This window comes from Rahnella sp. CJA17(1/100), from assembly GCF_963881615.1.
In the GTDB taxonomy this organism is placed as follows: domain Bacteria; phylum Pseudomonadota; class Gammaproteobacteria; order Enterobacterales; family Enterobacteriaceae; genus Rahnella; species Rahnella aceris.
In genome coordinates this window covers 288356-403698 of record NZ_CAWOJA010000033.1, presented here as the reverse complement: position 1 = coordinate 403698, position 115343 = coordinate 288356, and the positions used below count along the sequence as shown (strand labels likewise).

At 54.9% G+C, this 115343-nt stretch carries 97 protein-coding genes (2 of these 97 running past the window's edge); 51 read left to right on the top strand and 46 right to left on the bottom strand.

All coding sequences use genetic code 11. The features are described from left to right. Positions 1-220, top strand: the end of a protein-coding gene (gene hrpA, locus AACU55_RS16465) for an ATP-dependent RNA helicase HrpA (protein WP_134705776.1). It extends 3656 nt beyond the left edge of the window; the window shows 220 of its 3876 coding nt (coding positions 3657-3876); the start codon falls outside the window, past its left edge; its stop codon occupies positions 218-220. Positions 221-295: 75 nt separating this feature from the next. Here hrpA and AACU55_RS16460 read toward each other — a convergent pair whose 3' ends face one another. From AACU55_RS16460 to rstA, 5 genes are all read right to left on the bottom strand, one after another. Next, entirely contained in the window at positions 296-1177 is an 882-nt protein-coding gene (locus AACU55_RS16460; RefSeq protein ID WP_013575406.1) for a trypsin-like serine peptidase, read from the bottom strand. 338 nt (positions 1178-1515) lie between these two features. After that, entirely contained in the window at positions 1516-1884 is a 369-nt protein-coding gene (gene asr, locus AACU55_RS16455) for an acid resistance repetitive basic protein Asr (protein ID WP_015697278.1), read from the bottom strand. Between the two features lie 462 nt (positions 1885-2346). Next, positions 2347-3828: a carboxypeptidase M32 gene (locus AACU55_RS16450; protein ID WP_112198572.1), complete on the bottom strand. Its 1482-nt coding sequence runs from the start codon at positions 3826-3828 to the stop codon at positions 2347-2349. Next, entirely contained in the window at positions 3812-5155 is a 1344-nt protein-coding gene (gene rstB / locus AACU55_RS16445) for a two-component system sensor histidine kinase RstB (RefSeq protein ID WP_013575409.1), read from the bottom strand. Before rstB ends, AACU55_RS16450 begins: the two co-directional genes overlap by 17 nt. Then, the gene (gene rstA / locus AACU55_RS16440; RefSeq protein WP_013575410.1) at positions 5152-5883 is read right to left on the bottom strand and encodes a two-component system response regulator RstA; all 732 of its coding nucleotides are present in this window, start codon (positions 5881-5883) and stop codon (positions 5152-5154) included. Before rstA ends, rstB begins: the two co-directional genes overlap by 4 nt. Positions 5884-6100: 217 nt before the next feature. Here rstA and AACU55_RS16435 point away from each other — a divergent pair, with 217 nt between their 5' ends. Further along, positions 6101-6520, top strand: a complete 420-nt coding sequence (locus tag AACU55_RS16435) for a hypothetical protein (RefSeq protein ID WP_013575411.1) — start codon at positions 6101-6103, stop codon at positions 6518-6520. Between the two features lie 66 nt (positions 6521-6586). Here the strand turns inward: AACU55_RS16435 and AACU55_RS16430 are convergent, their stop codons facing one another. From AACU55_RS16430 to AACU55_RS16420, 3 genes are read right to left on the bottom strand one after another with little or no spacing between them, the layout of a single operon-like run. Next, positions 6587-7822 carry a c-type cytochrome gene (locus AACU55_RS16430; protein ID WP_134705775.1) on the bottom strand — a complete coding sequence of 412 codons (1236 nt, stop codon included), beginning with the start codon at positions 7820-7822 and terminating at the stop codon, positions 6587-6589. Continuing rightward, positions 7819-9582, bottom strand: coding sequence for a GMC family oxidoreductase (locus AACU55_RS16425; RefSeq protein ID WP_134705774.1), 1764 nt, complete (start codon positions 9580-9582; stop codon positions 7819-7821). The genes AACU55_RS16430 and AACU55_RS16425 overlap by 4 nt, the downstream gene beginning before the upstream one ends. A gap of 15 nt (positions 9583-9597) precedes the next feature. Further along, positions 9598-10347: a gluconate 2-dehydrogenase subunit 3 family protein gene (locus AACU55_RS16420; RefSeq protein WP_134705773.1), complete on the bottom strand. Its 750-nt coding sequence runs from the start codon at positions 10345-10347 to the stop codon at positions 9598-9600. 347 nt (positions 10348-10694) lie between these two features. Between AACU55_RS16420 and AACU55_RS16415 the strand changes: the two genes are divergently transcribed. Further along, the gene (locus AACU55_RS16415) at positions 10695-12203 is read left to right on the top strand and encodes a YchO/YchP family invasin (protein ID WP_112198570.1); all 1509 of its coding nucleotides are present in this window, start codon (positions 10695-10697) and stop codon (positions 12201-12203) included. Positions 12204-12285: 82 nt separating this feature from the next. Here the strand turns inward: AACU55_RS16415 and narL are convergent, their stop codons facing one another. Next, entirely contained in the window at positions 12286-12936 is a 651-nt protein-coding gene (gene narL, locus AACU55_RS16410; RefSeq protein WP_013575416.1) for a two-component system response regulator NarL, read from the bottom strand. Continuing rightward, positions 12933-14723: a nitrate/nitrite two-component system sensor histidine kinase NarX gene (narX, locus tag AACU55_RS16405; RefSeq protein ID WP_131637636.1), complete on the bottom strand. Its 1791-nt coding sequence runs from the start codon at positions 14721-14723 to the stop codon at positions 12933-12935. Before narX ends, narL begins: the two co-directional genes overlap by 4 nt. Positions 14724-15085: 362 nt before the next feature. Between narX and AACU55_RS16400 the strand changes: the two genes are divergently transcribed. Then, complete coding sequence (locus tag AACU55_RS16400) at positions 15086-16504, top strand: NarK family nitrate/nitrite MFS transporter (protein WP_013575418.1); 1419 nt, start codon at positions 15086-15088, stop codon at positions 16502-16504. A gap of 73 nt (positions 16505-16577) precedes the next feature. On the opposite strand, the gene rcnR is transcribed toward AACU55_RS16400, so the two are convergent. Next, positions 16578-16850: a Ni(II)/Co(II)-binding transcriptional repressor RcnR gene (rcnR, locus tag AACU55_RS16395; protein WP_013575420.1), complete on the bottom strand. Its 273-nt coding sequence runs from the start codon at positions 16848-16850 to the stop codon at positions 16578-16580. 119 nt (positions 16851-16969) lie between these two features. Here rcnR and AACU55_RS16390 point away from each other — a divergent pair, with 119 nt between their 5' ends. The 4 genes from AACU55_RS16390 (at position 16970) to AACU55_RS16375 (ending at position 20496) form a co-directional block, all read left to right on the top strand. Then, the gene (locus AACU55_RS16390) at positions 16970-17845 is read left to right on the top strand and encodes a nickel/cobalt efflux protein RcnA (protein WP_134705772.1); all 876 of its coding nucleotides are present in this window, start codon (positions 16970-16972) and stop codon (positions 17843-17845) included. Between the two features lie 105 nt (positions 17846-17950). After that, on the top strand, positions 17951-18931 hold the full coding sequence (locus tag AACU55_RS16385; RefSeq protein ID WP_134705771.1) for an alpha/beta hydrolase: 981 nt from the start codon (positions 17951-17953) through the stop codon (positions 18929-18931). A 48-nt stretch (positions 18932-18979) separates the two neighbouring features. After that, positions 18980-19909, top strand: a complete 930-nt coding sequence (locus tag AACU55_RS16380) for a LysR family transcriptional regulator (protein WP_013575423.1) — start codon at positions 18980-18982, stop codon at positions 19907-19909. An 89-nt stretch (positions 19910-19998) separates the two neighbouring features. Further along, on the top strand, positions 19999-20496 hold the full coding sequence (locus AACU55_RS16375) for a DUF2501 domain-containing protein (RefSeq protein WP_037033961.1): 498 nt from the start codon (positions 19999-20001) through the stop codon (positions 20494-20496). Between the two features lie 611 nt (positions 20497-21107). Here the strand turns inward: AACU55_RS16375 and nth are convergent. The 10 genes from nth to AACU55_RS16325 form a co-directional block, all read right to left on the bottom strand. Then, positions 21108-21746 (bottom strand): endonuclease III, encoded by a 639-nt coding sequence (gene nth, locus AACU55_RS16370; RefSeq protein ID WP_013575425.1) that lies wholly within the window; start codon positions 21744-21746, stop codon positions 21108-21110. Then, positions 21739-22437 carry an electron transport complex subunit E gene (locus AACU55_RS16365; RefSeq protein WP_013575426.1) on the bottom strand — a complete coding sequence of 233 codons (699 nt, stop codon included), beginning with the start codon at positions 22435-22437 and terminating at the stop codon, positions 21739-21741. The genes nth and AACU55_RS16365 overlap by 8 nt, the downstream gene beginning before the upstream one ends. After that, a complete protein-coding gene (gene rsxG / locus AACU55_RS16360; RefSeq protein WP_013575427.1) occupies positions 22430-23062 on the bottom strand; it encodes an electron transport complex subunit RsxG in 633 nt (210 codons plus the stop codon). Before rsxG ends, AACU55_RS16365 begins: the two co-directional genes overlap by 8 nt. 9 nt (positions 23063-23071) lie before the next feature. Next, positions 23072-24124, bottom strand: coding sequence for an electron transport complex subunit RsxD (rsxD, locus tag AACU55_RS16355; protein ID WP_013575428.1), 1053 nt, complete (start codon positions 24122-24124; stop codon positions 23072-23074). Beyond that, positions 24125-26230 (bottom strand): electron transport complex subunit RsxC, encoded by a 2106-nt coding sequence (gene rsxC, locus AACU55_RS16350; RefSeq protein ID WP_134705770.1) that lies wholly within the window; start codon positions 26228-26230, stop codon positions 24125-24127. A 1-nt stretch (position 26231) separates the two neighbouring features. After that, the gene (gene rsxB / locus AACU55_RS16345) at positions 26232-26798 is read right to left on the bottom strand and encodes an electron transport complex subunit RsxB (RefSeq protein WP_013575430.1); all 567 of its coding nucleotides are present in this window, start codon (positions 26796-26798) and stop codon (positions 26232-26234) included. Beyond that, complete coding sequence (gene rsxA, locus AACU55_RS16340; RefSeq protein ID WP_013575431.1) at positions 26798-27379, bottom strand: electron transport complex subunit RsxA; 582 nt, start codon at positions 27377-27379, stop codon at positions 26798-26800. Before rsxA ends, rsxB begins: the two co-directional genes overlap by 1 nt. 40 nt (positions 27380-27419) lie before the next feature. Further along, positions 27420-27860: a DUF2569 domain-containing protein gene (locus AACU55_RS16335; protein ID WP_134705769.1), complete on the bottom strand. Its 441-nt coding sequence runs from the start codon at positions 27858-27860 to the stop codon at positions 27420-27422. 159 nt (positions 27861-28019) lie between these two features. Next, entirely contained in the window at positions 28020-29387 is a 1368-nt protein-coding gene (gene dcuC, locus AACU55_RS16330; RefSeq protein WP_013575433.1) for an anaerobic C4-dicarboxylate transporter DcuC, read from the bottom strand. A gap of 738 nt (positions 29388-30125) precedes the next feature. Then, entirely contained in the window at positions 30126-31334 is a 1209-nt protein-coding gene (locus AACU55_RS16325) for an FAD-dependent oxidoreductase (RefSeq protein WP_037035772.1), read from the bottom strand. Positions 31335-31641: 307 nt separating this feature from the next. Between AACU55_RS16325 and AACU55_RS16320 the strand changes: the two genes are divergently transcribed. The 6 genes from AACU55_RS16320 to AACU55_RS16295 all read left to right on the top strand — a co-directional run bounded on the left by AACU55_RS16320 (position 31642) and on the right by AACU55_RS16295 (position 37800). Continuing rightward, positions 31642-32355 (top strand): FadR/GntR family transcriptional regulator, encoded by a 714-nt coding sequence (locus AACU55_RS16320; RefSeq protein ID WP_013575435.1) that lies wholly within the window; start codon positions 31642-31644, stop codon positions 32353-32355. After that, the gene (locus AACU55_RS16315; protein WP_013575436.1) at positions 32342-33520 is read left to right on the top strand and encodes an aminotransferase class I/II-fold pyridoxal phosphate-dependent enzyme; all 1179 of its coding nucleotides are present in this window, start codon (positions 32342-32344) and stop codon (positions 33518-33520) included. Before AACU55_RS16320 ends, AACU55_RS16315 begins: the two co-directional genes overlap by 14 nt. Positions 33521-33580: 60 nt before the next feature. Next, entirely contained in the window at positions 33581-34861 is a 1281-nt protein-coding gene (locus AACU55_RS16310; RefSeq protein ID WP_134705768.1) for an ABC transporter substrate-binding protein, read from the top strand. A 63-nt stretch (positions 34862-34924) separates the two neighbouring features. Further along, a complete protein-coding gene (locus tag AACU55_RS16305) occupies positions 34925-35848 on the top strand; it encodes a carbohydrate ABC transporter permease (RefSeq protein WP_013575438.1) in 924 nt (307 codons plus the stop codon). A 10-nt stretch (positions 35849-35858) separates the two neighbouring features. Continuing rightward, a complete protein-coding gene (locus AACU55_RS16300) occupies positions 35859-36701 on the top strand; it encodes a carbohydrate ABC transporter permease (RefSeq protein ID WP_013575439.1) in 843 nt (280 codons plus the stop codon). Between the two features lie 4 nt (positions 36702-36705). Next, a complete protein-coding gene (locus AACU55_RS16295; protein WP_013575440.1) occupies positions 36706-37800 on the top strand; it encodes an ABC transporter ATP-binding protein in 1095 nt (364 codons plus the stop codon). A gap of 46 nt (positions 37801-37846) precedes the next feature. Here the strand turns inward: AACU55_RS16295 and AACU55_RS16290 are convergent, their stop codons facing one another. Next, on the bottom strand, positions 37847-39139 hold the full coding sequence (locus AACU55_RS16290; RefSeq protein ID WP_112152224.1) for an MFS transporter: 1293 nt from the start codon (positions 39137-39139) through the stop codon (positions 37847-37849). Positions 39140-39279: 140 nt separating this feature from the next. On the opposite strand from AACU55_RS16290, the gene AACU55_RS16285 reads away from it, so the two are divergent. The 5 genes from AACU55_RS16285 (at position 39280) to AACU55_RS16265 (ending at position 44786) form a co-directional block, all read left to right on the top strand. Continuing rightward, positions 39280-40179 carry a LysR family transcriptional regulator gene (locus tag AACU55_RS16285; RefSeq protein WP_037035766.1) on the top strand — a complete coding sequence of 300 codons (900 nt, stop codon included), beginning with the start codon at positions 39280-39282 and terminating at the stop codon, positions 40177-40179. Positions 40180-40346: 167 nt separating this feature from the next. Beyond that, positions 40347-41570, top strand: a complete 1224-nt coding sequence (gene mlc / locus AACU55_RS16280) for a sugar metabolism global transcriptional regulator Mlc (protein WP_013575443.1) — start codon at positions 40347-40349, stop codon at positions 41568-41570. Positions 41571-41893: 323 nt separating this feature from the next. Then, positions 41894-42580, top strand: coding sequence for a dethiobiotin synthase (gene bioD, locus AACU55_RS16275; protein ID WP_013575444.1), 687 nt, complete (start codon positions 41894-41896; stop codon positions 42578-42580). 39 nt (positions 42581-42619) lie between these two features. Beyond that, positions 42620-43123, top strand: a complete 504-nt coding sequence (locus AACU55_RS16270; protein WP_041673134.1) for a hypothetical protein — start codon at positions 42620-42622, stop codon at positions 43121-43123. Between the two features lie 169 nt (positions 43124-43292). Further along, a complete protein-coding gene (locus tag AACU55_RS16265) occupies positions 43293-44786 on the top strand; it encodes an MDR family MFS transporter (RefSeq protein WP_134705767.1) in 1494 nt (497 codons plus the stop codon). On the opposite strand, the gene AACU55_RS16260 is transcribed toward AACU55_RS16265, so the two are convergent. From AACU55_RS16260 to AACU55_RS16240, 5 genes are all read right to left on the bottom strand, one after another. Continuing rightward, positions 44783-46441, bottom strand: coding sequence for an ABC transporter permease (locus AACU55_RS16260; RefSeq protein ID WP_134705766.1), 1659 nt, complete (start codon positions 46439-46441; stop codon positions 44783-44785). The two genes, AACU55_RS16265 and AACU55_RS16260, sit on opposite strands and share 4 nt — an antisense overlap. A gap of 49 nt (positions 46442-46490) precedes the next feature. Then, positions 46491-47432 (bottom strand): ABC transporter substrate-binding protein, encoded by a 942-nt coding sequence (locus tag AACU55_RS16255; protein WP_173362096.1) that lies wholly within the window; start codon positions 47430-47432, stop codon positions 46491-46493. Positions 47433-47509: 77 nt separating this feature from the next. Continuing rightward, on the bottom strand, positions 47510-48259 hold the full coding sequence (locus AACU55_RS16250) for an ABC transporter ATP-binding protein (RefSeq protein WP_134705765.1): 750 nt from the start codon (positions 48257-48259) through the stop codon (positions 47510-47512). A 683-nt stretch (positions 48260-48942) separates the two neighbouring features. Then, complete coding sequence (gene araA, locus AACU55_RS16245) at positions 48943-50448, bottom strand: L-arabinose isomerase (RefSeq protein ID WP_013575450.1); 1506 nt, start codon at positions 50446-50448, stop codon at positions 48943-48945. A gap of 36 nt (positions 50449-50484) precedes the next feature. Then, positions 50485-52164 carry a ribulokinase gene (locus AACU55_RS16240; protein WP_013575451.1) on the bottom strand — a complete coding sequence of 560 codons (1680 nt, stop codon included), beginning with the start codon at positions 52162-52164 and terminating at the stop codon, positions 50485-50487. A gap of 416 nt (positions 52165-52580) precedes the next feature. On the opposite strand from AACU55_RS16240, the gene AACU55_RS16235 reads away from it, so the two are divergent. The 4 genes from AACU55_RS16235 (at position 52581) to araC (ending at position 57472) form a co-directional block, all read left to right on the top strand. Beyond that, positions 52581-53567 carry an arabinose ABC transporter substrate-binding protein gene (locus AACU55_RS16235; RefSeq protein ID WP_013575452.1) on the top strand — a complete coding sequence of 329 codons (987 nt, stop codon included), beginning with the start codon at positions 52581-52583 and terminating at the stop codon, positions 53565-53567. A 183-nt stretch (positions 53568-53750) separates the two neighbouring features. Further along, a complete protein-coding gene (gene araG / locus AACU55_RS16230; protein ID WP_037033969.1) occupies positions 53751-55337 on the top strand; it encodes an L-arabinose ABC transporter ATP-binding protein AraG in 1587 nt (528 codons plus the stop codon). A gap of 18 nt (positions 55338-55355) precedes the next feature. Beyond that, positions 55356-56360 (top strand): L-arabinose ABC transporter permease AraH, encoded by a 1005-nt coding sequence (gene araH / locus AACU55_RS16225; RefSeq protein ID WP_013575455.1) that lies wholly within the window; start codon positions 55356-55358, stop codon positions 56358-56360. Positions 56361-56536: 176 nt separating this feature from the next. Beyond that, a complete protein-coding gene (gene araC / locus AACU55_RS16220) occupies positions 56537-57472 on the top strand; it encodes an arabinose operon transcriptional regulator AraC (RefSeq protein ID WP_013575456.1) in 936 nt (311 codons plus the stop codon). 604 nt (positions 57473-58076) lie between these two features. On the opposite strand, the gene uxuA is transcribed toward araC, so the two are convergent. After that, positions 58077-59261 carry a mannonate dehydratase gene (uxuA, locus tag AACU55_RS16215; protein ID WP_134705764.1) on the bottom strand — a complete coding sequence of 395 codons (1185 nt, stop codon included), beginning with the start codon at positions 59259-59261 and terminating at the stop codon, positions 58077-58079. A gap of 197 nt (positions 59262-59458) precedes the next feature. On the opposite strand from uxuA, the gene AACU55_RS16210 reads away from it, so the two are divergent. Further along, positions 59459-60157, top strand: a complete 699-nt coding sequence (locus AACU55_RS16210; RefSeq protein WP_037033972.1) for a FadR/GntR family transcriptional regulator — start codon at positions 59459-59461, stop codon at positions 60155-60157. Positions 60158-60252: 95 nt separating this feature from the next. Here AACU55_RS16210 and bcsG read toward each other — a convergent pair whose 3' ends face one another. The 3 genes from bcsG to bcsE are packed head-to-tail and all read right to left on the bottom strand — an operon-like array spanning position 60253 to position 63733. Then, positions 60253-61899, bottom strand: coding sequence for a cellulose biosynthesis protein BcsG (bcsG, locus tag AACU55_RS16205; RefSeq protein WP_134705763.1), 1647 nt, complete (start codon positions 61897-61899; stop codon positions 60253-60255). Further along, positions 61896-62129 (bottom strand): cellulose biosynthesis protein BcsF, encoded by a 234-nt coding sequence (bcsF, locus tag AACU55_RS16200; RefSeq protein WP_013575460.1) that lies wholly within the window; start codon positions 62127-62129, stop codon positions 61896-61898. The genes bcsG and bcsF overlap by 4 nt, the downstream gene beginning before the upstream one ends. A gap of 5 nt (positions 62130-62134) precedes the next feature. After that, positions 62135-63733 (bottom strand): cellulose biosynthesis protein BcsE, encoded by a 1599-nt coding sequence (bcsE, locus tag AACU55_RS16195; protein ID WP_134705762.1) that lies wholly within the window; start codon positions 63731-63733, stop codon positions 62135-62137. 202 nt (positions 63734-63935) lie between these two features. Between bcsE and bcsR the strand changes: the two genes are divergently transcribed. From bcsR to AACU55_RS16170, 5 genes are read left to right on the top strand one after another with little or no spacing between them, the layout of a single operon-like run. Continuing rightward, entirely contained in the window at positions 63936-64136 is a 201-nt protein-coding gene (bcsR, locus tag AACU55_RS16190; RefSeq protein WP_013575462.1) for a cellulose biosynthesis protein BcsR, read from the top strand. A gap of 1 nt (position 64137) precedes the next feature. Then, the gene (gene bcsQ / locus AACU55_RS16185) at positions 64138-64881 is read left to right on the top strand and encodes a cellulose biosynthesis protein BcsQ (protein ID WP_134705761.1); all 744 of its coding nucleotides are present in this window, start codon (positions 64138-64140) and stop codon (positions 64879-64881) included. After that, complete coding sequence (gene bcsA / locus AACU55_RS16180) at positions 64878-67493, top strand: UDP-forming cellulose synthase catalytic subunit (RefSeq protein WP_134705760.1); 2616 nt, start codon at positions 64878-64880, stop codon at positions 67491-67493. The genes bcsQ and bcsA overlap by 4 nt, the downstream gene beginning before the upstream one ends. After that, positions 67490-69829, top strand: coding sequence for a cellulose biosynthesis cyclic di-GMP-binding regulatory protein BcsB (bcsB, locus tag AACU55_RS16175; RefSeq protein WP_134705759.1), 2340 nt, complete (start codon positions 67490-67492; stop codon positions 69827-69829). Before bcsA ends, bcsB begins: the two co-directional genes overlap by 4 nt. A 4-nt stretch (positions 69830-69833) precedes the next feature. Then, positions 69834-73124, top strand: a complete 3291-nt coding sequence (locus AACU55_RS16170) for a cellulose biosynthesis protein BcsC (RefSeq protein WP_134705758.1) — start codon at positions 69834-69836, stop codon at positions 73122-73124. Positions 73125-73747: 623 nt separating this feature from the next. Here AACU55_RS16170 and hutG read toward each other — a convergent pair. The 3 genes from hutG to hutC all read right to left on the bottom strand — a co-directional run bounded on the left by hutG (position 73748) and on the right by hutC (position 76832). Further along, entirely contained in the window at positions 73748-74584 is an 837-nt protein-coding gene (gene hutG / locus AACU55_RS16165) for an N-formylglutamate deformylase (protein ID WP_134705757.1), read from the bottom strand. Further along, positions 74581-75843: an imidazolonepropionase gene (gene hutI / locus AACU55_RS16160; protein WP_134705756.1), complete on the bottom strand. Its 1263-nt coding sequence runs from the start codon at positions 75841-75843 to the stop codon at positions 74581-74583. The genes hutG and hutI overlap by 4 nt, the downstream gene beginning before the upstream one ends. Positions 75844-76013: 170 nt before the next feature. Beyond that, positions 76014-76832, bottom strand: coding sequence for a histidine utilization repressor (gene hutC, locus AACU55_RS16155; protein ID WP_013575469.1), 819 nt, complete (start codon positions 76830-76832; stop codon positions 76014-76016). A gap of 249 nt (positions 76833-77081) precedes the next feature. Between hutC and AACU55_RS16150 the strand changes: the two genes are divergently transcribed. From AACU55_RS16150 to AACU55_RS16105, 10 genes are all read left to right on the top strand, one after another. Next, a complete protein-coding gene (locus tag AACU55_RS16150) occupies positions 77082-78455 on the top strand; it encodes a formimidoylglutamate deiminase (RefSeq protein WP_134705755.1) in 1374 nt (457 codons plus the stop codon). Further along, positions 78452-79033 carry a HutD/Ves family protein gene (locus tag AACU55_RS16145; RefSeq protein ID WP_134705754.1) on the top strand — a complete coding sequence of 194 codons (582 nt, stop codon included), beginning with the start codon at positions 78452-78454 and terminating at the stop codon, positions 79031-79033. The genes AACU55_RS16150 and AACU55_RS16145 overlap by 4 nt, the downstream gene beginning before the upstream one ends. A 247-nt stretch (positions 79034-79280) precedes the next feature. Then, positions 79281-80261 carry an ABC transporter substrate-binding protein gene (locus tag AACU55_RS16140; protein WP_134705753.1) on the top strand — a complete coding sequence of 327 codons (981 nt, stop codon included), beginning with the start codon at positions 79281-79283 and terminating at the stop codon, positions 80259-80261. Positions 80262-80278: 17 nt separating this feature from the next. Continuing rightward, positions 80279-81160, top strand: coding sequence for an ABC transporter permease (locus AACU55_RS16135; RefSeq protein WP_134705752.1), 882 nt, complete (start codon positions 80279-80281; stop codon positions 81158-81160). After that, positions 81160-81945, top strand: a complete 786-nt coding sequence (locus AACU55_RS16130) for an ABC transporter ATP-binding protein (protein WP_013575474.1) — start codon at positions 81160-81162, stop codon at positions 81943-81945. The genes AACU55_RS16135 and AACU55_RS16130 overlap by 1 nt, the downstream gene beginning before the upstream one ends. 123 nt (positions 81946-82068) lie before the next feature. After that, complete coding sequence (gene hutH, locus AACU55_RS16125; protein WP_134705751.1) at positions 82069-83619, top strand: histidine ammonia-lyase; 1551 nt, start codon at positions 82069-82071, stop codon at positions 83617-83619. A 57-nt stretch (positions 83620-83676) separates the two neighbouring features. Next, entirely contained in the window at positions 83677-85365 is a 1689-nt protein-coding gene (gene hutU / locus AACU55_RS16120) for a urocanate hydratase (RefSeq protein WP_015689922.1), read from the top strand. Positions 85366-85538: 173 nt separating this feature from the next. Then, entirely contained in the window at positions 85539-86705 is a 1167-nt protein-coding gene (gene hisC / locus AACU55_RS16115; RefSeq protein WP_134705750.1) for a histidinol-phosphate transaminase, read from the top strand. Further along, a complete protein-coding gene (locus AACU55_RS16110) occupies positions 86702-87853 on the top strand; it encodes an alpha-hydroxy acid oxidase (RefSeq protein WP_134705749.1) in 1152 nt (383 codons plus the stop codon). The genes hisC and AACU55_RS16110 overlap by 4 nt, the downstream gene beginning before the upstream one ends. Positions 87854-87929: 76 nt before the next feature. Next, positions 87930-89015 (top strand): iron-containing alcohol dehydrogenase family protein, encoded by a 1086-nt coding sequence (locus tag AACU55_RS16105; protein WP_134705748.1) that lies wholly within the window; start codon positions 87930-87932, stop codon positions 89013-89015. A gap of 243 nt (positions 89016-89258) precedes the next feature. Here the strand turns inward: AACU55_RS16105 and AACU55_RS16100 are convergent, their stop codons facing one another. From AACU55_RS16100 to AACU55_RS16070, 7 genes are all read right to left on the bottom strand, one after another. After that, entirely contained in the window at positions 89259-90029 is a 771-nt protein-coding gene (locus AACU55_RS16100) for an SDR family NAD(P)-dependent oxidoreductase (RefSeq protein ID WP_134705747.1), read from the bottom strand. Beyond that, positions 90029-91351: a hypothetical protein gene (locus tag AACU55_RS16095; RefSeq protein ID WP_037033989.1), complete on the bottom strand. Its 1323-nt coding sequence runs from the start codon at positions 91349-91351 to the stop codon at positions 90029-90031. Before AACU55_RS16095 ends, AACU55_RS16100 begins: the two co-directional genes overlap by 1 nt. A gap of 2 nt (positions 91352-91353) precedes the next feature. Next, positions 91354-92694, bottom strand: coding sequence for a histidinol dehydrogenase (gene hisD, locus AACU55_RS16090; protein ID WP_013575482.1), 1341 nt, complete (start codon positions 92692-92694; stop codon positions 91354-91356). 16 nt (positions 92695-92710) lie between these two features. After that, positions 92711-93481, bottom strand: a complete 771-nt coding sequence (locus tag AACU55_RS16085; RefSeq protein WP_013575483.1) for an ABC transporter ATP-binding protein — start codon at positions 93479-93481, stop codon at positions 92711-92713. Beyond that, positions 93481-94290 (bottom strand): ABC transporter permease, encoded by an 810-nt coding sequence (locus AACU55_RS16080; RefSeq protein ID WP_013575484.1) that lies wholly within the window; start codon positions 94288-94290, stop codon positions 93481-93483. Before AACU55_RS16080 ends, AACU55_RS16085 begins: the two co-directional genes overlap by 1 nt. After that, positions 94287-95294 (bottom strand): ABC transporter substrate-binding protein, encoded by a 1008-nt coding sequence (locus AACU55_RS16075; protein ID WP_013575485.1) that lies wholly within the window; start codon positions 95292-95294, stop codon positions 94287-94289. Before AACU55_RS16075 ends, AACU55_RS16080 begins: the two co-directional genes overlap by 4 nt. Before the next feature lie 274 nt (positions 95295-95568). Then, positions 95569-96549, bottom strand: coding sequence for a LysR family transcriptional regulator (locus AACU55_RS16070; RefSeq protein ID WP_134705746.1), 981 nt, complete (start codon positions 96547-96549; stop codon positions 95569-95571). Positions 96550-96738: 189 nt separating this feature from the next. Here AACU55_RS16070 and argH point away from each other — a divergent pair, with 189 nt between their 5' ends. The 9 genes from argH to AACU55_RS16025 all read left to right on the top strand — a co-directional run bounded on the left by argH (position 96739) and on the right by AACU55_RS16025 (position 106089). Further along, positions 96739-98166 (top strand): argininosuccinate lyase, encoded by a 1428-nt coding sequence (gene argH, locus AACU55_RS16065; protein ID WP_134705745.1) that lies wholly within the window; start codon positions 96739-96741, stop codon positions 98164-98166. A gap of 18 nt (positions 98167-98184) precedes the next feature. Beyond that, complete coding sequence (locus AACU55_RS16060; RefSeq protein ID WP_013575488.1) at positions 98185-99057, top strand: amino acid ABC transporter permease; 873 nt, start codon at positions 98185-98187, stop codon at positions 99055-99057. A 13-nt stretch (positions 99058-99070) separates the two neighbouring features. Beyond that, entirely contained in the window at positions 99071-99835 is a 765-nt protein-coding gene (locus AACU55_RS16055; RefSeq protein WP_013575489.1) for an amino acid ABC transporter ATP-binding protein, read from the top strand. A 38-nt stretch (positions 99836-99873) separates the two neighbouring features. Further along, positions 99874-100695 carry an ABC transporter substrate-binding protein gene (locus AACU55_RS16050; RefSeq protein WP_013575490.1) on the top strand — a complete coding sequence of 274 codons (822 nt, stop codon included), beginning with the start codon at positions 99874-99876 and terminating at the stop codon, positions 100693-100695. Positions 100696-100716: 21 nt separating this feature from the next. After that, a complete protein-coding gene (locus AACU55_RS16045) occupies positions 100717-101571 on the top strand; it encodes a polysaccharide deacetylase family protein (protein WP_037033995.1) in 855 nt (284 codons plus the stop codon). Continuing rightward, the gene (locus AACU55_RS16040) at positions 101564-102466 is read left to right on the top strand and encodes a polysaccharide deacetylase family protein (protein WP_134705744.1); all 903 of its coding nucleotides are present in this window, start codon (positions 101564-101566) and stop codon (positions 102464-102466) included. The genes AACU55_RS16045 and AACU55_RS16040 overlap by 8 nt, the downstream gene beginning before the upstream one ends. After that, positions 102459-103814, top strand: a complete 1356-nt coding sequence (locus AACU55_RS16035) for an MmgE/PrpD family protein (RefSeq protein ID WP_134705743.1) — start codon at positions 102459-102461, stop codon at positions 103812-103814. Before AACU55_RS16040 ends, AACU55_RS16035 begins: the two co-directional genes overlap by 8 nt. Before the next feature lie 129 nt (positions 103815-103943). Next, a complete protein-coding gene (locus tag AACU55_RS16030; protein ID WP_134705742.1) occupies positions 103944-104990 on the top strand; it encodes an oxidoreductase in 1047 nt (348 codons plus the stop codon). Between the two features lie 79 nt (positions 104991-105069). Further along, complete coding sequence (locus tag AACU55_RS16025) at positions 105070-106089, top strand: bile acid:sodium symporter family protein (RefSeq protein ID WP_013575495.1); 1020 nt, start codon at positions 105070-105072, stop codon at positions 106087-106089. A gap of 64 nt (positions 106090-106153) precedes the next feature. Here the strand turns inward: AACU55_RS16025 and add are convergent, their stop codons facing one another. The 3 genes from add to malX form a co-directional block, all read right to left on the bottom strand. Then, a complete protein-coding gene (gene add / locus AACU55_RS16020; RefSeq protein ID WP_134705741.1) occupies positions 106154-107152 on the bottom strand; it encodes an adenosine deaminase in 999 nt (332 codons plus the stop codon). 207 nt (positions 107153-107359) lie between these two features. Beyond that, positions 107360-108535 (bottom strand): MalY/PatB family protein, encoded by a 1176-nt coding sequence (locus AACU55_RS16015; protein ID WP_134705740.1) that lies wholly within the window; start codon positions 108533-108535, stop codon positions 107360-107362. 58 nt (positions 108536-108593) lie between these two features. Beyond that, entirely contained in the window at positions 108594-110207 is a 1614-nt protein-coding gene (gene malX, locus AACU55_RS16010) for a maltose/glucose-specific PTS transporter subunit IIBC (protein WP_013575498.1), read from the bottom strand. A 254-nt stretch (positions 110208-110461) separates the two neighbouring features. On the opposite strand from malX, the gene malI reads away from it, so the two are divergent. Further along, the gene (gene malI, locus AACU55_RS16005) at positions 110462-111493 is read left to right on the top strand and encodes a Mal regulon transcriptional regulator MalI (protein ID WP_037034005.1); all 1032 of its coding nucleotides are present in this window, start codon (positions 110462-110464) and stop codon (positions 111491-111493) included. Positions 111494-111698: 205 nt separating this feature from the next. Here malI and AACU55_RS16000 read toward each other — a convergent pair whose 3' ends face one another. Then, positions 111699-112070, bottom strand: coding sequence for a protein YebF (locus AACU55_RS16000; RefSeq protein ID WP_037034006.1), 372 nt, complete (start codon positions 112068-112070; stop codon positions 111699-111701). A gap of 222 nt (positions 112071-112292) precedes the next feature. Here AACU55_RS16000 and AACU55_RS15995 point away from each other — a divergent pair, with 222 nt between their 5' ends. Beyond that, complete coding sequence (locus AACU55_RS15995) at positions 112293-113174, top strand: NAD(P)-dependent oxidoreductase (RefSeq protein WP_134705739.1); 882 nt, start codon at positions 112293-112295, stop codon at positions 113172-113174. Positions 113175-113344: 170 nt separating this feature from the next. Continuing rightward, the gene (locus AACU55_RS15990; protein ID WP_134705738.1) at positions 113345-114373 is read left to right on the top strand and encodes an isopenicillin N synthase family dioxygenase; all 1029 of its coding nucleotides are present in this window, start codon (positions 113345-113347) and stop codon (positions 114371-114373) included. Here AACU55_RS15990 and AACU55_RS15985 read toward each other — a convergent pair. Further along, positions 114357-115343, bottom strand: the 3' portion of a protein-coding gene (locus AACU55_RS15985; RefSeq protein ID WP_134705737.1) for an HlyD family secretion protein. 72 nt of this gene lie beyond the right edge of the window; the window shows 987 of its 1059 coding nt (coding positions 73-1059); its start codon lies off the right edge, out of view; its stop codon occupies positions 114357-114359. The genes AACU55_RS15990 and AACU55_RS15985 overlap by 17 nt on opposite strands.

The following is a 115343-nucleotide window of genomic DNA, read 5'->3' as shown; positions in this document are numbered from 1 at the left end:
GCACCGCGACCGTGCGCAGATGCTGAAAGTGGAAAACATCCGGCAGCAATGGCAGCAGTGGTTCAACAAACTGCCGCCGGTGCGTCAGCAAAGTGATGAGGTGAAAGAAATACGCTGGATGATTGAAGAACTGCGCGTCAGCTATTTCGCTCAGCAACTGGGCACGCCGTATCCGATTTCGGATAAACGGATTTTGCAGACCATGGAGCAACTGGTTTAACCGGTTCTCAAAACTAAAAAACCGCCTGATACACGAAGGCGGTTTTTTTATGCTCTGAAATGCTGATGCTTACGGCTACTGAGCGGGCGTCGTTACCGGCGTGCTCGCACTGATCACGCCGGAAGACAGCGTATTCAGGGCATCGCGGATGGCCGGAACGGCCAGCGCACGGTTATCGGCCAGATAACGGTCTTGTGCCGCTGGCGCGGAACTTTGAATCGCGACCAGCGACCAGCCATCGGCATTTTTCAGCAGTAGCGGTGAGCCGCTGTCGCCCGGCAAAGTATCGCAGCGATGCGATAACACACCCGGTTGCGCCCATCCGGTGATCAGACAATCCTGATGTACATACAAATCATCCAGATGATCTTCCGGGTATCCGGCCTGGGTCACTTTCCTGCCTTCCTGTTTCAGCAGAGCGGTCAGGTTGTCACGGGAGCCTTCCCACAATGGCAGGGGTTTGATCGGCAATGCCAGCTTTTCATCTGTCAGGCGAACCAGTGCGAAATCAAACGGTGCCGCTTTAGGCGGAACAATCCAGCCATCGCCATCCGCTTTCAGTTTCTTGCCCAATTTCGGATCCACCAGCGTTTGTAATGCGGTGATCTGATATCGCCATTTCTGATCATGAGAAATGAATCTCAGCGCCACGACTTTGTCTATTTTGCCCGGAGGCGCCAGCACACAATGGCCCGCCGTGAGGACAAGATGTTTAGAAATGAGCGTCGCGGTGCATAAATTGCCGCTCTCGGTTTCAATCTGCCCGATGGCCTGCCATGGCCAGTGCGCCGCCGCAGCCACAGGTGTGCGCTGATCGTGACCAAAGAAAAGAGCCGTTTTTTCTTTCATGCTGATGGAAGGTGTGTCGGAATCTGCATCATCAGGAGAGTCTGCATGTACAAGGGCACTGGCGGTAAAACAGAAAAAGCACAAAAACAGCGGTAACGCGATGCGCATAACATTCTGACCTTGAAAACAGGGAGAACCCGGGAAGCCGTAATTATGGAACGATTATAGACGGTTATGTTTCGTGGTGGATATATTTGTCTGGTAACTCAGCCTTTTGAGCCGATGACGGGCGTCATCGCGGGGTATCTCAGAAGTAGAAGAACAGGGTGATCAGACCGCAAAGGATCAGGGAACACAGGGTGATTTCGAACAGGTAGCGGCGCAGCATCTTCCATCAGTACCTCAAGATAGAAAACCGGAGAAAAAAACACCCGGCGAACCGGGTGTTAAATCATCAGTCTTGATAATGGTGAGTAGATACGCTCACAAAGACTTTTACTGACTACTTATGCTGCTGGAGTTGCTTTTGCAGCTGGTGCAGCTTTTTTAGCGTGTTTCACGTGTTTTTTAGCAGCCTGGGCTTTCTGAGCTACTGGTGCCGCTTTCTTAGCATGTTTCACGTGTTTTTTAGCAGCCTGCGCTTTCTGAGCTACTGGAGCCGCTTTCTTAGCGTGTTTCACGTGTTTTTTAGCAGCCTGCGCTTTCTGAGCTACTTTCTTGTGAGTTTTGTGCTTAGTCACATGCTTGGCAGCAGGTGCAGGAGCAGCGGTAGTTGCAGCAGCAGCTGGCGCCGGAGTTGCAGTAGTTTCAGCAGCGAAAGCGACAGAAGACAGACCCATTGCAGCGGCTACAACCAGAGCTAATACTTTTTTCATCTTTAATTCCTCAGAATTTTTGTTTAAGTGTCCACCCCACTGCGGGGCCGGTATGAAGAATACTAGGCGTGTTGGATCTGGTTGTCCGTGAGTGATTGGTTTCGGCGTGTAACGGAATGTACAAAGGAGGGGGCGTAATAAAATCAGGGGATTACGGTGAAATTGGAGGGTATAGCGATGGAGTTGCTACGGGGCAGTGGATCGCGTGTTTGCGCTTCCTCTTGCGAACGGCGAGGAGGTATTAATGGTTGCTTCCCTTTTAATGCAAACTTCAACTTATTGATTTTGCTTTAAAACCCCACCCCAGCCCTCCCCTTCGCAGGGGAGGGAGCGGACCGCGTGTTTGCTCCTCCCCCTGCGAAGGGGGAGGCGGGGAGGGGGTATTAATGGCAACTTCCCTTTTAAAGCAAACTTCAACTTATTGATTTATATTTAAAAAAATCGACAACGCACGCCTTCCGCCTACAGGTATCGCCCTTCAAGATGCGCCCGGAAGAACGCCGGATTCAGCGTTTCGCCTGTCGCGTTTTTCATCAGCTGATCTGTCGTGAACCGGCTGCCGTGCTGCCAGATATTCTGTTGCAGCCACTGGAACAGGGCGGTCAGGTCACCGCGGACAATGTCATCCTGCAACGTCGGAATGGCTTTGTTAGCCGTCTGGAACAACTGCGCGGCGTACATCGCGCCGAGGGTATATGTCGGGAAATAACCGAAGCCACCGTCGGTCCAGTGGATATCCTGCATGCAGCCGTCGCGGTAGTTTCCGACCGTGTCGATGCCAAGATATTCCTGCATCTTTCTGTTCCACAGGGCCGGAATATCATCAACTTCTATTTCACCTTCCATCAGCGCTTTTTCGATTTCATAGCGCAGAATGACGTGGGCCGGATAGCTCAGTTCATCGGCGTCGACACGGATAAGGCCCGGCTGGACGTGCTGGTTCAGCTTCATAAAGTTGCTTTCATCCAGCCCTTCACGGTGACCGAATTGCTCGATAACCAGCGGATACACAGATTTCAGGAACGGCTCGCTGCAACCCAGTTGCATTTCAAACAGCAGGCTTTGTGATTCGTGAACACCCATCGAACGGGCGTTGGAAACCGGCTGGCCCAGCCATTCTTTTGGCAGGTTTTGCTCGTAACGTGCATGACCGGTTTCGTGGATAACCCCCATCATGGCGCTGAGGAACTCATTTTCATTGTAACGTGTGGTGATACGTACATCCTGCGGAACCCCGCCACAGAACGGGTGCGCGCTGACATCGAGACGACCGGCATCGAAATTAAAACCCAGTTTACCCATCACTTTCAGACCAAGCTGCCGCTGTTTTTCGATGTCAAACGGCCCCTGTGGCGCAATGCGGGTTTCGGATTTTTGCTTTTCCACCACGGTTTGTAACAGATCCGGCAGCCAGGTTTTCAGATCGCCAAACAGCACATCCAGCTTCTGTGAGGTCATGCCCGGTTCGTATAAATCGAGCAGGGCGTCGTAACGGCTGATGCCCGCAGCCTCGGCGCGCAACTGTGCTTCCTGACGGCTCAGTTTAACCACTTCTTTCAGGTTATCCGAGAAGCCTTCCCAGTCGTTCGATTTACGCTGGATACGCCACGCCTGCTCGCAACGTGCGCCGGCCAGTGATTTTGCCTGTACCAGGCTTTCCGGCAGCAAAGCCGCCTGCTGATAGTGACGGCGCATTTCGCGCAGATTGGCCTGCTCAACGTCATTAAGTTGTTCGCCGCTGGCCTGTTCCAGCCATTCACCGACCTGTTTCGCCGTGAGGATCTGATGCGTCAGCACGCTCAGTTCAGCCAGCGCTTCCGAGCGGGCTTGTCCGCCTTCCGGTGGCATCATGGCCGCGGCATCCCAGCCTGCAATAGCCGATAAATGGCCGAAGCGGGACAAACGGGCGAAGGTGTCGTGTAATTTTTTATAGGCGATGGTCATTGTGGCTCCCTTCCTGATTTTCGTGATTAGGCTGTTCTGCAGCCAGATTGAATGTGGGTTTTACCGGCCAGCTGAAACGCAGACTGGCACCGCCGAGCGGGCTGCCGTCAACGGCGATACGCCCCTGATAAGCGACGGCGATGGAATGGACGATTGCCAGCCCCAGCCCGCAGCCGCCGGTGGCGCGATCACGGCTCGGGTCCAGGCGAACAAAGGGCTCAAAGATGCGGGTACGTTCTTCCGGCGGGATGCCCGGCCCGTCGTCTTCAACCTGCAGGCAGGCGAGTTCACTGTCTAACCACAGGCTGACGCGCAATGTCTGTTGCGAATAGCGCAGACCGTTGTTGACCAGATTGTCCAGTACACGCTCCATCAGACGTAAATCCACGCCGCCGAAATCGGCATTTTGCGGCGCGTCATAGAGAATGGTGCGCTCGGTGATCAGCCGGAAATCATCGACTTTGTCTTCCAGCCATTCGGCCAGATTGACTTTTTCCAGGTTAAGCGCCACCTGCGGACGGTCCAGACGTGCATAAGTCAGCAATTCGTCGATCAGCGCTTCAAGCTGCCCGATATCGCGGTTGATGGCATTTTGTTCCGACTCCGGCAGGTTTTCACTGATCGCCAGCCGGTAACGCAGGCGTACCAGCGGCGTACGCAGCTCATGGGCGATGCCGTCGATCAGGAGTTTTTTACTGGCGACCAGCGTACTGATGTTGTCTGCCATCTGGTTAAAGGCCACGCCCAGCCGGTTAAGGCTGGAGGTGGAATCAAAATCAATACGTTCGTCGAGATGGCCGTTACCGAGGCGCAGCGCGGAGTTTTCCAGCCGCAGCAAATCCTGCCAGTGCGGGCGCATCCACAGGAATACCGGCAGGGCCAGCGATAAACCGATGAAGATCAGCAACCCCAGATCCAGCAGCCGCATTTCATGCATATAAAACAGGTACGGAATAGGGCCGACCACCAGCACGTAATGGCTGCGCGGCACACGCTGAATGAAAGTGTATTCGTCATCAAGCGCAATAATTTCGCCGTCTTTAAGACGTTGATCCAGCACAGGGCTGAGTTTGCGTTTTCCGAGCGGCTCGATATGCAGTTTGAAAGACAGATTCAGATCCAGCGTATTGATGGTTTTGTTCCAGTCTTTAATCGGAATTTCCCGCAGTTCACTGCGCATCAGGTAGAGCGAACTTTTCATCAAATCGTTCATGGACTGACGGCCGGTACGTTCAGCGGTGACTTTGTAAACCAGTCCGACCAGCATCGCCATCACCAGAAAACAGACCAGCAGTAACAGAAAGAACTGGATGAAAAGCTTTTTCATTCCTGTAACGTCTCCCAGGCGTTGGGAGCAAACAGATAGCCTTTATTGCGCACGGTTTTGATGCGAAATGGCTCAAGGGTGTTGTCATACAGTTTGCGACGCAGGCGGGAGATTGCGACATCAATGCTGCGATCCAGCCCGTCATAGCTGACCCCGCGAAGGTTTTTCAGCAGCGCTTCGCGATCCATAATGCGCCCGGCGTGTGTTGCCAGTTCCCACAACAAATCAAAGTCGGAGGTAGAAAGAACGATCGTTTCATCCACCAGTGTCACTTCGCGGTTAACCGGGTCGATGCACAACTGACCGAAATGCAGGGCATTGCCACTTTTGAGCGTCTGAACCGGTTGTTCATTTTGGCTATTCTGCGCCGGACTCTGACGTAAATGCAGCCGCAAACGGGCCAGAAGTACCGCTGGTGGCGTTGTTTTCAAGATGTAATCGCTGGCGCCCATTTCAAGCGATAAAATGTGGTTCATGTCGCTGTCGAGTGATGTGAGCAACACAATCGGGCCGGGGAAGATCGGGCGTAAATCGCGGCATAATGTCATGCCATCTTTGCCCGGCAGCATGATATCGAGCAGAACCAGATCGGGTTTTTCTTTTTCAATACGCGCCTGCGCGGTATCGCCACGCGGTTCAACCAGCACGTCGATATCGTGTTTACCCAGATAGGCGGCAATCAGGTTGCCGACTTCTGCATCATCTTCTACAAAAACGATTTTATTCATTGGCTTGCTGCTTTAAGAAATCCGGTGATTAGCATAGCGTGACCCGCAGGGCGACGCTATCGTGCTAGCGTAATAGAACATGTCAGTTTCCGTTACGGAAAGCACCGGAAGCGACTGGCAAAGTGTTAGTGAATTATGCCATTATATAGCTGAATATCTTCGGCGTTATACATTGATTAAATAATTGATTGACCCTGACCAGGAAGAGGAAGAGGGGATGAATGAAAACCGCCTGGTACCCGATGCGCGCAGTCAACAAGCATCCTTTGACTACATGGAATACTTGTCCGCATCCTGCAAAAAGAAATGGAGTTTTGTCGACGCTATTTATGGCGTGATGCCGTTCTTTGGCATGGTTTTGAAATCCCGTTCGAAAAAAGAAAAATCCAGGCAGGAAGCGTTGCGCGCACTGGCCTTACAGGTAGTTTCCACCCAGGTCAGCGACGAGACCAATATTGTCCGGCTGATTGAACTGGCTGAGCAGCAGAATATGTACAGCATTGATATTAATCTGCCGTACTCGCTGACTGAAGAACAGCTCACTGCAATAAAAGTAGAATGCAAACATCTGGTGCAATTAAACCAGAATAATGATCATCTGTTAGTGCAGATTATGCAGATGCCTCCCCGGCACTGATTTCTCCGTGATGCATTCAAAATAAAGGCCGCTCTCGCGGCCTTTAACATTTCAGCAAATCCCTGCTTATTTCTTCAGTTCTGCGCGTAACTCTTCCACGTCTGAGGCAGAAACCGGCGCGGCGGCATTTCCCCAGCTGTTACGGATATACGTCAGCACGTTAGCGACATCAGCATCGCTCATGTTGGCATCAAACGATGGCATCGACGGCGCGGTCGGTTGGCTGTCGGTAGCCACCGGACGGCTGCCCGTCAGCACCACGCGGATAAGCGATGTGGCGTTGGTCTGGTTGATGAGCGGTGAATCGGCCAGGCGCGGGAACAGACCTTCCTGACCTTTTCCGGCTGGCGTATGGCATGCGGAACACCGGTCAGCATAGATATTTTTCCCGGCCACCATCGCCTTATCATCGGCTTTCACCGGCGCAGGGGCTTTGCTGCCGCTGTCATGACCGCTGTCTTTCAGGTACACCGCCACGGCTTTGAGGTCAGCATCCGTCCAGTGCTGAGACGAATTAGTGACTTCTTCCGCCATCGGACCGGAAGCGATATCGAAACGGTTAGACCCGGTTTTCAGATATTGCATCAGATCTTCCTGCGTCCAGTTGCCGACACCGGTGTGCTTGTTGCTGGTGATGTCCGGCGCGACCCAGCCTTCCACCACCGCGCCTTGCAGGAATTCGCTGTCCTTGTCGCCGCCAATCATATTTTTCGGTGTATGACAGGTGCCGCAGTGCCCCAGACCTTCAACGATATACGCGCCACGGTTCCATTCCGCCGATTTATCCATCTGCGGTTTGAATTCGCCTTGGGTGAAGTTCAGCCAGTTCCAGCCCATCAGGCTGGTACGCACGTTGAACGGGAACGGCAACTGGTTAGTCTCCACTTCGTGATGCACCGGTTGCAGGGTTTGCAGATATGCCCAGATGGCGGCGTTATCTTCGCGGGTCACTTTGGTGTAGGCCGTGAACGGCATCGCACCGTAAAGACGTTTGCCGCCGTGGCCGATGCCTTCGGACATCGCGCGCTGGAAGTCATCGAACGTCCATTTGCCGATACCAGTTTGCACATCTGGCGTAATGTTTGCGCCGACCAGACGGCCAAACGATGTTTCAATCGGTACGCCACCGGCGAAAGGTTTGGCATCCGGCGTGGAGGCGGTATGACAGGCGGCGCAGTCGCCCACCGTTGCCAGATACCGGCCACGTTCCACCTGTTCGAAAGAGCCGTCGCCTGCCGCGTGGGCCAGCCCGCTGATGCTCAAAGCCAGCAAACCGAGTGAGAATGAGGTTAACTTTTTCATGCGATCATCTCTCCCGGTTTTTTCAGATAGTAGTTACGGATTGCATGGGCGGCTTTGAACGCCAGCGCGCCGACGGTGCCGGTCGGGTTATAGCCCGGGTTTTGCGGGAAGGCAGACGCGCCGACCACGAACAGATTAGGCACATCCCAAACTTGCAGATGTTTGTTTACCGAGCTGGTGGTCGGATCCGCGCCCATCACAAATCCGCCGACCACGTGGGAAGACTGATACGGCGTACCGTTCCAGTGGCCTTTCATCGGATTAGCGACCAGCTGACGCGGATTCATCGCCTTGGCGATTTCGGCCACTTTACCGGTGCAATACGCGGCCATTTTCAGATCGTTTTCCGGGAAATCGAAGGTCACGCGCAGCAGCGGGCGACCCAGACGGTCTTTATAGTTCGGATCCAGTGACAGATAGTTGGTTTTGGTGGTGTAGCTGCTGGCCTCACAGCCGATCGACATCGAGCTGAGATAGTTGGCGACCGTGGCTTTTTTCCATTCGCTGCCCCATTTCGGCGTTCCCGGCGGAACAGGGCGGTAGCCGATGGGCGCACCGCCGATGGGTGTGACACGGATACTGCCACCGCCAAAGAAGCCCAGACCGCTGTGATCGAAGTTGTCGTTGTTGAAATCGTCGATGCCCATCCCGACCGCGCCTGCACCGATGAACGGGTTAAAGTTTTTGTCATCGAAGAACAGTTGCACACCGTTGGCGGTCTGATAAGCGTAATTACGGCCGGTGGTGCCGCTTAAGGTGACCGGGTCATAGGGTTTACCGATACCGGAAAGCAGCATCAGACGGACGTTTTCGAAGGTAAAGGCACTGACGATCACCAGATCAGCCGGTTGTTCCCACTCGTCACCGGACGAGTCGATATAGACCACACCGGTGGCGCGTTTACCGGTGGAATCGGTCAACACCTGCATCACTTCACAGTTGGTGCGGGCTTCGAAATTCTCCTTGCGGATCAGCGCCGGTAATACGGTAGTGATGGCGCTGGCCTTGGAATAGTTCGCGCAGCCGTAGTTGGTGCAGAATCCGCAGTAGGTACAGGGCCCCATTTTTACACCGAGCGGGTTGGTGTAAGGCTCGGAAATCAGGGAAGAGGGCACCGGGAAGGCTTTGTAGCCCATATTGCGCGCGGCTTCACCAAACAGTGTCGGGCCGTAAGGCTGATCCATCGGGCGGGTCGGATATTCAATCGAGCGCATCCCTTCATACGGGTTACCGCCTTCATGATGTTCGCCGTTCACGTTACTGGCTTTACCGGACACCCCGGCCAGACGTTCGAAAGAGGCGTAATGCGGTTCCATTTCATCCCAGTCGGTGCCCCAGTCTTGCAGAACTAACTCTTCCGGGATGGCGTTCGCGCCGTAACGTTCAGTCAGATGGCTTTTCAGGCGGAATTCATCTGGCTGGAAACGGAAGGTGATCCCCGCCCAGTGGTTGCCTGCGCCGCCGGTGCCGTTACCCGGATGGAAAGATCCCCATTCGCGCATCGGCAAAGCCGTTTGCGCCGGATTGTTGCGGATGGTGATGGTGTTCTGACGGGTGCGTAACATCAGTTCCTGACGGGTGTTGTAACGCAATTCATCGGTAACGGTGGCTACGTTGAAATCGCGCGCCGTATCACGCCACGGGCCGCGTTCAATTGCCACCACATTCAGACCTTCGTCGCACAATTCATTGGCGATGATCGAGCCGGCCCAGCCGAGTCCGATCACCACCACGTCGGTTTTGGGTAATTTTTTTGCCATAATATTGTTCTGCCCTTAGCTTTTCATTTTCCATGCGTCGCCGCCGGAAATGCTCAGCGGTTCGAGATCGAGTTTCTGGTTATGTTTGCCGACATATTCGCGGTAGTCGTAGCGTGCGCCGGGGAAGCCCAGCATTTTCCACGACACCATATTGCGGTTACCGCCATAAATCGGGTCAGCGAAGAAACCTTCCATCGTGTTCTTAAGTGCAATGGCGAAGAACAATTTGGAATCGATCCCATCAAGGGCAATTTTTCCACTCTCAAGGCCTGCCAGGATTTGATCCTGCTGGTCACCGGGCAGATCTTTGAATAATTTCTGATGCTGTGACCGGGTGTATTTATCCAGTGCGGCCAGACCAAGACGGTAACGCTGTTGCGGAACCAGCGGTGACTGGTCACCTTGTTCCGGTGTACCGTCCTGGAAAGGGCCTTGCATATAGAGGCGGGAATAAGTGCCGTAGAATCCGGCCAACTGACGGTCGATAAACACTGCGCATCCGGCATCTTTACCGCCCACGCTCAGGTCATCGGCGGGCACCAGACGGTCAACAATAGCTTCCATAGCAGCGGCTTCGGCGTCGGTGAAGAACGCCCAGCCATCGGTCTCAATCTGCGGCGGCGGGCTGGCGTCAAAGGGGCTCCACACGGGCGTGCCTTTGAGCGTCACCGCGTTTGCGGCTTTGGCGGCACCCAGTACTGCAGAGGCGGCCGTGAAGGAGAGAATTTGTCTGCGGGTCACGCCGGGCAAGGTTTTTTTGCTCATTTATGTTCCCTGTTTGTATACATCACTTTAAGGTCCGGACGCACTCTGCCAGGGCAGTCGGGTGGCGTCGGGATAATCGTTAACCTGCTAAGGATAAATGAAAACAGACTGTAAAGATAAATGGTTGGTTTGTTAAAAATGTTATCAAATGTGTGCAATGATATCTTTGGTGTTATTTTAGGTGATATTTTTTGTGAGGTGGCGGCAAATCATCCATGTATTCACTATGGAAATTAATTGGCATGATTTCATTTAAGGGAATGATGTATGTGGCCGTTCGTGGCGTGAAGGTTGAATTATGCTGACCGTGCGGTAAGATCAAACCTTACGGGCAAAATGTGTAAGGTATGACTGACGTCACAGATTTTTTTTCTGATTTATTGAAGCGATTTGCAGGCAAGACCTGCGCCTCTTTGCTGATGGCTGGGGGAACCGCCTTCTATGCTGTAAGCGCCAGTGCGCTGACGGCAGAACCCACCGAATACGGCGCACTCAGCTATAACCTCAGCGGTTTTCTGCCTGCCAGCGACGAAAGTTCTGTCTTTAACAATGGCACCCCGACCCAAGCGTCTCAGACGTTACCGAGCCTTGGCAGCCAGTATATCCATAACAATACCGGACCGACGGCCACTGAAAAACAACTTGCTACCACGCTGAAAGAGCTGGGAGCCACCACTACGGACAGCGATGATCCCCTGCGTGTGCAGGCGGAGACGCTGGCGTTGAGTCAGGCCGCGAAACTGGTGCAAAAAGAAACCAGCAGTTTGCTTTCGCCGCTGGGGACAGTGAGCACCTCACTGGATATGACCGGGCGTAATCTTGACGGCAGCTCCGGCCGGCTTTTCAGCCCGCTATATAATTCTCAAACCAATCTGGTTTACAGCCAGATTGGCCTGCAAAGCGAGACGGATGCCACTGTCGGTAATTTCGGCCTGGGCCAGCGCTTCAACACCGGCGCGTGGATGCTGGGATATAACGCTTTTGTGGATAATGATTTCGATCATCAGCTGACGCGCGGCAGTCTGGGCGCGGAAGCCTGGACAGATTACCTGCGTTTCTCCACCAATTATTATCATCCGTTTTCGTCCTATAAAGCCGACAGCAGTACGTCTGCGCAACTGCGCCGTCAGGCGCGTGGCTATGACATCACCACCAAAGGCTATTTACCGTTCTACCGCCAGTTGGGGGCTTCGCTGAGTTATGAGCAGTATTTCGGTCATCAGGTGGATTTGTTCGGTAACGGCACGCGGCAGAGTAATCCCTCGGCGGTGTCGTTTGGCGTGAATTACACACCGGTACCGCTGGTGACGGTGATGGCCGAGCATCAGGCCGGGCAGGATGGCGATAATCAGGATGTGGTGAAACTGACCCTCAATTACCGGCTGGGTGTGCCGCTGGATCAACAATTGTCTTTCCGGAATGTCGCGGCAGCGCGCTCGCTGCGCGGAAGCCGCATGGACATGGTTGATCGCAATAATATGCCGGTGATGGAATTCAAACAGCGTAAAACCTTGTCGGTGTTTTTAGCCACGCCGCCGTGGTCATTGCAGCCGGGCGAAACTGTGCCGCTGAAACTGCAACTGCGCGCGCTGAATTCAGTGGTGGCGCTGAGCTGGCAGGGCGATACGCAGGCGCTGAGCCTGACGCCACCCGCGAATAACCGTAATCCCGATGGCTGGAGTGTGATTGTGCCGCCGTGGGATGATTCCCCGGACGCCACCAACATTTATCGTCTGTCGGTGACCGTGGAAGACAGTAAATCGCAGAAAGTGACGTCAAACTGGATCACCCTCAATGTATCCCCGCCGCTGACTGCGCAACCGCAATACGGCAACGACGCCGGGCTGAATTTTTGATCGAGCCACTGATGGTCTGGCTTTTTGCTCCTCCCCCAGCGAAGGGGGAGGCAGGGAGGGGGTTTTAAAGGCTAACACCTTGTTAAAGCACATTACTCTGCAACACCCATACCGCCGCTTCGACGCGGGATTTGAGTTTCATTTTTTTCAGCAGGTGCTTGACGTGCACTTTCACCGTGCTTTCGGTGATATTCAAACGGCGGGCGATCATTTTGTTCGGTAAACCTTCAGCGATCAGTTTGATGATGTCGCGTTCACGCGGCGTCAGGGACTGAATATCGCGGTCACCGCTCGGGCGACTTTCACGCAGGCTGGCGGCAAGCACCGGCGTCAGCGCTTCGCTCAGCACCATCTTCCCGGCGGCGGCGTTATGCAACGCGGCGAGCAAATCTTCCGGTTCCATATCTTTCAGTAAATAACCATCCGCGCCACGTTTCAGGGCTGTCACCACGTCATCTTCGTGATTCGACACGCTGAATACCACGATACGACCGGAAAGCGAGGTCTGGCGCATGCTGTCGAGGGTATCCAGCCCGTTCATGCCCGGCATATTCAGATCCAGCAGGATCAGATCCGGGTCGAGCTGTTTCGCCAGTTCAACGCCTTGTTCGCCATTGCTGGCTTCGCCAATAACCTTGAGACGCGAGTCCAGCGCGATCAGCTGTTTCACGCCGTTACGCAGCATAGGATGATCGTCAATCAGCAAAATAGTGGAAGGGGTGATGTCGTTCATACTTGCTCCTGGGGATTGACAGGCAGGGCTTCCGGACGGAAACGCACCGTGACTTCTGTGCCGCCATCCGGGCGTCGGGCGACCCGACAACTGCCGTGTAAGGTACTGGCGCGATCCTGCATGATGATCAGGCCATAATGATTTTGTCGCTCGACGTCCTGTGAAATGCCTTCGCCGTTGTCACAAACACGCATGTTGATTTCGCCGTCATGACAGTGCAGTGAAAGCGATACCTGCGTGGCGTTAGCGTGTTTGTAAACATTGTTCAGGGCTTCACGGGCGATGTGCAGCAGGTGAATACCCTGATTAGCCGGCACGGAACGCGGCGGGATCTGGTAATCAAAACCGATGGACAGACCCATGCGGCGCGAGAATTCATCCACGGTATGTTGCAGCGCAGCGCGCAGGCCGGGAGTATTGAGCGTCAGTCGGAACGTGGTCAGCAGTTCCCGCAACTGACGATAAGCGGTACTCAGTTCCTCACGCATCTGCTGCAACAGATTTTTATCTTCTTCAGAAAACGTGTCAGCGTGCATTTGCAGGCAGGCCACCTGAATTTTCAGGCACGACAGCGACTGCGCCAGCGAGTCGTGCAGTTCGCGGGCGATGGCTGAGCGTTCTTCCATCAGCATTAACTGCTGCTGATGTTCTGCCTGACGCGCCAGCATCAGGGTGCTGGTGAGCTGTTCCAGCAGGGTATGTAGCAGTTGCTGCTGATCGTCATCCAGATACTGGCCCGGCGGCAACTGTGCCAGCAACACACCGTAATTTTCACGATCGTCGCGCAGGCTCCAGCTCAGGGATTCGCCGCCGTCATCCGCATGTTCACCGACCTTAGGGCTGTCAGGCTGACGGGGTGAAGCATGGCTGAATTCATTGAACACTTCCACACTGTTATTTTCGTATTGGCGCAACTGAATTCCGCTCAGCGGAGTCAGTGACTGTAACTCTTTCAGCACCGGCTCCATGCGCACCTCAAGCGGGTCGCTGGTGTGAAGCTGACGGCTCACACGGTACAGATAATCCAGCATCTGATTTTTTTGTTGCAGGTCGGCGGTTTTTTCTGCCACGCGCTGCGCCAGATTATCGACCATCTCCGCCAGCGCCAGCGACATGCTGTTAAGCGAATCACCGAGAATATCCATTTCATTATGCGCATCGCCATTCGCCACACGTTTGCGCTGATAGCGGTGGCTGAAATCCCCGGCGGTAATGGCGCTGGCCTGTGCGAGCAGGCTTTTCCAGGGCGTTAACAGATGGCGGCGCAGGAACCAGATGGTCAGCGCCATCAGTAATACAGTGACCGCCACCAGCCCGCGCTGAATCAGCGAAATCTGTTGCAGATGGTATTCGGTTTTGTACTCAAGTGCGGCGACCAGCACATCAAGCTGGCCGACAAATACGGCGATATTGGCTGATACATCTTGTGGATGCTTAGCCGCCAGAAGCTGGTCGCGCAGGGTAGTTTGCCAGTACTGACGTAACGCCAGAAACTGCGGTTGCAGGTTTTCGCGCTCTACCGCCTGTAATAAATCGGCGCTGCTTTCGTCAGCTTCCATCTGGCTGATATAACGGGCACTGGTTTCGCTCAGGGGAACCTGCGACAACAGCCGGTAACTCTGCATACGCAGGGAACCCGCTTTATTAATCGCATGGGCGTTGCCTTCGATACTGCCCGCCATCCACGCCGCCATGCTCATTCCGCCAATGCCCAGAAGGCCGAGCAGCAGCATCAGCAATGTGATCTGGCTGATGAGCGATAAAGAAGGCAGTGCGCGTTTAAACATGAATAGTATTTCCTGAACCTATATCGAAAGCTGCGGATACCGTGCCGGGCTGACACCAGCTGTACAGAGTGGGCATTTTTTATGATCAGAGGGCGTTTCCCTATACCTCTTTATGGTTACTCCTTTATTTCCATCTGATTTATACCTTCATTAGATGAAAGAATATTTCTTCATCAACTTTATGAATACTAGCAGTTTATTCTTTTTTCACCGGATACTCACAAAGGATTCATGGTCATTTTTCCTGCATTATCCACCTGCGTTTGCGTTGATTTGTATCAACATCCTGAAGCGGGGCTCTACCTAGTGTGTGCGACATAACTTAATCATTACAACAACAATGCGTTGCCACCGAGGTACACATGTCACACACATCAGCTTCACCGACGGAAAAACCGTCACGCCTGCTGCAGGACTGGCGTCCGGAAGATCCGGCCTTTTGGGAAAAGACCGGGCATAAAGTGGCCAGCCGTAATTTATGGATTTCCGTGCCGTGTTTGTTGCTGGGATTCTGCGTCTGGATGCTGTTCAGCCTGGTCTCCGTTAACCTCAATAAAGTCGGTTTTAACTTCACCACGGATCAGTTGTTTATGCTGACCGCTATTCCGTCTGTGTCCGGCGCACTGTTGCGCGTGCCTTACTCCTTTATGATCCCACTGTTCGGTGGCCGCCGCTGGACAGCCATCAGTACCGTGTTTCTGGTGCTGCCGTGCCTGTGGCTGGGTTTTGCGGTGCAGGATACCACCACGTCGTATAACGTTTTCCTGATCATTGCGCTGTTGTGCGGTTTCGGTGGAGCAAACTTCGCCTCGAGCATGTCCAATATCAGCTTCTTCTTCCCGAAAGCGAAGCAGGGCGGCGCATTAGGGATCAATGGCGGTCTGGGTAATCTGGGCGTGAGCGTGATGCAACTGGTTGCGCCGCTGGTCATTTCCCTGGGTGTGTTTGCGGCTTTCAGCGATAAACAAACCCTGGCGAACGGTGCGGACATGTGGCTGCAAAATGCGGCGTGGATTTGGGTACCCTTTTTGATCATCGGTACGCTTGCTGCCTGGTTTGGTATGAACGATCTGGCGTCTTCTAAAGCCTCAATCCGCCAGCAGTTGCCGGTGCTGAAACGCGGTCATCTGTGGATCATGAGCATATTGTATCTGGCGACTTTCGGCTCGTTTATCGGTTTCTCCGCCGGTTTTGCGATGTTGACTAAAACCCAGTTCCCCGACGTTAACATCCTGCAATTCGCCTTCTTCGGCCCGTTCTTTGGCGCGCTGGCGCGTTCTGCGGGAGGCATGCTGTCAGACCGCCTTGGCGGTATTCGCGTAACCCTGGTGAATTACATCGTCATGGCGATTTTTGCCGGTTTACTGTTCCTGACCTTGCCGGTCGGCGGCGCGGGCGGCAACTTCCCGGCATTCTTCGCGGTATTTATGGTGCTGTTCCTGACGGCCGGTCTGGGCAGTGGCTCCACCTACCAGATGATTGCGGTGATTTTCCGCAAACTGACTACCGACCAGGCTAAAGCGCGTGGCGCCAGCGATGATGAAGCGCTGCGTGAGGCGGTGACGGATACTGCTGCGGCGCTCGGTTTTATCTCTTCAATCGGCGCGATTGGCGGTTTCTTTATTCCTAAAGCGTTCGGGACTTCACTGGCGCTGACCGGTTCACCGGCTGGCGCGATGAAAGTCTTCCTGGTGTTTTACGTGGTCTGTGCGCTGATCACCTGGCTGGTGTACTGGCGCAAACTAAACAAAGGTTTTGCCACCAAACAAGTCAAAAGCTAATCGCGATACTCCGTGAAGGAAATAAAAGGGGCTTCGGCCCCTTTTGGCGTGATCAGACCTGCGGCACAGGAGGTTATTTCACGTAAGAATTCAGCACGCTCAGTACGACGTCCAGATCGGCCTCACGTTTCACAACATCTTCTTCATGAACAATATGCTCAGTCAGATGGCCTTTAATCACTTCCCGCATCAGGCCATTCACCGCGCCGCGGATCGCGGCAATTTGTTGCAGAACAGCCGCGCATTCATGGGGCTCATCCAGCATTTTATTTAACGCCGCCACCTGACCCTGAATTTTGCTGGTACGGGCTTTCAGCTTCTGTTTATCGCGAATGGTATGGGACATCTCACTTCCTCCGTGACACCAATGACGGCGCGATCATATCATTTGTGGATACTGGGGGGGTGTATTTAATACTGGGGGGGAGTAGAATCCCAGCGCCTACCTTATCGGGAATCATTACCATGAATGACTTTTCTACCCTTTTACAGCAGGGAAATGCGTGGATCTTTATACCCAGCGCCATATTGCTGGGGATTTTACACGGGCTTGAGCCGGGCCATTCGAAAACCATGATGGCTGCCTTTATCATTGCGATTAAAGGCACTGTCCGGCAGGCTATTTTACTGGGGCTGGCGGCCACGGTTTCGCATACTGCGATTGTCTGGATCATCGCGTTTGGCGGCATGTATCTCAGCAACCGGTTCACCGCAGAGGCTGTCGAGCCGTGGTTGCAACTGGTGTCTGCGGTTATCATCCTGGGCACGGCGGCATGGATGTTCTGGCGTACATTTCGCGGCGAACAACTCTGGAAGAAGGAGCACACGCACGGGCATCATGCTGATCATGACCATCATCACGGACATTCCCGCACGCATGCGAATGTTCAGCGTCACGTTCAGCCCCGGGGACTTAATAACCTGCGTGGCATGAAGCGTATCAGCCTGTCGCCGCAGGAATATCAGGACGCCCATGAACTGGCGCACGCCAGCGATATTGAGCGACGTTTTGCCAGTACGGAAGTGACTAACGGGCAGATTTTATTTTTCGGTCTGACCGGTGGGCTGATCCCGTGCCCGGCCGCCATTACCGTGCTGCTGATCTGCATCCAGCTTAAACAACTGGCGCTGGGAGCGACGATGGTAGTGTGTTTCAGCATCGGACTGGCGCTGACGCTGGTAACTGTAGGCGTGGCGGCTGCCGTCAGTGTCCGCCAGGCGGCTAAACGCTGGAGCGGTTTAAACACGCTGGCGCGCCGGGCGCCTTATTTTTCCAGTGTGCTGATCGCGCTGGTGGGGATTTATATGGGCATTCACGGGGTTATGGGCTTAACCTCATGAAAAATCTGAACGTAATCAGTCATAAGCAATAACAATTCAGACTTTTTAAAACCGGCTCAAGGCGTTATAAATGACGGGATGATAAACGGATAAATGGATCCCGCCATGAAAACTGCCCACCTTGTTGACCCCGAACTGCGCCCGTTACTGGATCTGATGCCAGAACGCGTGCTTGCAGCCTCCGTTCTGCCTGCCATGCGCGAGCAACGTCAGACGGCGGCGCTGGAAAGTCTGTTACAGGATGACGGGTTGCCGGTAACGGTTAGTCAGCATCACATTTCAGGTGGTGAAAATGCGCCAGCGGTGCGTGTCGTGGTGATTTCGCCGCAGCATGAACGGAAAGGCCGGATGGGTATTCTGCATATTCACGGTGGCGGTTATGTGCTGGGCAGCCCTGAACAGTCGATGCCGCTGACCCGCCCGACGACGGCACAGCACGACTGCGTCATTGTATCGGTGGATTACCGCCTCGCGCCGGAAACGCCGTTCCCCGGCCCGCTGGAAGATTGTTATGCCGCGCTGATCTGGATGACCGCACAGGCAGAGGTGTTGGGTATTGACCCTGCGCATATCGGTGTGATGGGTGACAGCGCCGGTGCCGGGCTGGCGGCCTCTCTGGCGCTGCTGACCCGCGACCGGGGCGGTCCGACACTGGCGTTTCAAAACCTGATGTATCCGATGCTCGACGACCGCACTGTAACCGATCCCAACCCGAATCCGGTGACCGGCGAATTCTCCTGGACGCGCGAGGACAACCGTTTCGGCTGGCACGCCTACCTCGGTCACGAAGCCGGTTTGCCGGATATTTCCTGCTACGCTGCGGCTGCCCGCGCAGAGGATCTGAGCGGATTACCACCGGCCTGGATTGGCGTCGGCTCAATTGATTTGTTCCTCGATGAAAACATCGACTATGCCCGCCGGTTAATCCGCGCTGGCGTGCCGGTGGAATTCAGCATCTATCCGGGCGGATTCCACGGTTTCAATGGCGATCCGGCCTATGCGCTGGCCCGTCGCGCCCGCAAACAACGTCAGGATGCCTTAGCCGGTTTTAATCCGCTGCGTCATTATCATGACTTTGGCTTATAATCAGCAGCAATCGATAAGGCATAACAACCGGCTGAATTAGAAAATAAATTGGATATCAAACAACTTATCTATCTCTGTAACCTCGAACGCGAACGGCATTTTGGCAGGGCGGCGGAAGCCAGCTTTGTCAGCCAGCCGACACTGTCGATGCGTCTCAAAAACCTCGAAAAAGAGCTCGACCTGAATCTGATCAATCGCGGTAATAACTTCGAAGGTTTTACCGCAGAAGGTCTGCGGGTGCTGAGCTGGGCGCGGGAAATCGTGGCTGTCTATGAAGGCCTGAAACTGGAGGTCGAATCGCTGAAACAGGGCATGAGCGGGACATTGCGTATCGGCGTGATGCCGCAATGCAGCGTGTCGCTGGCACAACTGATTAAGGCGGTAAGCGAAGCGCATCCGGGGCTGGATTACCGCGTGGCAGAAGTCAGTGCTGATCAGTTGATTGAAGCGCTGAGCAGCCATTCGGTGGATGTCGGTATCGGTTTCTTTGAGTTCTCGACGCTCAATGAGCTGCGCTTCCAATTGGTGCCGCTCGATGATGGCGGTGTTGACGTGGTGTATCACCCGGATCATTTCCCGCAGTTACAGGGCATTGAACGGATAACCGCCGAACAGGTTGCCGCGCTGCCGTTGTGTCTGTCTGAACCGAGCCGCTATTTCCGCCGGTATCTGGATAATTTCTTCCGCCAGGCCGGACTTGAGCTGCATCCGCGGCTGGAAAGCACGTCTATTTTCCAGCTGATGCAGGGCGTGTTTGTCGGAATTGGCTGTGCGCTGGTGCCGCGTGGACATCTGATTGATGAAATGCATCCTGCACTGAAACGTTGCCCGCTGGATATCACGCCGATGAGTCGTCACGCCGCGCTGGTCGTCGCCGAAGCGGGAAGGGCAACGCCGCTGGCGCAGCATTTCTTCACCGCCGCCGGGCTTTGGCTGGCGCAGCAGGCGCTTAACAAGTCGTCAAATGTGGCGCAATAAAGACGTTCTGTCCGGTATTCCTATTGATGTAATGAAACTTTCAGCCCAAGCTTTGCCGCAATACTTATGTGAAATGGATGGAGTAAGACATGAAAACATTGAAAGCCGTTGTTCTGGCGATGGCCTCTGCGGGTATTTTGCTTTCAGCAGGTGCACAGGCTTCGAATAATCTTCTGGGACAACTGCAGCAGGCCGCCAACGAAGGACTGAATGGCACCAGCAGCAAAACCGGTTCTGCCGGTACCACATCTTCGCTGACCTCGCTGCTCAGTGGCGGCGACAGTGCCCTGACGTCGACCAGCGCGAACAACGTCGCAGGTGTGTTGCAGTACTGCGTGAAGAACAACGTACTTTCCAAAGCCAGCACTGAGAATGTGAAAGATCAGTTGCTGAGCAAGCTGGGCATCCAGACGGCAGAGGGTGCTGAAAGCCAGGATTATCAGCAGGGTCTGGGTGGTTTGCTGAAAACCGGTAAAGATCAAAGTGTGGATCTGAATAATCTGGGGAGCGGGCTGACGCAGGTGAAAGAGAAAGTGAAAACCAAAGCCTGTGATGTGGTGCTGAAGCAGGCGAAATCGTTTATTTGATTGCAGAGGCCGCTGCAATGGCGGCTTTTAACTTCAAATTCAAATTCAAGGTCAACACCGTGGGCATCGGCCCACACCGACCAGAGACCCGGTAACGCGCGGGCCTCTGGTCTCCGCGCTTTTTCACTGCGCGCTCCGCTGGCGCAAGGGACATGTTCTGCTGTATTGATGAGTGGCGCAAATCCAGGTGCTGCGCACTACCTTCTCTCGGTCTTCGAGCCACAGGTCTCGAAGCCGCTCCGTTCAGCTGGATTTTGAGCACGCCATTGAACTCTCTAAAACAGAGTAATTTTGTTTTTTGAATTTAAGATCCTGCGGGCGATTCAGAAAGCTTGCTGAATGAGAGGTTGCAGACCATAGGCTGCAATCCCGAAACGAAGGAACCGCGCAGCGGCAAGATTTCCAGCCTGTCGCTGCGGTTGCTGAAACATAGCCAGCGCGCGGAACACATGTTTGAAAAAGCGAGGGGAGTTCAGAGGGGAAAAGCCTTTCCCCTCTGGTCGGTTTCGGCACGAAAGGCCGTGTGATAACCGTTATTGAGAAACCGAAATTTACTCAATTCTATTTAAAGCTTTTAAAGCCATTTAAAGGGATCCAAAGGGAACCCCCTTTCACTCCGCATAAACCTTCTCTTTACTCTCGCACAAATCTTCGATCAAACACGACCCGCACCGCGGCTTACGTGCAATGCAGGTATAGCGGCCATGCAGGATCAGCCAGTGGTGGCAGTCGAGCTTGAACTCGGCCGGAACCACTTTCAGCAATTTCTCTTCGACGTCATCCACGGTTTTACCCGGCGCGAACTTCGTGCGGTTACAGACGCGGAAAATATGCGTATCCACGGCAATGGTCGGCCAGCCGAAGGCGGTATTGAGCACTACGTTGGCGGTTTTGCGGCCAACGCCAGGCAGCGCTTCAAGCGCTGCGCGGTCTTCCGGCACTTCACCATGGTGTTTTTCCAGCAAAATACGGCAGGTTTTAATCACGTTCTCCGCTTTGGCATTAAACAGGCCAATGGTTTTGATGTATTCCTTTACGCCGTCCACGCCAAGGGCCAGAACCGATTCAGGCGTGTTGGCGACCGGATACAGCTTTGCCGTCGCCTTGTTCACGCTGACATCGGTAGCCTGCGCAGAAAGTAATACCGAAATCAGCAGTTCGAACGGGGTGGTGTACACCAGTTCGGTAGTGGGATGCGGATTGTTATCGCGCAAACGGCTGAGAATTTCGGTGCGTTTTTCCTTATTCATGAACGCTTCCCTTTGGCAGACTTTCTTCCGCCACAACGTGCTGTGCCGCTTGCCGTGCTTTCATACGCTGATCAATCAGATATTTGCCGGCCAGCAGCAGACCGAGGCCGATAAATGCGCCCGGCGGTAACATCGCCAGCAGGAACGGGTTATCCAGATGCAGCACTTCGACGCGCAGCACTTTCGCCCAACTGCCGAGCAACAAATCAGCGCCATTGAACAGCACGCCGCTGCCGAGAATTTCACGCATTGAACCCAGCACAAACATTGCGCAGGTTGCGCCCAGGCCGGTCATCGCGCCGTCGAGGGCGGCCAGATGGATCGGGCTGCTGGCGGCACAGGCTTCGGCACGGCCGACCACAATGCAGTTGGTCACAATCAGCGGAATAAAAATGCCCAGCGCCTGATACAGACCGAACGCGTAGGCATTGATCAGCATCTGCACGGTACTGACCACCGAGGCGATAATCAGTACGTAAATCGGGATGCGGATTTCATCCGGGATCCACTTACGGAATGCGGAAATCATGGCGTTGGTACAGGTCAGCACCAGCGTAGTCGCCAGCCCTAAACCGAGGGCGTTGGTGGCAGTCGACGTCACGGCCAGCAGCGGACAAAGCCCCAGCAGCTGAACCAGCGAGGAGTTATTGGTCCACAGACCCTGAACGATTATCTTTTTGGCTTCACTCATCACGGGCTCCACAAGGGGTGAGGTGGGAAAGCTGAGACGGTACCGTCCCGATAAACAGCGCCGTACGTTTTACCGAGCGGACGACGGCGCGCGGTGTAATGGTCGCACCGGTAAACTGATCAAACATACCGCCGTCTTTCTTCACCGCCCAGCGCTCATCGCTTGCACCATTGACGGTCTGATTGGCGAAATGTTTGATCCAGTCGGAAATGCGCACTTCAATTTTGTCACCCAGCCCCGGCGTTTCGTGCTGTTCCAGCACGCGGGAACCGTAAACTTTGCCATGAAAATCAGCCGCCACCAGCAACTGAATCGCACCGGAATAGCCATCAGGCGCGGTGGTTTCAACCACGGCAGCCACCGGCTGACCATTTTTGCGCGCCAGATACAGACGGTGCGGTGCCATGCTGCCAAGTGACTCATCAGTGACGTTGTAACATTCGTTTTGCATATCGTTGTCGTACACGCTGGCCGGGATCACCTGATCAAACAGCGTTTTTTGCTGTAACAGCGCCTGATGTTCAATGGTCGGCTTGGTCATCAGGTTGACCAGTGCCGTCATACCGGTCATCAGTGCGCCAAAGAAAGCCAGAATCAGGCCGTGGCGTCGCATTGTAGCTAACATAATTCTTCCTCAGCGATGCCCGTAAACACGTGGTTGTGTGTAGTGATCAATCAGCGGCACGGTGATATTGGCCAGTAAAACGGCAAAAGCGACACCATCCGGATAACCGCCGTAACTGCGGATCAGCCACACCAGTAAACCAATCAGTCCCCCGAAAATCAGGCGGCCTTTCGGGGTGGTGGATGCCGTCACCGGATCCGTGGCAATAAAGAATGCGCCCAGCATCGTCGCGCCGGAGAACAGTCCGATCAGCGGTGAAGGATAGTTTTCCGGTGCCAGACCCCACGCGATACCCGCGCAAATGACCAGCATGCCTAACATGGCGGCCGGAATATGCCAGCTGATGATTTTGCGCCACATCAGGAACAGGCCACCGGCCAGGAATCCGAGGTTAATCCACTGCCAGCCGAGACCGGCCAGCGTGCCGCTGAACAGCGGCGTTCCGAGGATCTGATCGGCGGTATGGCCGGAGCGCAGACCGGTTTTAAACGCATCCAGTGGTGTCGCCTGCGTCACGCCATCCACGTTCATGTTCAACTGATACGCGGTCAGATCCTGACTGTTATGGCCGGTGAAAATGGTCAGTAGCGTGTCGGTGAATCCGACGTGATGATGCTGTAAAACATCCGGCGGCAGCCAGGTTGTCATCTGAACCGGGAAAGAAATCAGCAGCACCACATAACCTACCATGGCCGGGTTAAACGGATTCTGACCAAGACCCCCGTAAAGTTGTTTGGCGATGATGATGGCGAAAATCGTGCCGAGCACCACCATCCACCACGGGCCCAGCGGCGGCAGGCTGATACCCAGCAAAACGGCTGTCAGCAGGGCACTGTTATCGCCCAGGCGTTTTTTCACCGGCAGTTTGCGCAACTGTAACACCGCACCTTCTGCCAGCAGGGCAATGACGATAGCCAGCGTCAGCTGAATCAGCGTGCCGTAACCGAAGAACCAGACCTGAGCGAGCAGGCCGGGAATACACGCCAGAATCACCATCATCATGATGGTACTGGTGTTCTGGCGATTATGCGTAAAAGGTGAACTTGCAATCCTGAAGGCCATCTATTCCTCGTTCGACATTGTCTGAGCGGCTTTACGGGCCTTAACTCGGGCGATCGCAGCCGCTACAGCGGCTTTGCGTGGATCGCTTTCTTGTTGTGATGTTTCTTTTTCTTCCGGTTCAGCGTCCTGCGCTTCACTCAGTGCAGCGGCTTTTTTGGCTTTGGCACGCGCGATGGCAGCCGCCACCGCCGCTTTGCGTTTGTCGTCTGCGGAAGGTTCTGCAGGTGACGTTGTCACGTTTTCTTCAGTGCCCGCAGGTTGCGCAGCAGCGGCCTTTTTGGCTTTCACGCGGGCAATGGCGGCGGCGACAGCAGCTTTGCGATCGTCGTCAGCGGAGGGCTGTGGTGCAACGTTCAGTTCGCTTTCTTTGGCTTCCACGACAACGCCGTTATTGCCGGCTTTCTTCGCTTTCACGCGGGCAATAGCGGCTGCCACGGCGGCCTTACGATCGTCTTCTGCAGATGGCGGCGTTTCAGGCACCGGCTCAGAAGCCACCGGAATGTCCTGTTCAGCGGCGGCTTTTTTGGCTTTTGCACGGGCAATGGCAGCGGCCAGCGCCGCTTTGCGCGGATCGGCTTCGGCCTGTTGTTCCGTGGCCTTTTCAGCGACAGGTGCTTCTTCTGCTGCGACGTCGTCCAGCTTCACTGCCGCTTTCTGATGTTTCTCTTCACGCGCTAATTTCTCACGTTCCATACGCGCCTGTTTGGCTTCGAAACGGGCTTTGGCTTCGGTGGCCCGGGCAGTCTCTGCATCGATGGCGCGGATTTCGGCCTTTTCCTGACGGTAATATTGCACCAGCGGAATATTGCTCGGACAGACATACGCACAGGCGCCGCATTCGATGCAGTCGAACAGATTATGCTTGCGCGCTTTTTCGTGTTCTTCACCTTTACTGAACCAGTAAAGTTGCTGAGGCAGTAAACCGGCCGGACAGGATTCCGCGCACAGGCTGCAACGGATACAGGCTTCTTCCGGCTCCGGCTGACCCAGTTCGGCGTCAGACGGCGCGAGCAGACAGTTGGAAATTTTGACCACAGGCACATTGAGCGATGGCAGGGTGAAGCCCATCAGCGGGCCGCCCATGATCACCATCTTTTTATCGCCCTGCGGTTGTAACTGGCCTTCCTGCATCAGGTGTTCAATCGGCGTGCCCAGACGCGCCCAGACGTTGCCCGGTTTTGCCATCGCTTCACCGGTCAGCGTGACCACGCGTTCGATCAGCGGTTCGCCGTCAATGATTGCGCGTTTAATGGCAAACACGGTGCCGACGTTTTGCATCAGTACGCCGATGGACGACGAGTGATGGCCTTTCGGCACTTCGAGGCCGGTCAGGATTTTGGTCAGCTGTTTGGCACCGCCGGACGGGTATTTGGTCGGAATGACCCGCAGTTCGAAACGCACTCCGTCGGAGATTTCAGCACTGATCGCGGCTTTAAGCGCGGCAATCGCTTCAGGTTTGTTGTCTTCGATGCCGATCAGCACCCGTTCAGGATGCAACATGTGGCAGAGGATGCGCGTACCCTGGAGAATTTCCATGGCATGTTCCTGCATCAGCCGGTCATCGGCAGTGATGTAAGGCTCACATTCGGCCGCGTTGAGGATCAGTGTGCGGGTCGATGTCAGGCCACCGGCTAATTTGCTGGCGGTCGGGAAGCCTGCGCCACCCAGCCCGGCAATACCGGCCTGACTGATGCGCTGATTCAGTTCATCAGCAGAAAGCTGGCGGTAATCGGCAATGAATTCGCGTTCGCACCAGGTATCAAGGCCGTCGGCTTCAATCAGCACACAGAGTTCTTTCAGACCGGAAGGGTGCGCGGTGATGTGCGGTTCGATGGCCGTGATCACGCCCGACGTCGGCGCGTGAACCGGCACGGTACGGCCACGGCCAGTGGTCAGCGGCTGACCTTTTAACACAGGGTCGCCGGCTTTCACACACAGCTCGCCTTCAGGGCCAAGATGTTGCTGAAGGGGGATGATAAAGCGCTCAGGCAGCGGCACGTTGCGCAGCGGAACGTGGCTTGACTGAGTCTTCATTTCCGGCGGATGAATACCGCCGTCGAAGTCCCAGACTTTGTCTTTTTTGAGCGCCGCAAACAGATTAAACATGTTACTCCGCATGGATGACCTGAACCGGAATGGATTTCAAATCCCACTTCCAGTTTGCGGTGGTGGTTTTTACTGGCAGCATTTCGATGCAGTCCGTCGGGCACGGCGCGACGCACAGGTCACAGCCGGTACATAAATCAGTAATCACGGTGTGTACGGCGCGGGTGGCACCCACGATGGCATCCACCGGACAGGCCTGAATACACTTGGTGCAGCCGATGCAGTTGCTCTCGTCAATGTAGGCCACTTTACGCACCGGGACAGCAGCCGCAGCGTCTTCACCCATCGGCTGCGGCTCAACGTTAAGCAAGGTCGCCAGCTTGAGCATGACGGCTTCGCCGCCCGGCACACATTTATTGATGTTGTCGCCATTGGCGACCGCTTCGGCGTAAGGCTTGCAGCCGGGATAGCCGCATTGCGCACACTGGCTTTGCGGCAGGATATCGTCAATCTGATCGACAACCGGGTTGCCTTCCACGGCAAAACGGCGCGAGGCGTAACCCAGCAGCAGGCCAAAAACCAGCGCCAGAGCGGTCAGCGCGCCAATCGCTACCCATAATTCAAACATTAGAATTTCACCAGACCTGTGAAGCCCATAAAGGCTAATGACATCAGGCCAGCCGTGACCAGCGCAATCGAAGAACCTTTGAACGGTGCGGGGACGTCAGCCACCACCAGACGTTCACGGATAGCGGCAAACAGCACCATCACCAGCGAGAAGCCCAGTGACGCGGCGAAACCGTACAGCGCAGATTGCATAAAGTTGAATTGCTGGTTGATGTTCAGCAGCGCCACGCCGAGCACGGCGCAGTTGGTGGTGATAAGTGGCAGGAAGATGCCCAGCAGGCGGTACAGAGACGGGCTGGTTTTGCGCACCACCATTTCGGTGAACTGCACAACAACCGCGATCACCAGAATAAAGGCCATAGTGCGCAGATAGACCAGCCCCAGCGGCATCAGAACGAAAGTGTTGACGATCCACGAGCAGATATTCGACAGGGTGATCACAAATGTGGTGGCGAGACCCATACCGATAGCGGATTCCAGTTTTTTGGAAACGCCCATAAACGGGCACAGGCCAAGAAACTTAACCAGTACGAAGTTATTTACCAGCACAGTGCCGACAAAAAGTAATAAATAAGAGGTCATGACAATTGCCCGGACATAATAAACATTAAAAACCTCAGGGTTATTCCGTGAAGGTTTCTTTTACCCGCAGTGAGCGCTTGAAATAAGGCACAAAGACGGCGGCGGCCAATAAAGGTAACAATAAGTTACGCACGGCCAAATCATCGGTAACCGGTGAGAATGCAAAGGCTTTTACCGCCAGAAGTACTGTGCACAATAACCAGATAATATACATTTTGGGTAACAATCTGGCGCGCTTACAGAATTGCCACAATACCGCGATAGTAAATAACCCCATCGCTAACGTGGTCACCACCGAGAAATACCATTGCAGGGTAAATGCCTGGGAGTTGGTGATGAGATATTCGCGCGATTCCGGCATAAATAACGCCATTGAAAACAGAAACAGCATTAATACCACGCTCAGCAGCGTCACAATCAGATACGCCATCGGGGCCAGTAGCCACCCGCCAATACGTTTATAACCCGGATTATTCAACATAAAAGCTTTTCTCACGCTGGTTTTGCTATCAAATCAGCACAGGGAAACTTCCCCGACCTTCAAGGCGCAGTAGCTTAACCTGTGAGAGGCATTCTCGTTATCGTATTTATGTGATCAATGATCCCCTTCGCTCAGGAAGGGGATTTAAATAGAAAGGCTTTAATGCACCGGCACCAGAATTTCGGTGGCGACAATTACCACAATCAGGCCAACCAGCACGGGAACGGACGTGCGTTTGACGACTTCGAAAGGCGATATTTTTGCCATACCGGCCACGGCCACTATGACGCCCGAAACAGGGGAAATAGTGCGACCCAGGTTGGATGCCTGCAACATCGGGATGACCAGATATTCCGGGTTGATGCCCATTTTCGCGGCCAGTTTCGGGATAAGTTCGACGAAGGCGTAAAACGAAGCATTACCGGAGCCGGTGGTCATGGCGGCGAGCACGGTGATGACTACCAGCACCAGCATCATGACGATGCTGCCGGAGCCAAAGTTTTGCGCCAGTCCTATCAGGCTGCTGATGAACCCGACGGTGCTCAGCCCCTGAGCAAACACACCCGCCGCGACCAGCAGCATCACCACGTTGGCGAATGCATCCGCCATGCCGCGATAAGCCACGTCCAGTCCGGCGAATACCGCTTTGCCGTTACGGTTACGCACGGTTTCAATCAGGGCGGTCAGCAACATACAAATCACCAGAATGGTGATGATATGCAGATTGGGTCCCCATTTACCGTCAAAAATCAGCACACCGATAATCGGCGTGAAAGGCAAAATAGCGTAGAAAGCCGGGGCATTGGTTTCAATGACATCGTCAGCATTGGAATCGACAGCATCTGCCAGCACGGAGGTATCGCGTTTATCCAGATAGCGTTGCCAGAAGAAGTGCGCGACCGCCATCGCCGCGATGGCAGCAATCGAAATCGGCAGGGTGACTTTAAAGGCAAAATCCACCAGCGGCATATTCGCCGCCTGCGCCGCCAGCACCACATCACCTGAGGTAGGGGAAAGAATGATCGCCGCAGGAGACGCACAAATCGCCGCCGCCGCGCCACGGCTGATGCCGACGTTGACCATAATCGGGAACAACGTTGCCATCAGTAACACGCCCAGACCGGTCGCCGAAGACACGGCCAGGGACATCAGACACGCCAGAATATACGCCGCAACCATCAGAATGTACGGTGAATTGATCATCTGTAACGGGCGCGACGCCAGTTTGACGACCACATCGTTGGCACCAATATGGGTCATATAGGCTGCGAAACCGCACAGCATCATGATCATCATCCCCAGATCGCCACCGCGGCTCATCAGCAGAATTTTGACGTACTCAACGATATCTGTCGCATTCCAGCCGGTACTTTTGGTGCCTTCCGGCAGGATGCTGTGACCCATGATGGCGCTGATAATCAGCAATAATAAGCCGCCGACCATCAGAACGCCGGTGGGTGAATAGCCTTTAATGATATAGCGGCCGACAAAGACGGCGACTACCAGCCCGATCAGTAATTCCAGCATTATTGTATTCCCCGAGATTAAATTTGGATCCAAGTGAAAGGCGGGCACTTTGCCGAAATAGTTCACCGGGCGTTATGACGCTTATCAATTATGGGTGATGAAAAAGCGGGGAATATTTAAATTTGTGATGCTTAACGGGCATCAGGAGGGGTGTTTAAAACAAACTTCAAGTTCAAGTTCAAGTTCAAAACCGTGGGCGTCGGCCCACACCGACTTGGGGGGCGGCCTGTCGCCGCCACCCCCCAAGACCCCCCGGGCTCTTTCACTGCGCGCTCCGCTCGCTGGCTATGTTTCATCAGCCGTAGTGATAGCCGCAAAACCCCGCCGCTGCGCGGTTCCCTTCGTTCGGGTTACAACCCGCGCAAAAAGACGCGCGGTTTTCCACCTCTCCTCCGGCGGAATTTTGGAACCGGCCTTAGGCTTATACTTCACAACCTCACACATTGTGATTTTGTCTTTTAAAAAAGTCAGGGGCGATTCAGAAAGCTTGCTGAACGGAGCGGCCTGGAGACCAAAGGCTCCAGGACCGAGTGAAGGCACCGCAAAGCGGCAAGATTTCCAGCCTGTCGCCGTGCTACCTGAAACATAGCCAGCGAGCGGAGCGCGCAGTAAAAGAGCCGGAGATTCTTAAGAGGCGCGGCGATAGGCGCCTCTTAAGGCCAGTTTGGGTGGCAACCCAAGGTGTTGACCTGGACCTAGACCTAGACCTTGAGGCCAGTTCGGATGGCAAACCCAAAATCAAAGCTTCGGGATTTCCCGATAAAACCCGACTCCGATGAGGCGTCCAAACAGGAAAGGTATAAATTTCCGCCCGCGCAGCCACGCTTCCAGCCGTGAAGGGGCACGCTTCCTTTGTTTCTGTCCTGCTTTACTGATCATAATCTGTAATGCCTGCGTCGCCCACGTCGGGAACGCGCGGCGGCGCTGGATACGTTTTAAGTGTCGCAGCGTCAGGCGTCCGGCCTTCAGCGGTTCAGTGATGATATTCGCTGTCGCCACCGCATCCTGAATCGCCAGATTCACGCCGACGCCGCCAATCGGTGACATTGCATGTGCCGCGTCGCCGATGCACAACAGACCCGGTTTAGCCCATTCTTTGAGACGGTCGATGCGGATCACCAGCAAGCGTACGTTTTCCCAGCTGAGAATATCGTCGGCTAAGCGCTGGCGCTCAAACGGCGACACTTCCGCCAGCAGGTCGAGAAAAGGCGCGATGCCCTGTGCTTTGAGCGCATTCAGGCTGTCTTTCGGGATTGAATACCCACACTGCCAGTAATCACCCCGGTCGATCATGATGAAGTTTTTCTTTGGCCCGCGATGCCCCATCGACCACTGAGGATCATCCGGGCGTTTGGGGATTTTCAGCCATAACACGTCACGTGGCGCGCCATAACGGCGGATTTCCATCCCGGCCTGTTCGCGCACGATGGAATTACGCCCGTCGCAGCCGACGACCAGATCCGCATCAAAATGCTGCGTTTCGCCATTCACTTCAGCAAGAACGCCGGATACCTGGCATTTATCCTCCAGCAATGACAGGACCTGCGCGTTATGAATCAGCCGGAAATTGGGCAGTTGCGCAGCCTTGCTGGCGATGAAGTTGAGAAAATCCCACTGCGGCATAAAAGCGATAAATTTGCACTGCGTCGGCAGATGACTGAAATCCGCCAGCGTGGTTTCCTGGCCGTTGATCTCGCCATAAAGCTTTTCAGCGCGCTGATGCGGCAGGGCGAGGAACTCGTCGAGAAAACCCAGTTGCCAGATGATGTCCAGTGTAGACGGATGAATGGTATCGCCGCGAAAATCGCGTAAAAAATCGCTGTGCTTTTCCAGCACAGTGACGTCAATTCCCTTTCGCGCCAGAAGGTATCCCAGCATTAATCCTGCGGGGCCACCGCCGACGATGCAGCAGGACGCTGCTGCGGAGGATTCAGTGTTCGGTGTCATTCCAACCTGCCTGAGGGGATGAATTTACATGATAACAATTATCATTTGCACGGGTGGGCGTCAATTCATCCCGTGCTACATCACAGAACATTTCCTGCACAGCGTCGTAACAAAACTCCATGTTTTTGCACCACCGCGATCGTGTTGCTGCTTTCCCGTTTGGGATGAAATTTACTCATTGTGTCTGTAAATCATTCGCTTAACGGTTGTTTTTAAAACTGGCAGACAAATTGCAAAGTGGTCCACAGGTTGAGTTGTTGGGCCAATTATGGCCAATGTTTGCACAAGCCAAAGTGCGGAGAAGCCAATGAACGGCGACATAAATTTATTGCATCCGATTGCGCCACAACAAAGCGACACGCTGGTGCTCGATGCACTGACCCGCTATGTGGCGCAGTCCGGCACCCGTATCGGCGAGAAATTGCCGCCTGAGCGCGTGCTGGCCGAAGGGCTGGCGGTGAGCCGTAACACCGTACGCGAGGCGCTGAAACGCTGGGAAGCGCTGGGGATTATCGTGCGCAAAAAAGGCAGCGGCACGTTTTTGCAGTCTGAAATTACCGCCAACGACAGCTTTCTGTCCCTGCGCTTTAAGAATGACTCAGCCACCATGCTTCATGCACTGGAAGTGCGCCGGATCATTGAATGCGAGGCTTCCGCGCTGGCGGCGGTACGTGCGACGGAAAGCGATTTGCTGTTTATCGAACAGAAGCTGGATGTGATGGAAAAAGTCCATCTGAGCGTCGGTTCCGCCGGGGCAGAAGACTGGCAGTTTCACGCGGCAATCTACAGCGCGGCGCACAATCCGCTGCTGCTGCAAATGGTCGGCGGCATTTATGACCTGCTGCATGCCTTTTTTGAATCGCCGCCTGAGCAGGCGCTGTTCAGCGACTCTTTTCCGCTGCATCGCATGTTATTTGAAGCCATTGCGCGCCGTGAACCGGAAAACGCGCGCAGGCTAAGCAACGACATTCTGAACATAACTGAACGTGACATGAAGGAAGTGATCAATGCAGCAAGATGATAAGAGCCAGCCTGTTGAATTAGGGGAAAACACCCGTTTAGTGCACGACGCCCGCCACGATCGCGGAGCGATTTCGCCGCCAATATATCAGTCTTCGTTATTCAGTTTCACTGATTATGACAGCATGATTGCCCGTTTTCGCGGCGACAGCGACCATGCTTTGTATTCCCGCGTTGATAACCCGACCGTCGTCGAATTGCAGAAAAAAGTGGCGCAACTCGAAGGCGGCGAAGCCTGTCTGGCGTTCGGCAGCGGCATGGCGGCGATCAGTAACGCCATTCTCAGCGTGGCCGGTCCCGGCGATAAAGTGGTGTGCGTGAATCACGTCTACCCGGACACTTACCGCTTTCTGCGCGGTTTCTGCACCCGTTTTCAGATTGAATCACAGTTTGTCGATGGCGGTTCACTGCCCGCGCTGGAAGAGGCGATGCAGGGCGCGAAACTGCTGTATCTCGAAAGCCCGAACAGTTGGGTGATGGGCGAACAAAATCTGCGGGCCATCGCGGAACTGGCGAAAAAATACGGCGTAATAACGATGATCGACAATAGCTGGGCGTCGCCGATTTTCCAGAAGCCACTGGCTGCGGGCATCGATCTGGTCATTCATTCCGCGTCGAAATACATCAGCGGGCACAGCGACGTGGTCGCCGGGCTGGTGATTTCCAGCCAAGAACGCATCAGCGCCATCAGTCGTTATATCAGCCCGTTTTTAGGAGGCAAACTTTCTGCCAATGAAGCCTGGCTGCTGCTGCGCGGCCTGCGCACGCTGCCGCTGCGTATGCGCCAGCATCACGAAAGTGCGCTGGAACTGGCGCGCCGGTTGCAGGGCTATTCGCGCATCACGCAGGTGAATCATCCGGGACTTGACCCGTTGCCGACTTCCACGCTGACCGGCTACAGCGGTCTGTTCTCCTTTGAGCTGAGCGAAGGCATCGATATTCCGACGTTCTGTAACGCGCTGAACCTGTTCCGTATGGGGGTCAGCTGGGGCGGTTTCGAAAGTCTGGTGATGCCAGCCATTTCTGTGCTGAATCAGGCGGGCGAATTCAACTCGGCAATAGATTTCGGTGTGTCGCCCCGCGTGATCCGCATTTCTATCGGGCTGGAAGAGACCGAAGATTTATGGCGTGACCTGAAAAACGCCATCGAAAGCGCCTGTTCCTGAGGCCTTTGTTGAAAGACCGTTCCTGTGTTCCGACTTTTTTCACCGTGGAGAATCAAGATTATGCGACACCCGAAACGTCATGTGCTCAGCCTGCTGGCGATCAGCGTCAGCCTGTTTTCCTGCGCCACTTTTGCCGCCACCAAACTGACGCTGGTGGAAGTGATCACCAGCCCGGCGCGTACTGAAATGCTGCAAAAAATGTTAACCGCTTACAAAACGCAGCACCCTGATGTCGAGATCGACGTGGTGTCGCTGCCCTGGGGACAGGCGTTTGAAAAGCTTGGCACCATGATCCAGAGCGGACAATACCCGGATGTGGTGGAAATGCCGGACACCTGGCAAGGGCTGTATGCCAGTAACGGCATGCTGGCTGATCTCGAACCGCGGCTGAAAGGCTGGTCGGGCACGCCGGATCTGACTGACAAAACGCTGACCATGGCGCGTTCCTCCGGCGGCACCGCCACCATGATCCCGTACGGTTTTTATCTGCGGGCCATGTTCTGGAACAAAAAACTCTTCCAGCAGGCGGGTCTGACCGACGCGCCGAAAACCATGGATGAGTTTATGGCGGATGCGAAGAAAATCAGCGCGCTGGGTAACGGCATCAGCGGTTATTGCATGCGCGGCGGCGTCGGCGGCACGAATGCCTGGATGATGTTTATGGCGGCGATGAACGGCTCGCCGGACTTCTTCGACAAAGAGGGCAACAGCACGCTGACTAAACCTGGTGCGATTAAAGGTGCGCAATTCCTGGTGGATATGTACCAGAAGGGTTATGCGCCAAAAGACAGCGTCAACTGGGGCTTTAACGAAATCGTCTCCGGATTCTATTCCGGTAAATGCGCAATGCTCGATCAGGATCCGGACGCGCTGATCGCCATCAAAAACAGCATGAATCCTGACGATTTCTCGGTCGCGCCAATGCCGCTCGGGCCGAACGGTAAAGCCTATCCGACCATCGGTTATACCGGCTGGTCGATGTTCAAACAGGGCAAAAATCAGGATCAAAGCTGGGATCTGATTTCCTTCCTCAGTAACAAAGAAAACAACCTCACCTGGTCGAAATTTGTCGGCACCTTACCGATTTATAAGGGCGCAGAGCAGGATGCGTATTACCACGCGCCGCAGTTTGCAGGCTGGTTTGCCGAGCTGAACAGCCCGGATTACATCCCGCTGACTATGCCAACGCACCTCAAAGGCTGGGGCTATTTCAACTCGGTGATTGTGAAAGACAGTTCGCAGGAAACGCTGCTCGGCCAGAACGACACCGAAAGCATGGTGAAAGACTGGGCGAAATACCTGACCAAAGAACAGAAAGCCTGGCTGGCTGCGCAAAAGTAAACCGGATAACTCCGGCGCGAATCTGCTGCCGGAGTTCGATATTCTTCTCAACGGAGACGCGTCATGATGTTGGAAGTTTCACCGCCAGACACCGCTGCCGTGCCGCGCTTCCCGCGTTTGCGGGCGCTGCTGGAACCCTGGGTTTATCTCAGCCCGACGCTGGTGCTGATCGGCCTGTTTATCTTTGTTCCGATGGCCATCGGCATTTCCTATGCTTTTCAGAACATCCAGTTGCTTAACCCTTTCGATACCGGCTGGGTCGGGCTGGATAACTTCCGTACCATGTTTGATGACCGGCATTTCTATGCTGCGCTGCGACATACCTTCAACTGGACACTGACTTCACTGGTGTTGCAGTTCGCGCTGGGGCTGGGGTTAGCCTTATTGCTCAACCGTGAGTTTCCCGGCCGCCGCTGGGTGCAGGCGCTGGTGTTTCTGCCGTGGGCGGTTCCGGCGTTTCTCTCCGGCCTGACCTGGGCGTGGTTGCTCAATCCGGTGATTGGCGTACTGCCTTACTGGCTGGCTGATCTGCATATCATTTCCGAGCCGTACAATATTTTGTCTGATCCGCAACTGGCGCTGTACGGCCCGGTGGTGGCCAACGTCTGGTTCGGCATTCCGTTTTTCGCCATAACGTTGCTGGCGGCGTTGCAGTCGATTCCGAAAGATTTGTACGAAGCGGCGGCCATGGACGGGGCGACCGGCTGGCAGCAGTTTCGCAAAGTGACACTGCCGTTTCTGGCACCGATGATTGCCATCACGGTGATGCTGCGCACCATCTGGATTGCGAATTTCGCCGACCTGATTGTGGTGATGACCGACGGCGGCCCGGCGAATTCCACCTCGATTCTGTCGAGTTTCATCTTCACCACTGCGTACCGCAAACTCGACTTTGGTTATGCGTCGGCGATGGCAGTGTTCCTGCTGGTGCTGATGACGCTTTACGCGCTGGTTTTACTGCGCATCCGCCATCAGTTGCTGAAATAAGGAGGCTCATATGAACGCATTGTCATTCAACGCGTGGCTGCGCAAGGGCGGACACCGGCTGGGGATTTTGTTTTACCTGGTGTTCGCGCTGTTCCCGATTTACTGGCTGATCAAAATCTCAATCACACCGGATAAACTGCTCTACAGCGAAGGCGTGCGGATGTGGCCGGGTGAGATGACGCTGACACATTTTCAGCGGGTGTTTACGGAAAGCCAGTTTCCACTGTATTTCTTCAACAGTCTGATTGTGTCATTCGGCACGGCATTTCTGACCACGATCATTGCTGCCGGTGCCGGCTTTGCGTTTTCCCGTTTCAGTTTTCGCGGCAAAACGGTGATGGCCGCGCTGCTGCTGTTTACGCAGATGTTCCCGCTGGTGATGATCCTCGCGCCAATTTACAAAGTAATGGCACCACTCGGCCTGACCAACAGCCTGCTGGGGCTGGTGCTGATTTACACCGCCTTTAACGTCCCTTTTGCCACGTTCCTGATGCAGTCGTTTTTCGACAGCATTCCGAAGGATCTGGAAGAGTCCGCGATGCTGGAAGGGTGCAGCCGCTTTATGGCGCTGCGCAAAGTCATCATCCCGCTGACGTTACCGGGCATGGCGGCAACGTTAGGTTTCGTGTTTACCGCCGCGTGGAGCGAATTGTTGTTCTCGCTGATGCTCATCAACAAAAACGAGGTGATGACGTTCCCGGTTGGCTTACTCAGTTTTGTGTCGAAATTCGCGGTTTCATGGGGCGACATGATGGCGGCGGCCGTGCTGGCGCTCATTCCTGCCTGTCTGTTCTTTGCGTTCATTCAGCGTTACCTGGTTCAGGGGCTGACTGCGGGTGCGGTTAAAGGATAATTTTATGGCTCAGATTACGATTTCCGATCTTCAAAAACGTTACGAAAATGTCGAAGTGTTGCGACATATCAACCTGACCATTAAAGACGGTGAGTTTGTGGTGCTGGTCGGGCCGTCCGGTTGCGGTAAATCGACCCTGCTGCGCACCATCGCCGGGCTGGAACTGGCGACGGCGGGGGACATTCATATTGGTTCACGTCTGATGAATCAGGTAGCGCCGAAAGACCGTGACATTTCAATGGTATTCCAGAGTTATGCGTTGTATCCGCACATGACCGTGGCGCGCAACATGGGCTTCAGCCTCGAAGTGCAAAAACGCCCGAAAGCGGAGATTGAGGCTGCGGTAAATAAAGCTGCCGATATCCTCGGGCTGACTGCGCTGCTGCATCGCCGCCCGAAAGAGCTTTCCGGCGGGCAGCGTCAGCGGGTGGCAATGGGCAGGGCGATCGTGCGCGAACCGCAGGTGTTTTTGTTCGATGAACCGCTTTCCAACCTGGATGCGCAGTTACGCGGGCAGATGAGGATTGAAATCAAAAGCCTGCATCAGAGAATGAAAAACACCATTGTTTATGTGACGCACGATCAGGTCGAAGCCATGACGCTCGCCGACCGTATCGTGGTGCTTAATCATGGCCTGATCCAGCAGGTCGGCACGCCGCTGGAACTGTACGACACACCGGCCAATAAATTCGTTGCCAGCTTTATCGGGTCGCCTTCAATGAATTTCATCAACGGCACACTGGAACTGGGTGATTCTGCACCGCAGTTACGGATTACGCCGGAATTAACGTTGCCGGTGGATCCTTCAATCATGAATCTGCAAAGTGGTTCAGAGGTGATTTATGGCGTCCGCCCTGAAGCCATTGTGCTGTGCGAAGAGGGTGCGCCGGGCGCCGTGCCGCTTGACATCACGCTGATTGAACCGACCGGTCTGAGCGAACTGATCCACGGTAAATTTGGCCGTGAAAGCCTGAGTGTTTACAGCATGGTGAGATCGGGGGCCGCGCCGGGGGATCGCGTGTGGGTACAGATTGATACTGCACGAATGCAGTTGTTTGAGGGGGACAGCCAGCGGCGGATGGGGAAATTAGGGGAGTAGATTTTGGGTTTGCTCCTCCCCCTGCGAAGGGTGAGGAGCAAACCAGTTAAACCGCTTTCGCCTCAGATAAGCTCATCAGCTTAAAGCCGACACCGACACCGGCAATCAGCATCAAACTGATAAACCCGGTAATCCCGTACCAGCCAAATGAGTGCCAGAAGAATCCGCCTGATGTCCCGGCGACGCTCGACCCTGCGTAATAACTGAAAAGGTATAACGAGGAAGCCTGTCCTTTTGCGCGGCGTGCACGACGCCCGATCCAGCCGCTGGCGACGGAGTGGGCGGCGAAGAACCCGCCGGTAACCAGGATCATACCGATGAAAATCAGCCAGACCGGCGAGAAGGCGGTGATCAAAATCCCCAGCAGCATGAGCGCTGTTGCGCCGATCAGCACCGGACCGCGGCCATAAACACCGGTCAGCGCACCGGCTTTCGGCGAGCTGTAGGTGCCCATCAGATAGACCACAGAGATAATACCGACAATCGCCTGGCTCAGATTGTAGGGCGATGAAAGCAGACGGTAACCGATGTAGTTAAACATGGTCACGAAACTCCCCATCAGCAGGAAACCTTCGGCGAAAAGTAGCGGCAAGCCGCTGTCGCGCCAGTGCAGCTTGAAGTTAATCAGCAGTTTGCGTGGTTTCAGCGAGCTTGCCCGGAAATGTTTTGACGGCGGCAGAATGCGCCAGAACATAATTGCCGCCGCGAGAGCGAAGAAACCAACGACGGCAACGGCGATACGCCAGGAGAAGAAATCCGTCAGCACGCCGCTGACTAAACGTCCGCTCATGCCGCCGATAGAATTTCCGCTGATGTATAGGCCCATCGAGAAAGCGACCACGCTCGGGTGGATTTCCTCACTGAGATAAGTCATGGCGACTGCCGCCACGCCGCTCAGCGACAGGCCGATCAGCGCACGCATGATGAGAATGCCATCCCAGCTTTGCATAAAGGAACAGACCAGCGTGCAGCCCGCAGCGAGAAATAACGCCACCACCATCACTGATTTACGCCCGACGGCATCAGAAACTGGCCCGGTGAACAGCAGGCCTATCGCCATTAAACCGGTGGACAACGACAACGACAGGCTGCTGGTGGCCGGTGAAACGCCGAAATCATGCGACAACACCGGCAGGATTGGCTGAACGCAATACAGCAGGGCAAACGTCGCCAGACCCGCTGAAAACAGCGCAAGGGTGACGCGGATAAATTGCGGCGTACCACGTTTGATAAAAGGGGTTTTAAGTCCGGAGCGGGCGACGGGGGTTTCAGGATTTAACTCGTCGTCGTTAACTGAATCACTGGCTGGTGCAGCGGAAATCCGCCGGGAGGTTTTCACTGGAAGTCCTTAATACGGGGGCTGTAAAACTTAATTTTAAAATGTATAAGAATTTTAACGCTGCGAGGTTTATTGTCTAATATATTAATCAGTCAAAAACGATATGTTTAAAGTATCAATCGGGTGAATTAATCCACATCATGAACCACATCGAACTGCGTCATCTACGTTATTTCATCGCTGTTGCCGAGGAACTGCATTTTGGCCGGGCAGCGGAACGTCTGCACATTTCCCAGCCGCCGCTGAGCCAGCAAATTCAGGCGCTGGAAACCCATCTCGGCGCCGCGCTGTTTTACCGCAACAACCGCAGCGTGCGGCTGACGCAGGCGGGACAGGCGTTTCTGCCGGAAGCCCGGCAGATTTTGCAGCGTGTCGGTGAGGCGTCCGCTCAGGCGGCACGCATTCATCGCGGCGAGTCTGGCAATCTGACCCTCGGGCTGACCTCTTCGGCACCGTTTTTACGTCGTGTTTCCCGCACCTTGCACCGTTTTCGTCTGACCTATCCGGATGTCAATATTCGCATTGAGCAGCTCAACAGCAAACAGCAGATCGAACCGTTACTGGAGGGAAAACTGGATCTGGGCATTATGCGTAATGGCGAGTTACCGGAGGAGCTGGAACACCATCTTGTGCTGTCCGAGCCGCTGATTGCTGTGGTGCACAAAGACCATCCGCTGAATGCGCTTAAAGAGGGTGAACTGACTTTTCAGCACCTTGCCGATCAGCCTTTTGTGTTTTTCTCCAAAGATGTCGGCACGTCGCTTTACGACGATATACTCGGCCAGCTCAAAGTGCAGGGGATCACGCCGTATATCACTCAGGAAGTCGGCGAACCGCTGACCATTATCGGCCTGGTCGCGGCCGGTCTCGGGGTGTCAATTCTGCCCGCTTCTTATCTGCGTATTCAGGTTGAAGGGGTGAGGTATTTGCGATTTGGCACGCTGCAGGGCACGACAGAGCTTTGGCTGGTGAATCACGCACGGCGTCCTGCGACTGCCGCAGCCCGGGCATTTATGGATTTGTTGTTACACGAAGAATAAGGAGGCGAAGTCAGAAGATGCTGTATTTCCAGTCAATTCTGAGCGTGTTTTCGCGCAATTTGTGCACCAAATCACATAACGAATCAAATAGTTGACGACATATAACAAAAACTCCAACATAGCCCTAATCTTTATTTTGAAGCGCGAAAATAACAGGAGTTCCTTGAGTGATCCCCGACGGGCAACCAGGACATATAGATCAGATAAAACAAACCAATGTCGGTGCTGTGTACCGCCTGATAGATCAGTTTGGTCCTATTTCGCGCATTGAATTGTCAAAAAAAGCACAACTGGCTCCTGCCAGTATCACCAAGATAGTTCGTGAGTTAATCCAGGCGCATCTGGTGCTGGAAACTGAATTTCAGGATCCCGGTAGCCGCGGGCGTCCGGCCATTGGTTTAGCGCTCGATACGCAGGCCTGGCATTACCTTTCAGCTCGTATCAGTCTCGGTTCCATTACCCTGGGTCTGCGTGATCTCAGCAGTAAACTGGTGGTAGAAGAAGTCCTCCCGCTGCCGGAACAGGCGTCGCAACCTCTGCTTAAACGTATTATTTCGGAAATCGATCAGTTTTTTATCCGTCATCAGCGCAAACTCGAACGTCTCACCGCCATCGCCATTACCTTACCGGGCATGATCGACGCACGGCGTGGCATTGTGCACCGCATGCCGTTTTATCATGACGTGTTTGATATGCCGCTGGGCGACACGCTGTCTGAGCACACCGGTTTGCCGGTGTATGTGCAGCACGATATCGGTGCCTGGACGCTGGCCGAGTTGCTATACGGTGCCTCCCGGGGTTGTAAAAATGTGGTACAGGTGGTGATTGATCACAACGTCGGAGCAGGGGTGATCACGGGCGGGCGCGTGTTGCACGCGGGCAGCAGCAGTGTGGCGGAAATCGGCCATACGCAGGTCGATCCTTACGGCAAGCGCTGTTATTGCGGCAATCACGGTTGCCTTGAAACTGTCGCCAGCACTGACAGCATTCTTGATCTGGTTCGTCAGCGGTTAACGGTACCGGTTCCGGCCAGCTTACTGCATGGTGTGTCGCTGACTATCGAGGCCGTGTGTGATGCAGCAAACCGTGGCGATCAGCTAGCGCGTGATGTGATCATCAGCGTCGGACAAAGCGTTGGACGCATTCTGGCGATCATGGTCAATCTGTTTAATCCGGAGAAAGTGCTGATCGGCTCACCGCTGAATTTATCTCAGGATATTCTCCATCCCGCGATAATGTCCTGTATTCAGCAGCAATCGCTTCCCGCCTATAGCGAAAATATCAAACTTGAATCGACACAATTCTATAATCAGGGAACGATGCCCGGCGCGGCGTTAGTGAAAGATGCGTTATATAGCGGATCCCTGTTAATTAAATTACTGCAAGGCTAATATCCTGCAAAATTGAAGTTACTTCTGCATTGGCTGCATTTGTTCGCCCGAATCCTTGATCTTCGTCAGCGCATCGGGACTTTCTTCCTTGCCGCCCTGTCGTAATTTCCATTAATTGGGATATATCATTAACCTGTGTTCGTAAATAAAAAAATATAAGCCCTCCGCATTAACTGCATGGACAGTCAACAAAACATTGCGCTAACGCAAACCGCTCTCATCCCGCATCGCCTAGACTTTCTGTCGTGACTTTGTCTCTGGCGGTGTGTTCTTACCGGAGACTATCTTTCAATAAGACGGAGAGATCCCGGAGCCTGAATTCCATGTTAACGCACTTTTTCGTCACGGGTACGGATGCCCGTGTAGGTAAAACCATTGTCACACGTGCCTTGCTTCAGGCTTTAGCCGCGCAGGATCGCTGCGTTTTAGGCTATAAACCTATTGCAACAGGCAGTCAGGAGCTGGCCGACGGGGTTCGAAATAAAGATGCGGTAACGCTCCAGCAGTCATCTTCAATTTCTTATCCTTTTAATAAAATAACTCCGCTTGCATTAGCTGATGAAGATATTTATGCCAGCCAGGTCCCTGAAAATGTTTTTGAAATAATGACTAACGGTCTTAATTTCATGCGTAAGGAGGCTGACTCCGTTGTAGTGGAAGGGTGCGACGGCTGGAGAACATTGATCACACCGCATCTTTTATATTCGGACTGGGTCCGCCAGCAAAATATGCCGGTAGTATTAGTGGTAGGTATTCAGGAAGGTTGTGTCAGCCATGCGTTATTAACCGCGCAGGCGATTATTGCGGATGGTTTACCACTGCTTGGTTGGGTGGCGAACCGCATTAATCCCTGTCTGGCTCACTACCAGGAAACGATTGATGCGCTCAGCGTCAATATTTCCGCACCGCTGCTCGGTGAAATTCCGTATTTACCTCGTGCGGAAAGCCGCGATATGGCGAAGTTTATCGACCTGTCCAGCTTTAACCTGGAAATGGTGATTAAAGTATGAGGCTGACGGTTTTTTAAAATTTATCATGGATGGAATTAAGTGCCTGAAAAACAGCAATATTCAAAATTGAACAGCATGTTGCTTAAACGCAAAATGATGAAAGTGATCGACCCTAAATGTGTCGATCAGGAGCCCGCTAATCCGTTATATGTTTATGAAGTTATCCGTCAGGCGGCGGGAAATTATAAACTTGTTAATATAATGGATCCTCAACGCACCCTTGTACCAAATGGAGGTGGCTGGGTGTTTGCTATCATGGATGATGCTCCGGGGGCTGTTATTTGCGGCAAGGCAGATTATCAAAATGTCCATGGACATACTTCTCTTACGGGTATCTGTGAACATAAAAAAGGGGGAGTGATAATAGAAAGGGAACGCGGAGTTTATTTCGCTGGTGAGCTCGTATTTAGTGCCGGGCGACTGACGCGCTGGACTAATGGTAGTGGACATTTTGCTCCCTCCCGCTCATTGGCTTTTTCCAACTTATTAGCCCCCGTACGCCTCACTTTACCCATCCATTTATTCAGGCCAGAGGACGCATAATCGCTTTCTCAATAAATCATCTTTTTTTAGTCAACACTTATAACTGATGTTGTCATAATTAAACTGTCCTTAACAGGCGCTGTGTGCAAACCCGGCGCCTCTTTTTTGTCTATAATTTGGTATCTGCCTGCGTGCACTCATCAAAACAATGCTAAAGAAAACAAAGAACATGGCCGTCAATCATCCTGAAGTAAAGTCTGCTGTTAAATCTTCTCACCGACCTCTAATCCTTGCCGCCTGCATGTTGTCGATGTTTATGGCCGCCGTAGAAGTGACCATTGTCGCGACGGCGATGCCGACCATTATTGGCGATCTGGGTGGGTTCTCGCTGCTCGGCTGGGTGTTTGCCGTCTATCTGCTGACGCAGGCGATCAGCGTACCCATCTACGGGCGGCTGGCGGATTTGTATGGTTGCCGGAAAATGTTTTTCATCGGCACCACGCTGTTTCTGATCGGCTCTGTCCTGTGCGGATTCGCCCCTTCGCTTGGCTGGATGATCGGCTTTCGTGCCTTACAGGGACTGGGTGCGGGGGCAATCACGCCGATAGCCACCACGCTGATTGCCAATGTGTACGGCCCGCAGGAAAGGGCAAAAGCGCAGGGATATTTGTCCAGCGTATGGGGCGTTTCGGCGATTGTCGGCCCGCTGATGGGAGCGTTTATTGTTTCCCATTTTCCGTGGGCGGTGGTGTTTTGGGTGAACGTGCCTGTCGGCCTGGTGGCGATGGTCATTCTGGTGAAATACCTGCCGCCGGACGGACAGCGTAAACCACATAAGCTGGATCTGGCCGGTACCGGTTTTCTGACCCTTTCTGTCGCGGCCTTACTCCTGGCGCTGTTGCAGGCTGAAGTGCTGGGTTACTGGACGTTGGTACTGATGGCATTAGCCGTTGGCAGCGCATGGCTGCTTATCCGGCAGGAGCGTAAAACGCCGGAGCCTTTGTTCCCGCTGGCGCTGTGGCAAAGCAAAGTGATTATTGCCGGAAATGTTGGCGGGTTGATCATTGGCGCCACCATGATGGGTATCAGCGCATTTTTGCCAACCTATGTGCAGGGCGTACTCGGCGGAACGCCGTTACAGGCGGGCACCACGCTGGCGCTGATGTCGATTGGCTGGCCGCTGGCGAGCATGTTCAGCAGCCGTCTGATGCAAGCGACTTCATACCGTGCAACGGCGGTCATTGGCGGATTATTGCTGGTCGGCGGAAGTCTGGCGCTGTTGCTGCTTTCGCCATCGTCCGGTTTATGGATGGCGCGTCTGGCGGCATTTTCGATTGGCGCGGGCATGGGGTTGTGTAATACCACCTTTATTGTCTCGGTGCAAAACAGCGTTGAACCGGCTATCCGCGGCATCGCGACGGCCTCAACACTCTTTACCCGTATGCTGGGTTCCGCCATTGGCACCGCGGTGCTTGGCGCAACGTTGAATCTGAATCTGCAATATCGTCTGCCGCAGGTAAACGATCCGGTACAGCAACTGATGGAAAAAGCCACCCGCAGCGCAATGGATAGCCAGCAACTGGGTGCTCTGACCGACAGCGTGGCGGCGTCGTTGCACTGGGTATTTGTGGTGTCTGCAGTGATTTCGCTACTGGCAGTCGCCGCCGGTTTGCTGATCCCCTCCGGTGACCGCCCGCACGCTGAACCGCAGCGGGAAAGCTAAGCCGGGGGCCGTTGTTGCAGCCTGACCGCAATCAACATCAGCGTCAGGCTCAGCAGCACTGCAACCGACGCCATCGCCATCCCGTCGCCCACCGAACCCTGTTCAAACTGACGCCAGACATACACCGATACGGTCTGTACGCCCGCCGGTGAAAGCAGCAGGGACGTCACCAGTTCCCGTGACGCCACGGCAAAAACCATCATCATTGATGCCAGCAGGCTCGGAAATACCAGCGGCAGCAGGATCAGACGCAATGTCTGCGCCGCCGTGGCACCGTGCACCCGTGCGGCGGCGTCCAGATTGCCGCCAATCTGCTTCAACGCGGCGCTGACATAACGCACCGGATAAGGCAGCAACAGGCAGCAGTAAGCCAGCAGCAGAATTCCCCAGGTGTTGTAAGGCGTCACCGGCCAGAAACTGCGGTTCCAGGCCAGAATCAGACCGACACCCACCACAATCCCCGGCAATGCCGCCGGTAACAGCGATAAACCGTCGATAACCGCCGCACCGCGAATTTTTCGTACCACTACCAGCCACGAGGCAAGAAAGCCGGTCGCCCCGGCGATCAGCGCGGTACCCAGCGCCAGACTGAGGCTGGTCGACAGCGCACTCAGCGCGTCGCCGTGCGCGGCAAACAGATTACTGAAGTGGCGGAAGGTCAGATTCTGCCACGACAGCCCGCCGGACAACGTGCGGGAAAACGCCGTGGCCAGCGTGGAGACAATCGGCAGTGCGACGGCAATCACTGCCACCGCTGTAAACAACATCAGCACCGGAATTGTCCAGACTCCCGGCGTTTTTTGTGTCACGTCCGCCGGTTTGCCGGTCACGCTTTCCACATTCTTGCCCGCCAGCACTGCACGCTGAACGCTGTACGCACAAAGCGCAATCGCAACCAGCATCAGCGACAGCACTGCCGCGCCGGGCAGGTCGATCGGCCAGTCGGCAAGGCGCTGTTCGATGCCGGTGGTGAGCATCAGAATGCCGCTGCGTGAACCCAGCGCGCCGGGCACGCCGTATTCTTCAATCGACAGCGTAAACGCCAGTAACAAACTGGAGGCCATTGCCGGTAATGCCATGGGTAAAGTGATGCGCAAAAATGCCCGCCACGGACCCGCACCATGAATACGCGCAACATCTGCCAGACGACTGCCGCTGGCGGCCATGCTGCGCGATACCGCGAAATACACGACCGGAAACACATTCAGCGTCATCACCATCACCATGCCCGGCAGCGAAAACAAAAAATCATTCATATGCAGCCACGGCAGCAGTTGCTGGACATAACCGTGGGTCTGTAACGCCAGCATCCACGACAGCGCGGCAATATACGGCGGTAAAAGGAAGGGCACCAGAAACAGGATGTCCCACAGCGCGGCGGCGGGTAGCGCGAACAGGCCGCGCAAGGCACCTAATGGGATGCCAACCAGGCCACTGCATATCGCCACGCCCAGACCGACTTTTAATGTTGTCGCGAACAGTTCACGTAACTGAGGTTCTTCGAAAACACGGGAAAATGCACTGAACGGTGCCGAATAACTGCCGGCATCCAGATGCGGAAAGACCGCCTGTAAAATCACAAAACTGACTGGCACCGCGACCAGCAGTAACAGCGCAATGCCCGTCATGCCCGGCAGGAAAGCATTTCTATTCATTGATTAAATCTCAAAAGCGGGCTGCTTTTTCAAACAGCCCGGGAAGGGATTATTGCTGTCCGAACAGTTTCGCGAAGCGGTCGAGAACGTCTTTACGTGATGCGGAAGCCTGTGACGCTTCCGGTAATAATTTCAGCGATTTAAACAGCGGGCGTTTGGCGTCGATATCCGTACGGGCTGGCATCAGCCAGGCATCGGCGACCAGTTTCTGGCCTTCAGGCGACAGCGCGTAATCGATAAAGGCTTTGGCTTCTTTGGGCTGCTGGCTGGATTTGAGGATCATCATCGGGCGCGGGGCGATAACCGTTCCGCTGCTCGGGAAAATCACTTTGACCGATTCACCGTCCTGCATACTGGCGTAAGACACATAATCGACCGCGCCAAATACCGCAGCTTTCGCGCCCTGTAAGACCGGCGTCAGCGCCTGTGCGTTGGGTCCGGCGATAATCATGCCGTTGGCTTTCAGATCCTCAAACAGTTTCCAGGCCTGTTGCGCGTGGGCATTTTGTAGACCGATCAGCAAATCCAGAGACGCCCCGGAGAGAGACGGATCCGGCGTGGTCACTTTGTCTTTGAATTCCGGTTTGGCTAAATCGCCCCAGTCTTTAGGCTCGGTCGTCCCACTTTTTGTGTTCCAGACGATGCCCAGTGCGGAAATACCCTGAGCGACGTAATACGGGGTTTTAAACTGCGCGGGGACCTGTGCCGCATTTGGGCTTTGGTATTCAAGCAACCAGCCACGTTGTTCGAGATCGGTTGCGGTATCCCAGGATGCTGAGATAAGTATATCGGCCCGCGGGTTGGCCTGTTCGGCTTCCAGGCGAGCCATCACTTTGCCGGTTGTTGCCTGGAACACATCGACTTTTACACCGGTTTGTTTTTCATAGCCTGCCGCCAGTTTTTTTGCCAGCGAGCCCGGCCCGGCGGTATAGAGCGTCAGTGCCTGTGCGTTGCCTGCCGCCATTGCGAGAGAAAGAGTCATTGCTGTCATTACGCCTGTTTTGGTACGGGAAAACGTTTTGGAGGTTTTGTTGTGTGTGCGGGTCATCATTTTCATTCCATCAAAGGTTAAGCAACAAAAGGTGAAACAACGGAAGGGTCAATCTGGTCAATGCTGGCGATCGCGCCTTTGTCCATGCGCGCAATGCGGTGAGCGAGTGCGTGAGCCTCGTGCTGATCGTGGGTGACATACACCGCCGTGGTGCCGAGCTGGCGCAACAATGTTGCCATTTCCTCGCACAGGCTTTCCCGCAGGTCGCGGTCAAGATTCGACAGCGGTTCGTCGAACAGCAAAATGCGTGGCTCAGCCACAATGGCGCGGGCGAGGGCCACACGCTGTTGCTGACCGCCGGAAAGTTCGGCAGGGCGGCGGGAGACAAAATCCGCCAGTCCGACGCGCTCCAGCGCCGCCATCACTTTCTCCTGCTGTATCGCACCGCGGATGCCGCGCATCTGCAACGGAAACGCGACGTTCTGGCGCACGGTCATGTGCGGCCACAGGGCATAATCCTGAAAGGCCATCCCGAGATTACGTTTTTCCGGTGGCAGACTGATTTTCCCGCTGGCGACAGTGACACCATCGAAGCTGATTTGTCCTGACGCAGGATGGAGTAATCCTGCCAGCATTTTCAGCAGCGTACTTTTTCCGCAGCCGGAAGGGCCAAGCAGGGCGAGGATCGTGCCTTCCGGCACGGATAAACTGACGTGATTGAGTACCGGGTTGCTCCCAAAGAAATGGGACACCTGATGGACAGAGATCGCGGGGGGAGAAGACATGCGCGCAGGCGCATTCCCGCTGGCTGTAGCTGGAATGATCATGGTTGGTACTATCCTCTTTGGGACTTATTAGTGCAGGTGAGGGTAAAGGGGGAATGTGACGGACGGATGACAAAACCTTGGGTTGCCACCCAAACTGGCCTTAAGGTTAAGGTCAAGGTCAAGGTCGTGGGCGTCGGCCCACACCGACCAGAGACCCGGTAACGCGCGGGCCTCTGGACTCCGCGCTTTTTTCACTGCGCGCTATCGCAGGTACGACGGACATGTTCCGGTACATTGGAGAGTGGCGCAAAATGTCATCGCTGCGCGATTCCCGAATTTCAGGCTTCGAGCCTAAGGTCTCGAACCATTCATTCGGTGCCATTTTTGATCACGCCAATCCACTTTTCTAAAAGATCACAACATTCTGTCTTTGAATTTAAGATGGTGCGGGCGTTCAGAAAGCTTGCTGAATGAGAGGTTGCAGACCTGAGGCTGCAATCCCGAAATGAAGGTACCGCGTAGCGGCAAGATTTCCAGCCTGTCACCGCGGCAACTGAAACATAGCCAGCGAGCGGAGCGCGTGTTGAAAAAGCGTGGGGAAATCCAAAAGGGGAAAAGCACTTTCCCCTTTTGGGCGGTTTCGGCGCAGCGTGTTATATGATCACCGCACGTAAGAAACCGAAATGTTTTCGATCTGTTTTAGCAGTGTTAGCCGCAATTTGCAGCGGCCTTCTGCAAACAAATCAGCGACTGCAAAGTTTGTAATAAACTTCATTCCACCGGATCTGATTCTTGAAGTCCGGCAACGTCGTGTCGTTATCGATCACCAGCAATTCAATCCCGGAAAATTCCGCATATAACCGCAGCGCGTCAATATCCAGTGCCTGAGAGAACACGGTATGGTGCGCGCCGCCGCCGAGGATCCACGCTTCTGCCGCTGTTGCCAGTGATGGCTGGGCTTTCCAGATAGCGCGCGCAACCGGCAGTTTTGGCAGCGGGTGTGGCTGTTCGATGGTATCCACCAGATTGACCAGCAGACGGAAGCGGTCGCCCATGTCGATGACGCTGGCATTGACCGCCGGACCTGCCGGTGTGGAGAAAATCAGACGCGCCGGATCCGCTTTACCGCCTATGCCGAGATATTGCGCATCGAGCAGCGGCTTCTCTTCTTTGGCAATCGACGGACACACTTCCAGCATGTGCGAGCCCACCACCAGATCACTGCCTGGTTTGAAGTGGTAGGTGTAATCCTCCATGAAAGAAGTGCCGCCTTTCAGACCGCTGGCCATGACTTTCATGATGCGCAGCAGGGCAGACGTTTTCCAGTCACCTTCGCCACCAAAGCCGTAGCCTTTCTGCATCAGACGCTGGACTGCCAGCCCGGGCAGTTGTTTCATGCCGTGCAGATCTTCAAAGTTGGTCGTGAATGCCCCGAATTTACCTTGTTCGAGGAAACGGGTCATACCAAGTTCAATTTTGGCAGCATCCAGCAGGTTTTCACGACGTTCGCCGTTAATTTTTACCGCATCCGTCAGGCGATAGGTGGCTTCATATTCTTCCACCAGCGTATCGATGTCGCCTTTGCTGACTTCGTTGATTACGCTGACCAAATCACCAATTCCGTAGGCACTGATGCTGTAGCCGAACTGGATTTGGGCGGCGACTTTATCGCCTTCGGTGACAGCAACTTCACGCATGTTATCGCCAAAACGTGCCACTTTCAGGTGCTGGCTTTCGTTTTTGGCGGCAGCAACGCGCATCCACTGGGCGATACGGCGGTGAGATTCACCGTCCTGCCAGTGACCGGCTACCACGGTGTGTTGCTGACGCATACGGGCACCGATGAAGCCGAATTCACGGCCACCATGCGCGGTCTGGTTCAGGTTCATGAAGTCCATGTCCATGGTTTCCCATGGAATTTCAGCGTTGAATTGCGTATGGAACTGCATCAGCGGCTTATGCAGGATGCTCAGCCCGGCAATCCACATTTTGGCTGGCGAGAAGGTATGCAGCCAGGTGATGATGCCCACGCAGGCGTTGTCATAGTTGGCTTCACGGCACAATGCGGTGATTTCGTCCGGCGTGGTCACCAGCGGTTTGAGCACCAGTTTTATCGGCAAACCGGCTTCGCTGTTCAGGCTACTGACCACCTTCTCGGCGTTCTCTTTTACCTGACGTAATGCCTGCGGACCGTACAGATGCTGACTGCCAATGGCGAACCACACTTCGAGATGTTTAAACGCGTCCATTTATTACTCCTGAATATCGGATAGATGAAATACGGGTTAATGCGCCGGTTTCGCTGCAAACAGCGGTTCAGTCGTGGCACACCATTGCTGATAACGTTCGTACAGGCGCTGATATTGCGCGACGCGCTGCGGATCCGGCGTCAGCGTACGTTCGATGCTGCAGGCCATTTTTTCCTGTGCGGCAGGAACATCTTTGAACTCCCCGGCAGCGACGGCGGCGAAAATCGCGGCACCCAGGGCGCAGCACTGATCGGAAGCGACAATTTGCAACGGACGGTTCATCACATCGGCGCAAACCTGCATGATGACCGGCGATTTACGCGCGATGCCCCCGAGCGTCAGCACGTTTTCCACCGGGATATCCTGCTGTTCGAAACATTCCATGATGGCGCGCGCGCCAAAAGCGGTCGCTGCGATAAAGCCGCCGAACAGTTCAGGTGCTTCGGTGCCCAGATTGATATCGGTAATGACACCTTTCAGGCGCTGGTTGGCAAACGGTGTACGGCGGCCGTTAAACCAGTCGAGCACCAGCGGCAGATGATCCAGTTTCGGATGAGCGGCCCAGGCCACAGTGAGATCGGTCAGCAGATTTTTTTGCAGGCTGGTCAGTTGCGGTGCCATTTCCGGATGGGCTTTGGCGGCCTGAATCAGCGGCCAGCTCAGCAGACGGCTGAACCAGGCGTACATGTCGCCGAAAGCGGATTGTCCGGCTTCCATCCCGATCATGTCCGGCACGACGCTGCCTTCCACCTGTCCGCAGATCCCGGCGATAGCGCGGTCGTTTACACGTTCTTTATCGGCGATCAGGATGTCGCAGGTGGAGGTGCCGATCACTTTGACCAGCGTATAAGGCTGTGCGCCCGCGCCGACTGCCCCCATATGGCAGTCGAATGCGCCGCCCGAAAGCACCACACTGGCGGGTAAGCCAAGACGTTCTGCCCATTCAGGTGTCAGTGTGCCAACAGCCTGTTCGGCGGTGACGGTGTCGGTAAACAGCGGATAGGGCAGATGTTCAACCAGCAGCGGATCGAGGGCGGCAAAGAACGCTTTTGGTGGCAGGCCGCCCCATGACGGATGCCAGAGCATTTTGTGTCCGGCGCTGCAACGTCCGCGCACCACTTTGTCCGGCGCGGTGGTGCCGGAAAGCAGGGCGGGCACCCAGTCGCACAATTCAACCCATGACGCGGCTGCTTGTTTAACCGCAGCATCAGCACGGGAAACGTGCAGGATTTTCGCCCAGAACCATTCTGAGGAATAAACGCCGCCGATATAGCGGGAATAGTCGGGGAAATCGCCGCTGCGACACAGACGGTTGATCTCTTCCGCTTCTTCTATTGCCGTGTGATCTTTCCAGAGCACAAACATGGCATTCGGGTTTTCGGCAAATTCCGCTTTCAGCGCCAGAATGTTGCCTTCCTCATCGACAGGAGCGGGGGTTGAGCCGGTGGAATCGACGCCGATACCCACCACGCGCGCAGCCCGCTCGCTGCCCAGCCGTTGCACAACGTTTTTAATCGCCTGCTCCATTGCCTCTATATAGTCGAGCGGGTGATGGCGGAACTGATTTATTGCCGCATCACAATAGCGACCTTCATTCCAGCGCGGATAATAAACCACATCGGTTTCCATCTCGGCACCGGTCTGACAATCCACAGCCAGGGCACGGACGGAATCGCTGCCAAAATCAAGACCAAGAGCAATCGCACCTTGCGTCATTCTTTCTCACTCCTTCAGGTTTGCCGTAGTCATTACGGCGGCGAATCGAATTGCTCTAACAGTAGGAGGATGCAAAAAAGTGAGTGAGGAGGCGTTAGCTGGAAGTATGCACAAATCTGCTCCCAATGATGTTTCTGTGAGGTTGGTCAAATGTTAGCGTTTGGCTAAAATCGCTATATCTATGCACAAACCTGCTGTTTTCCCGCCGTGTGATAGCGCTCTACATTCCGCTGCAAAATTACCGCTAAAACTTAACCCGTCTTACAAGAGAGTGTGACGCAAATCCTCTATAAACTGGACTTCGCCGCACTTTCACTTTGTTTCTTTACGCTACTGATAACGTTTTCACGATTGCGGCAAACCACCAGATTTAAGACTGTGATTGTGAAAAACAACAATAAAAGTCGGAGAACATCATGCATAAATTCACTAAGGCATTAGCGGCGGTCGGGTTAGCTGCCCTTATGTCACATTCAGCTATGGCAGCCGAGAATCCGAAGCTGGGCTTCCTGGTTAAACAGCCGGAAGAGCCGTGGTTCCAGACTGAATGGCGGTTCGCAGATAAAGCCGGTAAGGATCTTCACTTCGACGTCATTAAAATCGCCGTGCCGGATGGTGAAAAAACGTTGAATGCAATCGACAGCCTGGCGGCCAACGGCGCGAAAGGCTTTGTCATCTGTACGCCGGATCCGCGTCTCGGCCCTGCCATCATGGCGAAAGCGCGCAGCTATGACATGAAAGTGATCCAGGTGGATGACCAGTTTGTGAATGCCAAAGGCAAGCCAATGGAAGAAGTGCCATTAGTCATGATGGCCGCGACCAAAATCGGCGAACGTCAGGGGCAGGAACTGTACAAAGAAATGCAAAAACGTGGCTGGAAAGTTGCTGATACCGGCGTGATGGCCATTACTGCCGATGAACTCGATACGGCGCGCCGCCGCACCTCCGGTTCAATGGAGGCACTGAAAGCTGCCGGTTTCCCGGAAAAACAAATCTACAAAGTCCCGACTAAATCTAACGACATCCCGGGCGCACTGGATGCCGGTAACTCCCTGCTGGTGCAACATCCTGAAGTGAAAAACTGGCTGATCATCGGCATGAACGACAACACAGTATTGGGTGGCGTGCGTGCAACCGAAGGTCAGGGCTTTAAAGCGGCTAACGTGATCGGCATCGGCATCAACGGTGTGGATGCAGTGAATGAGTTGTCAAAAAGCGCCCAGACTGGCTTCTACGGTTCCCTGTTACCTAGCCCGGATATCCACGGTTACAAAAGTATTCAGATGCTGAATGAATGGGTTACCAAAGGCGTTGAACCACCGAAATTTACCGAAGTGACGGATGTTGTCCTGATTACCCGCGACAACTTCAAAGAAGAGCTGAAGAAGAAAGGCTTAATGTAATTTCCTCGTCATCCTTCGGGCTGCAGATGCGTTGGCTGCAACCCGAATGATTTAGAGGAATGCGATTGAGAACGAGCATTAGAAGACGCTGCTGCAGAACGGACGACAGTTTTAAATAGTTTGAACTGTTTTCTGCTTTGCAGTGGCGTGCATCCATACTTACTCAACTTCCAGGTAGCCACTATGACTCAGCAATCTTTCGATAATAAGACGCCTTTGCTGACACCGTCACTGACGGAGTTTGATGCGGCCAGGCCGTATCTGGAATTCCATGACATTGGCAAAACTTTTCCGGGCGTGAAAGCGCTGGACGGTATTTCATTCAATTGTTACGCCGGACAAATTCATGCGCTGATGGGCGAAAACGGAGCGGGGAAATCCACCCTGCTGAAGATCCTCAGCGGGAACTATCAGCCTTCCCAGGGCAATATTCATATCAAAGGCCAGCCGGTCGCGTTCAGCCATACCACGGATGCGCTCGATGCCGGTGTGGCGATCATTTATCAGGAACTCCATCTGGTGCCGGAAATGACGGTAGCAGAGAACATTTATCTCGGGCAGTTGCCGAGCAAACACGGTTTTGTAAACCGTAAATTGCTGCGTTACGAAGCCAAACTTCAGCTTGAACATCTCGGGCTGGATATCGACCCCGATACACCGCTGAAATATCTCTCCATCGGCCAGTGGCAGATGGTGGAAATTGCCAAGGCGCTGGCGCGCAATGCCAAAATTATTGCATTCGATGAACCTACCAGTTCGCTTTCTGCACGCGAAATTGAACAATTGTTCCGTGTTATCCGTGAGTTACGGGCGGAAGGGCGTGTGATTTTATATGTCTCACACCGTATGGAAGAGATCTTTGCATTAAGTGACGCTGTCACCGTTTTCAAAGACGGACGTTACGTTCGCACCTTTGACGACATGACGCAGGTGGATAACAGCAAGCTGGTGCAGGCGATGGTTGGCCGTAATCTCGATGACATTTACGGTTACGCGCCACGTCCGCACGGCGAAATTCGCCTTGAACTGGATGAGGTGAAAGCACCGGGCGTGAGAACGCCGATCAGCCTGACGGTACGTCAGGGCGAAATCGTCGGCCTGTTCGGGCTGGTGGGTGCAGGGCGCAGTGAGCTGATGAAAGGATTATTTGGTGGTACGCGTATTACCGGCGGTACCGTCCGGCTGGACGGTGTAGCGCTGAATATTCGTAAACCGGCAGATGCGATCCGCCAGGGCATCATGTTGTGCCCGGAAGACCGCAAAGCTGACGGCATTATTCCTGTGCACTCGGTGCGCGACAACATCAACATCAGCGCCCGTCGCAAAACGGTGAAGGCAGGGTGCCTGATCAACAACGCCTGGGAAGCGAAAAATGCGCGTAAACATATCGATGCGCTGAATATCAAAACCCCCAGCGACCAGCAACTGATCATGAACCTTTCAGGGGGTAATCAGCAAAAAGCCATTCTGGGTCGCTGGTTGTCGGAAGAAATGAAAGTCATTTTGCTGGATGAACCAACGCGGGGTATCGACGTTGGCGCCAAGCATGAAATTTATAATGTGATTTATTCACTGGCAAAACAAGGCATTGCGGTGCTGTTTGCGTCCAGTGATTTACCGGAAGTGCTGGGTCTGGCCGACAGGGTGGTGGTGATGCGCGAAGGCGCAATCTCCGGCGAACTGTTGCATGACGACGCCACCGAAGAAAAAGCGCTGGGGCTCGCTATGTTGCGCACGCCAGTTCTTGATTCTGCCCATGACGCTGCCTGACTGAGGAGCAAAAATATTATGTCGAGTATGACAACCAATTCAGCCAAACCGGATCAACCTTCAGCAGCCTCACGCGGCGGCCAGGGTCTGATGCGTATCTGGGACAGTTACGGCATGTTAGTGGTGTTCGCCGTGCTGTTTATCGCCTGTACCATTTTCGTGCCAAACTTCAGTTCTTTCATCAACATGAAAGGGCTGGGGCTGGCGATTTCGATGTCCGGCATGGTGGCCTGCGGGATGCTGTTCTGTCTGGCTTCCGGTGACTTCGATCTGTCAGTTGCATCGGTGATTGCCTGTGCGGGCGTTACCACCGCCGTGGTGATCAACATGACCGAAAGCCTGTGGATCGGCGTTGCTGCCGGTTTACTGCTCGGGATGCTGACCGGTTTGCTCAACGGTTTTGTTATCGCCCGCCTGAAAATCAATGCGCTGATCACCACGCTTGCCACTATGCAGATTGTGCGCGGTCTTGCGTACATCATTTCTGACGGTAAAGCGGTGGGCATCGAAGACGAACGTTTCTTCACCCTCGGTTATGCCAACTGGCTGGGGCTGCCTGCACCTATCTGGCTGACGGTCGGCTGTCTGATCATCTTTGGTCTGTTGCTGAACAAAACCACCTTCGGGCGTAACACGCTGGCGATTGGCGGTAATGAAGATGCGGCACGTCTGGCCGGTGTGCCGGTGGTGCGTACGAAAATCATCATCTTCGTGCTGTCCGGGCTGGTATCAGCGGCGGCGGGGATCATTCTGGCGTCACGTATGACCAGCGGCCAGCCGATGACCTCACTGGGCTTCGAGCTGATCGTTATCTCTGCCTGCGTACTGGGTGGCGTTTCCCTGAAAGGCGGTATCGGTAAAATTTCCTATGTGGTGTCCGGGATCCTCATTCTGGGTACCGTGGAAAATGCCATGAACCTGCTGAACATTTCTCCGTTCTCGCAATATGTGGTACGTGGCTTGATCCTGCTGGCGGCAGTTATCTTCGACCGCTACAAACAGAAAGCGAAAAAGACCGTTTAATCTGGTTTTGTGATAACGCTTTCACGCAATCATCACGCGGCATTTAACGCTATTACGGGTTAAATGCCGAATAAACGCGTGGTTGTTCACAATTTAGCAACCTTTACTGGCAGCGTTTTCACTGCCGATTAGAATAGATGAAAAGTCCATAGTCCAGTGAAGTTTCAGGAGGTTCGATGTATCACCGTATGATTCAGGATCAGCAGCAAAATCCGCTGTTACCGGGTTACAGTTTCAATGCCTATCTGGTCGCCGGTATGACACCTATCCTTGCTGACGGGCCACTGGATTTCGCCATCGACCGTCCGGGTGGAATGAAAGGCTACATTCTTAATTTGACGGTGAAGGGGCAGGGTAAAGTCTTCGACGGCGAAGACACGTTCTACTGCAATCCCGGTGATCTGCTGTTATTCCCACCGAAAGCCCGCCATCTTTACAGTCGTTCTGCCAACGCTGACTCCTGGTATCATCGCTGGGTGTATTTCCGCCCGCGCGCCTACTGGGCAGACTGGCTGGAATGGCACACCAAAACCCGCGATGTCGGGCGTCTTTCTTTACCGAATAATACCTTGTTGCTGGAATTTGACCGTCTGTTTGCCAACATCGAACAAACGCAAAAATCGGGGCGACGTTTTTGCGAAGAGCTGGGGATGAATCTGCTGGAACGTCTGTTGCTGCGTGCCATGGAAGAAGATCCGCAGAGTCCGCAGAAAATCATGGACCCACGTGTCATCGAAGCCTGCCAGTTTATTACCGGCAATCTGGCGGGTGAGCTGCGTATCGATGAAGTCGCGCGCCATGTTTGCCTCTCACCATCGCGGCTGGCGCATTTATTCCGCGAACAGGTCGGGATCAACATCCTGCGCTGGCGCGAAGATCAGCGGGTGATCCGCGCCAAACTCTTATTACAAACTACGCAGGAATCCATCGCGACGATTGGCCGTGTGGTGGGATATGACGATCAGTTGTATTTCTCGCGGGTCTTCCGTAAACGGGTGGGGGTCAGCCCGAGTGATTTCCGCCGCCGGAGTGTGGAGATTAACTATCCGGCCAAGCCGTATAAATCACATCCGTGGCCTGAGCATGAAAATGCCGTGGCGTATCATTTTTGAGTTTTGCAGAGTGGGCCGCTGCAAAAGGGGCGGCCTTGAAACCTTGGGTTGCCACCCAAACCGGCCTTAAGGTCGTGGGCGTCGGCCCACACCGACCAGAGACCCGGTAACGCGCGGGCCTCTGGACTCCGCGCTTTTTTCACTGCGCGCTATCGCGGGTATGACGGACATGTTCTGGTGCATTAGTCAGTGGCGCAAATCCAGGTGCTTCGCACTACCTTCTCTCGGTCTTCGAGCCACAGGTCTCGAAGCCGCTCCGTTCAGCTGAATTTTGATCACGCCAATCAACTTTTCTAAAAGATAAAAGACAATCTGCCGTTGATTTTAAGATCGTGCGGGCGATTCAGAAAGCTTGCTGAATGAGAGGTTGCAGACCTGAGGCTGCAATCCCGAAATGAAGGCACCGCGCAGCGGCAAGCTTTCCAGCCTGTCGCGGTGGTACCTGAAACATAGCCAGCGAGCGTTAGCGCGTGTTGAAAAGCGAAGGGAGATCCAAGAGGGAAAAAGCACTTTTCCCTCTTGGTCGGTTTCGGCGCGAAAGGCCGAGTGATAACCGTTATTGAAAAACCGAAATTTCACAATTCAGTTATTAAGAAGCGCGAATTCATTCGCTAAAGAAGCTTTGTTTCAAAGCCCGCTCCACACCTCGCAGTTCCGCCAGTCCCCGCAGACGTCCAATCGCCGAATACCCCGGATTGGTTTTCTTATGCAAATCATCCAGCATCTGATGGCCGTGATCCGGACGCATCGGGATAGCGCGCAGATTGCCAGCGCGGCGACGTGTTTGTTCTTCCGTCAGAATCGCTTTGATAACCGCCACCATATCCACATCACCATCTAAATGATCGGCTTCATGGAAGCTTTCCGGCACGTCTTCGCGCTGGGTGGCGCGCAGATGGATGAAGTGCACGCGGTCGGCGTAAGTGGTCATCATCTTCACCAGGTCATTATCTTCACGCACGCCGTAAGAACCGGTGCAGAAGCAGAAACCGTTGTGGATACTGTCGACGGTTTCTTTCAACCACTGCATATCTTCAATGGTGGAGATAATACGCGGCAGGCCGAGAATAGGGCGCGGTGGATCGTCCGGGTGAACTGCCAGACTTAAACCGCATTGCTCGGCAACCGGCACAATGCTGCGCAGGAAATGCGCCATGTTTTCGCGCAGTTTGGCTTTGTCGATACCGTCGTAAGTCGCCAGACGCGCACGGAACTGATCCAGCGTGTAGCCTTCTTCCGCACCCGGTAAACCGGCAATGATGTTAGACACCAGCTGATCTTTCTTCGCCTGTGTCATCGCCGCAAAGTATTCGGCTGCCTGTTTTTGCTCATCCGCGCTGTAATAAGACGTCGCGCCTTCGCGTTTCAGCAGATGCAATTCAAAGGCCGCAAATGCGATATGGTCAAAGCGCAGGGCGCGTGAACCGTCCGGCAGCAGATAGCCGAGGTCCGTGCGTGTCCAGTCGAGAACCGGCATGAAGTTATAGCAGACCGTATAGATGCCGCATTCCGCCAGATTACGGATAGATTGCTGATAGTTAGCAATGTGCTTTTCAACATCTCCGCTGCGGGTTTTGATTTCCTCATGCACCGGAATACTTTCCACTACGGACCACACCAGACCTTTGGCTTCAATTATCGCCTTACGTTTCTTTATCTCTTCTACCGGCCAGACTTCACCGTTAGGAATATGGTGCAGGGCGGTAACCACGCCGGTTGCGCCAGCCTGACGCACATCATCAAGTGAAACCGGATCGTTCGGGCCGTACCAACGCCATGTCTGTTCCATGTGTTTTCCTTAAAATTGTTAACTGACTGTCTGAATGTAGTTGACGCAGGGCCGGTGATAAGTTCAATCTTAATGCGCGGTCTGGTCAGGTGGTCTGCTGGTCAGGCCATCAGACCGACATATGATTCAGTATCAAACCGAACATTAATGTGACCGGGATAACAGATCTGGGATTCAGCATGAACACGGAGAAAATAATGGCATTACCCACCCTTAAAGTTGAACGGCTGTATCGCCAGATTTCTAATGTATTGATTAACTGCATTAATACCGGGCAGTTTGCCCCGGGCGCGATGATCCCGTCAGAACGGGATTTGTCTAAACAACTTGGCGTCAGTCGTTCATCTATCCGTGAGGCATTGATTGCGCTGGAGATCACTGGCTGGGTGGAAATCCGTACCGGCAACGGCGTGTACGTCAGCGACCCGTTGCCGCAGGCCACACCTGCGGTGCAAACGGTAAGTACCGAAGAGGAATTCAGCCTGCAATCGCTGGTGAAAGCGCGCCAGGTTTATGAATCGATGACAGCAGAACTGGCGGCGATTAACGGCACCGAAGAGCAGCGTGAAAAACTGAGAGCTATCGCCCGGGAATTAAACGAACTGAATGCCAATAACGACGCTTTTCTCGAAGCTGACCGCCGTTTCCATATGATGATCAGTGAAATGACCGGCAACGAAGTGCTGCACGATATGATGGGATATTTGTGGGATAAACGTCGTTCACGTCGGTTTATGCGTCTGGAGAGTCATTACACCGAAGTGGATTTTGCCCGTGAAATGAATGCCGATCATCAGGGGATTTTAGACGCGATTCTGGCGCAGGATGGCGCAGGGGCGAAGGCAAGAATGAGCCGGCATTTACAGCATGTGTATGACCAGTTATTTGCAGAATGAGAGTGTCAATGCCGGACACAGGCGGCTTTTAAATCAAAACCTTGGGTTGTCACCCAAGGTTTTGCCCGTGTGGGCGGCGAGCCCACAAAATAGCATCAGCTCGGATACGGCACCCATCCCCCGCCATTCAGGCGAATATAGATTTTCCCCTGATATTCCATCACCACTGAGTTCTCATTTTCAGATACCAGCGGCGTTTGTGGCAGGTTCGAACCGAAGGTTTTCCAGTCCATCGTCGGGCTGGTAAACACTTTGCCATCGACTGCGCGGGCGACCATTTCTGAAATCGCCTGATAGCTGCTCTGGCCGTCAATTTTCATTGGTGATGACGCGTGCGGTGCCTGCATCCCAAAGAATTTCACCCCGACAGGAATATGGGTAATGCCCGGACTCGGGATATCACGCAGACCCGAGATTTGCATCTTGTCGCCCACCAGCGCGGCGCCGTGTTCAGGCACCACCACCAGCATCACTTTGCGGCCGGATTTATCCAGCTGATCCATAAAGATATTCAGCTGATTCAACAGAGTTTGCGCACGGTTATGATAATCCGCGCCCTTATTGCTGCCCACGTAACGGTTGCCGTCATGCAGCGGAATCAGGTTAAAGAAGGTTGCGGTGCGTGCGGTACCGGCTTTCTCCTGATTCTCCAGCCAGCGGGAGAACAGTTGTCCGTCGTTGAAAATTGGTGAGCCATCAAAGGACGTCAGCTCATAACCCAGACCGGCCTGGGACATCAGCGGGACTTTCATGTCAGCATCATCACGCAGGTTACCGATGTAATTACCGAACACACCCGTATGGTCCATTGCCAGCTGAGGCGTGAAGCCCAGACGCGCGAGATCGTCAAACAGATAACACTGCTGACCGGCAGGCTGATACAAATCATGATGCGATGTCTGACCGCAACTGGCGCGCAGCAGGCGGATGGATGCCGGGCCGCTGTAGGCTGTGGCTGAATTGAAATTGCTGAACACAAAATCAAAACGCGACCACAGCGGTGAATTCGAAAGATTCACGGCGTCCAGATCTGACCAGGCCAGCGAACAGATGTTGATCACCAGCAGGTCAAACGGCTGTGCATCGGCAGGAAGTGCGTCGGGGAACTTCGTCGCCTTACGCCGTTCGTTTTGGTAGAACTGCTCTAAATAAGCGTTCAGGTTGGCATTGGTTGGCGGGCCGTTCACGGTGTTATCAGTGGCTGATGGCGCAACGGTCACCGGTGTCGTTACGGCATTTTGGGCGATAGCCGGTGGCGGCGAATGCGCGAAAAACGGTGTGATCAGCCCGCTGAGGTTAAGCCACAGCAGCGCAATGATGGTAAACGTGGTCAGCCGGATCCACTGGGATATAAACAGATAACCGACCAGCAAAGCGAAACCGATGGCAATCCACTGCCAGTTGATAAAGCGATCGGCCAGTTCGAGCAGATAACTGAAACTGAAGCCTGCTACGTCCGCCCCCTGATTGACAATTGAACGCCAGCCGGGCAGCCAGGTATCGTGATACAGCAACGCCAGCCCGAAAGGCAGGGCAATCCACTGTCTCCAGCGGTGCAGGCGCAGCGAACGTAACGGGAATAGCAACACGGCGGCAAAGACGACATTGCTCAGGGCATCAAAATTCAGATAACCCTGTGAAAGCAGAACAAACTTGAGTAAAAAATAATAGTTCCAGGCACCGAGGCCGCGCCAGGATTGCCAGATCCGCAAACGCGGCGAAGAAGATTGCGATTCGTTCATAGTGAAGTTTTGGATTTTCCTGTAGCCGCAGAAGTTTCAGGCAAAGTAGCGGAGCGTTTGCGGTTCTTATTGATGCTGCTGATGGTCATGGGGGTTAAATAACGCGGCGACAGAAATCGCGTCGCAAAGCGGTTTTTCCAGCGCGGCAAACGGCTACGCAGGGCATATCCCAGCGGGATAAAAATCACCGCCGCCAGAATAAAGATTTCGATAATATCCTGAATATCCATCTCTTTTACTCCTGCGCCTGAATAACTGGCGTATCGCTCACGGCCAGCGTGATGGGAACGGGCTGATGAACCTGCGCACGTTTTAAAGGTTCGGTTTTATGCACCACAAAAGGCTGCGCTTCAGACACCGGATTTGCCATCGGCGGCCTGGCGGCCAGACGCAAAACTTCCGTGCGGATATCCAGCTCCTGACTCCAGAACGTCTGGCTGGTGAACACTTCTTTGACCGGCAGATTAAACAGAAACGCCAGTACATTTTCGACGTCGCTGACCTGACAGTTCGACAGGAACAGATACAGATGACGCCCGGTAACGGTCAGAATATCGCCGTCGCGGCGCAGCGAACACAAAGACATCGCCTGCTGCGGGCTGATCCCGGCGGCAGGGCGCAGCGAAATTAAAATGCCCCGGGATTCCGTCGCCAGCGCGGCGTGATTCCAGATATCGTGCATGACTTCACAGAAAACCGGCAGTGGCAGATAACCCTTATGATGCGTGGGCAGACGGCTGTCGAGCAGCAGCCCGATATCATCCGGCACATGGCGGGTATAAGTGAGATTTTGCAGGTCATCGAGCAAGGTCAGAAAGTTGGAGAGGCGTGCTGCTTGTGGCACAACCAGATTCGCGCCACAGGCCTGGAGCAGACGCTGATCGACATAGCGCAAAGAAGAATTCATTTCGCGCACGACAATTTTTAAACCATTGCCACGCTGCATGCGTAAACGATGAACCTGACGGGCCAGCACTTCGACTTCGTCATTACCGGTGAGGGCGAAAATGACCGTCGCCGATCGCGCATGTGCCGCTCGCTCGCTCAGCGCTTCATTATCATCGAACAGGAACCAGCGTTCTGAAAGCGCAGGAGCGCCTTCAAGCACTGAGCGTTCGGCCAGCAGCATCCACTGATCATCGCCGGTTTGTTCGGAAACAGCGGCAGAGGCGTTCTTTTGAATTCCCCAGCCGGTTGGGCGGCGCGTCAGGGGATAAAGTGTATTGGCTTCTGCCCCCAAATTGTCATGCCACCAGGAAACGCCCCACTGGTTCGGTTCAACATCTGTTTTCAAATCCGCAAGACCGCATATATTGCGATGGTATAAATGAAGCTGAGTTTTAACCGCATTAATACCGGCTCCATAGCAGATAATAAGGATCGTTGCACCTTTATTATTGACACATGCGCTCATTTCACTCAGCCAGCGGACCCATTGTTTATCATTTAGCGCCTGCCAGGTACTGACCGGAAGTAATAGAATCATTAATGAGGCTGAGTGAGCAGGCAAACGATTAATATCCGCTGCAAGAGAGAGAAATGCTTTCTTCCCATTCGCTAACAGGTAATAAAACGTTTTTTTCTGATATTTTTTTAAATAAGTGAGAAGGATATCATCGTCAGATAGCCTGTTTTCTTGTGCAGTGCAAATTAAATTGTGCTGTGGGAAAAAAACGTTGACCGGAACTTCACCTTGCTGAGCCTCAACCGTTTGTCCGCAAAGATGATAAGCGGCTTCCTGACTTTCGGTGTTAACCCAGTAAAGCCCCTGAGCCTGCATCCGGGCTAATCCATTCCAGAATTGCTTCATGCCCAATGAAAAGGAGAGTGCCATATAGTTAATCTGCTTGTATCGTTTTTGATTAAAAGTCTGCTTGGGACACACTGAGAAATGTGAGTATAATAAATTCTATCATTGCTACATTAAATAATCATAATACTTCACAATAATGTTTGATACTAAAAAGCCCAGACAGGTCAGCGCATTTTGGCTGTCGTGGTATCAGTATTTAGATTGAAGCAGGGAGAAAGAATCGGTGGGAGCCAATATTGTAGACCCGGAGGAATCTGAACCGACGAAAGATGATGATTTCTTTGCACTGAGTCACCTTTTTTCTTTATCAGAATTAAATTATGTCGATATAGCCCGTAAAGAAAAGATTCCGCAACTAATGTCCCGCTGGCCGCTACTGGCTGAGCTGGCGCAATACGGTGAACGCGGCGCGGAGAAAAAATAATATGGCTGTCATTGCCTTACAGGGAATTCGTGGCGGTACAGGCACCACTTCAGTCACGGCTGCACTGGCCTGGGGTCTTGCGCAATTAAATGAAAAGGTTCTGGTCATCGACTTTTCACCGGAAAACTTACTGCGATTGCACTTTGGTATGCCTTTCGCTCAGGCTCGCGGATGGCGCTATGCGCACAATACAGGAGAGCCGTGGCAAAACTCCGCACTGCGTTACCACTCTCATCTTGATTTCCTGCCTTACGGGCATGCCACGACCGGCGACGCCAGTCAGCCGGATTTTGACTGGCAAAAGGCGATCACTCAGCTTAAAAATACCGGCGTATATGACTGGATCCTGATCGACTCTCCGGCAGCCGATCCGCTGACCGCGCAAAATATTGCCGACAGTACGGTAGTGCTTCTCCACGCCGATACCCAGTCACACACCCGTTTACATCAGTATGTGCTGCCAGCCAACGGGCGCTATCTGCTCAATCAGTTCATTCCTTCCAGTCAGTTACAGCAGGATATTTTGCTGTTATGGCAGGAAACTTTACCCGTTTTGATTCCGGTGATTTTACACCGCGACGAAGCCATGGCGGAGTCACTGGCGGCGAAACAACCGGCAGGGGAATGGAATAGTAACAGTAAAATCAGTCGCGAAATTAACACACTGGCGAACTGGTTCCTGCTGCATTTGCGCCATTCAGGGGACGTGCACAGCCAGACAATGCGGCGGAGTCCGGAAAAATGAACCGCGTGCTCAACCTGTTTCTGGTGCCGCCGGTAGTTTTCGAATTACAAAACCGCTACCGGTACTATCGCGCCAGCCACTCCTCACGGACCGCCGCTGGCGTAATGATTTTCTGCGTGGCGTTAAGCTGGCTGTTTTTGCGTTTTGAATCCCCTGTCTGGCAGCGTGTTAAAGCACAACGCACCCGCTGGTATCCGCAGATTTCGCCGTCGCGCCCGCGTCTTGCCGATCCGCTGCGCTATATCGTGCAAAGCCTGTGGTTGCTGATCATCCTGCCTGCTGAAAGCCGGCGCGGACGTGTGATTCACACCCGCTGGCCACAGCAGTTGCGCAAAAAAGTCCATTTGTGGCTCGAATTATTGCCTGAACAGGTCACACACAGTCTGCTGGAAATTAAGGTCACGCGCCGTATCGGCAAAATGAGCCGTCTCGGTAAACGTATTCTGGTCTGGATGACCGCACTGGTGGCGCTCACCCTGGCGATGTTCTGTATTTCTCAGCCTTTTAGTTACATCGCACAGTTCGTCTTCGTGGTGCTGCTGTGGAGCATTGCGATGATTATTCGCCGTATTCCGGGGCGTTTCCCGGCGCTGATGATGATCGTGTTGTCGCTGACCATTTCCTGCCGTTATTTATGGTGGCGCTACACCTCAACGCTGAACTGGGAAGATCCGCTGAGTCTGATTTGCGGCCTGCTTCTGTTAGGTGCGGAAACCTATTCCTGGACGGTGCTGGTGCTGGGCTATATCCAGACCCTCTGGCCGCTTAACCGTAAACCGGTGCCGATGCCTGCGGATGTCTCGACGTGGCCGACGGTGGATTTGCTGATCCCGACGTATAACGAAGATCTCAGCGTCGTGAAACCGACGCTGTACGCCGCGCTGGGTCTCGACTGGCCCCGGGACAAACTGACCATTTATCTGCTTGATGACGGCAACCGGCAGGAATTCGCCGATTTTGCCCATGAAATTGGTGTGAAATACATCGCCCGTGAAACGCGTGAAAATGCCAAAGCGGGCAACATCAATAACGCACTGAAACAGGCGAAAAGCCAGCTTGTGGCGATTTTTGACTGCGACCACGTGCCGACCCGTTCTTTCCTGCAACTGACGGTCGGCTGGTTCTTTAAAGATAAAAAACTCAGCATGTTGCAAACGCCGCATCATTTTTTCTCGCCCGATCCGTTCGAACGTAATCTGGGCCGTATGCGCCGCACGCCAAACGAAGGCGAACTGTTTTACGGACTGGTGCAGGACGGCAACGACCTGTGGGATGCCAGTTTCTTCTGTGGATCCTGCGCCGTATTGCGCCGCGATGTGCTTGATGAAATCGGCGGTATCGCCGTAGAAACGGTCACTGAAGATGCGCACACGTCTCTGCGGATGCACCGCCACGGTTACACGTCGGCGTATATTCGTATTCCGCAGGCGGCGGGGCTGGCGACAGAAAGCCTCTCTGCTCACATCAGCCAGCGGATCCGCTGGGCGCGCGGCATGGTACAGATATTCCGCCTCGACAATCCGATGTTTGGTAAAGGGCTGAAGCTGGCGCAACGGTTGTGTTACGCCAACGCCATGTTGCATTTTCTGGCCGGTATTCCGCGCCTGATCTTCCTCACAGCGCCCCTGGCGTTTCTGCTGCTGCATGCTTACATCATTTATGCACCGGCCGTTGCCATCGCACTGTATGTCTTGCCGCACATGATCCATGCCAGCCTGACCAACTCCCGCGTACAGGGCAAATACCGCCATTCGTTCTGGAATGAAATCTACGAAACCGTGCTGGCCTGGTATATCGCCAGGCCGACCACCGTGGCGTTGTTTAATCCGCATGCCGGGGCTTTCAACGTCACGGCCAAAGGCGGCCTGAATAAGCACGCTTACGTTGACTGGAAAATCAGCCGCCCGTATCAGATCCTGATGTTGCTCAATCTGGCCGGTTTATTCTTCGGTGCCTACCGCATTGTCTATGGCCGCCCGGATGAAATCCTGACGGTGCTGGTGAGTATGGCGTGGGTGATTTACAACATGATTATTCTGGGCGGGGCGATTGCCGTGGCGTTCGAATCCAAACAGGTGCGCCAGGCACACCGTGTAGAAGCCAGAATGCCCGCGTCACTATTAAAACCCGACGGACACATTTATGTCTGCACCATTCAGGACTACTCCGACAACGGTGTCGGACTGGAAACCCCGAGTGCAAGCCAGTTTCATGCCGGTGACAACGTCACGTTACTGCTTCACCGTGGACAACAGGAATATACCTTCCCGATGCAGATCAGCCGCGTGTTTGGTGAAAGCATCGGCATGCAGTTACTGCCATTAACCACCCAACAACATATCGATTTCATCCAATGTACGTTTGCCCGGGCCGACAGTTGGGTATTACGCGAAGACAACTTCCCTGAAGACAAACCGATGGAAAGCCTGCGTGAGGTGCTGGGGTTGGGGATCCGTGGCTATCTGCGGATGCTGGACATCGCCCCGCAACGCTACCGTCCGCTGGCGTCCGGAACCCGAACGTTTGGCCGCTGGCTGCTGTCTTTCGCTCCGCGTAATCCGCCGCTTGCCGTTCAGCCTGATGAATACAACCTGATGATGACAAAACAATGAAAAGACTTCCGTTAACCACTTTTATGGCATCTGCCTTGATGACATTGGCGTTGGGTTCTGTGGCTCCGGCCTTCAGTGAACAGGCGCCTGCACCGGTTGTACCGGGCAACACCACGCCTGCGCCTGAAGTGACCCTGCCGATGGTGGCGCCTGCGGTAAACCCGATGATTATTCCGGGTGCGCCGGTGCGCAGCGTGACATTACCTTTTGCCGATGTGGCACCGCAGCCGGGTGCCATCACCTTGCGCGGTATTCAGCCGAACGGACAGATTGAGTTCGGTGTGCGCAGTGACGAAGTCGTGACACAGGCCACACTGAATCTCGAGTTCACGCCGTCGCCATCGCTGATCCCGGTTCAGTCGCATCTTAAGGTGTATCTCAACGACCAGCTGATGGGCGTTGAAGTGATTGATAAAGACCAGCTCGGCAAGAAAAATCACCTGCAGATGACCATTGACCCGCGTTATGTCACCGACTTCAACCGCATCCGTCTGGAGTTTATTGGTCACTACCAGAACGTCTGTGAAAACCCGGCGAACACCACCCTGTGGCTGGAAATCGGCAAGGGCAGTTCGCTTAGCCTGCAATATCAGAAACTGCCGCTGAGCAACGATCTGGCACATTTCCCGGTACCGTTCTTTGATGCGCGCGACAGTCGTCCGCTGAGCCTGCCGATGGTCTTTGCCACGTCTCCGGATGCCGGCCAGCAACAGGCAGCGGCGATTCTGGCCTCCTGGTTCGGCACCAAAGCCCAGTGGCGCGGGCAATCCTTCCCGACGTTGTATAACCAGTTGCCGGACAGCCACGCGGTGGTGTTTGCAACCAATGGCAAACGCCCTGATTTCCTCAAAGAATTGCCGCCGGTGAAAGGGCCTGTGGTGCAGATGATCAGCCGCCCGGATAATCCTTACATCAAAATGCTGCTGATCCTCGGTCGTGATGATCAGGACTTACTGACGGCAGTAAAAGGCATTGCGCAGGGGAATATCCTGTTTCGTGGCGAAACGATCGGCGTCGATAAAGTGGACAGGATCCAGCCACGCCAGCCGTATGACGCGCCAAACTGGGTGCGTACCGATCGCCCGATGAACTTTGGCGAACTGAAACAGTATGCGGAACAGTTACAGTCTGACGGCATCCAGCCGAATCCGATCACGCTCAACATTAATCTGCCGCCGGATCTGTTCCTGATTAACAGCTCCGGTATCGATATGCGGCTGAAGTACCGTTATACCTCGCCACAGCTGAAAAACACTTCTCGCCTGAGCATCAGCCTGAATAACCAGTTTGTGCAGGATCTGACCCTGAAAACCGGACACGATGAGGATTCACAATTACTGCATCTGTCCCTGTTACAGGGGCTGCTGGATGGCAGCAAAGACCTGAATATTCCCGCGCTGAAACTGGGTGCGGTTAACCAGATCCGCTTCGATTTTGACTACACCTCGCTGCTGGCGAGCGGCACCGAAGGGCGCTGTGAAACCTATAACACCGTGCCAAATCATGTGGTGATAGATGACAGCTCCACTATCGACTTCTCCGGTTACCGCCATTTCATGGCGATGCCTGACTTGCGCGCCTTCGCCAACGCCGGTTTCCCGTTCAGCCGCCTGGCGGATTTATCCCAGACGCTGCTTGTGGTTCAGCCGCAACCGCAACCGGTTCAGTTAACCACGCTGCTTGATACGATGGGCAATATTGGCGCACTCACCGGTTATCCGGCGCTTGGCGTGGGGCTGACTGAAGATGCGGCAAAAGCAAAATCCACCGACGCCGATCTGCTGGTGATCGGCAATCTGCCTGCGGATTTGCGTGACGACAGCATGCGCGATGAGAAAAAGGCCAGCTTACTGATCGAGGCAGCGCGCGATGCGGTGAATACGCCAGTCCGCCAGACGTCGTTACCGGATAACACGGCACCGGCCAGCGATGCGCGGGTGGATGCCAGCGCGCAAATCAGTGCGCAAGGCCCGATTGCGGCGGTTGTCGGGTTACAGTCGCCGTACTTTGATCAGCGCAGCGTGGTCGCGCTGATGGCAAACGGTCAGCAGGGCTTCGAAATGCTGAACAAGTCGATGCAGGATAGCAAACAGAGGGCGCAGGTCTTTGGCTCGGTGGCGGTGGTGCGTGATTCCGGCGTCAGCAGCCTGAAAGTCGGTGATACCTATTATGCTGGCCATTTGCCGTGGTGGGAGCGGGTATGGAACGCCCTGGCGAACCATCCGGTATTGCTGGCGGTTATGGCGGTGATCGTGGTGATTCTGGCAGCAATCCTGTTGTGGACCGGTTTGCGTTCTCTGGCCCGTCGTCGTCTGTCTGATGATGACCAGGAATAAGTCCGTGAACACACAGCGCACAAACCTGTTTTTGCGCGGCAGACTGGCCCTGACGATCGGGCTGGCCTTGCTGGCTGCGCCTGCGGTTGCAGCCCCCGTTGTTTCACCGGAACAATGGTTACTGGAACAGGTGCGGGTCGGTGAAGCCAGTCATCAGGACGATCTGGTGCGTCAGTCCCTGTTTCGCCTGGAATTAATGGATCCGCAAAACCCGAAAGTCATGTCCGCCCGTTTACGTTTGCTTCTCCGCGAAGGCGATCAGGCCAAGGCACAGCAGCAACTGGAAAAAATTAAACAGGTTTCGCCTGGTTCGGATGAATACCGGCAGGCGCAGCTGAGCCTGAAAATCGCCTCCCCGGAAATGCAGCAAAAACTCCAGCAGACGCGGTTACTGGCAACGGCAGGGCGGCTCGATGAAGCCAAAGCGCAATATGATGAGTTGTTTGGTGGCCAGCCGCCAACGCTGGATCTGGCAGTAGAATACTGGCAACTTATTGCGCGGCTGCCGGGGCAAAAAGCCCGTGCGCAGGCACAGCTTCAGGCGCTGAATAATCAGTATCCGGGTGATGTGCAGTTACGTCTGCAACTGGCGCAGATGGCGTTTGACGAAGGGGATAACGCCAAAGCTGTCGGGCTGATTAAGCAAATCGCCGCCACCAATGAAGGGCGTTCTCCGGCCGCTGATTTATGGCTGCAGAAGATTAAGGACCAGCCTGTGGGCAACCCGAGCGTCGATGCCTTGCAACAGTTTATCGCCACGTTCGACACCGGTCCGCAGGTGATTGCCGCGCAGCAGGAACTTCAGCGCCAGCAGGCGTTACTGGCCGATCCGCGTTATCAGGCGCGACTCCGTGGTCTGGCGCAGATTAATAATGGTGGCTCCACCGGCGCGATTGCGCCGCTGAAGCAGGCATTGCAGGCACAACCTGACGATGCTGAAGTCCTCGGTGCGATGGGGCTGGCTTATTCCCGCGCTGGTAACCGCCAGCAGGCGCTGACTTTGTTTCAGCGGGCGAAAGCCGCCGAAACAGATGGCTATAACGCGGGTAAATGGAACAGCCTGATCCGGTCCAACAGTTACTGGCTGAAAATCGAGCAGGGCGATAAGGCATTGAAAACCGGGCTGCTTGATCAGGCCGAAGCGGCTTACAACCAGGCGCAACGTCTGGACTCCCGCGACCCGTGGGCGCAGATCGGGCTTGGGGATGTGGCGGTTGAGCGCAAAAATGACACGCAGGCGGAGCAGGCTTACCGTCGCGCACTGAAGCTGGAGCACGATAACAGTAGCGCCCAGCGCGGGCTGGCGAATATCTATCAGCGTCAGTCGCCGCAAAAAGCGCTGGATTACATTAATTCATTGCCTGGTGCATCGCAGGCGAAACTCAGCGATAAACAGCGTGGACTGCAAAGTGACGTTGTCACTGCACAGGCGCAAAAATATGCCGCCGAACACAACTGGAATCAGGCTGCGAACCGCTACGGCGAGGTGCTGAAACTCAATCCGGACGATGTCTGGACGACCTACCATTATGCCAGTGCCCTGCGTGAGGCGGGTGAACCGGCGCAGGCGGATGCGGCTTTTGCACAGCTTGCGGCGAAGCGTCCGGTGGATCCGCAACAGGTTTACGCTTATGCGTTGTATCTGTCCGGTTCCGATCGTGACGACGCCGCACTGCACCATCTCAATACCTTGCCGCAGGCGAAATGGGACGACAACATGCGCGAAATGGCGCAGCGCATTCAGCTCGGTAAAACCCTGACCGCCATTGATACTTCCCTTGCTGCCGGTAATACCTCGCAGGCGAAACAGCAGTTGCAGCAGGCTGATCTGCATGAACTCAGCCTGAATCAGCAACGACAGGTCGCCATGGCCTGGCGTGATGTCGGTGAAACCACCAAAGCGGCGGCGCTGTTACAACCCTTGAAAACGGCTGCGCGTTCACAGCCGGACGGACAAGACAAGGCGCTGATTTATCGCAACGCCGCCAACCTTGAGCAGCAACTCGGACAGCCACAAACGGCGCGTCAGGATTACGCACAGGCGATGGTCGCCAGCGGCATCACCGGTAAAGTGCCAGAAGATAACGACAGCTATACGCGCCTGACCCGCAACAATGCCACGGATGACTGGCTGAAACGCGGTATCCGTTCAGACGCGCATGATCTGTACCGTCAGCAGGATGTGAATTTCACGCTGGACACCGATTCGTGGACATCAAGCGGCACGCCGGGGAAATCTGATCTCACGGCCAACACCACCATGTTGCAGGCGGATATGCCGGTTTATCAGGGGCGCGGATTCCTGAGGGCCGACTGGGTGCGGATGGATGCCGGAACCTTTGATAACGAAGACGGTAATTACGAAGCCAGTTTCGGGACTTGTAGCGATCAAAACTGCCGCCGTTACCGCAGCCAGAACGCCAATGGCGTCAGCCTTGGCGCAGGATGGGAAAATGACAAATGGAAAGGCGATTTAGGCACCACGCCACTGGGTTTCCCGGTTGTAGACTGGGTCGGCGGGCTGGCTTACAGCGGTGACTGGGGCGATATCGGCTGGACGACCACGGTGTCACGCCGTCCGGTTTCCAGTTCGTTACTTTCTTTCGCGGGCGCAAAAGATCCGGGGACCGGCACCACCTGGGGCGGCGTTCGTGCGACCGGTGCCAGCCTGGGATTAAGTTACGATCAGGGGCAGGCTAACGGCGTGTGGGCTGATCTCAGCGCGCATCAGCTGACCGGTGAAAATGTCGAAGACAACACCCGCGAACGCCTGATGGGGGGCTATTACTACAAAGTCATTAACGAAGATAACCGCCGCGCCACGGTGGGCCTCAGCTCCATGCTCTGGCATTACCAGAAAGATCTCAGCGGTTACACGCTGGGACAGGGGGGTTACTACAGTCCGCAGCAATACTTCTCACTCTCCGTACCGGTCAGTTATCGCCAGCGCACGGAGAACTGGTCATGGCAGCTTGGCGGTTCGGTCTCCTGGTCGCGCTCCTCAACCAGCGATCAGAAACGCTATCCGATCCAGAATCTGATCCCGGATTCATTACCGGATAAAAATGCCATCGAAACCGGCAGCAGTGGATCCGGTTTTGGCTATACATTGCAGGCACTGCTCGAACGGCGTGTCAGTTCTCACTGGACCGTCGGCGGGGGGATTGATATTCAGCAGGCGAAGGATTACACGCCAAGCCACTTTCTGCTCTACGCGAGATATTCGATGAGCGGCTGGCAAGGGGATCTGGATATGCCGCCGGAACCTTTAGTGCCGTATGCGGACTTTAAATAATGCCAGATCGTGCATTAGGGCGGTTTCTCGCTTGCAGCGAGGGCTTGATCGAGACAATTTCGGTTTATTAATAACGGCTATCACTCTGCTTTGATCGCCGAAACCGACCAAAAGGGGCCATGACGGGCCCCTCTTGGATCTCCCACGTCTTAAACTGCGCGCTATCGCGGGCACGACGGACATGTTCATTAGCAACAGTGAGTGGCGTAAAATGTCATCGCTGCGCGATTCCCGAGTTTCAGGTTTCGAGCCTCGGGTCTCGAACCATTCACTCGGTGCCATTTTTGAGCACGCCAATCAACTTATTAAAAAGACGAAAAACAGGCTGTCTTTGAATTTAAGATCGTGCGGGCGTTTCAGAAAGCTTGCTGAATGAGAGGTTGCAGACCTGAGGCTGCAATCCCGAAATGAAGGCACCGCGTAGCGGCAAGATTTCCAGCCTGTCACTGTGATACCTGAAACATGATTTACTAGCGATAGCGCGCAGTGAAAAAGCGCGGAGTCCAGAGGCCCGCGCGTTACCGGGTCTCTGGTCGGTGTGGGCCGACGCCCACGGTCTTGACCTTAAGCCTAGTCTGGGTGGCAACCCAGGTTTTACCCTTAGCGGCCAGCGAAAAGCGAAATTAAACAGCGCTTTGTTTATACCTGTCCGTCCCCCATCTCACCATCCCTTCCAGCAACTGTTTCAATAACACCTGCAATTCAGCCGCCTTATCAGGCGAGTAGGCAAATGGCTCCATCTCCTCCATGTAATTCACCTGCGCCAGCTCAAGCTGAACAGCGTGAATATCCATATCAGGCTGGCCGTAAGCCCTCGTGATATATCCGCCCTTAAAACGGCCATTAAGCACATGGCTGAAGCGGGTTTGTTGCTGGCAGGTTCTCTCAAGGATTTCACTCAGCGCCGGTGAACAGCTTGCGCCGCTGTTGGTGCCGAGGTTGAGATCCGGTAACTGGCCGTCGAAAAGACGCGGGATCACCGATGCAATGGAATGCGCATCAAACAGCAGTGCATAACCGAATTCCTGTTTCATGCGCGCCAGTTCTGACTGGATTTTCTGGTGATACGGTTGCCAGATTTGATCCAAATATTGCTGGCGTTGGGTATTTGTCGGCGTCATGCCTGGTTTGAAGGTCGCGCGACCATCAAATAACGTCTCGGGATACAAACCCGTGGTGGCAGTGGTATACAGCGGTTTATCGTCGGAAGGCCGGTTGAGATCGATAACGAACCGTGAATACTGGCCGACCAGAATGCTGGCACCCAGTGAGCGCGCAAAATCGTACAGTTGCGGGATATGCCAGTCGGTATCGGAAAGCGGGAGGGCGGCTTCGCTCAGACCGCTGGCGACTTCTGGCGTCAGATGTGTACCTGCGTGAGGGATACTGATCAGTAACGGCGCTGTACCCTGGATAAAATGGTACGGTTCAGCGATAACATTGGCAGTTGAAAGGCTCATGAACGGAACTCTCCTCGTACTTCTCCACGAAAAACAACAGTGCAGGGCAACTGACCGCCCAGCCAGTAAACCAGCCCGGCAGGACGCGACAGTGGCCAGTGTATAAAGTCAGCGACTTTGCCCGCTTCCAGCGTGCCGTGCGTGTCCTGTAAACCCAGCGCACGTGCACCATGGCAGGTGATCCCGGCCAGCGCTTCTTCAGGCGTCAGGCGGAACAAGGTACATCCCATGTTCAGCATCAGACGCAATGAAAGCGCAGGCGATGTGCCCGGATTGGCATCACTGGCCAGCGCCATCGGCACCCGATGTTTGCGGAACTCATCCACCGGCGGGCATTGTGTTTCGCGCAGCAAATAATAGGCCCCGGGCAGTAATACGGCGACGGTGCCGCTGGCGGCCATTGCCTGAGCATCTTCTGCAGTGGCGTATTCCAGATGGTCGGCTGACAGCGCATGATGTCGTGCAGCCAGGGCGCTACCATGCAGGGAAGACAGTTGTTCGGCGTGTAATTTAACCGGTAAACCTAAGGTTTTTGCGGCATTAAAAACCCGTTCAACCTGAGCCGGTGAGAACGCCAGATGTTCACAAAAGGCATCGACGGCGTCGGCCAGATTTTCACTGGCAACCACCGGCAATAATGTGTCGCAGATGAGGTCAATATAGTCATCAGCGCGTCCTTTGAATTCCGGCGGCAGGGCATGAGCGGCAAGGCAGGTGGATTTCACCTCGACTGGCAGCATGACACCTAACCGGCGGATCACCCGCAGCATCTTCAGCTCGCTCTCTACACTCAGCCCGTAACCCGATTTAATCTCAACACAGGTTACGCCTTCGGCCAGCAAGGGCTGTAAGCGGAACAACGCCTGAGCCAGAAGTTCATCTTCGGTGGCCTCGCGGGTGGCATTGACGGTGGAGAGAATTCCCCCACCGGCTGCGGCGATTTCTGCGTAGCTGACGCCGTTCAGCCGCTGTTCAAATTCTGCGCTGCGGTCGCCGCCAAATACCAGATGCGTATGGCAGTCAACAAAGCCCGGCGTGATGATCCCGCCGCTGAATTCATGCTGTGTGGCGTCTGCGAAAACCGGACAATCTGCGGCAGGGCCGGTCCAGACGATCTTCCCGCCTGCGACAGCAATCGCCCCGTTTTCAATCAGGTTGTAATGCCCGTCCTGCATGGTGACCAGCGTGGCACCGCGCCATACGCTGTCACAACGGGAAGGGGGTTCGGAAGAAAAAGAAGGGGATATCGCTACCGGCATGACGGGCTCCAGGCTGAATTCATCTTGTATAGACAACTAAAGTCAACCTAACGCATAACCGTTAAACCGGCAAGGCGCCCGGCGATAGTTTTTTCTTATTACGAGACGTCTTCCAAAATTTGAACGAAGAGATAGCGGCCGTACAAAGCCGCCATTAAGGTGTGCCGGAATCAGCCGTGGCTGGTGAAACGTCCAAATAATTGATAGCGGGAACCCGGGTAAATCAGGCGCGCGGAAGTCACTACGCGGCTGCCGCTCCAGGTCCGGCGGTGGATCAGGAGACAAGGCTCATGTTCATTCAGTTGCAACAGCTCGCGTTGCTCATCGCTGGCGCTGATGGCTTCAACGCGATGTTCACCCGCCGTCAGCGGCGCGATTTCCATCAGGTACGTATAGGGCGTCTGCTTGTTCAGCACCTGTTGCAGATAATCGGGTGCGGTTTCCGGGTTCACAAAACGGTCTTCAATCTGCACCGCGACGTTGTTTTCGTAATGAACAATTTGCGAATAAAACATCATCGTGCCAGTGGCGATACCCAGTTGCAGCGCCTGATCGGCATCCGCCAGCCGCGCTTCACACACCAGAATCTTGCTGTCGTGGCGATGACCGCGCTGGGCAATTTCATCGGCAATGTTGTGCACTTCCAGCATCGGCGTGTAGGCCTTGGCTTCGGCCACAAACGTGCCGACTCCCTGCATGCGGATCAAAAAACCTTCGCTGGTCAGTTCACGCAAAGCACGGTTGATGGTCATACGGCTGACGCCAATTTCATTGACCAGCTCACTTTCAGAAGGTACCCGCTGATGCGGTTTCCAGACACCGGCGCGGATCTGGCTGATGATCGCCTGTTTCACCCGCTGATAAATCGGTGCGGGTGTATCGCTCATCGCGGCCGCCAGTTCGGACAATGTCTGCTGCGACACGCCCTGTTGTTGTGTGACCTGATGTGGCGCGGCACCATTTTGAGAAAGTGGTGTGGGCTCCGACATGTCTCTTACCTCACTCAATGAAATTCCAGAAATATTGGGAAAGCTTGCCTGTTCGCCCGGCATTTTCCATCAGTGGAAAGTAAACGGAAAGGGCGTGACGGAAAACTAAATTTATAAAAAAAGGGTTGTTGCAAGTTTACAGCGCAATCAGGCATATGTATATGTATAGACAAGTCGGTTAAAAGTTTTGCAATTGTTTCCGTAAAATTGCATTTATGTTTCTTCTTACTGTTCAGGAATGATGCTGTTATGCCTGCTTATTTTGCTTCACGCGCCTTACTTTCAGATGGCTGGGCGCATAACGTGCGGCTGGACGTCGATGCAGCCGGAATGCTGACTGCGGTGACCCCGGACAACTATGCGCAGGGGTGTCTTCCCCTTTCCGGCCCGGTGGTTCCGGGCATGCCGAACCTCCATTCGCACGCCTTTCAGCGGGTGATGGCCGGGCTGGCGGAAGTCGCCGGTGATCCGCAGGACAGCTTCTGGACCTGGCGTGAGCTGATGTATCGCATGGTGCAGCGCCTCACGCCTGAGCAGGTGGGTGTCATTGCCCGTCAGTTGTATATCGAAATGCTCAAAGGGGGTTACACGCAGGTGGCTGAATTCCACTATCTGCATAACGATATCAGCGGTCAGACTTATGCCGACCACGGTGAAATGACTGCCCATCTGAGTGAAGCCGCGTCACAAACCGGCATCGGACTGACCATGCTGCCGGTGCTTTACAGTTACGCCGGATTTGGCGCGCAACCGGCACAGGCCGGACAGAAACGGTTTATTCAGGATACGGACAGTTACCTCAAACAACAGGAAATTATCCGCAAACAACTCAGCGGTAAAAGCCTGCAAAATCAGGGACTGTGCTTCCACTCCCTGCGCGCAGTCACGCTGGAACAAATGCAGCAGGTGTTGCAGTCCGCAGATAAAAACCTGCCGGTGCATATTCATATCGCCGAACAACAGAAAGAAGTGAACGATTGTCTGGGCTGGAGCGGGCAGCGCCCGATTTCCTGGCTGTATGACAATCTGGATATTGATTCCCGCTGGTGTCTGATCCACGCCACGCACGCTGACCGTTTCGAGCTGGCGAGCATGGCAAACAGCGGGGCGGTCGCGGGGTTGTGTCTGACCACCGAGGCTAATCTGGGCGATGGCATTTTCCCCGGCGTCGATTATCTGGCGCAGTCAGGTCGATGGGGGATCGGTTCCGACAGCCATGTCTCCCTGAACGTGGTTGAAGAACTGCGCTGGTTTGAATACGGGCAACGCCTGCGTGACCAGCGACGTAACCGGCTGACGACCTCTGCGCAAAATTCTGTAGGCGATGTGCTGTATACGCAGGCATTACAGGGCGGTGCACAGGCTTGCGGCGCGGCTATCGGGCAGCTTTCTGCGGGTTATCGTGCCGACTGGCTGGTGCTCGACGGGCAGGATCCCTATCTTGCCGCCGCAAAAAACAGTGAACTGCTCAACCGCTGGCTGTTCGCCGGTAATACCGGGCAGATCCGTGATGTGTATGTCGGCGGTATTGCGCGCATTGTGAACGGCCAGCATGAACAACAACAGGCTGCGGCGGCGGATTTCCTCGCGCTTCTCCGTCAGCTGGCGGGGGACGTTGCATGATTGCCTGGCAGCATTTCACCTTCGATGACCTGCCGGTCAGCCCGTGGCGTAACGGCGGTGGCGAAACCCGCGAAATCTTCAGTTTCCCTGCCGGTGGCCATGATTTTGACTGGCGCGCCAGCATTGCCACCATCGCACAGGACGGCCCGTTCTCGGCATTTCCCGGTATTGACCGTTCCATCACCTTGCTGAGCGGGGAAGGTGTGCATTTAGAGGCACAGCCTGATGTCGATCACTTACTCGTTGTCGCTGGTGAGCCTTTTGCCTTCAGCGGTGATACTGCGCTCCATGCCCGCCTGATGGGAGGAGTGACAACTGATTTTAACATCATGACGCGACGTACTGAATGTGCCGCACGGGTGATTGCCGCACGTGAACACCTGACGGTGACGCGGGAAAAAGGTGGCGTGATTTATGTCATCAGCGGGATGTGGCAACTGGCGGATGGCCCGCTGCTGAGGGCGGGCGAGGGGTATTACTGGTCTGAGACAGCGGCACAATCGCAACAGGGTTCAGTGAGTCTGACCCCCGTTGCTCAGCAACAGAGATGCCTGCTGTTGTGGGCGGCGATCAGCTGATAAATACCTTACAGGATTGCGCTAAAAGGGAGCATGGCGCGCACCGAATTGATTCATCAGCCCGCGCAAAACGCCCCATAACCGGCGCTGAATGTTGTAAAAGTGCATGTGCAGAAACTGGCATAAAGCTTGCTTAAATATTGTCGACTGACTTGTATAGACAAGAATATACAGTAGCGTAATTTGCCTGCGGCTTTCACTGCAGCAGGCATTTCCCCCGAGACAGATACTTTGGCAGGAGTGGCAGATGAGCAACATGATTTCCAGGGCTGTACTGAAGCGTTCGTTGTCTTTGTTAGGGCTGGCAGTGGCGCTGGGTAGTGTGACAGTCAGCGTGGCGCAAGCGGCGAATACGCCGGTTGCTATTGGTATTTCTGGCTGGACCGGTTTTGCACCACTGACCCTGGCAGACAAAGCGGGCATCTTTAAAAAGAACGGTCTGGATGTCACGCTGAAAATGGTGCCGCAGCAGTCGCGTCATCTGGCCATCGCTTCCGGTTCCCTGCAATGTGCGGCGACCACCGTGGAAACCTATTTAACCTGGAACGCCAGCGGGGTGCCGATCAAACAAATCGTACAGCTGGATAAATCTTACGGCGCAGATGGTATCGTGGTGCGTAGCGGTATCAACAAGATTACCGATCTGAAAGGCAAAACCATCAGCGTGGATGCACCGGGTACGTCTTCTTACTTCCTGCTGGCGTGGATCCTCGATAAAAACGGCATGACGATGAAAGACGTCAAACTCGCCACGCTCGGGCCGGATGCCGCTGCGCATGCCTTTATTGCCGGACAGAATGATGCGGCAGTGACCTATGAACCCTATCTTTCCAACATCCGTCAGAGCCCGGATAAAGGGAAGATTCTGGCAACGACGCTGGAATATCCGATGGTGATGGACACGCTGGGCTGTACGCCAGACTGGCTGGATAAAAATCCTAAAGCCGCTCAGGCGCTGGTGAACAGCTACTTTGAAGCGCTGGATATGATCAGGAAAGAACCGGAGAAATCCAACGAGATCATGGGCGCAGCAGTGAAAGAGACCGGCAAACAGTTTGCAGAAGAATCCAGTTATCTGCGCTGGCAGGATCGTGAGGCCAATCAGAAATTCTTCAGCGGTGAAATTGTGACCTTCACTAACGAAGCGGCGCGCCTGCTGACTGAGATGAAAATTCTGCGTAAAACGCCGGATATCAATACGTTATATGACGCGAAGTACGTGAAATAGCCATGAAGGACCGCGATATGAACAGCCCTGTCAGCCAGACAGCAGAACAACATGTGACTTCGCAGTCAGCCTTACGCGAGCCGGCACCGTTGCCGGCAAGCAAAAAAGTCTGGCATAACCCGATGATGGTGCCTTTGCGTCCGGTCGCGTCGCGGCGTCGCTGGTTTCTCGGGTTCTGTTTCTTTGTGCTGTTTTTTGCTGTGTGGGCGCTGGTGACGTTTACCGGCCTTGTTTCCCCGACATTCCTCGCCAGCCCGGCGAGCATGTTGCAGGAAGGGATTTTACTCTTTACCGATTTTGATTTTACGACTGATATAGGTATGACGGTGATGCGCGTGCTGGGCGGCTTTATTCTGGCCTGCGCCATTGCCGTTCCGCTCGGCATCCTCATGGGGTCTTACAAACTGATCGAAGCTTTTTTCGAACCGTTTGTGTCCTTTTGCCGGTATCTGCCTGCGTCAGCGTTTGTGCCGTTGCTGATCCTGTGGGCGGGTATTGGTGAAATGCAGAAAGTTCTGGTGATTTTCATCGGCTCTTTCTTCCAGATCACCCTGATGGTGGCGGTAACCGTGGGAGCAGCGCGGCGTGACCTGGTGGAAGCCGCGTATACGCTGGGCGCCACCAACCAGAGTGTGGTGCGCAGGGTGATCATTCCCGGTGCGGCACCGGAAATTGCTGAGTTGCTGCGCCTTGTGCTCGGCTGGGCATGGACTTATGTCATTGTGGCGGAGCTTATCGGATCCTCGAGCGGTATCGGACACATGATTGTTAACAGTCAGGCACTGCTCAATACCGGGCAAATGATCTTCGGCATTATTGTGATTGGTTGCATTGGTTTGCTCTCCGATCTGTTGTTCAAAGCGGCCAACCGCCGGCTGTTTGTATGGAGTTCATTGTGATGAGCCATCCGAAACTGAGTGTCCGTCAGGTTGAACGTATTTTTACCGGCCCGAAGGGCGAGAAAACGCAGGCGCTGTTGCCGGTGGATTATCGGGTTGATGAAAACGACTTCATCACCATTCTCGGGCCTTCCGGCTGTGGTAAATCCACGCTGCTGCGCATTGTCGCCGGGCTGGATCAGCCAACGCGTGGCGAAGTGTGGCTCGATGGTGAACAGGTGGACGGCCCTGGTGCCGATCGCGGCATGGTGTTTCAGAGTTATACCTTGTTTCCGTGGCTGACCGTTGAACAGAACATCCGTTTCGGTTTGCAGGAGCGTGGCGTGAGTAAGGCAGCGCAAAAAGAGCGCAGCGACTACTTTATTAATAAGGTCGGGCTGCGGGGTTTTGAGCAGCACTTCCCGCGTCAACTTTCTGGCGGGATGCAGCAACGCACCGCCATCGCCCGCGCACTGGCGAATGATCCGAAAATTTTGCTGATGGATGAGCCTTTTGGCGCCCTGGATAATCAGACCCGCGTGATGATGCAGGAACTGCTGTTATCGATTTGGGAATCCTCGCGCAAAACCGTGTTGTTCGTGACACATGATATCGACGAAGCGATTTTCATGGCTAATAAGGTGGCGATTTTCAGTGCCCGGCCGGGGCGGATCAAAACCGAAGTGGCGGTTAATTTCCCGCATCCGCGGGACTACACCCTGAAAACGTCGCCGGAATTTATGGCGCTGAAAGCGCGGGTTACCGAAGAAATTCGTACCGAAACGATGCAGGCAATGGATCACTGATTTCACCGCCCCGCATCTGTACAGAATAGATTGTAGATTCGTCATGTAATGCGTAAATGCCCGGCGGGCTGCGTCCTTAGCCGGGTTTACTTCCGGTTTCACTTGTCTATACAGGAATAGATTATGGCTTCTTCATCCAATGCGTTAACCCTTTGCCGCCTGCAACCAGGTCATGTTGATCTGCCGATGCTGCGCAAGATTTATCAGGGCAATGTCCGCCTTGAACTGGCTGAGGAGGCGCGCGCAGGCGTGCTGGCGTCGCAGGAAACGGTCACCCGCATTGTTGAGTCGGGGAAAGTGGTCTACGGCATCAATACCGGTTTCGGCAAGCTGGCACAGACGCGTATTCCGGCGGCGCGTCTGGCGGAACTGCAACGCAATCTGGTGTTGTCGCACAGCGTCGGCATCGGCAAGGATCTGGCGGATAACGTGGTGCGTCTGGTGATGGCGACCAAAGTGCTGAGCCTGTCTCGCGGCCATTCCGGCATCCGCATTGAGGTGATCGACGCACTGATTACCTTGTTCAATGCCGGTGTTTATCCGTGTATTCCTGAGAAAGGCTCCGTGGGGGCATCCGGTGACTTAGCGCCGCTGGCGCATCTCTCCCTGATGCTGATTGGTGAGGGGCAGGTCACGGTGCAAGGCGAAAAAATGTCGGCGACTGAAGGTCTGGCGACGGCAGGCCTGAAGCCATTTGAACTTGGGCCGAAAGAAGGGCTGGCCCTGCTTAACGGCACACAGGTTTCCACCTCGCTGGCGTTGTCCGGTCTGTTTGAAGCCGAACGCGTATTTTCTGCCGGACTGGTGGCGGGCGCATTGTCGCTGGAAGCCATCAAAGGTTCCGTAAAACCGCTGGATGCACGCATTCATGAAGCCCGCGGCCAGCAGGGGCAGATTGGGGTGGCGGCGGCACTGAGCGAGATCCTGTCCGGGAGTGACATTGTCACGTCTCATGCAGATTGCGGCCGCGTACAGGATCCGTATTCCATCCGCTGTGTACCGCAGGTGATGGGGGCTTGTCTGGATAACCTGCACCACGCTGCCCGTATCCTGCGCATCGAAGCCAATGCTGCTTCTGATAATCCGCTGGTGTTTTCCGAAAACGGTGACGTGATTTCCGGCGGTAACTTCCATGCCGAACCGGTGGCTTTTGCTGCCGATATCATCGCGCTGGCCGTCGCTGAGATCGGCGCGATTTCCGAGCGTCGTATGGCGTTACTGCTCGATACCGGGCTTTCCGGTTTACCGGCGTTTCTGGTCAATGACGGCGGTGTGAACTCCGGCTTTATGATTGCGCAGGTTACCGCAGCGGCACTGGCGTCGGAAAACAAATCGCTGGCGCATCCGGGCAGCGTTGACAGCCTGCCAACCTCGGCGAATCAGGAAGATCATGTATCCATGGCAACCTACGCCGCCCGCCGTCTGGGTGACATGTGCTTTAACACCAGCGTGGTCGTGGGCATTGAAGCGATGGCCGCCGCACAGGGTATTGATTTCCTTCGTCCGCTGCAAAGTTCAGCGACGCTGGAAAATGAAATGAAAGCTATCCGTGAAAACGTGGCGTTTCTTGAAAAAGACCGCCTGATGGCACCGGACGTTGAAATGATGCGTCTGTGGGCTTCCCGCGAGCATTGGCCTGCGGCGATTGAAGCGCTGCTGCCAAGCTTTGCCTGATGACTTTTGTCCTGTAAAGATTGATTCAAACACCCTATTTCAGAGAAGGAAACGATGATGAACGCTCCACAAAAAACGGCCATTGCCCGCGTTGTTCGTGCGCCGCAGGGCACGGAACTGAGCTGCCAGAACTGGCTGATTGAAGCGGCATACCGCATGATCCAGAACAACCTCGATCCGGATGTCGCTGAGCGCCCGGAAGATCTGGTGGTTTACGGCGGCATTGGTAAAGCAGCGCGCAACTGGCCGGCGTTTGAAGGCATTCTTGACAGTCTACGCAAGCTGCGTGAAGACGAAACGCTGCTGGTGCAATCCGGCAAGCCGGTTGGCGTTTTCCGCACCCATACCGATGCGCCCCGCGTGCTGATTGCCAATTCCAACATTGTGCCGCACTGGGCAAACTGGGATCACTTTCACGAACTGGATAAAGCTGGCCTGATGATGTACGGCCAGATGACCGCCGGTTCCTGGATTTACATCGGTGCGCAGGGCATCGTGCAGGGTACTTATGAAACCTTCGCGGAAGCGGGACGCCAGCATTACAACAGCGACCTGCGCGGCAAATGGATCCTGACTGCCGGTCTGGGCGGCATGGGCGGCGCCCAGCCACTGGCGGGCGTGCTGGCCGGAGCCTGCGTACTGGCAATTGAATGTCAGGAATCGCGCATCGATTTCCGTCTGCGCACCCGTTATCTCGATTACAAAGCACACAGCATTGATGAAGCGCTGGCCATGATTGAAAAAGCCTGCGCCGAGAAAAAAGCCATTTCCGTGGGGCTGCTGGGCAATGCCGCAGAGGTGATGCCACAACTGGTTGCCCGCGCAAAAGAAGGCGGTCTGCGCCCGGATATCGTCACTGATCAGACCTCGGCACATGACCCGCTGAACGGCTATCTGCCGGAAGGCTGGAGCCTGGAAAAATGGCAGGATGCACGACTGTCAGATCCGCAATCGGTGGTGAAAGCTGCCCGTGCGTCGATGGCCAAACACGTTCAGGCAATGCTCGATTTCCATGCAATGGGCATTCCGACGGTCGATTATGGCAATAACATCCGTCAGGTTGCCAAAGACGAAGGCGTGGAAAATGCCTTTGATTTCCCGGGTTTTGTGCCTGCCTATATCCGTCCGCTGTTCTGTGAAGGCAAAGGCCCGTTCCGCTGGGTGGCGCTTTCCGGGGACCCGGAAGATATCTACAAAACCGACGCCAAACTGAAAGAACTGTTCCCCGATAACGCAAACCTCATTAACTGGCTGGACATGGCGCGCGAACGTATCGCTTTCCAGGGGTTACCGGCGCGTATTTGCTGGCTGGGGCTGGGAGAGCGCCATATTGCCGGTCTGGCATTCAATGAAATGGTACGTAATGGCGAGCTGAAAGCGCCGGTGGTTATCGGCCGCGACCATCTCGACACCGGTTCTGTTGCCTCACCAAACCGTGAAACGGAAGCCATGAAAGACGGTTCTGATGCAGTTTCCGACTGGCCGCTGCTGAACGCTTTGCTTAATACTGCGGGCGGCGCAACGTGGGTCAGTCTGCATCATGGCGGTGGGGTCGGGATGGGCTTCTCGCAACACGCCGGAATGGTGATTGTGGCTGACGGTACCCGGGAAGCCGATGCCCGTCTTGACCGCGTGCTGTGGAACGACCCGGCAACCGGTGTGATGCGCCACGCAGACGCTGGCTATGAACAGGCAAAAGACTGTGCTGAACGTCATCACCTGAATTTGCCAATGCTCGCAAAGTAATAATGGTAAGTGATTAATTCATTGAGAAATTAAATTGAACAAACCTCACGGGCAGTGGCGCAGGCCGTTGCCCGTTTTGTTTCAAAAACATTCGGAAAATGCTGCAAAAAGTGGCGTAAAAATCCGCTGATTTACGGCATACTCGGGAGCATATCTACAGTGTGAGGTAAGTAATGGCTTCAGATCTGGCAGTTCTTGATTCGGCATTTAAAAAGCAGCAACAGCTTCTGAAAAATCTGGCAAGGCCCGGGGCGCGGTCACTGAGCGTTTATAACGCCGGGCTTTCGGCCGATGCGGTGCAAAAAAAATACGGCGTGACTCATATTGCCAAACTGGCCAGTAATGAAAACCCGCTTGGTGCCAGCCCGCAGGTGGTGGCGGCGTTAGAAGCGGATGCCCGTTTCAGTGCGATTTATTCTGATGCATCGAGTGCGGTGCTGCGTGACGCGCTGGCAGCAGATACCGGCGTGGCAGCCGAAAATATTGTTATCGGCAACGGTTCTGAAGACATTTTGCATATGCTGGCGCTGGCGTTTCTTAACCCCGGCGACCGTGTTGTGACGCTGATCCCCTCGTTTGGTTTACACGAAATCTTCCCGCGCATGATGGGGGCGGATGTCACGATGGTCGGCGTGAATGCACAGCAGGAATTTGATGTTGAAGCCTGGGAAACCGCACTGCGCACACCGGCCAAAATGTTGATTTTCAGCAACCCGTCCAATCCGGTGGGCTGCATGCTTAACCGGGAAGGATTCACCCGCATTATTAATGCCGCGCCAGCGGATTGCGTGCTGGTGATTGACGAAGCCTATTTCGAATATTGCGAAACCGACGCTGCCTATCCTGACAGTCTGCTGGTGCTGGCTGAGCAGCCACGACCGTGGATTGTGCTGCGGACTTTCTCGAAAGCGTACGGGCTGGCCGGGCTGCGGGTGGGGTATGGTTTAGCCAGTCACCCTGAACTGGTGAATTTGCTGGACAGGGTGCGGACACCTTTCAACATCAACCGTTCGGCGCAGGTGGCTGCCGTGGCGGCATTGCAGGATAAACAGCATGTCCGCGACAGCATTGTGCTGGTCACCGCACTGCGTGAGGACATGGCGGCCGAACTTACCGCGCTCGGTTTTAACGTCGCCTCATCCTATGCCAACTTCCTGTTCTTCGATTGCGGCCGCCCGGCTACGGAACTGGCACAACGCTTGCTTACTTATGGCGTGATTATCAAACCCTGGCGTGAAACCGGTTATGAAAACTGGATCCGCGTGTCCATCGGTAATGAACAGGATAACCGGCAGTTTATCGACAGCCTGAAACGTATCCTGACGGAGGAGGTGGAGTGAAACGTGCTGCGCTGAACATTGACGATCTGCGCCAGCAGGCTAAATGCGCCTTGCCCCGTTTTGCGTTTAGCTATGTTGAAGGCGGGGCGGATGATGAGCAAACGCTGCAGGATAACCGTGAGGTTTTTGGCCGCTGGCGCTTTATTCCGCCGGTACTGAACGATTCAAGCCAGCGCGATTTGTCCGTCAAGGTGTGCGGGCGGCGGCTTTCTGCACCGTTACTGATTGCACCGACAGGCTATAACGGCATGTTGCGTTTCGGCGCGGATACCATGCTGGCCCGTACAGCGAAACGTGCGGGTATCGCCTATATCCAGAGCACGGTTTCAACCGCTTCGCTTGAAGAAATCGCGGCACAAAATCTGCCCCAGCACTGGTTTCAGTTGTATGTGCTCAAAGACCGGAGCGTCACCACCAGCCTGCTGGAGCGCGCCAGAGCAGCCGGTTGCACCACGCTGGTGGTCTCGGTTGATGCGGTGCATTTCGGTAACCGCGAAAAAGATAAGCGTAATTACCGACGGCCGATGAAGCTATCGGTGCTGAGCATGATTGATGTCGCGCTGCATCCGGGCTGGGTCTGGCGAACCTTAAAACCGGCAGGAATGCCCGGTTTCGGCAATCTCAAACCCTACGTTCCGGCAGATAAACAACGAGGAGCGGGCGGGGCGAGCTACTTTTCAGCGCAGATGGATACCCGTCTGAACTGGGAAACACTGCGCTGGATCCGCAGCCAGTGGCAGGGTGCATTGTTGATCAAAGGGATCCTCGCGCCGGAAGATGCACAGCTCGCTTTTGCGAGCGGAGCCGATGGCATTGTGCTGTCAAATCACGGCGGCCGTCAGCTCGACGGTTCGGTAAGTGCACTGGAAGTGCTGCCGGAAATCCGCAAGCTGTGCGGTTCGCAGGCGACGATCCTCATCGACAGCGGTTTTCGCCGTGGCACTGACGTGGTGAAAGCCCTGGCGCTGGGCGCGGATGCGGTGCTGCTCGGCAGACCGATGTTATATGGTGTCGCCGCAGCCGGTGAGGCGGGTGCGCAACGGGCGCTGGAGATTATTTTGCAGGAAGTTGACCGCACGATGGCGCAGCTTGGCTGCACGTCGGTTCGCCAGCTTGGGCCGCATTTGTTGCGTCAACAACCCTATTGATTTGAAGTAATAACAAAAACATCTTCAGAGAATTTTCATCAGACCCGTCAAATACAAAAATCACGGAGAGGCAGTTATGCAGGCACAGAATATTATCTTCCCGGCGCAAATCCTGCGCGGCCCCGGCGTTATCTCTCAGCTTGGTGACATTTGCGCACTGCTGGGTACGCGTGCGCTGGTGATTGGTGGCCATCAGTCGCTGGCCGCCGTGGGGGATAAAATCCGCCACCAGCTTGAGGGTTCCGCCGTGGAACTGGTTGGCAGCGAATGGTTTGGCGGGGAAAGCAGTGAGGGCAATATCAGCCGCCTGGCTAAAATCGTTAAAGATAAAAAAGCCGATATCGTGATTGGTGTGGGTGGCGGCAAATCTCTTGATACCTGCAAAGCCGTTGGCGTGGAAACCAATGTGCCGGTTGTGACGATTCCGACGATTGCCGCGACCTGCGCCGCCGTCACGCCGCTGACCATCCGTTACCACGACGACGGTCATTTCCGGGATTTATTCCCGCTGCCACAGGCACCGGCTTCGGTGGTCATCGACAGCGAAATTCTGGCTGTTGCCCCGTTGCGCTGGCTGGCTGCTGGCCTTGGCGACACGCTGGCAAAATGGTATGAATTCCGTGCCATCAGCAGTCATCATGGCCAGCTGAGCGGCGTCGCACGTTCTTCCAGCGCCAACAGCCGGATCTGCTATGACCTGATCGAATCTTACGGCCCTGTGGCCTGCGACGCCGTCCGCGCAGGTAAACCGAACGCCGGGCTGGATCAGGTACTCGATGCTATTTTCATGTTTGCGGGCCTGACATCGCTGATGAGCAGCGGGGCACATGCCGCTGCATCCCACGCCATTTATGAAGGTTTCACGGTCTGTGATAAAACCCGTGAATTCGGCCATGGTCTGCTGGTCGGCTTCGGCAACCTGTGCCTGCTGGCGCTGGAAAACCGCAGTGATGAGGAACTGCTGGAAGCCGTCAGACTTGCGCAAGCCTGCGCTGTGCCGCTGCGTCTGAGTGAGATTGCCGATCTTAATGAGGATGAGCTGGAAAGTATTGTGCAGGCATCACTGCATGCGCCGGATATGGCGAATATGCCAGAACAGGTGACGGCGGAGGCGCTGTATGCGGCAATTGCAAGGGTGGAGGAAATGGGGGCGAGAATTTAAGGTTTTTTAGAGTTTCAGGTGTGTCGTGCAAGCTTTAACTTATTGGTTTTTCATTAATACCCCCTCCCGGCCTCCCCCTTCGCAGGGGGAGGAGCAAAAGCCAATCCCACAAGCAACCCGGTCGGCTCCCTCCCCTGCGAAGGGGGAGGGTTGGGGTGGGGTATTACAGACAAAACAGTAACTTATGTACACTCCGGTTGAACGCCGAGCTTGCACGGGGCCTGAGCCAACCCGTGTCTGACATCAGATCCCCGCCAGATATCCCCCGTCCACATAGAGCACCTGCCCGGTGATATACGCCGCGGCCGGACTGCTCAGAAATACCGCTGCGCCGATCAGATCTTCCAGTTCGCCAAATCTTCCCAGCGGGATCTTTGCCTGCATCTGCCGGCACCAGGCGGCGTTGTCATAAAACTCAGCGGTCAGGTCTGTTTTGAAATATCCCGGTCCGATGCCGTTCACCCGGATGTTTTTACAGGCCCATTCTGTCGCCAGAGTATGTGTCAGGCCGACCATCGCCGATTTAGATGCGCCGTAAGCAGCAGCGCCGGGCACGCCGACCTGGCTGGTCAGGGAGCACAGATTCAGGATGCTGCCACCGCCATTTTCAGCCATCAGCCGTGCTGCGGCCTGGGCACAGAAAAATGCGCCTTTAAGATTGGTGGTCAGAATGCGGTCCCACAGCACTTCGTCGACATCCATCGACGGGCATAACTGTTCAGTACCGGCATTGTTAACCAGCACATCCGGCGGTGCGGGCAGCGAGGCGAAAGCGTCGGCAAAAGTGGCGGGCTGCGTGACGTCCAGTACCAGCGGCGTGGCGTCACCGCCTTGCTGGCGGATTTGTTCGCAAACGGCATTCAGCGTGGTGATATCACGCCCGCAGACAATGACGCTGGCTCCGGCTTGTGCCATACCTGAAGCCAGGGCCTGACCAATGCCGCGTGAACTGCCGGTGATCAGTACCCGCCTGCCTTGCAGCGAGAAACGTTGCAGGGAGAAAGGAGAGGCCATCAGGGTCTCCCCACCGGGCTTATCCGCGCCAGCCAGTCGCTGAACTCATCGGTATCTTCGACCGGTTCGCTGCCGAGCATGACGGCCATTGCCAGCCCGAGGGCGGAACTGGTTGGCGTATGGCCGCTGAAACCTCCGGCGCGTAAATCCAGTACCAGCGTCGGGCAGCAGAACATGGCGAGCCGGAAGATCCGCTGCCAGTGGGGTGGCAGCCAGCCGTGGCGGGCGAGTTGCGTCAGTAACGGCTGCCAGTATTCCTCGCCTTTGTCGCGTAAAAACGCTGCGCGCAGCGGGGTTAACTGCCAGTTATGATCGACATATAACGTGTCGCCGCGACGCATCACGGTTACTTTGTAAAGTTCGCCGCAGCGTGCAGGTTCATACAGCCACAGCGGATGGGCAAAAATGTTGTGGAATGTGGCTTTGATTTCCGCCAGTAGCGCCGGAATATTACGACCGGCAAACGCCGGGTCGAAGCTGACCAGTTGCGGGATTTCCTCTGTAGTGTCGTACCAGACGTTGGCATTATGCGCGTCACCGTGCGCGGTAATCACCCCGTGATCGGCCAGTGCCGCCGGTGCCAGGCGGACGCCTGCTTCACTGAATAGTTGGCGTAAACTGTGCTGATAAGCCACGCCGTTGATTACCCATCGCAGGTTGCTCAGTGTCTGCCATTCCAGTTCCTCATCTTCCAGCCGGAAGGTTTTACCGACGTAAAAACGGGCCACGCGACCACCAAAACCCGCGGTGATTTCCGGGTTTTCCGGAGAAATTAGCCGGTGATAGAACAACTGATGGACAGGTTCGGCCGCCACCGCACTGACTGAGCCGGGTTTCAGCGTCGGCAGGGTATGGGTCAGAATATCGCGGTCAGCGCGGCGCTGTGCCTCTTCGATTTCCGCTTCCTGGTCCCACGCCTGCTGCTGTTCGATATCGCGGCAGATGTCCGCCATGCGCCGGTCATGGCGCAGGGTGTACATCAGAATCTGCCGCCCCGGCTCGCCGCAGGCATAGACAGGAACATCCACGCGAAAGCCACTTTCACGCAGCAATTCTGCGTTGTAATACTCCTCGATGGTTTTATCTTCGCCTTCTTCATTGTGATATTTGAAGAACAGGGCGCGGCCATCCTCAAGGGTCACGGTGCCGTTGAGAGAGTTGAGGCTGTACTGATCGCGGTTGATGGTGAGCTGACCGGCAGCCACGCCGGTGACTTCGCCGATAAGCTGGCGCAAAACGTCTGCCGCCTGCTGCCATTCTCCCGCCTGCACTAACTGACGCGCCTGCGCGGCCAGCGGTTCACTGCCCGTCATATTGCTCATCGTTACTGGCCTTTTTTGTTGATGATCTCAGTGCGTAAAGCCGATACCGCCAGCGCGTGGCCGGGGAATCCTTCATACAATGCAAAGGCGTGTGCTTTATCGGCCAGCGGCTGATAGCCTTCGCGGGTGACATAGCCTACGGAGATCCGTTTCATGTAATCGAACACAGACAGCGGCCCGACGGTTTTCGCTGCGCCATTGGTCGGCAGAACTGCGTTCGGTCCGAGGACGAAATTCCCCAGCGTGATCGGTGTGTAATTGCCCAGCAGGATTTCACCGGCATTGCGGATTTTGCCCATCACGGCCATCGGTTCTTCGGCCAGAATTTCCAGATGTTCCGGCGCGTACTGATTCACAAATTCAACGGCTGCGGTGAAATCTGCTGTCAGCACCACGCCGCCGTGGGTTCCGCATAATACGGCCTGTGAGAATCCGGCCCGTTTTTCATCGAGCTGCGCCCAGTAACCGGGCAGTGCGGCGATGGCCTGTTCAGCGACCCGACGGCTGCTGGTGACCAGATACGCCGAAGAATCCGGGCCATGTTCTGATTCGATGATCAGATCCAGCGCTGCCAGCGCACCGTCCACGGTGTCATCGGCGAGGATCAGGCTTTCGCTTGGACCGGCAGGAATGCCGGGGTCGATCAGATTCGAGAGTTGACGCTTGGCGGCCACCACCCACGGGCTGCCCGGGCCGACTATCTTCAGGCACTTCGGCACGGTTTCCGTGCCGAATGCCACGGCAGCGACACCCTGTGCGCCGCCGCATTTGTACACTTCGGTAATGCCAACCAGACGTGCGGCCACCAGCGTGGCGTCATCGACTTTCCCGTCGGGGCCTGGCGGGGTGATGACAATGGCGCGTTTTACCCCTGCGACCACCGCCGGAATGGTGGTCATCAGTAACACGCTTGGGAATGAGCCTTTGCCGCGTGGCACGTAACAGGCTACGGAATCGATAGGCACATGGCGGTCACCGGCAAAGGCGCCGGGGCGGATTTCTTTCATCCACATGTCTTCCGGTTTTTGTGCTTCATGGAAGGCGCGGACGTTTTCGACGGCGAAACGGATCGATTCCACTACCTGCGGATCGAGGCGTTCAAACGCCGTTTCGAATTCCGTATCTTCCGCCAGAATGCTCATATGCGGCGCGGTAACGCCGTCGAAATCGCGGGCAAAACGGCGCAGGGCGGCATCGCCTTCGGTACGCACCGCTTCAATGATCGGCGCAACGCGCTCAGTGAAAAACGACAAATCGGCTTCCGTGCGTTTGAACAGCTCCGCTGGCAGTTCAGACGAATCACTTAAATCATGAAAAGTTACGGCTTGAAAAGGTGCAGACATGGTCAATCTCCGGTTATCAGGCCAGTGCAGCGCGGGGATGGCCGCTGCGGATAGTGTGCAGGACCTGGCGTTGCAGATCAGTGAATTCAGGGCTGGCGGTCAGTTCCTCACGGCGCGGACGCGGTAATGGCACGTCGTAAGTCGCGGCAATCGTGCCGGGGCCCATCACCACAATGCGGTCAGAAAGATATACCGCTTCTTCAATATCGTGGGTGACGAACATGACGGTCAGCCGGTGTTGCTCCCAGATGCCGGTCAGTAATTCCTGCATCTGGTGGCGGGTCATGGCATCCAGCGCGCCAAAGGGTTCATCCATCAGCAGGATTTTAGGGCGGTAAGACAGCGCACGGGCGATGGCGACACGCTGTTTCATGCCACCGGAAAGCTCCGCGGGCCAGGCATCAGCAAACTGCGTCAGTTGCACCAGTTCGAGATGCTGACTGGCTTTTTCACGGCATTCCGCGCGGCTGAATCCGGCGGCTTTCAGCGCAAACTCAATGTTCTGACGCGCTGTCAGCCAGGGCAACAGGGTGTATGACTGAAACACCACGCCACGGTCAATGCCCGCGCCGCGAATGGTTTTGCCATCCACCTGAACGTCGCCGCTGTCGTAATCCTCAAGCCCGGCTGCAATCGACAATAAGGTGCTTTTGCCACAGCCGGATGTGCCAACCACCGAAACAAATTCATTGTCCGCCAGTGTCAGGCTGATGTCGTGCAGCACTTCGCGCGTTTGTTTGCCAACCTGAAAACTTTTGTGCAGATGGGAAATGGTTAACACCGACATCAGGCGCGCCTCTTGTTGTAGCGGAACAGCACGCGCTCAAGTGCACGCATGATCTGATCGCTGATTAAACCCAGAATACCCAGCAGCAAGATGTAGCCGATGATGGTGTCAGTCTGGAAGAAACGTTGCGACACCACGATGCGGTAACCGAGCCCGGACGTGGATGCCACCAGTTCGGCCAGCACCAGCCATGTCCACGCCCAGCCGAGACTGATGCGCAGTGCGTCCCAGATACCCGGCAGTGCACCGGGTAAAACGATGCGGAACAAGATTTTGCGGTCCGGCATGCCTAACGTGCGGCCTAAACCGACAAAATCGCCGGGCACCCGTTTCACGGCGTCGATCACCATCAGAACCTGCTGGAAGAATGTGCCGATCCAGATAATCAGGAATTTCTGCACATCGTCGGTGCCGGTCCACAGAATGGTCAGCGGCACGAACGCCACCACCGGCATGTAACGGATAAAGTCCACCAGCGGTTCGGTCAGCGCTTTGAAGAAACCGTAACAGCCTGCCAGCACGCCAATCACAATCGACATCACTGAGGAAATCGCGAAGGCGATACTGATGCGGTACAGGCTGCTTTTAATGTCGCTCCATAGCGTGCCGTCCTGCGCCAGACTGACCATTTTCAGCCAGACATCGGTCAGTTTGGGCAGGAAAATCGGCGGGATCGCGCCGCTGCGGGTTGCCAGCCCCCAGGCAAGAAACAGGATCACGAACAGCGTGACCGCAATGCCGACGAACACTTTGCGCGACGGCAGGCGGCCAATCACCATCAGATTGAGCGGTTTACGACGCGAACTCATGGCAGGCTGTTCACGAAGCTGGCGTCAATCACCCCGGCGGCGGTTACCGGTTTAGGAATAAGCCCGGCGGCGGTGGCGGCTTTGAGCACGTGGGCGAAGGTCTGGTCGGAGAAGGAATGGCTGAGCACCTGTTTGTTTTCCGCCAGCGAGTAATATTTCACGCCGTCAAACGCGGTTTCCAGATCTGCAGGCGTTGCGCCAACCGCTTTGGCAATGATGGCGCGATCCGCTGTGGTATTGGCCTGGTAGTGGGTCAGGGCGGCGTCCCAGCTTTTAATCAGCGCAGCGATTTGCCCCGGTTTTTCTTTCAGTACGGAATCACGGACCACCAGCACATCGCCAATCAGGCCGGGATCGGAAGAGCCGCTGTAGAGCATTTTCAGCGACGGGTCCTGTTTTTTCGCGGCAGAAATATAGGGTTCATAAGTGACGGCAGCAGTGACGCGTTTGGCAATCAGCGCGCTGCCCGCAGAATCGGCTGGCATCGGCACCGGTGTGATATCACTCCATTTCAGACCTGCAGAATTAACGGCGCTGTGCAACAGAATGTCGCTGGTGGTGCCTTCTTCAAAGGCCACCTGCTTGCCTTTCAGATCTTTCAGTGTGGTGATGTCTTTGCCCACCAGCAGGGCGTCTGCGGTTTCACTTTGATCCAGTAACAGCACCACTTTGATCGGCAAACCGGCAGAGACCATCGCCATCGCGGTATGTGTGGCAATGTTTGCGCCGTCGATCTGGCCGCTGGCTAAGGCGGCGTTGATGTCTTTATCTTCGGCGAAGTTAATGATATCGACCTTCTCCAGCCCCTGTTGTTTAAAAATGCCCTGACTTTGTGCGACGTGCCACTGGCCGTAACCCAGCCAGGGTTCAATGCCCATTTTGAACGTGCCCGCTTCGGGTGCAGCGGCGGAGGTGCTCAGGCTGAATGTGCTGAGTGCGCCAAGACAACAGGCCAGAGCCAGTTTGTTTTTGAAGAAACCCGTAAAGGTCTGAGAAGGTGACATAATTTCCTCGCTTGGTGTGGGAAGAGAAAAAGACGGCCAATAAAAATCCTAATGTGCAACCCTGTATAGACAAGTGGGTGAAGCAATTACTGCGCCACAGTTGAAATCGCAGAAGGAAATCATGCAGGGCTTTGATGTTATACATTTTTAGATAATTAATGAGAAGAAGGTAAATGAACTTATAATTAAAAGTGATAATCCGCACCACAACATGACTTTCTTTGCACCTTCAGGGTGCAGAAAAACAGTGATATACAAAGGGTGCATAAGCCGGTCAGCTGGCTCTGGCTTCAGGAACGGGGATTAATGCCTGTTTAAGGGCGTTGTAAAATAACGTCATCACCGAATTAAACGGTGCGCCTTTTTTCAGTACAAGGCTGAACGGTGTGGCAATTTCAATATTCTCCGGCATCAGTGCGCGGAGTTTATTTCCGCCCATAAATGTACTGGCGTAATGTTCAGGCAGAAATCCGAGATAATTTCCCGTCATCAGCAGCATGGTGACGGCTTCGACTTGCACCGCAATGGCGTGCGTGGAAGTGACATCCGAAAAGATATTTTTTTTACTGTGATTGGCGTAAAAATGATTCACCATGTGCGACGATTTGATCTGTGATTCTTTTATTTCAGCGGCAGGGACGCTGAACAGCGGATGTTTGTCGCCGCAATAAAGATAAGCCATTTCATGATAGAGGAAATAGTAATCAAACTCCGGTTTTTCCTGATACACCGGCATGATGCCACAGGTAAAACGTCCGTCGATAATCCCGCGTTCAATCTCGTCCAGCTGAGTGGCGTGCAGGCGAATACTGACCTTCGGTGCCTGACGGTAAATCTCACCCAACGCACTGACTACGGGCGATTGCGGGTCAGTGATGGTGTTGTCGATGATGCCAATATTCAGCTCGCCAAACAGTTCATGACGGGCGTGATTGAGTTTGTCGCGAAACTGATTGATGGATGAAAATAAATCAAGGCAGGCCTGATAAGCCACTTTACCGTGTTCGGTTAAATAAAATCCTTCGCGTCCTCGGGTGCAAAGTTTCATGCCAAAACGGATTTCGAGATCAGAAATTTGTTTACTGATCGCCGCCAGACCAATATTCAGTTCATTGCATGCGGCGGTAAAGCCACCGGCTTCCACCACAGTTTTAAAGACGCGCAAAAGTTTTAAATCGGCGACGCCAAGGCTGTGCTGGTTAATATCACTTTTTGCGGGTGATGTGTTTCCTGATTTGGAAAGTGGACTTTCCATAATTAATATTTACCCCCGCCTTTAAAATCTACACCATCAAATTCACGTAGCCTCACTCGTTATTACCTTGCAAGCCTCAGATTGTTCAGTGTCATTCGTCATGTTGCCGGAAGGGTTTTATTTTCTCTTACCGTCAGACATGCCACCGGATCCAGGTTTGCAACATTTATGCCATACAAGGAAAAAATTATGTCGCAACAGCCAGAATTACTGTGGGGAGCACGCTTCAAACACGGGCCAGCCGCCGCATTAAGCGCGTTATCGCGCAGCCCGGAATATTATTTTTCCCTTGCCGAATATGATCTGGAAGGGTGCCGCGCCCATGCGTATGAATTAAGCCGCGCCGGTTTACTCGACGAAAATGAAACCGTCCTGATGGTGGAGGCTATTAAACAACTGGCGAAGGATTTCCGTGCCGGCATTATTCAGCCGGTTCAGGGGGATGAAGACGTTCACACGTTTATCGAACGCAGCCTGACCGAGCGGCTGGGCGAACTCGGCGGCAAGCTGCGGGCAGGGCGTTCACGTAATGATCAGACCGCTAACGATTTACGCCTCTACCTGCGCGACAACGCCCGCAAGATTGTGGCGGCATTGCTCGAACTTCAGACTGCACTGGTGAAGCAGGCGGAACAGCATATTCATACGCTGGCACCGGGTTTTACCCATCTTCAGCAGGCGCAGCCGATTGTGTTCGGGCATCAGCTGATGGCGCATGCGCAGTCCTTTTGCCGTGACATTGAACGCTTTCAGGACTGGGATAAGCGTTGCGCACTGTCGCCTCTGGGCGCGGCGGCGATGGCGGGTTCTGCCATTGCCCTGCACCCGGAACTCTCCGCCAAAGATCTCGGTTATGACGGCGCCTGTGAGAACTCGATTGATGCCGTGGCCAGCCGGGATCACGTCGCAGAATTCCTGTTTGCGGGCAGTATGCTGAGCGTCAATCTTTCCCGCATCAGTGAAGAAGTGTGTCTGTGGGCATCGCGCCAGTTCCGCTGGGTTGAACTGGACGACGGCTACGCCACCGGCAGTTCCATCATGCCGCAAAAGAAAAACCCGGATATCGCTGAACTGACGCGCGGCAAAAGCGGACGGCTGATTGGCAACGTCACCGCCATGCTGACCACCATGAAAGGCCTGCCGCTTTCCTATAACCGTGACCTTATCGAAGACAAACGTAATGCGCTGGATACCGTCGAACAGTTGCTGTTAGTGCTGCCTGCGATGGCGGGCATGATCGATACCATGACCGTCAATGTTGAGCGTTTACGCGAACAGGCACCGGAGGGCTTTACGCTGGCGACTGAAGTGGCCGACTGGCTGTCGCGCCGTGGCGTGCCGTTCAAGGAAGCCCACGAAATCACCGGCAAACTGGTGCAGGTGTGTGAGCAACATAATCTGGCGCTGCACGAAGTCAGCGACGCGCAGTTACTGGCAGTAGACGCACGCCTGAGCGCTGACGTGCGTGAATGCCTGACGCTGGAAGCGGCGATCAACGCCCGCAGCGGCAAAGGCGGCACGGCGCCGGTGCGGGTGGCGGAGCAAATTGCGCGGCTGAAAATTCGTCTGCAGGCGCAGGCGAACTGGGCTACAGGCTACGCTGGCTTGTCTTTATAACCGGGCGGGAGAAGGCTTATGACCCCTTATCAGAAAATGTCGGAAAGCGCGAAAAGCGCAGAGATTGATCTCAGCGAATATCACTACGTGCCGCAACGTTATTACGGCCGGATTTTTGCCTCGGTGGTGATCCTGCTGCTGCTGGCGTTGCTGGTGAATGCCTTTGCGCACGGCAAAATCGAATGGCAGTACGTGGCGCAGTTCCTGACCGCCAAAGCCATTCTGTTCGGGCTGGGCAATACCATTGTGATGTCGGTGCTGGCGATGGCGCTGGGGATCGTGTTCGGGGTGATTATCGCCGTGATGCGCATGTCGCAAAACCCGGTCCTGCGCAGCGTGGCGATGGGGTACACGTGGATTTTTCGCGGCACACCGCTGATTTTACAACTGTTGCTGTGGTTTAACCTGGCGCTGATTTTCCCGGTCATCGCCATTCCCGGCGTATTCAGCATTCAGACCGTCGATATCATGACGCCGTTCACCGCCGCGCTGCTCGGCCTGAGCATTAATCAGGGCGCGTACACCTCGGAAGTGGTGCGGGCCGGGCTGATCTCGGTCGATCTCGGGCAGTACGAAGCCGCGAAATCCATCGGCATGACCCGTCTGCACGCGCTGCGGCGGATTATTTTGCCCCAGGCAATGCGGGTGATTATCCCGCCCATCGGTAACGAATTCATCAGCATGGTGAAAACCACCAGCCTTGCCAGCATGATCCAGTATTCCGAAGTGCTCTATAACGCGCAGACCATTTACTTCGCCAATGCGCGGGTAATGGAACTGCTGTTTGTGGCGGGCATCTGGTATCTGGTGGTGGTGACCGTGCTGTCGCTCGGGCAGAACCGTCTGGAACGATATTTTGGCCGTGGCACCCGCCGCCGCACCAGCCACTGACAGGAGCCTGACCATGAAAAGTATTATCAAAGCCGTCAACGTCAATAAGTACTTTGATCAGTTTCAGGCGCTGAAAAACGTCAATCTTGAGGTTAAACACGGCGAAGTGATGTGCATCATCGGGCCTTCCGGCTCAGGGAAAAGCACATTTCTGCGCTGCATCAATCAACTTGAGCGTATCGACAGCGGGGGCGTCTGGGTCGATGACGAACTGGTCGGTTACCGCATGGACGGCAAAAAGCTGTATCCGCTTAATGACCGGCAGATTGCCCGTCAGCGGCTGAAAACCGGCATGGTATTCCAGCGTTTCAATCTGTTCCCGGACAAAACCGCGCTGGAAAACATCATCGAAGGACCGTGTCAGGTGCTGCTGCGTCCGGTGAAAGAGGCGACGCAGGAAGCGATGGCGCTGCTTGAACGCGTCGGGCTGGCGCATAAGCGTGATGCTTATCCGCTGGAACTTTCCGGCGGCCAGCAACAGCGCGTGGCGATTGCCAGGGCGCTGGCGATGAAACCCAAAGTGATGTTGTTTGATGAACCCACCTCGGCGCTCGACCCGGAGATGGTGGGCGAAGTGCTGGCGGTGATGCGCGGCCTGGCGGCAGAAGGCATGACCATGATTGTGGTCACGCATGAATTAGGTTTCGCGCGGGAAGTGGCAAACCGCGTGGTCTTCATGGACGAGGGCGGAATTATAGAAAGTGGTAATCCGGAAGATATTTTGCTCAACCCGCAAAATCCACGGACGCAGAACTTTATTTCTGCCGTCCTGATCTGACCCTTTTGACGTTAACTTTTGACTATGGGAATGCCTTCATGAAAAAAACATTGTTGTCCCTCATTACCGCTGGCGTGCTGCTGAACGGCGCTGTTTCTGTCGCCAGCGCGGCGGAGCTGAAGCAAAAAGACGAAATTAAAGTGGCGATGATGCCGAACTATCCGCCGCTGGAATTCAAAGATCCGGCCACCGGTAATCTGACCGGCATGGATTACGATCTGGGCATGGAACTCGGCAAACGCCTGAACCGCAAAATCAGCTGGCAGGAAATCGGCTTCGAACAGATGGTTAACGCCGTCGCCACCCATCGTGTCGATATGATTTTATCCGGTATGACCGACACCAAACCGCGTCAGGACATCGCCACGTTCGTCGATTACTACAACAGCGGGCCGCAGTTCTATACCACCGTCGCGCACAAAGAAATCAATACCATGCTGGATTTGTGCGGCAAGAAAGTCGGCACCAGCCGCCGTACCACATTCCCGGCTGAAATTGCGGCCTGGAGTGAAGCTAACTGCGTTCCGGCAGGTAAGCCCGCTATCGTGGTGATTGGCGCGGAAGGCACGGCGGATGCGCGCACCCAGTTGCGTCAGGGGCGTATTGAAGGCGTGGTGCAGGGCAGCGAAACCCTGCCGTACATCATGAATCTGGAGAAAGACACCTATAAACCGCTGGGCAAAGCTTTTGCCTATCAGGTGACAGGTATGGGGATCAGCAAGGACGATCAGCCGCTGATTGACGCGGTAAAAGGCGCATTGACCGACATGATCGCCGACGGTACCTATCTGAAAATCCTCACCAAATGGGGTTTGCAGGATGGTGCAATCCAGGAAGTGACCATCAACAAAGGCAAATAACCTCAGGTGACGGACTGACTCATGACGATTTCACAACAGGCGGCCAGTTTATGGCCGCAAAACAAACGCGGCTGCATGGCGCTGGCGTTTGACCTCGACGGCCCGACCGGCGATGCGATGCTTAACGGCACCCTCTGGCAGAAAGCGGATTACTTTACCTTCGGCGCTTACGGACCCTACCGCGCGCTGGAGCGCATTCTTGATTTGCTTGATGACCACCAGCTTCCGGCGACATTTTTCATCCCCGCATGGGTCGTGGAGAACTGGCCGAAACAGTGTCAGGCGATTGTCGGACGCGGCCATGAAGTGGCGTATCACGGTTACCGTCATGAGTCTTTTTACGCCATCAGCGCGGAGAAACAGTTGTGGGTGATGCAGAAATCCCGCGAGATTTTCTGGCAGTTTCTCGGCATCCGTGCCGAGGGTTTTCGCACGCCTTCCGGTGACTGGCATGCAGAAACCCCCGCCATGTTACTGGAGGCGGGCGTGACCTATTCCAGCAGTATGCGCGGCGACGACCGGCCTTATCTCATCAACGTTGCGGGGCATGATCGCCCGCTGGTGGAAATCCCGGGCCGCTGGGAAATGGACGATTACGCTTCTATTGCCTATACCCGCGAGCCGAATTTCCCCTCAGGCTTAGACCGCACCGCCAGCTATGAACTGACGCTGGATAACTGGTGTCGTGAATTCGATGGCGCAATGGATGAAGGGCTGAGCCTGACCACGTTGTTCCATCCAAAAATCAGCGGAAAACCCGGACGCATTATGTTACTTGACGCATTTTTTGCTCACCTGAAAGCGCGGGATGACGTGTGGTTTGCACGTTGCCGGGACGTCGCGCACTGGTGGATGCAGGAGCATGCCAATGACTGAACAAAACTGGCCCGCAGGTTACCGCTCTGCGGTGGTGATTACTGTTGATTTCAATGATATTCACGGCATTCTCAGTCAGGTGCCTGCGGTGGCCGGACGCGAAAAAACGCTGTCCGTCTGGCGTTATGGCACGCTGCGCGGCATCGACAGGCTGCTGGCTTTGCTGGAGGAGAAAAACCTGCGCAGCTCGTGGTGTGTGCCGGGCATTGTAGCGGATGAAAACCCGCAGAAGATCCGTGATATAGACGGTGCCGGTCACGAACTGGCGACCTGTGGCTATGAATTCGTCCATTTTGACGGCCTTTCGTTGCATCAGCAAACTGACAGCCTGCAACGGGGTAAAGCGGCGCTGAAAGCGCTGACGGGTAAAGTGCCACGCGGTTTTCGTTTGCCCGCCGGTAACTGGGCGCCGGGCTTTGCGGATGTGCTGGCGGATGAAGGATTCAGCTGGACATCCGGCTGGCGCGGGGATGATTTACCCTATTTCCAGCCGATGCAGGATGGTCTGGCGTCGCGGCTGGTGGAACTGCCGCTGCATTATGAAATGGAAGACGAGCCGTATTTTGCCTTTAACCTCAGCCCGGCGGTGCCTCCGGCGCAGTCGCGGATTGCCTCTTACCGCCATACCCTCGGCAATATGAAGATGGATTTCGACGGCTTCCACCGTTTTGGCCTGTGTTACGTGCTGCGCCTGCATCCGGAAGTGATCGGCACGGCAGGGCGCATTGGTATGCTGGCGGAACTGCTGGATTACATCACTTCGCACCCGGACGTCTGGGTGGCGACGGCCGGCGAAGTCGCGGACTGGTGGTCGCAGAATCAGCCGCAAAACGAGGCGTCGCATCCGGCGCAAATCTGGATGCAACACACCGCGCCGGGAGTCAGCTATGAGTAATGTTTCACAACAGCAGGTTCTGGCCGGATTCGTGGTGAATACCCGTTTTGAGGATTTGCCGCCACGGCTTGTTGAACGCGCCAAACGGCATATCCTCGACACGCTCGGCGCGGGGCTGGTGGGATCCGCCAGCGATGTTGCAAAACAGGTGGCGGCGATGATCCTCGGTGAAGGCGCATTGCCGCTTTCGCCGGTGTGGGGCTGTCGCGAACTGACGTCGCCGCGCAACGCCGCGCTGCTTAACGGTGTGGCAGCGCATGCGCTGGAACTTGATGATACCGGCGGTTGCGATCATTCCGGCGCGGTGGTGATTCCGGCTTTGCTGGCAGTACTGCCGTTATGCCCGCAACCGGTCAGCGGAAAAGCGTTTATCACTGCGGTCGTGATCGGTTATGACGTGGCGCGCCGCGTGCTGGAAGCCTGTGGCGGATATTCACCACATAACGGCGCAGGCTGGCATTCGACATCCACCTGCGGCGTGTTTGGTGCGGCGGCGGCAGCCGGAAAATTAATGGGGCTGAATGCGGCGCAAATCAGTTCGGCGTTAGGCATCTCCGGCAGTTTCAGCGGCGGCTTGTGGGCGTTTATCCACGACGGTTCGCAGAGTAAAAAACTGCACGCCGGACGTGCTGCCGAAGGCGGTGTGCTGGCCGCGCTGAGTGCCAGGCAGGGCATCAGCGGCCCGTCGCAGTTATTCGGGGATAAATGGGGAGGATTTCTTTCCACGCTGGCCCCTGCCAGTGCAACGCCGGGAGCGCTGACCGCGCAACTGGGGGATATCTGGAAGCTGGAACGTTGTTCCATCAAGCCTTACGCCTCCTGCCGTGGCACGCATTCAGCCATCGACGCCACCGGCATTTTGCTGGAAAGACTGAATGCCAGCGCGGGGGATATCGAAAAAATCGTTGTGCGCTTGTGCCCGTTCCTCAACGGCATGTGCGGCGACAACGAAATCGCCACGCTGGCCGCCGCGCAGATGAGTATCCGCTACGCTATCGCCGCCCGTGTGGTCTTTGGACACGCAGGGCTGGCGGCGTATGACGCTGATAAACGTCAGGATCCGGCCTTGCTGGAGATGATCCGCCGGATTGATTTGCGGGAAGACGACACCCTGAGCGCCGACGGCGAGCCGGATGTCACGCTCTTCACCCGTTCGGGCGCATCGCAAACCCTGCGGGTTGATGTCGCGCTGGGTGCGCCGGGTAATCCGGTGTCAGATGAGCAACTTAAACAGAAGTTTATCTCGCTGGCGACACGGGTGATGTCGGAGGAAGGGGCAGAGAGGATATGGGAGCAGGGGATGCGGCTGGAACTGGCGCGAGATATTAATGCGTTCATCGGGCGGTAACTCCTTCCCCCTTCGCAGGGGGCGGTGCAAAGAGACAGGGCAAATTTTTCACTTGTTCATCCTGCGTGGCTGGTGTCAAATCAGATGATTAGCCTCCAGCGGGTAAGACCGTTAAATAAAGGAAATCCTATGACTCAGACCCTGCGTACCGGCCTCGTCGGCTACGGCTTCGCCAGTAAAACCTTTCATTCACACCTGATTGATGGCACGCCCGGCCTTGAGCTGGCGGTGGTTTCCAGCAGCGATGCGGGCAAAGTCCATGCGGACTGGCCCAATGTGGAGGTGGTAGATTCGCCGGAAAAGCTGTTTGCCGATGCGTCCATTGATCTGGTGGTGATCCCGACGCCCAACACCACCCATTTCCCGCTGGCGAAACTGGCGCTGGAAGCGGGTAAGCACGTTATCGTGGATAAACCCTTTACCGTAACACTTGAGGAAGCCCGCGAGCTTGACGCGCTGGCGCGTGAAAAAGGCAAGGTGCTGTCAGTATTTCATAACCGTCGCTGGGATTCGGATTTCCTCACGGTTAAAACGCTGATTGAAGAAGGTGCGCTCGGCGATATCGTCTATTTCGAATCCCATTACGATCGTTACAAACCGCAGGTTCAGCAGCGCTGGCGTGAAAGTGATGCGCCGGGCAGCGGCATCTGGTTCGATTTGGGTTCGCATCTTCTGGATCAGGCGCTGCAATTGTTCGGACTGCCGGAAACGTTGCAGGCGGATCTGGCTGTACTGCGCCCCGGCGGTAAAGCCGTGGACTATTTCAACGCGGTGCTGACCTATCCGCGCCGTCGCGTGGTGTTGCACAGTACGGTGTATGCGGTTGCCGAAACTGCGCGTTTTATCGTGCAGGGCGAAAAGGGCAGCTACGTGAAATTCGGGCTGGATCCGCAGGAAGATCGCCTGAAAGCCGGTGAACGTTTACCACAGCCTGACTGGGGATTCGACAAGCGCGATGGTGTGATTACGCTGAGCCACGATGGCGTACTGGCGGAAAAATCGCTGCTGACCATTCCGGGCAATTACCCGGCTTATTATGCCGGGGTGCGGGATGCCATTAACGGACAGGGCGATAATCCGGTTCCGGCGGCGGATGCTATCCGTGTGATGGAAATGCTCGAACTGGGGATGCAGTCCTCAGAACAACAGGCGACCCTGAAAGTCATCAAGAACTAACACGTCGTCTACGCTTCTTAAGTGTCACTTTGGTGGCACTTTTATTTTTCATTTGTTATTCACTTTGCAAGGAAGGTTCATGTCCTGGTTACAACGTCTGAAAATCGACAAGTTTTTGCTGATCCTGGTTTGTGTTGTCGTGGTCGCCTCATTTTTCCCGTGTGAAGGCATTTATAAAACCTTCTTCGGTTACCTGACCACGGCCGCTATCGCGCTGCTGTTCTTTATGCACGGTGCGAAGCTTTCCCGTGAAGCGATCATGGCGGGTATCAGCCACTGGCGTCTGCACGTTGTGGTCTTCCTCAGCACCTTCGCGTTGTTTCCGCTGCTCGGTCTGGGCATGAAATGGCTGGTGCCGGTGGGGATCCTGACGCCGACGTTGTACTACGGTTTCCTGTATCTCTGCGCACTACCTGCGACCGTGCAGTCTGCGATTGCTTATACTTCGGTGGCGGGCGGTAACATTCCGGCGGCCATTTGCAGCGCGTCGGCATCCAGTATTCTTGGCGTGTTCCTCTCGCCGGTGCTGGTCGGCCTGCTGATGCATACACAGGGCGGCACCACTGACACCCTGCATGCCATCGGTTCTATTGTGCTGCAACTGATGGTGCCGTTTATCATCGGGCATCTTTGTCGTCCGCTGATTGGCGGCTGGGTACAGCGTCACAAGAAAATCGTCAACGTCACTGACCGTTCATCGATTCTGCTGGTGGTATATGTGGCGTTCAGTGAAGCGGTGGTGCAGGGGATCTGGCATCAGATCAACGGCTGGTCGCTGCTGGCGATCCTCGGCTGTTCTGTTGTTCTGCTCACTATTGTGCTGATCATCAACACTTACGTGGCGCGTCTGTTTGGCTTTAACACCAAAGATGAAATCACCATTGTGTTCTGCGGGTCGAAGAAGAGTCTGGCGAACGGTATTCCGATGGCGAACGTGCTGTTCCCGGCTGCCGCCGTAGGGGCGATGGTGCTGCCGCTGATGATTTTCCACCAGATCCAGTTGATGGTGTGCGCGGTACTGGCCTCACGCTATGCCAAACGTGTGGCACGTGAAGAAGCCGCAGCACTGCTGAAGAAAGAAGAAGTAAAAACGGTTTAACAGGTTGAATCAAAAAGAAAAGGGCGGAGATTATTCCCGCCCTTTTTTATTATCGCAGAAAGCGTTACGCCGCTACTTTGTGGCGAATGGCCTGCTTTTCAGCATCGGTCAGGAACGCCATGGTCAGGCCGTTTTCCTGTGCCTTGCGGATCTCGTCTGGCGTCAGCCCGGCAGCCGGTGCGGCGACGTTATATTCGTTAGCAATCTCAATGCCCTGAACCGCCGGGTCATCGGTATTGATGGAAGCCAGCACGCCGTGACGCAGGAAAATCGCCAGCGGATGCTGCTCAAAAGAGGCCACGGTGCTGGTCTGTATGTTGGAAGTCAGGCAGGATTCGATACCAATCTGATGCTTCGCCAGGAAATCCATCAGTTGCGGATCCTGTGCGGCTTTCACACCGTGGCCGATACGCTCTGCGCCCAGCTCGCGGATCGCCTGCCAGATGCTTTCCGGCCCTGCGGCTTCACCGGCGTGCACGGTAATGCGCCAGCCTGCGTCACGCGCACGGTTAAAGTGGCTGAGGAACAGACTGCCGGGGAAACCCAGTTCATCACCGGCCAGATCCAGTGCGGTAATGCCGTCGCGGTGCGCCAGCAAACCCTCAAGCTCTTGCTGGCAGGCATCTTCACCAAAGGTACGGCTCAGAATGCCAATCAGACGCACATCGATATCATGATGTTGCTGACCTTCGCGGATCCCTTCAATCACCGCTTCCACCACGCCAGCGACCGGCAGTTTGTGGTTCATCGCCATGTAATACGGGGAGAAACGCAGCTCGGTATAATGCAGACCGGCACGCGCCGCATCTTCAACGTTTTCTTTGGCGATACGGCGGCAGGCATCGAGATCGCCCAGCACTTTTACGCCCCAGTCGAGTTTCTGCAGAAAACTCACCAGATCCGGTTCGGTATGCATCACCTGGACATGCGGGCGCAGGGCTTCAAGTTCATTGGCAGGCAAGGTCAGGTTAAACTGACGGCCTAAATCGAGAATGGTTTGAGCGCGGATGTTGCCATCAAGGTGGCGGTGAATGTCGGTCAGGGGAAGGCGTGTGTCGATCATGGTGTGCACTCATTATTATTGAAATGTGCGGGGCATTATAACTGTATTTAGTTGCGCAACAAGAAGGGTTTTGAATTTGCTCCCTCCCCTGCGAAGGGGAGGGTTGGGGTGGGGTATTAAAGAAATATCAGGAGGTTGAAGTGTGAATCGACCAGGTGTTTGCCCTTAAAACCCCCTCCCGTCCTCCCCCTTCGCAGGGGGAGGAGCTTAGACCAACTCCCTGATGGCATTGATTAATTTTTCAACACCCGCTTCCACCTTCGATCTCGGACAGCCAACATTCAGGCGCAGGAAGCCGTTGCCTTCTTCGCCGTAGGTATAACCCGGCATGATGGCGACTTTTTGATGTTCGATCAGCTCATTTTGCAGTTGATTATCGTCAAGCCCGAGCGGGCGCAAATCAATCCAGGCCAGATAAGTGGATTGAGGCGGCTGCCAGTTGAGCTGCGGGAAGGCGGCGTTCAGTTGTTGCGCAACGTATTGCAGATTGCCCTGTAAATATTCCCGCAGCGCGTCAAGCCAGGCTTCACCGTGATGATACGCGGCAACGTGCGCATGAATGGCCAGCACTGCCGGAGACGATAAGCCATCGCAGGATTTCAGCTGCTGCAGATACGCCTCGCGCGGGGCCTGATGGCTGATCAGGCCGTAAGCGCCGGTCAGCGCCGGGATGTTGAAACTTTTCGAGCCGGAGGTCAGTAGCGCCCATTCGCCGCGTGCGACTTCATTCCACGGCGTATGGCGGTTTTCGCCCCAGACCATATCCATGTGGATTTCATCACTGATCACCCGCACGTGGTGGCGTTCGCAAAGTTCTGAGATGAGCGCCAGTTCTGTACGCGTCCAGACTTTACCGGTCGGGTTATGCGGGCTGCACAGCAACAGCAAAGAGCAGGCCGGTTGCGCCAGCAGGCTTTCCAGATGTTCTGCGTCCAGTGCCCAGTCGTTAGCGTTTTTAATCAGCGGACAGGCCAGCATCTGGCGCTGATTGCCATCCACAACTTTGAAGAAGGCGTCATAGGCGGGCGTAAATGTCACCACGCCGTCGCCCGGCTGGCTCCACTGGCGGATCAGTTGCGCAACCATGTAAATCACTGACGGGCCGTACACCACCATTTCGCGGTCAATCTGGCTGTTAAAACGTTGCTGATACCAGTGCGCCACCGCGCCGAGGAAATCATCGTGATGCCAGCGGCTGTAACCAAGCACGCCGTGTTGCAGACGTTTTTGCAGCGCATCGAGAATGCAGGGTGCAGCGGGGAAATCCATGTCGGAGATGGTAAATGGCAGTAAGTCTGCGCTGCCGAAACGGTCAGCGACGTAATCCCACTGGGTGCACCAGGTGCCATGACGGTCGGTAACGGTGGAGAAATCAAAAGTCATTCTTTTCACTCCCTGAATAAAGCAGAAAAGGGCGACCGGAGTCGCCCTGTTAATCATATTACGCGATAGCCGGTTCCGGCGCGGGCTGACTCGCCGCGGTGCGGATCAGGTAATCAAGTTCATCTTTCACTGATTGCACCTGCGGACCAATCACCACCTGCAGATTGTGTTCGTTAAGATGCACAACACCGATGGCGCGGTTGGCTTTCAGCGTGGCATCGTCAACCAGCGACATATCTGCCACGGAAAGACGCAGGCGGGTGATGCAGTTATCCAGAGAAACGATATTACCGGCACCGCCCAGCGCGCTCAGAATAACCGGCACGTTGTAGCCAGATTTACTGGAAGACGGCACCGCAGCGGCAGCAGGCATGTTCTCAGATTCACGGCCCGGGGTTTTAATGTTAAAGCGGGTGATGGAGAAGCGGAAGATAGCGTAGTAAGCCGCGAACCAGATAGCCGCCACAACCGGCACCAGATACCACTTGGTGGCAGTGCCGTGCAGGATACCGAAGACCACAAAATCGATGATGTTGCCGTCAGTATTGCCGATGGTTACACCCAGAACCGACATGATGGTGAAGCCCAGACCGGTCAGAATGGCGTGGATCACGTACAGAACCGGCGCAACAAACAGGAACAGGAATTCGATCGGTTCAGTGGTGCCGCCAACCACACAGGCAACCACGCCGGAAATCAGCAGGCCTTTAATTTTATGACGGTTTTCAGGTTTCGCGCAGTGGTACATCGCCAGTGCAGCACCCGGCAGGCCGCCGAGGAACGCAGGCATTTTGCCCTGAGAAAGGAACTGTGTCGCGCTTTCAGAAAAACCGTGCGTGGTCGGGCAGGAAAGCTGCGCCTGGAAGATGGTCAGCGCGCCGCTGACTTCGCGACCACAGACATCCAGCGTACCGCCAGCTTCGGTGAAGCGGATCAGTGCAACCAGAATGTGATGCAGACCAAAAGGTAACAGCAGACGCTCGCCGGAACCGAAAATCATCGGACCAAATACCCCTGCGCCCTGAATCAGGCGGCCCAGACCGTTAATGCCAGCGGCGAAGAAAGGCCAGATCAGCGGGATAAGCAAACCGACCAGACCGAGCACCACGGTGGTGACAATCGGGACAAAACGCGTGCCGCCGAAGAAGGCCAGCGCATCCGGCAAACGGATCGTGTTGTAGCGCTCGTGCAGGATGTACACGATGATACCGACAATCACTGCGCCCAGAATACCGGTGTCGATAGACTGAATGCCGAGGATCATCTGGATATTATTGGCTTTCAGCACCATCGGGTCGACGGTCGGCAATGTGCCGTTGGCGGTCAGGAAAAAGTTAATCGCCAGATTCAGCACGGCGAAACCGACGAAGCCGGAGAAAGCCGCCACACCTTTGTTTTCACGCGCCATGCCCAGCGGGATAGCGACAGCAAACATTACCGGCAGGAAGCTGAAGGCAAACGATCCGACTTTGCTCATCCAGACGAAAACCAGTTGCAGGATCGGATTCCCTAATGCAGGGATCAGCGTCACCACATCATGACTGCTTAACGAACTGCCGATGCCCAGCATGATGCCGCAGAACGACAGCAGGGCGACCGGAAGCATGAAAGTTTTCCCCAGGCTTTGGAAGAATTCCCAAAGTGTGACACGTTGTTTTTTATTTGCAGGCATACCCGCTCCATGAGTTGTTTTATTAAGCTGCTTTTGATGGCGGCTAAGATAAAACGTTTTACCTAAATAATACGTGTCGTACCTCACAATATTTAATGATGCTTGCACTGCGCTGGTGAAAGGAAGGTTAAACGTTTTACTCAAAGAGTGGAATTAGGTATAACTGTCTGACCACGCTAATTATTCCAGCCTTCGAGTAAAGCGGGCGGGCAGGGATCCTGTTTCATGGCATTTCAAATCAACGGCAACACCCGATGAACCCTAAAAAAATCACGATCGTAGATGTGGCGCAGCACGCGGGAGTGTCCGTGACCACGGTTTCACTGGTGCTCAGCGGCAAGGGACGGATTTCCCAGACAACCGCAGAACGGGTTAACCGGGCGGTTGATGCGCTGGGTTTTGTGCGCAACCGGCAGGCGAGTACGCTGCGCGGCGGAGAATCCGGCGTGGTCGGGCTGATAGTCCGCGATATCTGTGAACCGTTTTATGCCGAAATGACCGCCGGTCTCAGTGAGATGTTTGAAGCGCAGGGCAAAGTGTTATTTCTGCTGCAAAGCGGCCCGTCCGGTAAAGGGCTGATGCGTTGTTTCGATACGTTGCTGACCCACGGCGTGGACGGCATTGTGATCGCCGGTGGCGTGAATACCCTCGGTGGGTTGAGAGAAAAGGCCGAAGAACATGGCGTCCCGTTGATTTGCGCCGCGCGCTCCGGCGGCATTGAGGGGGTGGACGTTGTCCGTCCCGATAATATGCTTGCGGCGAAAATGGCCACGGAATATCTGATCAAACAGGGCCACAAACAAATCGCCTATCTTGGCGGATTGAGCAATTCGTTAACCCGTGCCGAACGCCTCGGCGGCTTCTGCGCCACACTGCTGCAATACGGTCTGCCATTTCGCACTGAATGGATTATCGAATGTGACTATCAGCAAAAATGTGCCGCCGATGCTGCCGAAACCTTATTATCCCGCTATCCGAAAATCAGCGCGATTGTCTGCCATAAATCTTCCGTCGCACTGGGTGCCTATTTCGGCGTCCTGCGCACCGGCGCACAAGTCGGCGGCGGGGCAGTAGACAGTTTCTTCCAGCAAAAAATTGCCCTGATAGGCATGGAAGATGCACCGGAATCGGAGCTGACCGAGCCTCCGCTGACCTCCATTGCGAACTCCGCACGGGAAATCGGCCACGCAACGGCCAGGCGCTTGTTGCTGAGGATTGGCGGGCAGAATCTGGAAGCGCAGAATATTATTGTGCCACCGGGGCTGGTGGAGAGGGAATCGGCTTAGCTGATGCCTGAGCGGGCGCTCCGGGCGCTCCGGGCGCTTTTAAATTTAGAATCCAGGTCAAGGTTGTGGGTTGCCGCCCACAGTGTCCCAAAAAATTTGAAACGAACCCCCTGGAATCCTGCGTTTTTCTCACTGCGCGCTGTTGCCGGAGTCTGTGTTCCAGCGGGCGGGGTCACAGCCGCAAGCCCAGGGTGTTCGTCTGGATTTATTCCACCGTCGAATATTTCACGTAGTGATTGGAACAGTTAAAGTGCGCGACATAACCTAGGGTGCCGTTCGGACCTTTCGCGCTGAACGGGATGTTATAGGTCCCTTTGTCTTCTTTAGCGTCATCGCTGATGAAATTCAGAACCGGCACCGACGTGCCCATGTTGTCTTTATCGTTGCCCCAGTTAGGGATACGATTTTCCATGTAATCACGGGTGACCGTATCGATGGCATTGTCCTTGCTGATATCGGCACACGCGCCTTCTGTGGAGCGCTGCATCCACCACGGGTAGATATACACAGAGCCCAACATCAGCACCATCAAAACGAAAATGACTGAAACAATCCCGATCAAAACAACTTTACTCATAATGCTTGCCACTCCTGAAAATTATCAGTCAAATCATAAGCTGCCTGAATAAATCAATATTAAACGCCAGGCGCGAAAGCGCGTATGTTACGCCACTTACTCAGCAGAGGTTAAGTAATATCAGCCTTTCTGTTGCATTCGCTTACAGAAGCCAATGCCCCGGACAGCGCGCCGGGGTGTTAGCCTTTTTACAACATACATTGTTTACGTAAGGAGTCAGGCATGAGTCAGCAACAACCCACGGTCGCCGTACTGGGGCTGGGCGCAATGGGGCACGCGTTCGCCGCTAACCTGATCAAAAAAGGGTTCAATACCCGCGTCTGGAACCGGACGGCTTCACGGGGTGATGATTTGGTGAAAGCCGGTGCGACACGCGGCCGGACACCGTGTGAAACTGCTGAAGGGGCGGATGTGGTGATTACAATGCTGTCCGATGGCAAAACGTCCCTTGACGTTTATCAGGGTGACAACGGTTTGCTTGCCGGCCTGAAACATGGCGGCATTATCGCTCAAATGGGAACGCTCGGCGTAGACGCGACGGAATCGTTGATGGCGCTGATTAAAACGCTGCGTCCTGATGTGGTGTTCTTTGATGCACCGGTTTCCGGGACGAAAGCACCGGCCGAGCAGGCGCAAATTGTGGTGCTGGCCAGCGGGGATCGCGAAGCGGGTGCGGCTATTGAGCCGGTATTTGCCGCCATTTCCAAAGCGACAAAATGGCTGGGCGAAGCCGGGCGTGCATCCAGAATGAAACTGGTGGTCAATGCCTGGCTGATTGCCATGATGGAAGGTATTGCCGAAACTACGCAACTTGCCGAAGCGCTGGGTTTCACCCCCGACGATCTGTGGAATGTGCTGGAAGGCGGTCCGCTTGCTGCGCCGTATATCAGGGGCAAAATGGAGATGTTCAAAAGCGGTGATTACACCCCGCAGATGCAGCTGACCTGGGCCCTGAAAGATATTAATCTGGCGCTGGAAGCGGGCAGTAATCTTGAACTGCCGGTGATGAAACGTATCAGTCAGACCTGGCAGGGTGCGGTCGATGGCGGTTATGGCGGGAAGGATCTGGCGGTGGTGTATCACTATCTTGGCAATAAGGCTTAAGTCATTAAAAATTTGTGAATAAATCAGCGGTCTGTCCACGGAAGGGCTGGCTGTTTTCTGCCTCTCATTCATAACCCTGAAGTATAAACCAGACCATCTGGCTATTGGTCTGTCATCCGGCAACCGTGATAGCGTTGATAATTATTAATAACATCACGGCGGACTACGCGATGAGTCAGACATCCCCCTCTATTCCTCTGATCGATTTCAGTCAGTTTTCTGCAACGCCCGGACAGCGGGAAGCGTTCCTTGCGCAACTGCGTTATGCCGCGCGTGAGATTGGTTTTTTCTACCTGAAAAATCATGGCGTTGATGCGCAGTTACTGAAGGATGTTCAGCGGGTTGCCCGACAATTCTTTGCACTGCCCGAGGAAGACAAACTGGCTGTGGCGATGATCAACTCGCCACACTTTCGCGGTTATAACCGGGCCGCCTCGGAGATTACCCGGGGTGAGCCGGACTGGCGCGAACAGTTTGATCTCGGTGCCGAGCGGCCAAAACTGCCGGTGACAGAGAGTACGCCTGCTTGGGCAAGATTGCAGGGGCCGAATCAATGGCCGGAAGCATTGCCGGAATTGCGCCCGCTGTTACTGCGCTGGCAACGGGAGATGACGGCCATGTCGCTGCGTCTGCTGCGGGCTTTTGCCCTGGCGCTTAAACTGCCGGAAGACGCGTTTGATCCGCTGTATGGCGAAAAGCCTAATGAACATATCAAACTGATTCGTTATCCGGGACGCACGGTGGGCGCCGGAAATCAGGGGGTCGGTGCGCACAAGGATTCAGGATTCCTCAGTTTTCTCTTGCAGGATGAACAGCGCGGTTTACAGGTTGAAGTGGAAGAAAACCAGTGGATCGACGCGTTTCCGGTCCCTGATACGCTGGTGGTAAATATCGGGGAGTTACTGGAACTTGCCACCAACGGCTATCTGCGCGCTACGGTACATCGGGTTGTCTCGCCACCGGAAGGCGGCGAGCGCTTGTCGCTGGCATTTTTCCTCGGCGCTCAGCTTGATGCTGTTGTGCCATTATTCCCGTTGCCCGCAGAACTGGCGCAGGAAGCGCGGGGAGAGGCCAGCGATCCGCTGAATCCGTTATTCCGCGATGTGGGTTTCAATTATCTGAAAGGGCGGCTGCGTTCACATCCTGACGTGGCGCAGCGCTATTATTCCGATTTCCCCGGGGCTAATACTGCTGGCTGACCGGGGCCTGTGCAGTATCTACGCTGACTATGGTGGACATGCCCGGACGCAGACGGTTACTTTGCTGCTGTCCCGGTTCCAGTTCAATGCGCACCGCGATACGTTGTGAGATTTTGGTGAAGTTACCCGTCGCGTTATCCGCTTTGAGAACGCTAAACTCCGAACCTGCCGCAGGGGAAATCCGTACCACATGCCCTTTAAATGGGTGATCGTTCAGGGCGTCGACAGTGAACGTCGCCGGTGTGCCGATAACGATGCCCGCCAGCTGGCGCTCTTTGAAATTGGCAGTCACCCAGACCTGTTTCGGCGTAACCGAGGTCAGTTGTGTCCCGGCACTGACGTACTGCCCGAGTCGTGCGCTGACTTCACCGAGCTGACCGTCTGAAGGGGCAACGATCTGCGTATGCTGCAGATTGATTTGTGCCACTTCAACTTTCGCCTGTGCGGCTTTTAACGCGGCGGCCAGCGAAGCTTTATTTGCATCAACCAGGGCCAGATCCTGCCGGGCGATATTCACGGAGGCATGTGCTTTGGCAACGTTTGCCTGTGCAGTCAAAAGCGCCGCATGGAGTTCGTCACCGGTTGTTTTAGACACCAGTCCTTTCTCCAGCAAAGGCCCGTTACGCCCGGTATCGAGTGCTGCTTTGCTTTGTGCGGCCTGCGCGCTTTGCAGTTCAGCCTCCGCCAGTTGCAGGCTTGCGGCACCCGAGGCGCGGTTCTGCTCAAAGTTTTGCAATGCGACCTGTGCTTGTGCGGCGGCGGCTTCTGCCTGTAATAGCTCCTGAAGATAGGTGCTGTTATCAATCACAAACAACACGTCACCTTTTTTCACCGGCATGAAATCTTGTACTTTGACGTCGGTGATATAGCCTGACACCTGGGGGCTGAGCAGGGTAACGTTGCCACGAATATACGCGTTATCCGTCGATTCCACCTGAGAGTTAAACGGGAACAACTGCCAGCTATACAG

What these genes read in the sequence shown, in the direction of transcription:
- AACU55_RS16450 (WP_112198572.1), bottom strand. Translation starts at nt 3,828, where the DNA reads ATGACCATCGCCTATAAAAAATTACACGACACCTTCGCCCGTTTGTCC.
- AACU55_RS16295 (WP_013575440.1), top strand. Translation starts at nt 36,706, where the DNA reads ATGGCTCAGATTACGATTTCCGATCTTCAAAAACGTTACGAAAATGTC.
- AACU55_RS16025 (WP_013575495.1), top strand. Translation starts at nt 105,070, where the DNA reads ATGTCCTGGTTACAACGTCTGAAAATCGACAAGTTTTTGCTGATCCTG.
- hisD (WP_013575482.1), bottom strand. Translation starts at nt 92,694, where the DNA reads ATGTCTGCACCTTTTCAAGCCGTAACTTTTCATGATTTAAGTGATTCG.
- AACU55_RS16150 (WP_134705755.1), top strand. Translation starts at nt 77,082, where the DNA reads ATGCCTGCTTATTTTGCTTCACGCGCCTTACTTTCAGATGGCTGGGCG.
- AACU55_RS16310 (WP_134705768.1), top strand. Translation starts at nt 33,581, where the DNA reads ATGCGACACCCGAAACGTCATGTGCTCAGCCTGCTGGCGATCAGCGTC.
- AACU55_RS16145 (WP_134705754.1), top strand. Translation starts at nt 78,452, where the DNA reads ATGATTGCCTGGCAGCATTTCACCTTCGATGACCTGCCGGTCAGCCCG.
- AACU55_RS16060 (WP_013575488.1), top strand. Translation starts at nt 98,185, where the DNA reads ATGACCCCTTATCAGAAAATGTCGGAAAGCGCGAAAAGCGCAGAGATT.
- AACU55_RS16030 (WP_134705742.1), top strand. Translation starts at nt 103,944, where the DNA reads ATGACTCAGACCCTGCGTACCGGCCTCGTCGGCTACGGCTTCGCCAGT.
- add (WP_134705741.1), bottom strand. Translation starts at nt 107,152, where the DNA reads ATGATCGACACACGCCTTCCCCTGACCGACATTCACCGCCACCTTGAT.
- AACU55_RS16400 (WP_013575418.1), top strand. Translation starts at nt 15,086, where the DNA reads ATGTCACACACATCAGCTTCACCGACGGAAAAACCGTCACGCCTGCTG.
- AACU55_RS16045 (WP_037033995.1), top strand. Translation starts at nt 100,717, where the DNA reads ATGACGATTTCACAACAGGCGGCCAGTTTATGGCCGCAAAACAAACGC.
- AACU55_RS16100 (WP_134705747.1), bottom strand. Translation starts at nt 90,029, where the DNA reads ATGGCCTCTCCTTTCTCCCTGCAACGTTTCTCGCTGCAAGGCAGGCGG.
- dcuC (WP_013575433.1), bottom strand. Translation starts at nt 29,387, where the DNA reads ATGCTGGAATTACTGATCGGGCTGGTAGTCGCCGTCTTTGTCGGCCGC.
- AACU55_RS16240 (WP_013575451.1), bottom strand. Translation starts at nt 52,164, where the DNA reads ATGACGCAAGGTGCGATTGCTCTTGGTCTTGATTTTGGCAGCGATTCC.
- AACU55_RS16260 (WP_134705766.1), bottom strand. Translation starts at nt 46,441, where the DNA reads ATGAATAGAAATGCTTTCCTGCCGGGCATGACGGGCATTGCGCTGTTA.
- AACU55_RS16425 (WP_134705774.1), bottom strand. Translation starts at nt 9,582, where the DNA reads ATGGCAAAAAAATTACCCAAAACCGACGTGGTGGTGATCGGACTCGGC.
- AACU55_RS16385 (WP_134705771.1), top strand. Translation starts at nt 17,951, where the DNA reads ATGAAAACTGCCCACCTTGTTGACCCCGAACTGCGCCCGTTACTGGAT.
- AACU55_RS16365 (WP_013575426.1), bottom strand. Translation starts at nt 22,437, where the DNA reads ATGAGTGAAGCCAAAAAGATAATCGTTCAGGGTCTGTGGACCAATAAC.
- AACU55_RS16390 (WP_134705772.1), top strand. Translation starts at nt 16,970, where the DNA reads ATGAATGACTTTTCTACCCTTTTACAGCAGGGAAATGCGTGGATCTTT.
- araH (WP_013575455.1), top strand. Translation starts at nt 55,356, where the DNA reads ATGTCGAGTATGACAACCAATTCAGCCAAACCGGATCAACCTTCAGCA.
- bioD (WP_013575444.1), top strand. Translation starts at nt 41,894, where the DNA reads ATGTTAACGCACTTTTTCGTCACGGGTACGGATGCCCGTGTAGGTAAA.
- AACU55_RS16435 (WP_013575411.1), top strand. Translation starts at nt 6,101, where the DNA reads ATGAATGAAAACCGCCTGGTACCCGATGCGCGCAGTCAACAAGCATCC.
- rsxA (WP_013575431.1), bottom strand. Translation starts at nt 27,379, where the DNA reads ATGACCTCTTATTTATTACTTTTTGTCGGCACTGTGCTGGTAAATAAC.
- asr (WP_015697278.1), bottom strand. Translation starts at nt 1,884, where the DNA reads ATGAAAAAAGTATTAGCTCTGGTTGTAGCCGCTGCAATGGGTCTGTCT.
- AACU55_RS16000 (WP_037034006.1), bottom strand. Translation starts at nt 112,070, where the DNA reads ATGAGTAAAGTTGTTTTGATCGGGATTGTTTCAGTCATTTTCGTTTTG.
- AACU55_RS16035 (WP_134705743.1), top strand. Translation starts at nt 102,459, where the DNA reads ATGAGTAATGTTTCACAACAGCAGGTTCTGGCCGGATTCGTGGTGAAT.
- AACU55_RS16095 (WP_037033989.1), bottom strand. Translation starts at nt 91,351, where the DNA reads ATGAGCAATATGACGGGCAGTGAACCGCTGGCCGCGCAGGCGCGTCAG.
- AACU55_RS16105 (WP_134705748.1), top strand. Translation starts at nt 87,930, where the DNA reads ATGCAGGCACAGAATATTATCTTCCCGGCGCAAATCCTGCGCGGCCCC.
- AACU55_RS16250 (WP_134705765.1), bottom strand. Translation starts at nt 48,259, where the DNA reads ATGATCATTCCAGCTACAGCCAGCGGGAATGCGCCTGCGCGCATGTCT.
- hutH (WP_134705751.1), top strand. Translation starts at nt 82,069, where the DNA reads ATGGCTTCTTCATCCAATGCGTTAACCCTTTGCCGCCTGCAACCAGGT.
- AACU55_RS15995 (WP_134705739.1), top strand. Translation starts at nt 112,293, where the DNA reads ATGAGTCAGCAACAACCCACGGTCGCCGTACTGGGGCTGGGCGCAATG.
- AACU55_RS16055 (WP_013575489.1), top strand. Translation starts at nt 99,071, where the DNA reads ATGAAAAGTATTATCAAAGCCGTCAACGTCAATAAGTACTTTGATCAG.
- nth (WP_013575425.1), bottom strand. Translation starts at nt 21,746, where the DNA reads ATGAATAAGGAAAAACGCACCGAAATTCTCAGCCGTTTGCGCGATAAC.
- AACU55_RS16375 (WP_037033961.1), top strand. Translation starts at nt 19,999, where the DNA reads ATGAAAACATTGAAAGCCGTTGTTCTGGCGATGGCCTCTGCGGGTATT.
- rsxD (WP_013575428.1), bottom strand. Translation starts at nt 24,124, where the DNA reads ATGGCCTTCAGGATTGCAAGTTCACCTTTTACGCATAATCGCCAGAAC.
- rsxB (WP_013575430.1), bottom strand. Translation starts at nt 26,798, where the DNA reads ATGTTTGAATTATGGGTAGCGATTGGCGCGCTGACCGCTCTGGCGCTG.
- hutG (WP_134705757.1), bottom strand. Translation starts at nt 74,584, where the DNA reads ATGAGCCTTTCAACTGCCAATGTTATCGCTGAACCGTACCATTTTATC.
- AACU55_RS16085 (WP_013575483.1), bottom strand. Translation starts at nt 93,481, where the DNA reads ATGTCGGTGTTAACCATTTCCCATCTGCACAAAAGTTTTCAGGTTGGC.
- AACU55_RS16080 (WP_013575484.1), bottom strand. Translation starts at nt 94,290, where the DNA reads ATGAGTTCGCGTCGTAAACCGCTCAATCTGATGGTGATTGGCCGCCTG.
- bcsQ (WP_134705761.1), top strand. Translation starts at nt 64,138, where the DNA reads ATGGCTGTCATTGCCTTACAGGGAATTCGTGGCGGTACAGGCACCACT.
- rsxC (WP_134705770.1), bottom strand. Translation starts at nt 26,230, where the DNA reads ATGTTTAATCTGTTTGCGGCGCTCAAAAAAGACAAAGTCTGGGACTTC.
- hutI (WP_134705756.1), bottom strand. Translation starts at nt 75,843, where the DNA reads ATGCCGGTAGCGATATCCCCTTCTTTTTCTTCCGAACCCCCTTCCCGT.
- araG (WP_037033969.1), top strand. Translation starts at nt 53,751, where the DNA reads ATGACTCAGCAATCTTTCGATAATAAGACGCCTTTGCTGACACCGTCA.
- AACU55_RS16335 (WP_134705769.1), bottom strand. Translation starts at nt 27,860, where the DNA reads ATGTTGAATAATCCGGGTTATAAACGTATTGGCGGGTGGCTACTGGCC.
- AACU55_RS16235 (WP_013575452.1), top strand. Translation starts at nt 52,581, where the DNA reads ATGCATAAATTCACTAAGGCATTAGCGGCGGTCGGGTTAGCTGCCCTT.
- bcsF (WP_013575460.1), bottom strand. Translation starts at nt 62,129, where the DNA reads ATGGATATTCAGGATATTATCGAAATCTTTATTCTGGCGGCGGTGATT.
- araC (WP_013575456.1), top strand. Translation starts at nt 56,537, where the DNA reads ATGTATCACCGTATGATTCAGGATCAGCAGCAAAATCCGCTGTTACCG.
- AACU55_RS16070 (WP_134705746.1), bottom strand. Translation starts at nt 96,549, where the DNA reads ATGGAAAGTCCACTTTCCAAATCAGGAAACACATCACCCGCAAAAAGT.
- malX (WP_013575498.1), bottom strand. Translation starts at nt 110,207, where the DNA reads ATGCCTGCAAATAAAAAACAACGTGTCACACTTTGGGAATTCTTCCAA.
- AACU55_RS16415 (WP_112198570.1), top strand. Translation starts at nt 10,695, where the DNA reads ATGACTGACGTCACAGATTTTTTTTCTGATTTATTGAAGCGATTTGCA.
- hutU (WP_015689922.1), top strand. Translation starts at nt 83,677, where the DNA reads ATGAACGCTCCACAAAAAACGGCCATTGCCCGCGTTGTTCGTGCGCCG.
- narX (WP_131637636.1), bottom strand. Translation starts at nt 14,723, where the DNA reads ATGTTTAAACGCGCACTGCCTTCTTTATCGCTCATCAGCCAGATCACA.
- bcsB (WP_134705759.1), top strand. Translation starts at nt 67,490, where the DNA reads ATGAAAAGACTTCCGTTAACCACTTTTATGGCATCTGCCTTGATGACA.
- rstA (WP_013575410.1), bottom strand. Translation starts at nt 5,883, where the DNA reads ATGAATAAAATCGTTTTTGTAGAAGATGATGCAGAAGTCGGCAACCTG.
- AACU55_RS16050 (WP_013575490.1), top strand. Translation starts at nt 99,874, where the DNA reads ATGAAAAAAACATTGTTGTCCCTCATTACCGCTGGCGTGCTGCTGAAC.
- AACU55_RS16255 (WP_173362096.1), bottom strand. Translation starts at nt 47,432, where the DNA reads ATGACAGCAATGACTCTTTCTCTCGCAATGGCGGCAGGCAACGCACAG.
- rstB (WP_013575409.1), bottom strand. Translation starts at nt 5,155, where the DNA reads ATGAAAAAGCTTTTCATCCAGTTCTTTCTGTTACTGCTGGTCTGTTTT.
- AACU55_RS16040 (WP_134705744.1), top strand. Translation starts at nt 101,564, where the DNA reads ATGACTGAACAAAACTGGCCCGCAGGTTACCGCTCTGCGGTGGTGATT.
- rcnR (WP_013575420.1), bottom strand. Translation starts at nt 16,850, where the DNA reads ATGTCCCATACCATTCGCGATAAACAGAAGCTGAAAGCCCGTACCAGC.
- hutC (WP_013575469.1), bottom strand. Translation starts at nt 76,832, where the DNA reads ATGTCGGAGCCCACACCACTTTCTCAAAATGGTGCCGCGCCACATCAG.
- argH (WP_134705745.1), top strand. Translation starts at nt 96,739, where the DNA reads ATGTCGCAACAGCCAGAATTACTGTGGGGAGCACGCTTCAAACACGGG.
- bcsE (WP_134705762.1), bottom strand. Translation starts at nt 63,733, where the DNA reads ATGGCACTCTCCTTTTCATTGGGCATGAAGCAATTCTGGAATGGATTA.
- AACU55_RS16420 (WP_134705773.1), bottom strand. Translation starts at nt 10,347, where the DNA reads ATGAGCAAAAAAACCTTGCCCGGCGTGACCCGCAGACAAATTCTCTCC.
- araA (WP_013575450.1), bottom strand. Translation starts at nt 50,448, where the DNA reads ATGGACGCGTTTAAACATCTCGAAGTGTGGTTCGCCATTGGCAGTCAG.
- uxuA (WP_134705764.1), bottom strand. Translation starts at nt 59,261, where the DNA reads ATGGAACAGACATGGCGTTGGTACGGCCCGAACGATCCGGTTTCACTT.
- hisC (WP_134705750.1), top strand. Translation starts at nt 85,539, where the DNA reads ATGGCTTCAGATCTGGCAGTTCTTGATTCGGCATTTAAAAAGCAGCAA.
- AACU55_RS16320 (WP_013575435.1), top strand. Translation starts at nt 31,642, where the DNA reads ATGAACGGCGACATAAATTTATTGCATCCGATTGCGCCACAACAAAGC.
- AACU55_RS16210 (WP_037033972.1), top strand. Translation starts at nt 59,459, where the DNA reads ATGGCATTACCCACCCTTAAAGTTGAACGGCTGTATCGCCAGATTTCT.
- bcsA (WP_134705760.1), top strand. Translation starts at nt 64,878, where the DNA reads ATGAACCGCGTGCTCAACCTGTTTCTGGTGCCGCCGGTAGTTTTCGAA.
- AACU55_RS15990 (WP_134705738.1), top strand. Translation starts at nt 113,345, where the DNA reads ATGAGTCAGACATCCCCCTCTATTCCTCTGATCGATTTCAGTCAGTTT.
- AACU55_RS16265 (WP_134705767.1), top strand. Translation starts at nt 43,293, where the DNA reads ATGGCCGTCAATCATCCTGAAGTAAAGTCTGCTGTTAAATCTTCTCAC.
- AACU55_RS16135 (WP_134705752.1), top strand. Translation starts at nt 80,279, where the DNA reads ATGAACAGCCCTGTCAGCCAGACAGCAGAACAACATGTGACTTCGCAG.
- AACU55_RS16130 (WP_013575474.1), top strand. Translation starts at nt 81,160, where the DNA reads ATGAGCCATCCGAAACTGAGTGTCCGTCAGGTTGAACGTATTTTTACC.
- rsxG (WP_013575427.1), bottom strand. Translation starts at nt 23,062, where the DNA reads ATGTTAGCTACAATGCGACGCCACGGCCTGATTCTGGCTTTCTTTGGC.
- AACU55_RS16300 (WP_013575439.1), top strand. Translation starts at nt 35,859, where the DNA reads ATGAACGCATTGTCATTCAACGCGTGGCTGCGCAAGGGCGGACACCGG.
- bcsG (WP_134705763.1), bottom strand. Translation starts at nt 61,899, where the DNA reads ATGAACGAATCGCAATCTTCTTCGCCGCGTTTGCGGATCTGGCAATCC.
- malI (WP_037034005.1), top strand. Translation starts at nt 110,462, where the DNA reads ATGAACCCTAAAAAAATCACGATCGTAGATGTGGCGCAGCACGCGGGA.
- AACU55_RS16460 (WP_013575406.1), bottom strand. Translation starts at nt 1,177, where the DNA reads ATGCGCATCGCGTTACCGCTGTTTTTGTGCTTTTTCTGTTTTACCGCC.
- narL (WP_013575416.1), bottom strand. Translation starts at nt 12,936, where the DNA reads ATGAACGACATCACCCCTTCCACTATTTTGCTGATTGACGATCATCCT.
- AACU55_RS16140 (WP_134705753.1), top strand. Translation starts at nt 79,281, where the DNA reads ATGAGCAACATGATTTCCAGGGCTGTACTGAAGCGTTCGTTGTCTTTG.
- AACU55_RS16015 (WP_134705740.1), bottom strand. Translation starts at nt 108,535, where the DNA reads ATGACTTTTGATTTCTCCACCGTTACCGACCGTCATGGCACCTGGTGC.
- AACU55_RS16430 (WP_134705775.1), bottom strand. Translation starts at nt 7,822, where the DNA reads ATGAAAAAGTTAACCTCATTCTCACTCGGTTTGCTGGCTTTGAGCATC.
- AACU55_RS16285 (WP_037035766.1), top strand. Translation starts at nt 39,280, where the DNA reads ATGAACCACATCGAACTGCGTCATCTACGTTATTTCATCGCTGTTGCC.
- AACU55_RS16075 (WP_013575485.1), bottom strand. Translation starts at nt 95,294, where the DNA reads ATGTCACCTTCTCAGACCTTTACGGGTTTCTTCAAAAACAAACTGGCT.
- AACU55_RS16305 (WP_013575438.1), top strand. Translation starts at nt 34,925, where the DNA reads ATGATGTTGGAAGTTTCACCGCCAGACACCGCTGCCGTGCCGCGCTTC.
- AACU55_RS16325 (WP_037035772.1), bottom strand. Translation starts at nt 31,334, where the DNA reads ATGACACCGAACACTGAATCCTCCGCAGCAGCGTCCTGCTGCATCGTC.
- AACU55_RS16315 (WP_013575436.1), top strand. Translation starts at nt 32,342, where the DNA reads ATGCAGCAAGATGATAAGAGCCAGCCTGTTGAATTAGGGGAAAACACC.